The sequence below is a fragment of the Dactylosporangium sp. CS-047395 genome, assembly GCF_050942185.1.
Taxonomy (GTDB): domain Bacteria; phylum Actinomycetota; class Actinomycetes; order Mycobacteriales; family Micromonosporaceae; genus Dactylosporangium.
The window spans coordinates 7,622,824-7,733,484 of sequence record NZ_CP192015.1 but is presented as its reverse complement, the minus strand read 5'-3'; the positions used below and the strand labels follow the sequence as shown (position 1 = coordinate 7,733,484).

At 72.0% G+C, this 110,661-nt stretch carries 111 protein-coding genes, 3 pseudogenes and 1 riboswitch (2 of these 115 cut by a window edge); of the genes and pseudogenes, 58 read left to right on the top strand and 56 right to left on the bottom strand.

Annotation, left to right across the window (positions count from 1 at the left end; genetic code table 11):
• The 10 genes from ACQP00_RS36475 to ACQP00_RS36430 form a co-directional block, all read right to left on the bottom strand.
• Positions 1-694, bottom strand: the 5' portion of a protein-coding gene (locus ACQP00_RS36475) for a DJ-1/PfpI family protein (protein WP_433204724.1). The gene continues 527 nt to the left of window position 1, outside the view; the window shows 694 of its 1,221 coding nt (coding positions 1-694); it begins with the start codon at positions 692-694; the stop codon falls past the left edge of the window.
• 139 nt (positions 695-833) lie between these two features.
• Entirely contained in the window at positions 834-1,454 is a 621-nt protein-coding gene (locus tag ACQP00_RS36470; RefSeq protein WP_433204721.1) for a MerR family transcriptional regulator, read from the bottom strand.
• 425 nt (positions 1,455-1,879) lie between these two features.
• The gene (locus ACQP00_RS36465; RefSeq protein ID WP_223093836.1) at positions 1,880-2,344 is read right to left on the bottom strand and encodes a bifunctional nuclease family protein; all 465 of its coding nucleotides are present in this window, start codon (positions 2,342-2,344) and stop codon (positions 1,880-1,882) included.
• Positions 2,345-2,504: 160 nt separating this feature from the next.
• Positions 2,505-3,152 carry a transcriptional regulator FtsR gene (ftsR, locus tag ACQP00_RS36460; RefSeq protein ID WP_433224116.1) on the bottom strand — a complete coding sequence of 216 codons (648 nt, stop codon included), beginning with the start codon at positions 3,150-3,152 and terminating at the stop codon, positions 2,505-2,507.
• 76 nt (positions 3,153-3,228) lie between these two features.
• A complete protein-coding gene (odhI, locus tag ACQP00_RS36455; RefSeq protein WP_350613525.1) occupies positions 3,229-3,669 on the bottom strand; it encodes an oxoglutarate dehydrogenase inhibitor Odhl in 441 nt (146 codons plus the stop codon).
• Positions 3,670-3,813: 144 nt separating this feature from the next.
• Positions 3,814-4,194, bottom strand: coding sequence for a glycine cleavage system protein GcvH (gene gcvH, locus ACQP00_RS36450; RefSeq protein WP_433204718.1), 381 nt, complete (start codon positions 4,192-4,194; stop codon positions 3,814-3,816).
• A 34-nt stretch (positions 4,195-4,228) separates the two neighbouring features.
• Entirely contained in the window at positions 4,229-4,921 is a 693-nt protein-coding gene (locus ACQP00_RS36445) for a DUF881 domain-containing protein (RefSeq protein ID WP_433204716.1), read from the bottom strand.
• A 3-nt stretch (positions 4,922-4,924) separates the two neighbouring features.
• Positions 4,925-5,257 carry a small basic family protein gene (locus ACQP00_RS36440; protein ID WP_433204713.1) on the bottom strand — a complete coding sequence of 111 codons (333 nt, stop codon included), beginning with the start codon at positions 5,255-5,257 and terminating at the stop codon, positions 4,925-4,927.
• Positions 5,254-6,099, bottom strand: a complete 846-nt coding sequence (locus tag ACQP00_RS36435; RefSeq protein ID WP_433204710.1) for a DUF881 domain-containing protein — start codon at positions 6,097-6,099, stop codon at positions 5,254-5,256. The genes ACQP00_RS36440 and ACQP00_RS36435 overlap by 4 nt, the downstream gene beginning before the upstream one ends.
• Positions 6,096-6,635, bottom strand: coding sequence for a CDP-alcohol phosphatidyltransferase family protein (locus ACQP00_RS36430; protein ID WP_433224114.1), 540 nt, complete (start codon positions 6,633-6,635; stop codon positions 6,096-6,098). The genes ACQP00_RS36435 and ACQP00_RS36430 overlap by 4 nt, the downstream gene beginning before the upstream one ends.
• Positions 6,636-6,765: 130 nt before the next feature.
• Here ACQP00_RS36430 and ACQP00_RS36425 point away from each other — a divergent pair, with 130 nt between their 5' ends.
• Both ACQP00_RS36425 and ACQP00_RS36420 read left to right on the top strand, forming a co-directional pair.
• A complete protein-coding gene (locus ACQP00_RS36425; protein ID WP_433204707.1) occupies positions 6,766-7,773 on the top strand; it encodes a hypothetical protein in 1,008 nt (335 codons plus the stop codon).
• A 17-nt stretch (positions 7,774-7,790) separates the two neighbouring features.
• Positions 7,791-8,411 (top strand): annotated as a pseudogene (locus tag ACQP00_RS36420) (hypothetical protein); the annotation flags it as partial.
• A gap of 3,084 nt (positions 8,412-11,495) precedes the next feature.
• On the opposite strand, the gene ACQP00_RS36415 reads toward ACQP00_RS36420, so the two are convergent.
• Both ACQP00_RS36415 and ACQP00_RS36410 read right to left on the bottom strand, forming a co-directional pair.
• A complete protein-coding gene (locus ACQP00_RS36415; protein ID WP_433204704.1) occupies positions 11,496-12,158 on the bottom strand; it encodes a class I SAM-dependent methyltransferase in 663 nt (220 codons plus the stop codon).
• Complete coding sequence (locus tag ACQP00_RS36410; protein WP_433204701.1) at positions 12,151-12,456, bottom strand: hypothetical protein; 306 nt, start codon at positions 12,454-12,456, stop codon at positions 12,151-12,153. Before ACQP00_RS36410 ends, ACQP00_RS36415 begins: the two co-directional genes overlap by 8 nt.
• 24 nt (positions 12,457-12,480) lie before the next feature.
• A riboswitch (glycine riboswitch) is annotated at positions 12,481-12,579 on the top strand.
• A gap of 77 nt (positions 12,580-12,656) precedes the next feature.
• Between ACQP00_RS36410 and gcvP the strand changes: the two genes are divergently transcribed.
• Complete coding sequence (gene gcvP, locus ACQP00_RS36405; protein WP_433204698.1) at positions 12,657-15,482, top strand: aminomethyl-transferring glycine dehydrogenase; 2,826 nt, start codon at positions 12,657-12,659, stop codon at positions 15,480-15,482.
• Positions 15,483-15,503: 21 nt separating this feature from the next.
• On the opposite strand, the gene ACQP00_RS36400 is transcribed toward gcvP, so the two are convergent.
• Entirely contained in the window at positions 15,504-15,719 is a 216-nt protein-coding gene (locus tag ACQP00_RS36400) for a DUF5999 family protein (protein WP_433204695.1), read from the bottom strand.
• A gap of 133 nt (positions 15,720-15,852) precedes the next feature.
• Here ACQP00_RS36400 and ACQP00_RS36395 point away from each other — a divergent pair, with 133 nt between their 5' ends.
• Together ACQP00_RS36395 and ACQP00_RS36390 are read left to right on the top strand one after the other, a co-directional pair.
• A complete protein-coding gene (locus ACQP00_RS36395) occupies positions 15,853-17,139 on the top strand; it encodes a chorismate-binding protein (RefSeq protein ID WP_433204692.1) in 1,287 nt (428 codons plus the stop codon).
• Positions 17,140-17,159: 20 nt separating this feature from the next.
• Positions 17,160-17,519 carry a hypothetical protein gene (locus tag ACQP00_RS36390; RefSeq protein ID WP_433204689.1) on the top strand — a complete coding sequence of 120 codons (360 nt, stop codon included), beginning with the start codon at positions 17,160-17,162 and terminating at the stop codon, positions 17,517-17,519.
• Between the two features lie 9 nt (positions 17,520-17,528).
• Here the strand turns inward: ACQP00_RS36390 and ACQP00_RS36385 are convergent, their stop codons facing one another.
• On the bottom strand, positions 17,529-18,194 hold the full coding sequence (locus ACQP00_RS36385; RefSeq protein ID WP_433204686.1) for a hypothetical protein: 666 nt from the start codon (positions 18,192-18,194) through the stop codon (positions 17,529-17,531).
• Between the two features lie 142 nt (positions 18,195-18,336).
• Here ACQP00_RS36385 and ACQP00_RS36380 point away from each other — a divergent pair, with 142 nt between their 5' ends.
• Positions 18,337-19,587, top strand: a complete 1,251-nt coding sequence (locus tag ACQP00_RS36380; RefSeq protein ID WP_433204683.1) for an MFS transporter — start codon at positions 18,337-18,339, stop codon at positions 19,585-19,587.
• Between the two features lie 28 nt (positions 19,588-19,615).
• Here ACQP00_RS36380 and ACQP00_RS36375 read toward each other — a convergent pair whose 3' ends face one another.
• From ACQP00_RS36375 to ACQP00_RS36365, 3 genes are all read right to left on the bottom strand, one after another.
• The gene (locus ACQP00_RS36375; RefSeq protein ID WP_433204680.1) at positions 19,616-20,455 is read right to left on the bottom strand and encodes a hypothetical protein; all 840 of its coding nucleotides are present in this window, start codon (positions 20,453-20,455) and stop codon (positions 19,616-19,618) included.
• Positions 20,456-20,685: 230 nt separating this feature from the next.
• On the bottom strand, positions 20,686-22,710 hold the full coding sequence (locus ACQP00_RS36370) for a prolyl oligopeptidase family serine peptidase (RefSeq protein WP_433204677.1): 2,025 nt from the start codon (positions 22,708-22,710) through the stop codon (positions 20,686-20,688).
• 4 nt (positions 22,711-22,714) lie between these two features.
• Positions 22,715-24,985 (bottom strand): putative bifunctional diguanylate cyclase/phosphodiesterase, encoded by a 2,271-nt coding sequence (locus ACQP00_RS36365; protein WP_433204674.1) that lies wholly within the window; start codon positions 24,983-24,985, stop codon positions 22,715-22,717.
• A 95-nt stretch (positions 24,986-25,080) separates the two neighbouring features.
• Here ACQP00_RS36365 and ACQP00_RS36360 point away from each other — a divergent pair, with 95 nt between their 5' ends.
• Both ACQP00_RS36360 and ACQP00_RS36355 read left to right on the top strand, forming a co-directional pair.
• Positions 25,081-25,671 (top strand): TetR family transcriptional regulator, encoded by a 591-nt coding sequence (locus ACQP00_RS36360; protein ID WP_433204671.1) that lies wholly within the window; start codon positions 25,081-25,083, stop codon positions 25,669-25,671.
• 215 nt (positions 25,672-25,886) lie between these two features.
• On the top strand, positions 25,887-26,630 hold the full coding sequence (locus ACQP00_RS36355) for an alpha/beta fold hydrolase (protein WP_433204668.1): 744 nt from the start codon (positions 25,887-25,889) through the stop codon (positions 26,628-26,630).
• Positions 26,631-26,826: 196 nt separating this feature from the next.
• Here ACQP00_RS36355 and ACQP00_RS36350 read toward each other — a convergent pair whose 3' ends face one another.
• A complete protein-coding gene (locus ACQP00_RS36350; RefSeq protein ID WP_433204665.1) occupies positions 26,827-27,768 on the bottom strand; it encodes a helix-turn-helix domain-containing protein in 942 nt (313 codons plus the stop codon).
• 65 nt (positions 27,769-27,833) lie between these two features.
• Between ACQP00_RS36350 and ACQP00_RS36345 the strand changes: the two genes are divergently transcribed.
• The 3 genes from ACQP00_RS36345 to ACQP00_RS36335 all read left to right on the top strand — a co-directional run bounded on the left by ACQP00_RS36345 (position 27,834) and on the right by ACQP00_RS36335 (position 32,381).
• Entirely contained in the window at positions 27,834-28,814 is a 981-nt protein-coding gene (locus tag ACQP00_RS36345; RefSeq protein ID WP_433204662.1) for an aldo/keto reductase, read from the top strand.
• Positions 28,815-28,978: 164 nt separating this feature from the next.
• Positions 28,979-30,883, top strand: a complete 1,905-nt coding sequence (locus ACQP00_RS36340; RefSeq protein ID WP_433204659.1) for a S8 family serine peptidase — start codon at positions 28,979-28,981, stop codon at positions 30,881-30,883.
• Between the two features lie 154 nt (positions 30,884-31,037).
• Positions 31,038-32,381, top strand: coding sequence for a DUF1800 domain-containing protein (locus tag ACQP00_RS36335; protein ID WP_433204657.1), 1,344 nt, complete (start codon positions 31,038-31,040; stop codon positions 32,379-32,381).
• Here ACQP00_RS36335 and ACQP00_RS36330 read toward each other — a convergent pair.
• The gene (locus ACQP00_RS36330; RefSeq protein ID WP_433204654.1) at positions 32,378-33,280 is read right to left on the bottom strand and encodes a phosphotransferase; all 903 of its coding nucleotides are present in this window, start codon (positions 33,278-33,280) and stop codon (positions 32,378-32,380) included. The genes ACQP00_RS36335 and ACQP00_RS36330 overlap by 4 nt on opposite strands.
• A 107-nt stretch (positions 33,281-33,387) precedes the next feature.
• Between ACQP00_RS36330 and ACQP00_RS36325 the strand changes: the two genes are divergently transcribed.
• From ACQP00_RS36325 to ACQP00_RS36315, 3 genes are all read left to right on the top strand, one after another.
• Entirely contained in the window at positions 33,388-33,531 is a 144-nt protein-coding gene (locus ACQP00_RS36325) for a hypothetical protein (RefSeq protein WP_433204651.1), read from the top strand.
• A 127-nt stretch (positions 33,532-33,658) separates the two neighbouring features.
• On the top strand, positions 33,659-34,087 hold the full coding sequence (locus ACQP00_RS36320) for a hypothetical protein (protein ID WP_433204648.1): 429 nt from the start codon (positions 33,659-33,661) through the stop codon (positions 34,085-34,087).
• A gap of 107 nt (positions 34,088-34,194) precedes the next feature.
• Entirely contained in the window at positions 34,195-35,019 is an 825-nt protein-coding gene (locus ACQP00_RS36315; protein WP_433204646.1) for a PhzF family phenazine biosynthesis protein, read from the top strand.
• Positions 35,020-35,663: 644 nt separating this feature from the next.
• Here the strand turns inward: ACQP00_RS36315 and ACQP00_RS36310 are convergent.
• Together ACQP00_RS36310 and ACQP00_RS36305 are read right to left on the bottom strand one after the other, a co-directional pair.
• Positions 35,664-36,227: a chaplin family protein gene (locus tag ACQP00_RS36310; RefSeq protein WP_433204643.1), complete on the bottom strand. Its 564-nt coding sequence runs from the start codon at positions 36,225-36,227 to the stop codon at positions 35,664-35,666.
• 164 nt (positions 36,228-36,391) lie between these two features.
• Complete coding sequence (locus ACQP00_RS36305) at positions 36,392-36,967, bottom strand: DedA family protein (RefSeq protein ID WP_433204640.1); 576 nt, start codon at positions 36,965-36,967, stop codon at positions 36,392-36,394.
• A gap of 35 nt (positions 36,968-37,002) precedes the next feature.
• Here ACQP00_RS36305 and ACQP00_RS36300 point away from each other — a divergent pair, with 35 nt between their 5' ends.
• The 3 genes from ACQP00_RS36300 to ACQP00_RS36290 all read left to right on the top strand — a co-directional run bounded on the left by ACQP00_RS36300 (position 37,003) and on the right by ACQP00_RS36290 (position 39,667).
• Complete coding sequence (locus tag ACQP00_RS36300; protein ID WP_433204637.1) at positions 37,003-37,383, top strand: DUF1992 domain-containing protein; 381 nt, start codon at positions 37,003-37,005, stop codon at positions 37,381-37,383.
• Positions 37,384-37,445: 62 nt separating this feature from the next.
• Positions 37,446-38,690 carry a 6-phospho-beta-glucosidase gene (locus ACQP00_RS36295; protein ID WP_433204634.1) on the top strand — a complete coding sequence of 415 codons (1,245 nt, stop codon included), beginning with the start codon at positions 37,446-37,448 and terminating at the stop codon, positions 38,688-38,690.
• Entirely contained in the window at positions 38,687-39,667 is a 981-nt protein-coding gene (locus ACQP00_RS36290) for an N-acetylglucosamine kinase (protein ID WP_433204631.1), read from the top strand. Before ACQP00_RS36295 ends, ACQP00_RS36290 begins: the two co-directional genes overlap by 4 nt.
• A gap of 6 nt (positions 39,668-39,673) precedes the next feature.
• On the opposite strand, the gene ACQP00_RS36285 is transcribed toward ACQP00_RS36290, so the two are convergent.
• Positions 39,674-40,414, bottom strand: a complete 741-nt coding sequence (locus tag ACQP00_RS36285) for a metallophosphoesterase family protein (protein ID WP_433204628.1) — start codon at positions 40,412-40,414, stop codon at positions 39,674-39,676.
• A 35-nt stretch (positions 40,415-40,449) separates the two neighbouring features.
• On the bottom strand, positions 40,450-41,313 hold the full coding sequence (locus ACQP00_RS36280) for an oxidoreductase (RefSeq protein ID WP_433204625.1): 864 nt from the start codon (positions 41,311-41,313) through the stop codon (positions 40,450-40,452).
• 114 nt (positions 41,314-41,427) lie between these two features.
• On the opposite strand from ACQP00_RS36280, the gene ACQP00_RS36275 reads away from it, so the two are divergent.
• The 3 genes from ACQP00_RS36275 to ACQP00_RS36265 are packed head-to-tail and all read left to right on the top strand — an operon-like array spanning position 41,428 to position 44,466.
• Positions 41,428-41,961 carry a TetR family transcriptional regulator gene (locus ACQP00_RS36275; protein WP_433204623.1) on the top strand — a complete coding sequence of 178 codons (534 nt, stop codon included), beginning with the start codon at positions 41,428-41,430 and terminating at the stop codon, positions 41,959-41,961.
• A 41-nt stretch (positions 41,962-42,002) separates the two neighbouring features.
• Complete coding sequence (locus ACQP00_RS36270; protein WP_433204620.1) at positions 42,003-43,649, top strand: chitinase; 1,647 nt, start codon at positions 42,003-42,005, stop codon at positions 43,647-43,649.
• Positions 43,650-43,659: 10 nt separating this feature from the next.
• The gene (locus tag ACQP00_RS36265) at positions 43,660-44,466 is read left to right on the top strand and encodes a serine hydrolase domain-containing protein (RefSeq protein ID WP_433204617.1); all 807 of its coding nucleotides are present in this window, start codon (positions 43,660-43,662) and stop codon (positions 44,464-44,466) included.
• On the opposite strand, the gene ACQP00_RS36260 is transcribed toward ACQP00_RS36265, so the two are convergent.
• On the bottom strand, positions 44,463-45,338 hold the full coding sequence (locus tag ACQP00_RS36260) for a LysR family transcriptional regulator (RefSeq protein ID WP_433204615.1): 876 nt from the start codon (positions 45,336-45,338) through the stop codon (positions 44,463-44,465). The genes ACQP00_RS36265 and ACQP00_RS36260 overlap by 4 nt on opposite strands.
• 71 nt (positions 45,339-45,409) lie before the next feature.
• Between ACQP00_RS36260 and ACQP00_RS36255 the strand changes: the two genes are divergently transcribed.
• Positions 45,410-46,294 carry a dihydrodipicolinate synthase family protein gene (locus ACQP00_RS36255; RefSeq protein WP_433204612.1) on the top strand — a complete coding sequence of 295 codons (885 nt, stop codon included), beginning with the start codon at positions 45,410-45,412 and terminating at the stop codon, positions 46,292-46,294.
• On the opposite strand, the gene ACQP00_RS36250 is transcribed toward ACQP00_RS36255, so the two are convergent.
• Positions 46,182-47,462, bottom strand: coding sequence for an FUSC family protein (locus tag ACQP00_RS36250; RefSeq protein ID WP_433204609.1), 1,281 nt, complete (start codon positions 47,460-47,462; stop codon positions 46,182-46,184). The two genes, ACQP00_RS36255 and ACQP00_RS36250, sit on opposite strands and share 113 nt — an antisense overlap.
• 38 nt (positions 47,463-47,500) lie before the next feature.
• Here ACQP00_RS36250 and ACQP00_RS36245 point away from each other — a divergent pair, with 38 nt between their 5' ends.
• Positions 47,501-47,926, top strand: a complete 426-nt coding sequence (locus ACQP00_RS36245; RefSeq protein WP_433204606.1) for a MarR family winged helix-turn-helix transcriptional regulator — start codon at positions 47,501-47,503, stop codon at positions 47,924-47,926.
• Between the two features lie 3 nt (positions 47,927-47,929).
• Here the strand turns inward: ACQP00_RS36245 and ACQP00_RS36240 are convergent, their stop codons facing one another.
• Positions 47,930-48,535 carry an MBL fold metallo-hydrolase gene (locus ACQP00_RS36240; RefSeq protein WP_433204603.1) on the bottom strand — a complete coding sequence of 202 codons (606 nt, stop codon included), beginning with the start codon at positions 48,533-48,535 and terminating at the stop codon, positions 47,930-47,932.
• 75 nt (positions 48,536-48,610) lie between these two features.
• Here ACQP00_RS36240 and ACQP00_RS36235 point away from each other — a divergent pair, with 75 nt between their 5' ends.
• Both ACQP00_RS36235 and ACQP00_RS36230 read left to right on the top strand, forming a co-directional pair.
• Positions 48,611-48,970, top strand: coding sequence for a hypothetical protein (locus tag ACQP00_RS36235; RefSeq protein WP_433204600.1), 360 nt, complete (start codon positions 48,611-48,613; stop codon positions 48,968-48,970).
• An 87-nt stretch (positions 48,971-49,057) separates the two neighbouring features.
• Positions 49,058-49,423, top strand: a complete 366-nt coding sequence (locus ACQP00_RS36230) for a PLD nuclease N-terminal domain-containing protein (RefSeq protein ID WP_433224112.1) — start codon at positions 49,058-49,060, stop codon at positions 49,421-49,423.
• A gap of 119 nt (positions 49,424-49,542) precedes the next feature.
• Here the strand turns inward: ACQP00_RS36230 and ACQP00_RS36225 are convergent, their stop codons facing one another.
• From ACQP00_RS36225 to ACQP00_RS36210, 4 genes and pseudogenes are all read right to left on the bottom strand, one after another.
• Entirely contained in the window at positions 49,543-50,754 is a 1,212-nt protein-coding gene (locus ACQP00_RS36225) for an RNA polymerase sigma factor (protein WP_433224110.1), read from the bottom strand.
• A gap of 8 nt (positions 50,755-50,762) precedes the next feature.
• Entirely contained in the window at positions 50,763-51,098 is a 336-nt protein-coding gene (locus tag ACQP00_RS36220) for a YciI family protein (RefSeq protein WP_433204597.1), read from the bottom strand.
• Positions 51,099-51,162: 64 nt separating this feature from the next.
• Positions 51,163-52,193: pseudogene (locus tag ACQP00_RS36215) on the bottom strand (DUF2252 family protein).
• 18 nt (positions 52,194-52,211) lie between these two features.
• Entirely contained in the window at positions 52,212-52,760 is a 549-nt protein-coding gene (locus tag ACQP00_RS36210) for a TetR/AcrR family transcriptional regulator (RefSeq protein WP_433204594.1), read from the bottom strand.
• Positions 52,761-52,850: 90 nt separating this feature from the next.
• Between ACQP00_RS36210 and ACQP00_RS36205 the strand changes: the two genes are divergently transcribed.
• Together ACQP00_RS36205 and ACQP00_RS36200 are read left to right on the top strand one after the other, a co-directional pair.
• Positions 52,851-53,687: an NAD(P)H-binding protein gene (locus ACQP00_RS36205; RefSeq protein ID WP_433204591.1), complete on the top strand. Its 837-nt coding sequence runs from the start codon at positions 52,851-52,853 to the stop codon at positions 53,685-53,687.
• A 182-nt stretch (positions 53,688-53,869) separates the two neighbouring features.
• On the top strand, positions 53,870-54,697 hold the full coding sequence (locus ACQP00_RS36200; protein ID WP_433204588.1) for a hypothetical protein: 828 nt from the start codon (positions 53,870-53,872) through the stop codon (positions 54,695-54,697).
• 6 nt (positions 54,698-54,703) lie between these two features.
• Here the strand turns inward: ACQP00_RS36200 and ACQP00_RS36195 are convergent, their stop codons facing one another.
• Complete coding sequence (locus ACQP00_RS36195) at positions 54,704-55,063, bottom strand: nuclear transport factor 2 family protein (protein WP_433204585.1); 360 nt, start codon at positions 55,061-55,063, stop codon at positions 54,704-54,706.
• A 28-nt stretch (positions 55,064-55,091) separates the two neighbouring features.
• Here ACQP00_RS36195 and ACQP00_RS36190 point away from each other — a divergent pair, with 28 nt between their 5' ends.
• Positions 55,092-55,709, top strand: coding sequence for an L-threonylcarbamoyladenylate synthase (locus ACQP00_RS36190; RefSeq protein WP_433204582.1), 618 nt, complete (start codon positions 55,092-55,094; stop codon positions 55,707-55,709).
• A 286-nt stretch (positions 55,710-55,995) separates the two neighbouring features.
• Entirely contained in the window at positions 55,996-56,250 is a 255-nt protein-coding gene (locus ACQP00_RS36185) for a hypothetical protein (protein ID WP_433204579.1), read from the top strand.
• 746 nt (positions 56,251-56,996) lie between these two features.
• Here ACQP00_RS36185 and ACQP00_RS36180 read toward each other — a convergent pair.
• Entirely contained in the window at positions 56,997-57,791 is a 795-nt protein-coding gene (locus tag ACQP00_RS36180; protein WP_433204576.1) for a hypothetical protein, read from the bottom strand.
• A gap of 351 nt (positions 57,792-58,142) precedes the next feature.
• Here ACQP00_RS36180 and ACQP00_RS36175 point away from each other — a divergent pair, with 351 nt between their 5' ends.
• The 6 genes from ACQP00_RS36175 to ACQP00_RS36150 are packed head-to-tail and all read left to right on the top strand — an operon-like array spanning position 58,143 to position 66,546.
• Positions 58,143-60,059, top strand: coding sequence for a cellulase family glycosylhydrolase (locus ACQP00_RS36175; RefSeq protein ID WP_433204573.1), 1,917 nt, complete (start codon positions 58,143-58,145; stop codon positions 60,057-60,059).
• A gap of 7 nt (positions 60,060-60,066) precedes the next feature.
• The gene (locus ACQP00_RS36170; RefSeq protein WP_433204571.1) at positions 60,067-61,347 is read left to right on the top strand and encodes an ABC transporter substrate-binding protein; all 1,281 of its coding nucleotides are present in this window, start codon (positions 60,067-60,069) and stop codon (positions 61,345-61,347) included.
• Positions 61,344-62,204, top strand: a complete 861-nt coding sequence (locus tag ACQP00_RS36165) for a carbohydrate ABC transporter permease (RefSeq protein WP_433204568.1) — start codon at positions 61,344-61,346, stop codon at positions 62,202-62,204. Before ACQP00_RS36170 ends, ACQP00_RS36165 begins: the two co-directional genes overlap by 4 nt.
• Complete coding sequence (locus ACQP00_RS36160) at positions 62,201-63,010, top strand: carbohydrate ABC transporter permease (RefSeq protein ID WP_433204565.1); 810 nt, start codon at positions 62,201-62,203, stop codon at positions 63,008-63,010. The genes ACQP00_RS36165 and ACQP00_RS36160 overlap by 4 nt, the downstream gene beginning before the upstream one ends.
• Positions 63,011-63,030: 20 nt before the next feature.
• Positions 63,031-64,089, top strand: a complete 1,059-nt coding sequence (locus tag ACQP00_RS36155) for a LacI family DNA-binding transcriptional regulator (protein WP_433204562.1) — start codon at positions 63,031-63,033, stop codon at positions 64,087-64,089.
• A 57-nt stretch (positions 64,090-64,146) separates the two neighbouring features.
• Entirely contained in the window at positions 64,147-66,546 is a 2,400-nt protein-coding gene (locus ACQP00_RS36150; RefSeq protein WP_433204559.1) for a glycoside hydrolase family 2 protein, read from the top strand.
• On the opposite strand, the gene ACQP00_RS36145 is transcribed toward ACQP00_RS36150, so the two are convergent.
• Entirely contained in the window at positions 66,532-67,344 is an 813-nt protein-coding gene (locus ACQP00_RS36145; protein ID WP_433204556.1) for a heavy metal-binding domain-containing protein, read from the bottom strand. The genes ACQP00_RS36150 and ACQP00_RS36145 overlap by 15 nt on opposite strands.
• Positions 67,341-68,201, bottom strand: a complete 861-nt coding sequence (locus ACQP00_RS36140; protein WP_433204553.1) for a heavy metal-binding domain-containing protein — start codon at positions 68,199-68,201, stop codon at positions 67,341-67,343. The genes ACQP00_RS36145 and ACQP00_RS36140 overlap by 4 nt, the downstream gene beginning before the upstream one ends.
• A gap of 51 nt (positions 68,202-68,252) precedes the next feature.
• Here ACQP00_RS36140 and ACQP00_RS36135 point away from each other — a divergent pair, with 51 nt between their 5' ends.
• Positions 68,253-68,606: a hypothetical protein gene (locus ACQP00_RS36135; protein WP_433204551.1), complete on the top strand. Its 354-nt coding sequence runs from the start codon at positions 68,253-68,255 to the stop codon at positions 68,604-68,606.
• 68 nt (positions 68,607-68,674) lie between these two features.
• Here ACQP00_RS36135 and ACQP00_RS36130 read toward each other — a convergent pair whose 3' ends face one another.
• The 3 genes from ACQP00_RS36130 to ACQP00_RS36120 form a co-directional block, all read right to left on the bottom strand.
• On the bottom strand, positions 68,675-69,112 hold the full coding sequence (locus ACQP00_RS36130; protein WP_433204549.1) for a hypothetical protein: 438 nt from the start codon (positions 69,110-69,112) through the stop codon (positions 68,675-68,677).
• Positions 69,113-69,208: 96 nt separating this feature from the next.
• Positions 69,209-70,387: a hypothetical protein gene (locus ACQP00_RS36125; protein WP_433204546.1), complete on the bottom strand. Its 1,179-nt coding sequence runs from the start codon at positions 70,385-70,387 to the stop codon at positions 69,209-69,211.
• A 128-nt stretch (positions 70,388-70,515) separates the two neighbouring features.
• Entirely contained in the window at positions 70,516-70,626 is a 111-nt protein-coding gene (locus ACQP00_RS36120) for a DUF2695 domain-containing protein (RefSeq protein ID WP_433204543.1), read from the bottom strand.
• A gap of 218 nt (positions 70,627-70,844) precedes the next feature.
• On the opposite strand from ACQP00_RS36120, the gene ACQP00_RS36115 reads away from it, so the two are divergent.
• Entirely contained in the window at positions 70,845-71,867 is a 1,023-nt protein-coding gene (locus ACQP00_RS36115; RefSeq protein WP_433204540.1) for a hypothetical protein, read from the top strand.
• Here the strand turns inward: ACQP00_RS36115 and ACQP00_RS36110 are convergent.
• Together ACQP00_RS36110 and ACQP00_RS36105 are read right to left on the bottom strand one after the other, a co-directional pair.
• On the bottom strand, positions 71,864-72,403 hold the full coding sequence (locus tag ACQP00_RS36110; RefSeq protein WP_433204537.1) for a phosphoribosyltransferase family protein: 540 nt from the start codon (positions 72,401-72,403) through the stop codon (positions 71,864-71,866). The genes ACQP00_RS36115 and ACQP00_RS36110 overlap by 4 nt on opposite strands.
• A 5-nt stretch (positions 72,404-72,408) precedes the next feature.
• Entirely contained in the window at positions 72,409-73,236 is an 828-nt protein-coding gene (locus ACQP00_RS36105) for an ATP-grasp domain-containing protein (protein WP_433044995.1), read from the bottom strand.
• A gap of 161 nt (positions 73,237-73,397) precedes the next feature.
• Between ACQP00_RS36105 and ACQP00_RS36100 the strand changes: the two genes are divergently transcribed.
• On the top strand, positions 73,398-75,095 hold the full coding sequence (locus tag ACQP00_RS36100; RefSeq protein WP_433204534.1) for a VanW family protein: 1,698 nt from the start codon (positions 73,398-73,400) through the stop codon (positions 75,093-75,095).
• Positions 75,096-75,132: 37 nt separating this feature from the next.
• On the opposite strand, the gene ACQP00_RS36095 is transcribed toward ACQP00_RS36100, so the two are convergent.
• The 3 genes from ACQP00_RS36095 to ACQP00_RS36085 form a co-directional block, all read right to left on the bottom strand.
• Positions 75,133-75,984: an FG-GAP repeat domain-containing protein gene (locus ACQP00_RS36095; RefSeq protein ID WP_433204531.1), complete on the bottom strand. Its 852-nt coding sequence runs from the start codon at positions 75,982-75,984 to the stop codon at positions 75,133-75,135.
• Positions 75,985-76,115: 131 nt separating this feature from the next.
• Positions 76,116-76,994 carry an FG-GAP repeat domain-containing protein gene (locus ACQP00_RS36090; RefSeq protein ID WP_433204528.1) on the bottom strand — a complete coding sequence of 293 codons (879 nt, stop codon included), beginning with the start codon at positions 76,992-76,994 and terminating at the stop codon, positions 76,116-76,118.
• A gap of 106 nt (positions 76,995-77,100) precedes the next feature.
• Positions 77,101-79,524, bottom strand: a complete 2,424-nt coding sequence (locus ACQP00_RS36085) for a GcvT family protein (RefSeq protein ID WP_433204525.1) — start codon at positions 79,522-79,524, stop codon at positions 77,101-77,103.
• A 316-nt stretch (positions 79,525-79,840) separates the two neighbouring features.
• On the opposite strand from ACQP00_RS36085, the gene ACQP00_RS36080 reads away from it, so the two are divergent.
• Positions 79,841-80,134, top strand: a complete 294-nt coding sequence (locus ACQP00_RS36080) for a DUF4193 domain-containing protein (protein WP_433066767.1) — start codon at positions 79,841-79,843, stop codon at positions 80,132-80,134.
• A 3-nt stretch (positions 80,135-80,137) separates the two neighbouring features.
• Here ACQP00_RS36080 and ACQP00_RS36075 read toward each other — a convergent pair whose 3' ends face one another.
• From ACQP00_RS36075 to ACQP00_RS36055, 5 genes are all read right to left on the bottom strand, one after another.
• The gene (locus ACQP00_RS36075) at positions 80,138-81,034 is read right to left on the bottom strand and encodes a ribonuclease Z (RefSeq protein ID WP_433204522.1); all 897 of its coding nucleotides are present in this window, start codon (positions 81,032-81,034) and stop codon (positions 80,138-80,140) included.
• 140 nt (positions 81,035-81,174) lie between these two features.
• A complete protein-coding gene (locus ACQP00_RS36070) occupies positions 81,175-81,726 on the bottom strand; it encodes an aminoglycoside phosphotransferase family protein (RefSeq protein WP_433204520.1) in 552 nt (183 codons plus the stop codon).
• A gap of 8 nt (positions 81,727-81,734) precedes the next feature.
• Complete coding sequence (locus ACQP00_RS36065; RefSeq protein ID WP_433204517.1) at positions 81,735-82,367, bottom strand: HNH endonuclease family protein; 633 nt, start codon at positions 82,365-82,367, stop codon at positions 81,735-81,737.
• A gap of 58 nt (positions 82,368-82,425) precedes the next feature.
• Positions 82,426-83,652, bottom strand: a complete 1,227-nt coding sequence (serA, locus tag ACQP00_RS36060) for a phosphoglycerate dehydrogenase (RefSeq protein ID WP_433204514.1) — start codon at positions 83,650-83,652, stop codon at positions 82,426-82,428.
• A gap of 20 nt (positions 83,653-83,672) precedes the next feature.
• On the bottom strand, positions 83,673-83,864 hold the full coding sequence (locus tag ACQP00_RS36055) for a hypothetical protein (RefSeq protein WP_433204511.1): 192 nt from the start codon (positions 83,862-83,864) through the stop codon (positions 83,673-83,675).
• A 23-nt stretch (positions 83,865-83,887) separates the two neighbouring features.
• Between ACQP00_RS36055 and ACQP00_RS36050 the strand changes: the two genes are divergently transcribed.
• From ACQP00_RS36050 to ACQP00_RS36030, 5 genes are all read left to right on the top strand, one after another.
• A complete protein-coding gene (locus tag ACQP00_RS36050; RefSeq protein WP_433224108.1) occupies positions 83,888-84,526 on the top strand; it encodes a hypothetical protein in 639 nt (212 codons plus the stop codon).
• Between the two features lie 59 nt (positions 84,527-84,585).
• Positions 84,586-85,164, top strand: coding sequence for a hypothetical protein (locus tag ACQP00_RS36045; RefSeq protein ID WP_433204508.1), 579 nt, complete (start codon positions 84,586-84,588; stop codon positions 85,162-85,164).
• A 9-nt stretch (positions 85,165-85,173) separates the two neighbouring features.
• The gene (locus ACQP00_RS36040) at positions 85,174-85,881 is read left to right on the top strand and encodes a GNAT family N-acetyltransferase (RefSeq protein ID WP_433204505.1); all 708 of its coding nucleotides are present in this window, start codon (positions 85,174-85,176) and stop codon (positions 85,879-85,881) included.
• An 80-nt stretch (positions 85,882-85,961) separates the two neighbouring features.
• Entirely contained in the window at positions 85,962-87,188 is a 1,227-nt protein-coding gene (locus tag ACQP00_RS36035) for an EAL and HDOD domain-containing protein (RefSeq protein WP_433204502.1), read from the top strand.
• A 50-nt stretch (positions 87,189-87,238) separates the two neighbouring features.
• Complete coding sequence (locus ACQP00_RS36030) at positions 87,239-88,411, top strand: EAL and HDOD domain-containing protein (protein ID WP_433204499.1); 1,173 nt, start codon at positions 87,239-87,241, stop codon at positions 88,409-88,411.
• Here the strand turns inward: ACQP00_RS36030 and ACQP00_RS36025 are convergent.
• Positions 88,385-89,569, bottom strand: coding sequence for an MFS transporter (locus tag ACQP00_RS36025; RefSeq protein WP_433204496.1), 1,185 nt, complete (start codon positions 89,567-89,569; stop codon positions 88,385-88,387). The genes ACQP00_RS36030 and ACQP00_RS36025 overlap by 27 nt on opposite strands.
• Before the next feature lie 88 nt (positions 89,570-89,657).
• Here ACQP00_RS36025 and ACQP00_RS36020 point away from each other — a divergent pair.
• Positions 89,658-90,524: pseudogene (locus tag ACQP00_RS36020) on the top strand (phosphatase PAP2 family protein); the annotation flags it as partial.
• Positions 90,525-90,810: 286 nt separating this feature from the next.
• On the opposite strand, the gene ACQP00_RS36015 reads toward ACQP00_RS36020, so the two are convergent.
• Entirely contained in the window at positions 90,811-91,659 is an 849-nt protein-coding gene (locus tag ACQP00_RS36015; protein ID WP_433204493.1) for a Vgb family protein, read from the bottom strand.
• Positions 91,660-91,973: 314 nt separating this feature from the next.
• Between ACQP00_RS36015 and ACQP00_RS36010 the strand changes: the two genes are divergently transcribed.
• From ACQP00_RS36010 to ACQP00_RS36000, 3 genes are all read left to right on the top strand, one after another.
• Positions 91,974-92,483, top strand: a complete 510-nt coding sequence (locus ACQP00_RS36010) for a TetR/AcrR family transcriptional regulator (RefSeq protein ID WP_433204490.1) — start codon at positions 91,974-91,976, stop codon at positions 92,481-92,483.
• A gap of 260 nt (positions 92,484-92,743) precedes the next feature.
• Entirely contained in the window at positions 92,744-94,435 is a 1,692-nt protein-coding gene (locus tag ACQP00_RS36005) for an ABC transporter substrate-binding protein (protein WP_433204487.1), read from the top strand.
• Between the two features lie 50 nt (positions 94,436-94,485).
• Entirely contained in the window at positions 94,486-94,689 is a 204-nt protein-coding gene (locus ACQP00_RS36000) for a hypothetical protein (protein ID WP_433204484.1), read from the top strand.
• A gap of 4 nt (positions 94,690-94,693) precedes the next feature.
• Here ACQP00_RS36000 and ACQP00_RS35995 read toward each other — a convergent pair whose 3' ends face one another.
• Positions 94,694-95,551: an aminoglycoside phosphotransferase family protein gene (locus ACQP00_RS35995; RefSeq protein ID WP_433204481.1), complete on the bottom strand. Its 858-nt coding sequence runs from the start codon at positions 95,549-95,551 to the stop codon at positions 94,694-94,696.
• A 24-nt stretch (positions 95,552-95,575) separates the two neighbouring features.
• Between ACQP00_RS35995 and ACQP00_RS35990 the strand changes: the two genes are divergently transcribed.
• A complete protein-coding gene (locus ACQP00_RS35990; protein ID WP_433204478.1) occupies positions 95,576-95,926 on the top strand; it encodes a DUF1304 domain-containing protein in 351 nt (116 codons plus the stop codon).
• Here the strand turns inward: ACQP00_RS35990 and ACQP00_RS35985 are convergent.
• Positions 95,923-96,957, bottom strand: coding sequence for a hypothetical protein (locus ACQP00_RS35985; RefSeq protein ID WP_433204475.1), 1,035 nt, complete (start codon positions 96,955-96,957; stop codon positions 95,923-95,925). The two genes, ACQP00_RS35990 and ACQP00_RS35985, sit on opposite strands and share 4 nt — an antisense overlap.
• A 109-nt stretch (positions 96,958-97,066) precedes the next feature.
• Between ACQP00_RS35985 and ACQP00_RS35980 the strand changes: the two genes are divergently transcribed.
• The 4 genes from ACQP00_RS35980 to ACQP00_RS35965 all read left to right on the top strand — a co-directional run bounded on the left by ACQP00_RS35980 (position 97,067) and on the right by ACQP00_RS35965 (position 101,943).
• On the top strand, positions 97,067-99,835 hold the full coding sequence (locus tag ACQP00_RS35980) for a cellulose binding domain-containing protein (protein WP_433204472.1): 2,769 nt from the start codon (positions 97,067-97,069) through the stop codon (positions 99,833-99,835).
• A gap of 63 nt (positions 99,836-99,898) precedes the next feature.
• Positions 99,899-100,597: a peptidylprolyl isomerase gene (locus ACQP00_RS35975; RefSeq protein WP_433204470.1), complete on the top strand. Its 699-nt coding sequence runs from the start codon at positions 99,899-99,901 to the stop codon at positions 100,595-100,597.
• A gap of 18 nt (positions 100,598-100,615) precedes the next feature.
• Positions 100,616-101,248 carry a tyrosine-protein phosphatase gene (locus tag ACQP00_RS35970; RefSeq protein WP_433204467.1) on the top strand — a complete coding sequence of 211 codons (633 nt, stop codon included), beginning with the start codon at positions 100,616-100,618 and terminating at the stop codon, positions 101,246-101,248.
• Positions 101,248-101,943 (top strand): HAD family hydrolase, encoded by a 696-nt coding sequence (locus tag ACQP00_RS35965; RefSeq protein WP_433204464.1) that lies wholly within the window; start codon positions 101,248-101,250, stop codon positions 101,941-101,943. Before ACQP00_RS35970 ends, ACQP00_RS35965 begins: the two co-directional genes overlap by 1 nt.
• Positions 101,944-102,006: 63 nt before the next feature.
• Here the strand turns inward: ACQP00_RS35965 and ACQP00_RS35960 are convergent, their stop codons facing one another.
• Complete coding sequence (locus ACQP00_RS35960; protein WP_433204461.1) at positions 102,007-102,906, bottom strand: hypothetical protein; 900 nt, start codon at positions 102,904-102,906, stop codon at positions 102,007-102,009.
• 18 nt (positions 102,907-102,924) lie between these two features.
• Here ACQP00_RS35960 and ACQP00_RS35955 point away from each other — a divergent pair, with 18 nt between their 5' ends.
• Positions 102,925-103,506 (top strand): DUF402 domain-containing protein, encoded by a 582-nt coding sequence (locus tag ACQP00_RS35955; protein ID WP_433204458.1) that lies wholly within the window; start codon positions 102,925-102,927, stop codon positions 103,504-103,506.
• 58 nt (positions 103,507-103,564) lie between these two features.
• Positions 103,565-103,726 (top strand): hypothetical protein, encoded by a 162-nt coding sequence (locus ACQP00_RS35950; RefSeq protein WP_433204455.1) that lies wholly within the window; start codon positions 103,565-103,567, stop codon positions 103,724-103,726.
• Between the two features lie 403 nt (positions 103,727-104,129).
• Here ACQP00_RS35950 and ACQP00_RS35945 read toward each other — a convergent pair whose 3' ends face one another.
• Entirely contained in the window at positions 104,130-104,765 is a 636-nt protein-coding gene (locus tag ACQP00_RS35945) for a winged helix-turn-helix transcriptional regulator (RefSeq protein WP_433204452.1), read from the bottom strand.
• A 62-nt stretch (positions 104,766-104,827) separates the two neighbouring features.
• Here ACQP00_RS35945 and ACQP00_RS35940 point away from each other — a divergent pair, with 62 nt between their 5' ends.
• From ACQP00_RS35940 to ACQP00_RS35930, 3 genes are all read left to right on the top strand, one after another.
• Positions 104,828-105,616, top strand: a complete 789-nt coding sequence (locus tag ACQP00_RS35940; protein ID WP_433204449.1) for an SDR family NAD(P)-dependent oxidoreductase — start codon at positions 104,828-104,830, stop codon at positions 105,614-105,616.
• 171 nt (positions 105,617-105,787) lie between these two features.
• On the top strand, positions 105,788-106,378 hold the full coding sequence (locus tag ACQP00_RS35935; protein ID WP_433204445.1) for a hypothetical protein: 591 nt from the start codon (positions 105,788-105,790) through the stop codon (positions 106,376-106,378).
• Positions 106,379-106,579: 201 nt separating this feature from the next.
• Positions 106,580-106,810 (top strand): hypothetical protein, encoded by a 231-nt coding sequence (locus tag ACQP00_RS35930; protein WP_433204442.1) that lies wholly within the window; start codon positions 106,580-106,582, stop codon positions 106,808-106,810.
• A gap of 12 nt (positions 106,811-106,822) precedes the next feature.
• Here the strand turns inward: ACQP00_RS35930 and ACQP00_RS35925 are convergent, their stop codons facing one another.
• The 3 genes from ACQP00_RS35925 to ACQP00_RS35915 are packed head-to-tail and all read right to left on the bottom strand — an operon-like array spanning position 106,823 to position 110,381.
• Positions 106,823-109,165 (bottom strand): FtsX-like permease family protein, encoded by a 2,343-nt coding sequence (locus ACQP00_RS35925; protein ID WP_433204439.1) that lies wholly within the window; start codon positions 109,163-109,165, stop codon positions 106,823-106,825.
• 17 nt (positions 109,166-109,182) lie between these two features.
• Positions 109,183-109,860 carry an ABC transporter ATP-binding protein gene (locus ACQP00_RS35920; protein WP_433204436.1) on the bottom strand — a complete coding sequence of 226 codons (678 nt, stop codon included), beginning with the start codon at positions 109,858-109,860 and terminating at the stop codon, positions 109,183-109,185.
• Entirely contained in the window at positions 109,857-110,381 is a 525-nt protein-coding gene (locus ACQP00_RS35915; protein ID WP_433204433.1) for a PadR family transcriptional regulator, read from the bottom strand. Before ACQP00_RS35915 ends, ACQP00_RS35920 begins: the two co-directional genes overlap by 4 nt.
• A 229-nt stretch (positions 110,382-110,610) precedes the next feature.
• Here ACQP00_RS35915 and ACQP00_RS35910 point away from each other — a divergent pair, with 229 nt between their 5' ends.
• Positions 110,611-110,661: the beginning of a glycoside hydrolase family 9 protein gene (locus ACQP00_RS35910; protein WP_433204430.1), read on the top strand. 1,797 nt of this gene lie beyond the right edge of the window; the window shows 51 of its 1,848 coding nt (coding positions 1-51); its start codon is at positions 110,611-110,613; the stop codon falls past the right edge of the window.

Below are 110,661 nucleotides of genomic sequence, written 5' to 3'. Positions count from 1 at the left end.
GACCGGAACCGACAAAGGTGATCGACACGCCCGGCAGGCGGGACAGCACCTCGTAGGGTCCGATGATGTCCAGGGCGGTCATCCGGGGGTACAGGACGAGGCGCTGCCCGCCCGGGCGGCGCAGGAACATCACGAGGTGCCGGGCGATGCCGAGCGCGACGTCGCGCCCGTGGTCCTCTTCGACCAGGGCGAGCGCGAGGTCGATGCCGGCGGTGACCCCGGCGGACGTCCAGATGTTGCCGTCCCGTACGAAGATCGGCTCCGCGTCGACGCAGACGCTCGGGAACCGGCGTGCGAGGGTGGCGCACTTGTCCCAGTGCGTGGTGACCTGACGGCCGTCGAGGAGACCGGCCTCGGCCAGCAGGAACGCGCCGGTGCAGACGGCGGCGAGGCGCTTCGCTTCGGGTCCGTGCTCGCGCAGCCATGCGACGAGCCTCGGATCGGTCGTGCGGGTGCCGTCGCCGCCGGGCACGATGAGCAGGTCGGCGGGCCCGGCCGCAGCCAGCTCGCCGTCGGGGAGGATCTGCAGGCCGCTGGACGTGCGCACGGGTCGCCCGTCGATGCTGGCGATCCAGACTCGGTACTGCTCGCTGCCGGCCGCCGCGTTGGCGCCGGCCAGCACCTCGAGCGGGCCGGTGACGTCGAGGCTCTGCACGCCCTCGAAGATCGCGATCACCACGCGTTGTGCTGCCACGCCGTCGATCCTGGTCGCGTTCTCCGGCGGCAGCAACGACGTCCTCCCCACCTTTCGTGCCACAGCCGGTCCGCGGAAAGAGCGCGACCCGCCGGCCTGGGGCCGGCGGGTCGCGGTCGGAGCTGTGCGGTGGTGGTGGTCAGCCTGCGCGGCGCCGGGCGCGGCGCATGGCGAGCTCGTCGCCGGCCGGGAACGGTTCGCCGGCGTTGCCGGTCGCCGGTGGGGCGGGGAGTTCCTCGCCGGTCGTGGCGGCCTCGGCGGGGAGGTGGGACAGGGTGCCCTCGATCTCCTTGAAGGCGCCGGAGATGGCGATGCCGAAGACGCCCTGGCCGCCCTGGAGGAGGTCGACGACCTCTTCGGGGGAGCGGCACTCGTAGACGGTGGTGCCGTCGGAGATGAGGGTGATGCCGGCCAGGTCGGCGACGCCGCGGGAGCGCAGGGTGTCGATGGCCTTGCGGATGTTCTGCAGGGAGACGCCGGCGTCGAGGAGGCGCTTGACGACCTTGAGCACGACGATGTCGCGGAAGGAGTACAGGCGCTGGCTGCCCGAGCCGCTCGCGTCGCGCACGGAGGGGACGACGAGGCCGGTGCGGGCCCAGTAGTCGAGCTGGCGGTAGCTGATGCCGGCGGCGTGGCAGGCGGTGGGACCGCGGTAGCCGACGTCCTCGGCGTCCGCGACGCTGCGGTGATCCATGGGCGGGGTCACCTGGGCGTGCTCAGTGGCATGACCGGGTATCCCGGGATCGGGCGGCTGTTGCATTGCGACCCACCTCCAGCGTCAACACCCGCAACCCTATAGCGCACCTTGAGGGTCTGCGGGGAGGTAACGCCGCGACACGCCGCGTGTCAGTGTGCGAAACCTTGCGCGCGTCCATCCGCCGCGTCGCGTTCACCGTCGGCGACGGTCGGCCGGCGCTGCGGTGACCCGTCCACGACGCTACCTGCCGGATCCCGGAAGGCAAGCGTCTTCACCGAACTGCGCAGGCGTTTCGGGGGGTGTCACACGGGCGTGTGCCCGATTTGTTACCTCCCGGCGGGCCCGTCGCTCATCCGCGCTCACCCGTCGCCCACCGGAAGCGAGGCCAGGCACCCGCCTGGGGGCCTGGCCTCGATCGAAGTGGAGCTGCACGAACCGCAGGGGACCTGCGAACCGCAGGGACTGCGGCAAGGGCCGTACGAGCGCGGTCAGCCCGCGAAGTCCTCCGGGCGGACCTGCTCCAGGAACTCGCGGAACTTCTCGACCTCGTCCTCCTGCTCGTCGGGAATGACGATGGCGGCCTCGGTCAGCACCTGGTCGGCGCAGCGAATCGGGGCTCCCACCCGCAGGGCCAGGGCGATCGAGTCGCTCGGCCGGGCGGAGACCCGCACGTTGTCGCCGATGACGAGTTCGGCGTAGAAGATGTTGTCGCGCATCTCGACGATCTCGACGGCGTGCAGGGGCGCCTTCAAGGCCGCGAGCATGTCGCGCATCAGGTCGTGGGTCAGGGGTCGGGCCGGCTTGACGCCCTGCTGCTCGTAGGCGATCGCGGTGGCCTCTACCGCACCGATCCAGATCGGCAGGTAGCGGTCGCCGTCGACCTCCTTGAGCAACACGATGGGCTGATTGGTTGGCAGCTCCACGCGAACTCCGACCACATTCAGCTCTCGCACTGCCGCCTCCGTGTCGACTTGCCTCTCCCTGCACGTTACACGGACTCCACCGCAGTCGTGCCACTCGCGATGCCGCTGTGATGTGCCGAGTGGTGAAGATCGCCCGGGATCCGTGGTGCCGGAAACGTCCCGTTCACCCAATTTTTGCCCCGATGGGGGGCTACTTGCCGAGGATTTCGCGCAGGCCGGCCCGTACCAGCGCGGCATGCACCCGCTGCGTCAGCGCCGCGAGCTCGTGCACCGTGTCGGCCGCCCGGGCCCGTCCCGCCGGGCCGTTCTGGCGGGTCAGCGGGGTGACGAGCTGGCTGAACAGGCCGATCTCGCGGTCGGCGGCGGCGCGGTAGGCGCGCAGGTGGCGGGGCTCCACGCCGTATTCGGCGAGGCGCGCGGCGGCGCTGGCCACTTCGAGGGCGTCGGCGTCGAACCCGGCGCCGGGCCGGGACTTGAGCAGGCCGTGGTCCTCGAGGGCCCGCAGGAGCGCCTCGTCCACCCCGGACTTGTTGAGCAGCTCGTCGCGGGTCAGGCGGAGCTCGGTCGGGGCTTCGGACGGTACCGACGAGGAAACCTCGGTGAGCGGCTCACGCATCGTGGCCAGGTGCTCGCGGATCACCCGCAGCGGCAGGTACTGGTCGCGCTGGGCGGTGAGCACGTAGCGGAGCCGGGCCACGTCGGTCCACGTGTACTTGCGGTAGCCGGCCGGCGTGCGGCGCGGCTCGACCAGGCCCTCGGTCTCCAGGAACCGCAGCTTGGAGATGGTGACGTCGGGGAAGTCGCCGCGCAGGTGCGCGAGGACCTCGCCGATGCTCATGAGACGCTCACCCCGGGTGAGGTCGTCACCCGGGGTGGGGTTGTTGTTCCAGGCGGCCGCCGACGCCGTCATCGCCTCAGCTCTCGTCGGGGCGCGGTCCTGCGACGAACACGAGGCGGAACTTGCCGATCTGGACCTCGTCGCCGTTGCTCAGCGTGGCCGCCTCGACCCGTTCGCGGTTGACGTAGGTGCCGTTGAGGCTGCCGACGTCGCGGACGGTGAAGGTGCCGCCCTCGCGGTGGAACTCGGCGTGGCGGCGCGAGACCGTCACGTCGTCGAGGAAGATGTCGCTGTCCGGGTGCCGCCCGCTCGTGGTCACGTCGTGATCGAGCAGGAAGCGCGCGCCCGCGTTCGGGCCGCGGCGCACCGCGAGCAGGGCCGTGCCCGGTGGCAGGGAACCCGACATGCGGGTGGGCACCATGTCGTTGTCCGGCCCCTCGATGGCATCCTCAATGGCGCCAAGGTTGAGCGTGGACGTGACGTCGAGCGGGGGAAACTCGTCGTCTGGGCGCGTCATCGAACCACCTCACGGTCGTATGTCGGGGTCAGCCGGATGCATCGGAAGCCGGTACGCGCATACGGTTGACTGAGCGAGCCTAGTCACGCGCGAAATCGCCGGTCAACCGGACGCGCGGTACGGGCGTACTACAAAAACGAGCAATCAGGCGGCGGTGAGCGCCTCGTAGGCCTTGGCGTCCAGCAGCCCGTCGACGGCGGCCGGGTCGGTGGCCTCGATCTCCACCAGCCAGCCCTCGCCGTACGGATCGGTGTTGATGAGTTCGGGTGAGCCCTCCAGCGCCGGGTTCACGGCCGTGACCCGACCGGCGACGGGGGCGTAGATCTCCGAGACGCTCTTGGTCGACTCGACCTCGCCGAGCGAGCCGCCGCTGTCGAACGCGGCGCCGGCCTCGGGCAGCTGGACGAAGACGATGTCGCCCAGCGAGTCCTGCGCGTAGTGGGTGATGCCGACCCGGAAGGTGCCCTCGCCGGCGGGCGCGAGCCATTCGTGTTCGGCGGTGTACCGCAGATCCTCGGGAATCACGTCAAGTCCTTCGTCGGTCGGTCGGTGGCACTGTTCAGGCGGGCTTGGCGTACTTGAGCGCACCGGCATTGTGCAACGCGCTCACGCGCACAGGATCCATTTCGCGCACAGAGACCGTACCGCCGTGCTGGCGGACGCTGTCCACGACCCCTCCCGGGATGTTCAGCGCCGTCCGCATGGTGTCCGGGCCCCCGATGACGGTGATCGTATACGGCGCGGCGATCGTCGTCCCGTCGACCACGAGCCGGCCCCCCGCCGGGGCGTCCACGAAGTACGTCGACGCGACGATGCGCACCGCGGGTCCGCCGGCCCCGCCGATCTGCATCGCCTCGGCCCCGGCCCCGCGCAGCTCCTCGATCGCGTCGAGCACGGTTTCGGATTTTATTGCCTCGGACCCCGCCGTGAGGTCGATCTGCAGACCGGGACCCTCGGCGGCGATCGTCCCGGCGAGAATGCCCAGCTCGTCGGCGCGTTTGCGGGCCTCGGCCAGGGCCGCGTCGCGCCCCTGCGCGCCCGAGTCGAGCTGCCGCTGGGTGTCCTCGAGGTCGCCGATCTCGCCGCGCAGCCGGTCCTGCTGGGCGTCGAGGTCGGAGAGGATGCGCACCAGGTCCTCGGGCCGCGCCGAGGACAGCTCGCCGTCGGTACCGTTGGCCTTGAACTGCACCGCGACGGCGAACCCGAGCAGGGCCAGCAGCACGGCGATGACGAGGTTCGCGGACCTGCCCACGGCTCAGGCCCGGAACAGGTGCCGGCGGATGGCCGCCACGTTGCCGAAGATCCGCACGCCGAGCACGACCACCACCCCGGTGGAGAGCTGCCCGCCGACCCCGAGCTTGTCGCCGAGGTACACGATCAGCGCCGCGACCAGCACGTTCGACACGAACGAGACGACGAACTGCTTGTCGTCGAAGATCCCGTCGAGCCGGGCCCGGACCCCGCCGAACACGGCGTCGAGCGCGGCCACGACGGCGATCGGCAGGTACGGCTGCAGCCCGAGCGGCACGGAGGGCTCGAGGAAGACACCGGCCGCAACCCCGATGGCCAGGGCGATCACGGCGATCATCGGGTGGGACCTCCAGAGGGGCTCGACGACGGGACAGGTACTGGACTGGCGTACTTCAACGGCGGCTCGGCGGCCCCGGCCAGGGTCAGGTTCGCGCGCTTCTTGACGCTGAACTGCATGCGATATTCCTCGACGTAGCGCTTGAACCGCTTCGCCGTCGCCGAGTCCCCGAACGTGCCGGCGAGGTCCGGCGGCCCGATCGCGGTCACCTCATAGGGGCTGGTGACCGGCCGGAAGTCGACGAGGATCACCCCGCCCGCGGCCCGGATCGTGCCGGTGGCGGTGAGCCGCTGCCCGTTGACCGCGACGGCCTCGGCGCCCGCCTCCCACAGCCCGTTGGCGATGTCCTGCAGGTCCCGGTCGAGAACCAGACCCAGATTCTCCGCCTGGGTACGCCCGGTGACCGGGTCCACCTGCGCCGGCGCGTCGACGATGCGGACCGCGACCCCGTCCCCGGTCACCTTCCCGGTGCCCGTGCCGGCGGCGAGGTCGCGCAGCCGGGCCGCGCTGTCACTGTCGGCGAGCGCGTCGTCGCGGGCCTGATCCACCTGGGCCCGCAGCTCGGCGGCGCGCCGCTGCAGGTCGTCGGCGGCCTGCTGGCGGGCCCGCACGTCGGCGACGAGGTCGTCGCGGGCCTTCGTTGTGCCGGGCGCGGCCTGCACCACCTGGTGGTACGCGACGGCCAGGAGGAATCCGATGGCGAGCATCGCGGCGGCCGTGAGCCACCGGCCCGACCTCGGCGGGGGAGCGTCACCGCGGCGGGCGGCGGCGGCCGCGTAGCCGGGGTCGAGCGGGTTGCGGAACAGCTCGCCGAGCAGGTCGTCGCGGCGCGGCGAGGTCACGACGGGCGGACGGCCGCCGCCCGCCCCGCGCGGACGTGCACCGTGGCCTGGATGACGTAGAACACCGCGGCGACCCAGTACAGCACGATGCCCCACCACAGCAGCGCCCAGCCGCTCGGCGCCGACCAGGAGCGGGTCGACTCGGCGAAGTGCGCCAGCAGCATCATCGGGAAGCCCATGAGCAGCACGGCGGTCGCGGTCTTGCCGACGTAGTGCACCGGCGGCGGCCCGTGCCCGAGCACCCGCAGCACGACCAGGACCAGCACCATCACGGCCTCGCGGGCGATCAGCGCGATGGTGAACCACCAGGGCACGACGTCCTTGAAGGTCAGCGCGAACAGGGTGGCCAGGATGTACAGCCGGTCGGCGAGCGGGTCCAGCAGCTCACCGAGCCGGCTGACCTGCTTGAGCCGCCGCGCCGCGAACCCGTCGACCCAGTCGCTGAGCCCGCCGATGACGAGCACGGCGACCGCCCAGCCGGTGGCGTCGGTGGCCAGAAAGAGGTACAGGAACAACGGCACGCCGAGCAGGCGCATGAAGCTGATGAGGTTCGGGACGGTGAGCACCGGCCCGAGACCGGCCCGGTCTGCCACGCCGGGAATGCTAACAGCCCTCCCGGGTGACCTGGTGGAGGCGCTCAGCCCGGGCCGGGTAGCGTCCCGCGGCATGAGGCGGACGATTGCCGTGTTTCTGGCATTGGTACTGGCGGGTTGCTCGCATTCGGCCGCTCCTCCCACCGCCACTGTTCCTTCGGCTCTACCCGTCGCGGAGGGTGGGTTGGGCGCGGCCCCGCAGTCGCCCTCGCCCTCTTCGTCGAAGGCCGCTCCGTGCACGATCTTCCCCGCCGACAACGTGTGGCACGCCGATGTCTCCAAGCTGCCGGTCAGCCGCGACTCCGCCGCCTGGGTCGCCAGCATCGGCGCGACGACGAAGACGCACCCGGACTTCGGCAACGGCTACGGCATCCCGGTGACGACGATCCCGGCCGGCCAGGCCAAGGTGAAGGTCACGTTCACCTACGCCGACGAGAGCGACCCCGGCCCCTACCCGGTCCCGAAGAACGCCAAGGTCGAGGGCGGCGCGAACGCGGACGGCGACCGGCACGTGATCCTGCACGACCCGGCCGGCTGCAAGGCGTACGAGCTCTACGACGCCCACCCGAACGCCGACGGCACCTGGAAGGCGGGCTCCGGCGCCGTGTACGACCTGCGCGGCAACGCCCTGCGCAAGGCCGGCTGGACCTCGGCCGACGCGGCCGGCCTGCCGATCCTGCCGGGCCTGCCCCGCGCGGAGGAGGCCGCGGCCGGGAAGGTCGACCACGCGATCCGCTTCACCGCCCCGAAGACCCGCAAGTCCTACATCTGGCCCGCCCGCCACGCCGCCAGCGACTCGGCGGACGCGGCCCTGCCGCCGATGGGCGCCCGCTTCCGGCTCAAGGCCTCGGTCGACATCGCGAAGTTCCCGCCGCAGGCCCGGGCGGTCGCGCAGGCCCTGAAGACCTACGGCGCGATCCTGGCCGACAACGGCTCGCCCTGGTACTTCTCCGGCACCGACGACCCGAAGTGGAGCAACACCCAGCTCGACGCCCTCAAGACGTTGAAGGGCAGCGACTTCGAGGCGGTGGACTCCTCGCTGCTCATGGTCGAACCGAACTCGGCCCGCTGCCGCCCCTGACCCGATAGGTTCGGCGGATGCCTCCCAGATCGAAGTCGGTCACCGCGATCACGTACGCGGACGTCCGCCGGATGGTCGCCGACGAGCCCCCGGCGCTGCTGGCCGCGGCGGACGGACTGATCACCGCGAGCCTCGCGCTGTCGCCGGTGGTGCTGGGGCAGCTGGCGGTACCACTGCTGAGCCTGTTCGATCTGAAGAGCGACGTGGTGCGGCTGGCCGGCGACCTGGCCCGGCGTTTCGCGCGGCGCGGCGAGGGCTTCCTCGACCGGTCCGAGTCGCTCGCGGCCGCGCACCTGCTCATCACCCACACGGCGTTCTGGGCGGCGGCCGACGAGGAGCTCGGCGAGCTGCTGCGCGCGGCCGAGGTCGGCGACGCGCTCGTCACCCGGGGCGCGGGCGGCCGGCCCCTGACCGGCGAGGAGACGTACGCCGGGCTGCCCCCGGTCTCGCTGCCACACCCGGCCGCGCGGTTCGCCGACGAGGACGAGCAGCGGCGGGCGATGTACACCGGGATGCGTTCCCGCCTCGCCGCCCGGGTGCGGGAGAGCGCCGCCTGGCCGGCGTGGACCGAGTGGCAGCGCGAGCAGTTCCTGGCCGGCTGCGGCGCACTGCCCGACCTGGCGATGCGGCACTACTACGCGCAGTACCTCGACCTCATGCTCGCCAGCCACGACTTCTTCACCTGGGCCGCCGCGTACGAGCACGCCAAGACCCAGGCGCTCGTGGTCGAGGAGACCGCCGCCATCGACTCGCGGCTCGGCCGGGTCCTCGCCGCCGTCGAGGGCGTCGACGTCGGCCTGCACCGCCTGGCCGCCGCGCTCGCACCCGCCGGGGCGGTCCCGGAGGCCGTCGCCGACGTCGTCGCCGCGCTCGCCCTCGCCCACGAGCGGCAGGCGGCCGAACCGGTCATCGTCGACGCGTTCGTGCCCCGGCCCGGCGAGGCGGCCCTGCGCTACCCGGCCCGCATCGACGCGTTCGTCCCGCAGGCCTACCGCGAGCTGTGCTACCCCGCCGGGCGGATCAGCCTGGAGGACGAGCGGCTGTGGGCGGCCCTCCCGCACCGCGACGACGTGGCCGCGGCGGTGGTGCGGGCGCTCGACTCGCCCTTCAGCATCACCGCCCCGCTGCTCGTGCTCGGCCACCCCGGCTCCGGCAAGTCGCTGCTCACCGAGGTGCTCGCGGCCCGGCTCCCGGCCGGCGGGTACCACGTCGTGCGGCTCAAGCTGCGCGACGTCACCCCCGGCACGCCCGTGCAGACGCAGATCGAGGAGCAGATCCGGCTCGACTCCGGCCGGGCCGTCAACTGGGCCGAACTGGGCCGGGCCCTCGCCGGGCAGCCGATGCTCGTCATCCTCGACGGCTACGACGAGCTGCTGCAGTCCAACGGCCAGGTCTTCGCCGACTACCTGCAGCAGGTGCACGCCTTCCAGCGCCGCGAGCTGGCCCTCGACCGCCCGGTGCGGGTCCTCGTCACCAGCCGCGTCACGCTCATCGACAAGGCCGCCGTCCCGGCCGGCACCACCGTGCTGCAGCTGGCCGAGTTCGACCCCGACCGGCAGCGCACCTGGGCCCGGGACTGGAACGCCCTCAACGCCGGCTACTACGAGCGCACCGGCGTGCGCCCGTTCACCCCGCCGGCCGACCCGGGCGTGCGCGACCTGGCCGGGCAGCCGCTGCTCCTGCTGCTGCTGGCCATCTACGACTCGCAGGCCAACCAGCTCGGCGATGCGGCGCTCGATCGCACGTCGCTGTACCACAGCCTGCTGTCCCGGTTCATCGAACGCGAACTGACGAAGGGCGACGCGGCCGCCGCGGCCTGGTCCGCCGCCGCCGCCGCCGAGCGCCGGGCCGCGCTCGACCGGGAGCTGGACCGCCTCGGCCTGGCCGCGCTGGGCATGTTCAACCGCCGCGCCGTGCACATCAGCCGGGCCGACCTGGGCGCCGACCTCGCGTACCACGGCTCCCTGCACCGGGCCGAGGGCGCCACGCTGAGCCCGGCCGACACGCTGCTGGGCAGCTTCTTCTTCATCCACGAGTCCCGCAGCCGCTCCGGCGACCCCGACGACTCCTCGCGCGGCGCGGCGGCCTCGTTCGAGTTCCTGCACAACACCTTCGGCGAGTTCCTCACCGCCGACCTGATCCTGCGCCGGATCGTCCTGCTCGCCTCCCAGATCCACGTGTACGGCACGAGCCCGCTGCTGGCCGCCGACCTCTCCGCCAAGCTCGCCGACCCGGGCGACGCCTGCTACGCCGCGCTCGCCTTCGAGGCGCTGCACCACCGCCCGCTGGTCGCCCAGATGCTGCACGAGTGGCTGCCGCACCGCCTCGCGGCCGCGGACCTGTCCCCGGCGGACTTCACGGCGGCGCTGCACGCCGTGGTGGAGCGGCAGCTGTTCCTTGCCCTGCACGCCGCCCCGCCGCGCTGGTTCACCGAGGGGGCCGCACGGGCGCCCTATCCGGCCCTGCCGCTGCTGGGTTCCCTTTCGGTGTACAGCCTGAATCTCGTCGTGCTCAGCGCGGTCCTCGGCGGGATCGCCGTGGCGGACACCCCTTCCGACGACGCGACCTCGGACTGGGCGCGGCTCACCTCGCTGTGGCGCTCCTGGTTCCCGTCGAAGTCCCTGCTCGGCCTGGCCGGCGTCATTCACGGCACCCGGAACGGAACGACCGTCGAATTCCACCGCGCGACCGGCGTCGAGTACGGCGGGCCGGAGGTGGCGCGGGACGCGGTGTACGAGGCCGCCGTGGTCGCGGTCGGGCTGGCCGACGACCTGACCGCGGGGCTGGCCACGTATCTGGTCGGCCGCTCCGAGCCGGGCGGCCACGTGATGATGCGGCGGGCCCTGGACTTCCTGGACGCTGCGGGCTTCGACACGCACTGGGAGCGGCTGGCGCTGGACGTGCGCGAGGGTGGGGTGCTGCCGCCGAACCTGGACATCGTGCCGAACTCGGCGTTCGCCGATGCCGTCCTGCTGGCCGGCTCCCAGGCGTTGCCGGAGGTCTGGGAGGCTCCGGGCACGCTCGCCGAGCTCGAGCGCCTGCCGCCGGTCGACGCCGGCACGCTGATCGGCGTGACGGCGGCTACGAACCAGCTCTGGCTGATGAACCAGCTCAGGCTGGTCTCCCGGCGGGACGAGCCGCTGCGCTCGCCGGTCGCGGGGCCCTCCTGCGCGCCGCGCGGTACGGCAACGCCTGGCCGGACCCGCCAGAGCTGGCCCTCGGCGGGGCCACCCTCGAGGCCGCAGTCCAGTACGCGCTCATCCTCGCGCAGGCGGGCCGGGACCTCGACGCCGTCGATCGGACGATCGCCGGGCTCATCGGTGTGCCCGAGCGTGTCGCCGCGCTGCCCGAGGAGACCTGGCTGGAGCTGCTGCGCCTCCTCGACCGCCTCCCACACTCGGCGGCCGCGCTGCTCGACGCCGTGGCCGGGTCCGCGGATGAGCGTCACGTCCTGGCCCGGCTCGTCGTGGACCCGCGGGCCTGGACCGACGACAACTGGGCCGCGTACGACGTCGTCGGCCAGGCCGGGGCCGCGGTGCTCGCCGTGCTGCTCCGGGCGGCCCGTCGGCACGGCACCGCGCAGGCATTCGTCGAGTTCCTGGAGCACCCGGCCGACGACCTCCGGCCCGGCATCCGGCGCCGGCTCGGTCTCGCGGCGGAGCCGTCCGGGCACGACCCCGATCTGCCCGGTGACCTGGAGTGGTTGTTGCGGGAGCTCGGCGCTAGCGGAACAGCGCGATCGTGAAGTCGCCGCCGTCCGGGTGGTAGCTGTGGTCGATCCGCCAGCGGGTGGTGAGGGCGGCGGCGAAGCGGGCCAGGACGGCCGGGTCGGCGTACAGCTCGTCGGCCGCTCGCGCCTCCGGGGGGCGCTGGGCGCTGAGGAAGGTGACGGCCGCGGCTCGGCGGGAAATGTCGTACGCGTGTTCTAAAATGCTGAGGTAGTAGAGGGGATCGGCCGGATCGGCGAACTGGAAGATCCCGCTGGCGAACACGAAGTCGTAGCGGCCGCCGGGGGCCTGGCCCGGTGGGAGCAGCGACACCTCGGGGACGCCGCGGGACTCGGCCAGGGCGACCATCCGCGGGTCCAGGTCGACGCCGGTGTAGTCCAGCGGGAGGTGCATGGCGCGGAGGTGGAAGAACAGGTCGCCGGGGCCGCAGCCCCAGTCGAGGACGGTGCCGCCGGCGTAGTCCGCGGTGCGGGTGAGGGCGTCGAAGCGGGCGCGCTGCAGTTCGGCGCTGCCCCAGCCGGCGACGCGCCACGACGGGCCGTCGAGGCCGGCGTGGAAGGCGGCGATCGTCTCGGCCCGCCCGGTCCGGGCTCGATCCGGCCCGTCGTGGTCGGCGCCGTCGTGGTCGGGGCCGTCGTGGTCGGGGGAGTCAGGCATCGAGGGGCTCCGCGCGGTTCAGGATCTCGTCGACGGTTTCGGACGGGTGAGGCCGGTCGGCGCGCCTTCGGTCGCTTGGGTTGCCTCGCCGGTCGGGCTGCCGGGCGGCGAGCTGCCATGCGGACCGCTCGGGACGCGGGGCCGGCGCAGGTGTGCGAGGCTGGTTCTCGGACCAGGACGCGGCCACCGGAACCTGAAGCACATCCCGCCGGTCGGAGTTCGAACCCGGGCCGGGTGCGCGGGAGCCGGCGATCGCCGAGGAGATCGTGTGCTTCGCCACGATGGTCAAGTCCTGCACAGTTGGTAGGGTAGGACTGCCGGCAATACCCGTGCGGGAGAGATCGCTGGGCAGGAACACAGCGACGCCGAAGGGGCAAATCCTCCCCGGAACCTCTCAGGCACAAAGGACCGCATCGGGTTGGCACCTCTGGAGTAAGCGACAGAGGGGGAGGACGCGCATCCGTCCGCCCCTGTCCGCGACCCAGAGAGTGTGGCTATATGTCCAATTTTGCCGCGCGGCACATCGGCCCCAGCGCCGACGAGCAGGCCCGCATGCTCAAGACCGTCGGGTACGAGACGGTCGAAGAGCTCATGAGCGCCGCCATCCCCGGCTCGATCCGGTGGCACCAGCCGCTCGAGCTTCCGCCGGCCGCGTCCGAGGCTGAGGTGCTCGCCGAGCTGCGGGCGCTCGCGGCGGCGAACCGGCCGCTCGTGTCGATGATCGGCGTCGGGTACTACGGGACGCACACCCCGCCCGTGATCGTGCGCAACGTGCTCGAGGACCCGGCGTGGTACACGGCCTACACACCGTACCAACCGGAAATCTCTCAGGGGCGGCTCGAAGCGCTGCTGAACTTCCAGACCGTCGTGGCCGACCTGACCGGGCTGCCCGTCGCCGGTGCGTCGCTGCTGGACGAGGCGACCGCGGCCGCGGAGGCGATGACGCTCGCGCGGCGCTCCTCCAAGGTCAAGGCCGACGTGTACGTCGTGGACGCCGACGTCCTGCCGCAGACGCTCGCCGTCATCCGGACCCGGGCCGAGCCGCTCGGCATCGAGGTGCGGGTGCTCGAGCTGGGCGCCGAGGAGCTGCCGGAGGCGTTCTTCGGGCTGCACCTGCAGTACCCGGGCGCGTCCGGGGCGGTCCGCGACCACGAGGCGCTCGTCGCGCTGGCCCACGAGCGGGGCGCGATCGTCACCGTCGCCGCCGACCTGCTGGCCCTGTGCGTGCTGCGCGAGCCGGGCGCGATCGGCGCGGACGTCGCCGTCGGCAGCGCCCAGCGCCTCGGCGTGCCGATGGGCTTCGGCGGCCCGCACGCCGGGTACATCTCGGTCCGCCAGGGCCTCGAGCGCACCCTGCCCGGCCGGCTCGTCGGCGTGTCGAAGGACGCGGGCGGCGCCCCGGCCTACCGCCTCGCGCTGCAGACCCGCGAGCAGCACATCCGCCGCGAGAAGGCGACCAGCAACATCTGCACCGCGCAGGTGCTGCTCGCCGTCACCTCCAGCATGTACGCGGTCTACCACGGCCCCGACGGGCTGCGGGAGATCGCGGCGCGCACCCACGACATGGCCGTCCGGCTGGCCGCGGGGCTGCGCGCGGGCGGGATCACCGTCGAGCACGGTGCCTTCTTCGACACGATTTCCGCGGTTGTACCGTCCGGTGCCGACGCCGTCGTCGCCGCAGCCGCGGAGCGCGGGATCAACCTGCGGCGCGTCGACGCCGACCGGATCGGGATCGCCTGCGACGAGACGACCACCTTCGGCCACCTGCGCGACGTGCTCGCCGCGTTCGGTCTCGGGCACGCCGACGTCACCGGGCTCGACACCACCGACGCGGTCCCGGCCGAGCTGCGCCGCGCGTCGTCCTACCTGACGCACCCGGTGTTCTCCAGCCACCGCTCGGAGACGGCGATGCTGCGGTACCTGCGCAAGCTCTCGGACAAGGACTACGCGCTCGACCGCGGCATGATCCCGCTGGGCTCCTGCACCATGAAGCTCAACGCGACGGCCGAGATGGAGCCGATCACCTGGCCCGAGTTCGCCGACGTGCACCCGTTCGCGCCGGTCGAGCAGACCCAGGGGTACCGCCGGCTGATCGCGGACCTCGAGCGCTGGCTGGCCGAGGTCACCGGGTACGACGCCGTGAGCCTGCAGCCCAACGCCGGGTCGCAGGGGGAGCTGGCGGGGTTGCTGGCGATCAGGGGGTACCACCTGGATCGCGGTGACACCGAACGGGACATGTGCCTGATCCCGTCGAGCGCCCACGGCACCAACGCGGCGAGCGCGGTCATGGCCGGCATGCGGGTCGCGGTGGTGGCCTGCGACGAGCTCGGCAACGTCGACCTCGCCGACCTGGACCGGAAGATCGAGCAGCACCGCGACCGGCTCGCCGCGATCATGGTGACGTACCCGTCGACGCACGGCGTGTACGAGACCGCGATCGCGGAGCTGTGCGGCAAGGTCCACGCGGCCGGCGGGCAGGTCTACGTCGACGGCGCGAACCTCAACGCGCTGCTCGGCTTCGCCAAGCCCGGCAAGTTCGGCGCGGACGTGTCGCACCTGAACCTGCACAAGACGTTCTGCATCCCGCACGGCGGCGGCGGCCCGGGCGTCGGGCCGGTGGCGGTCCGCGCGCACCTGGCGAAGTACCTGCCCTCGCACCCGTTCCTGGCCGATTCAGCGCCGGTCGGACCGGTGTCGGCGGCACCGTTCGGCTCGGCCGGCATCCTGCCGATCCCGTGGGCGTACCTGCGGCTGATGGGCCCCGACGGGCTGACCCGCGCGACGGCGACGGCGGTCCTGGCGGCGAACTACGTGGCGGCCCGGCTGCGTGAGCACTACCCGGTGCTCTACAGCGGCGCGGAGCACCTCGTGGCCCACGAGTGCATCCTGGACCTGCGGGGGATCACCCGGGTCAGCGGCGTGACGGTGGCCGACGTGGCCAAGCGGCTCATCGACTACGGCTTCCACGCCCCGACGATGTCGTTCCCGGTCGCCGGCACCCTCATGGTCGAGCCGACCGAGAGCGAGGACCTGGGGGAGCTGGACCGCTTCTGCGACGCGATGATCGCGATCAAGGAGGAGATCGACCGGGTCGCGGCGGGCGAGTGGCCGGCCGGCGACAACCCGCTCGTCAACGCGCCGCACACGGCGGCGGTGGTCACGGCCGATGCCTGGGAGCACGCCTATCCGCGCACGGTGGCGGCGTACCCGAGCGCTTCGGCGCGGGAGGCGAAGTACTGGCCGCCGGTCCGCCGGATCGACGACAGCTACGGGGACCGCAACCTGGTGTGTGCGTGTCCCCCCACCTCCGCTTACGAAGAGTGACCTCTTCGTAGCTACGGAGCGTTACCGGGGTCCGGCGCCGACAAGCGTGTGCGGTGCCGGGCCGCGGTGCGGCTCGATCACGGAGCAATCGGGCAGAAGCTCACCGGTGTCCTCGAAGACGATCACGCCGTTGCAGAGCAGGCTCCAGCCTTGCTCGGGGTGGCTGGCCGCGGTCCGGGCGGCTTCGCGATCGCTGTCTTCGGCGGTCGGACAGGCTGGCTGGTGCTGGCAGAGCATCGGGGGTCTCCGATTTGAGAGGTTCAGTTGAGGCCTGTGTGGTTGTTCACATGACCAGTGATGCACGCTACTACGGCCAACGACACTATTCCGAACATGTGACGGCACAACTTGGGGATAATCCACCCTTTGTATGAGCACACTAGGACCGGTCGTCGGGTACGGGCCCGGGTCTGTGGATCTTCACCCGCCCGGGCTACGCACGGCGTGTCGCGGACGTATCTGGGAGCGCTCCCGGCTTGAATGGTACGCCCGTGACGGCGGAGACCCACTTCAATTACTTTCCGAGTTCGCGGCATCGCACGGCGTACAAATTGCCGACATCTCGGCGTCACCCACGGTCACCAATTCGTTCATCTGTGGGATTTCGGTCCTGTTGTCGCCACCCTGGGTAACACCCTCGCCGGCACCCTCCGTACCCGATCTGGTCGCCGTGGCGTACTCCCACGACTCACCCCCACCCTCCCGCGGCCCCTCCGGGTGGCCCCGGACAGCGGGTGCGACGCGTGAAAGCCTCACGTTCGCTTCGCCATTTGCTGGAAGCGACATATCCCTCTTTGGCGACAAATCGGGCGTTATGCATCTCGGCCCGTGGACGCCGAGTTGGACGGAGGCCGAGCACGCGGCCGCGGTCGACGAGGTACGCGCGGCGATCGCGCGCGGCGACGTGTACGTGGTGAACCTGGTCGGCCACGCCAGCGCTCCGCTGTACGGCGACCCTTCGTCGGCGCTCGCCCGCGTCGCGGCGCTGCCGGGCGCGCGCTACGGCGGCGTGCTGCGCGGCGAACGCTGGTGGGTCGCGACCGCCTCGCCGGAGACCCTGGTCGCGGTGGCCGGCGGCCGGGCCGTGACCCGCCCGATCAAGGGCACCCGCCCCGCCACGCCCGCCGGCCGCGCCGAACTCCTGGCCTCGGCCAAGGAGCGCGCCGAGCACATCATGATCGTCGACCTCGAGCGCAACGACCTGGGCCGCGTCGCCGAGGTCGGCTCGGTCCGCGTCGACGAGCTGTTCGCGCTGCGCCGCTGGTCCGGCCTGTGGCAGGCCGAGTCGACGGTGAGCGCCCGGCTCGCCCCGGGCGTCGGCCTGCCCGACCTGCTCGCCGCGGTCTGGCCCGGCGGCTCGGTGACCGGCGCGCCCAAGCTGGCCGCGATCGACGTCGCCACCCGCCTCGAACCGGCCGGCCGCGGCCCGAGCATGGGCGCCTGCGGCTGGATCGGCCACGGCCCACCGGCTTCCGGCGCGCCGCACGGCGCCTTGGAGATCGACCTCGGCCTCACCATCCGCACGGTCGCGGTCGCCGACGGTCGCGCGCACCTGTGGGCCGGCGGCGGCATCGTCTGGGACAGCGACCCGGCCGCCGAGGTCGCGGAGGCGGCCGCGAAGACCGCCCCGATCAAGCGGGCACTGCGCGGCCGATGACCGCACCTATGCTCGGGTCCATGCCGCCGCTCAACAGCCGGATGCTCGGCCTGCTCGACGAGGTCCTGCACGACGAGCGAGCCACGATCCGCATGATCGAGGCGGCGGGCCGCGCCATCGCGGCCGAGGCGCGGTGTCACCTCGCCATTCCCGTCGACGACAAGCGGCCCAACCACGAACCTGCCGAGGTGGTGACCGCGCGGGCGATCGCGTTCGCCCGCCGGATCGGCGACCTGGTCGTGCTCGAGGACGAGCTCGCCGCAGCATGGGACGAGCGGCGCGACGGGCGGCTCGGCGACGAGTCCTTCGAAGCCGTGCTCGACCGCGTCGCGGCGGGCCTCGACGCCTGGCGGCCCGACCTGTCCACGGGCGACCGCTAGCGGCGACCGCTAGTGGTGGTCTCGGCGTAGCAGGATCTCGAACGCCGGCTCCGCCGGACCCGGGTCCTGGTGGAACGACGCGAACACCGTGCACGTCAGCGGCGCGTCCGGCGTGGTGATCCGGTGCGCGGTGAGATACGGCGAGTCCCAGTGCACCCGCGGCAGGTTCTCACTCGGCCCGAAGCACGCGTCCAGCTCGCCCCGGGTCAGCCCGGCCGCGGCGAAGCGCACCGCGACCGACCCGAGCCCGGCCCTTTCGTTCATGTGCAGCTGCAGCCACGCCGTCCCCGGCGGTGACGGGTGCACGAAGAGCCTTCCCAGGTCGTCCTGGGTCGGCGCCGGCAGGCCGAGCAGCGCCGCCACCTCCGCCGCATGCTCCGTCGTCACCCCGCAGATCCGCCGGGCCCACGTCCACAGCAGATCCGTCGTCACGGGACGAGCCACCAGATCAAGCAGATGATTCGGTACCGGCGGTCGCCGCCACACCCGCGGCCAGTCGTCGAGGTCCGCGTGCTCCGCCCCGTCCACGATGAGCGTGTACAGCGGTTCCGCCGGGAAGTCGTTCACCCGCACGGTGAGGGTTCGCCCGTCGACCTCGGCGTGGTACGGGAACTCGCCGTCGCCCGAGTGCTCCCACGCGATCGGGCGCTCGGTCAGGGCGGTCGGTTCGGTCATGACGGTCCTCTGAAGGGCAAAGCAGACCCCGATGAACGGCAAAGCAGACCCCGACAGCGTAGGCGGTGAGTGCAAACGCACAGTTGAGGGCCGTCACAGTCGCCCCGAAACCCGCTCCCCGGCCGATAGCGTGAAGGTCGTTATGCGCCGCTACCTCATGTGGAGCGTCGGGCTCCTCGCGTACATCGTCGCCGTCTTCCACCGTTCCAGCCTCGGCGTGGCCGGGGTCGAGGCCGCCGATCGTCTCGGCGTCGGCACCGCGCTGCTGTCGATGCTCTCGGTGGCCCAGCTCGCCGTGTACGCGGGCATGCAGATACCGGTCGGCGTGCTGCTGGACCGGTTCGGCTCCCGCCGCCTGCTCATCGCCGGCGGCGCCCTGATGCTGGCCGGCCAGCTGGTCTTCGCCTTCGCCGGCGACATCGGCACGGCCATCGCCGCCCGAGTCCTGATCGGCATCGGCGACGCGATGACGTTCATCAGCGTGCTGCGCATCGTCGCGCTGTGGTTCCCGCCCCGCAAGAACCCACTCATGGTCCAGCTGACGGGCATGGTCGGGCAGCTCGGCGCCCTTTCCTCCGCGGTACCACTGGTGCTCCTGCTCCGCCACGCCGGCTGGACGGCGACCTTCCTGGCCGCGGCCGCCCTCGGCGCCGTGGCGGTCCTGCTGGTCGTGCTGACGCTGCGGGACCGCCCCGACCCGGCGGACGAACCGGCCCCGGCCGCGAAGCGCGAGCTCGGCCTACGCCACTCCTGGTCGCACCCCGGCACCCGGCTCGGCCTGTGGACCCATTTCGTCACCGGCTTCCCGGGCGGCGTGTTCGCGCTGCTGTGGGGCTACCCGTTCCTGACCCAGGGCGAGGGTCTGGCCCCGGACACCGCCGCGCTGCTGCTGTCCCTGCTCACCATCGGCGGCATCGTGCTCGGCCCGCTGGTCGGCCACTTCTGCGGGCGGCTGCCGTACCACCGCTCGACCTTGGTCCTGGCCATCGTCGGCGCCTCCGCTGCGGCCTGGACCGTGGTCCTGCTCTGGCCCGGCCGCGCCCCGCTGTGGGTCCTGACCGCCCTGATCGTCGTCCTGACCACGAGCGGCCCGGGTTCGATGATCGGCTTCGACTACGCCCGCTCCTTCAACCCGTCCACCCGCATCGGCGGCGCCACCGGCATCGTCAACGTGGGCAGCTTCGTCGCCTCAATCGTCCTGATCGTCGCCATCGGCGTCCTGCTGGACCTGCAGACCCCGGCCGGCGCCGCGCATCCTTCGCTGGGCGCGTTCCGGTGGGCGTTCGCCGTGCAGTACCTGCTGTGGGCCCTCGGCGCGGTGCAGGTGTACCGCTACCGCCGCACCACCCGCCGCCGCCTCGTCGCCGAGGACCTCGCCCTGGCCACCGCCTAGCCGGTGCCCACCCCGTCTCGCCGCACGTCTACGTACGCGCCCATTCGCCGCACTTCTCGGAATGGAACGCGTAGTCGGACGACCTGATCGAGACCTGGACGCGCCGCGCGGAGCGGATGAATCCGTTCTCGATGATCGACCCTGCTTTGTCCTGGCGTTCCCAGTAGCATCCACTGATCTCGCCTTCGACAAAGTACGTCCCGGGCGCGATCTCCTTGCCGACGAGGAAGGTGCCCGCACCGAAACGCTTACCCGCCGCCCGCTGGTCGGCCTTCACCTTGCCTCGCTGGACGGCTTGGCGCCATGCGTTCGCGTAAGGGTGACCAGGGCAGAGGACCAGGGCGGCATTGATCTCCGAGATCTGTGACTCACTGGCCGCGTAGCCCGCGCTGGCGTAGACATCATCGGGACTCACCGCCCCGCAGATCGCGTACAACGTCTTGATGTCATGTTCGGTGTATCCGGATGTCTTGTAGGCCGTTTCTTCCAGCTGGCTGAATGGAGCCGTATTGCGCACAGCCTCGCAGGAGTATGGCTTGGCCACCCACAGGTGGCCGAAGTCCGGGGCGGAGTCCACGCTCGACTTCACGACAAATATGGATCTGGTGCGGAAATCCTTGTCCATTGCGCACGTGATCGTCGCCTCTGGCGGTGGTGTGTTCGTGGGGTCATCCGGGTAGACGTCGATGGAGTCGCTTAAGCCATCGCCATCGCGGTCCGATGCCGGCGACGCCGAAATCGGCGCCTGAACGAACGTCGGCGTACGCTCGGGTCCGGCACTTGCAGCCGGGTGTTGTGAACAGGCGGAGGCGCCAATCAAGAGGACGACCACTGCCATCAGCGCGGCACGCACTTGCTTGGTCGTCATGCCGGCCCCAATCGTTCCGGAATGCATCCAAGGAAAGCCAGACACCCATCATCGACCAAGGTGAGGCCCGTGCGGCATCGGCTGTGCGGCCGCGCCACCACAGCCCGACTGGCGCTCTCAGTCCACCGTTATCTTGGAAATTCCGGCTCGACTGCTCGTGGCGGTTTCTGCGCGCTGAATGTCTCCGCAGGCCGAGCGCCATGGGGCTCGGCCTGTAAGCGCGTGCGGGACTAGGGCGACGGGGCCAGGGTCCGCCAGAGGAACTCGAAGGCGAGGGCCCACTTGAAGGCCATCTGCGTGTTGTCCGCCGCGCCGCCGTGGCCGCCCTCGATGTTTTCGTAGTAGGTGACGTTCTTGCCGTGGGAGCGCAGCAGGGCGACCATCTTGCGCGCGTGGCCGGGGTGGACCCGGTCGTCGCGTGTTGAGGTGGTGATCAGCGTCGGCGGGTACGGGATGTCCGCGCTGACGTTCTGGTAGGGGGAGAACAGGGACAGGTAGGCCCAGTCGTCGGGGTTGTCGGGGTCGCCGTACTCGGCGATCCAGGAGGCGCCGGCCAGCAGCAGGTGGTAGCGGCGCATGTCGAGCAGGGGGACGGCGCAGACCAGGGCGCCGAACAGTTCGGGGTAGCGGGTCAGCATGACGCCCATGAGCAGGCCGCCGTTCGAGCCGCCCTCGGCGCCCAGCTGGGGTCGGGTGGTGATGCTGCGGTCGACCAGGTCGGCGGCTACCGCGGCGAAGTCCTCGTAGGCGCGGGGGCGCTTGTCGCGCAGGGCGGCGCGGTGCCAGGCCGGGCCGTACTCGCCGCCGCCGCGGATGTTGGCCACGACGTAGGTGCCGCCGCGGGCCAGCCAGCCGCGGCCTACGATCGAGTTGTACGAGGGGACGCGGGAGACCTCGAAGCCGCCGTAGCCGGACAGCAGGGTGGGGGCGGGGCCGGTGTCGGGGCGGCCGACGACGAAGTACGGGATCTGCGTGCCGTCGGCGGAGGTGGCGAAGAACTGGCGGGTCTCGATGCCGTCGGCCGGGAAGTACGACGGGCCCTGTTTCAGGATCGACGGGCCGGCCGGGTCGCCCAGCACGCCGTGGCGCAGGGTCGGGGGCAGGGTGAAGCCGGAGGACAGCAGCAGGTACTGCTCGTCGGTGTCCTTGTTCGTGTGCCACACGTCGGTCTGGCCGAGCTCGCTGCCCAGGACGCTGCGCTGCCACGAACCGTCCACATAGGACAGGAGCTCCAGGCGGCTCCGGACGTCGGCCAGCAGGACCAGGATCAGGCCCTCGCGGGTCCATTCGGCGTAGCTCAGCGACGTGTGCGGGTCCGGCGTGAACAGCACCGTCAGGTCACGGTCGCCGGCCAGGTACGCGTCCAGCGGCGTGATCAGCAGGGTGCCCGCGGGGTGGGTGGCGCCGCCGGCCTGCCAGTCGGTGCGGACCCGGATCAGCAGCCACTCGCGGTGGATGTCGACGCCGGCGTCCTCGGGGACGTCCAGCTCGGTGAGATCGTCGCCGATCAGGAGGTACCGGCGCGCGTTGAAAAAATCGGTCGCCTGGCGCACGATCGCGCGGCGGAACGGCACGCTCGGGTCCGCCGTCGCGCGCACCGACACGTCGTCGGGGGAGCCCGCGAACACCACGGGTGCGTCGGCGACCTGGGTGCCGCGGCGCCACGCCCGGACCTGCCGCGGGTAGCCGGAGGAGGTCATCGAGTCGGGCCCGGTGTCCGTACCGACGAAAACCGAGTCGGCGTCGATCCAGGAGACGCTGCTCTTGGCCTCCGGCAGGGTGAAGCCGTCCTTGACGAACTCCAGGGTGTCGAGGTCGAACTCGCGCACCACGGACGCGTCGGCGCCGCCCCGGGAGAGCGCGACGAGGCAGCGGTGCTCGCCGGCGAGCGGGCCGCTGCGCAGATAGGTGGCGCCCTGCCAGACCCAGTTCTCACCCTCGGCTTCGGCCAGGGCGTCGAGGTCCAGGACGGTCTCCCAGGCCGGGGTTTCGCGTTTGTACGACTCGAGCGTCGTACGCCGCCACAGCCCGCGCTTGTGCGTGCCGTCCTTCCACAGGTTGTACACGCGCTCGCCGTGCCAGGCGATCATCGGGATGCGGTCGTCGGCGTCGAGGACGGCGCGGATGCCGTCGTACAGCTCGGTGAACCGCTCCCCGCCCGTCAGTTCCGCGGTCGTCGCGGCGTTGCGCTCGCGCACCCAGTCCAGCGCCCGGTCGCCGAGCACGTCCTCGAGCCACAGAAAATCGTCAGGCATCGGATCAGTCTGACCGACCGCCGACCGGTTCGCCCACCCGTTCGCGGGAGCGGAGCCGGCCGGCGAAGGTGCTCGCCGGCACCGCCTTGCCCCACAGCCACCCCTGCGCCAGCGGTACCTTCAGCGCCACCAGCACGTCCCGCTGCGCCGTCGTCTCCACGCCCTCGGCGACCACCGCGAGGCTCAGGGCGCTGCTCATGGCGACCACGGCCCGCACGATCTCCTCGTCCTCGGTGCTGGCGCCGAGGCCGCCGACGAACGAGCGGTCGATCTTCACCCCGGTGACGGGATGGCGGCGCAGGTACCCGAGCGCGGAGAAGCCGGTGCCGAAGTCGTCGACGGAGATGCGCACCCCGAGCTCGCGCAGCCGCAGCAGGAGCCGCTCGGTGAGCTCGCCGCCCTCGACCATGACCGACTCGGTGATCTCCAGCACCAGGTTGCGCGCCGGTACCCGGGCCTGCGCCAGGATCGCCGCCACCCGGTCGGGGAAGGTGGCGTCGCCGAGCTGGCGCGGGGAGACGTTCACCGACATCCAGAAGTCCTCGTCGACGACGCCCTTGTCGCGCCAGCGGGACAGCTGCAGCACGGACTCGCGCAGGACCCAGGCGCCGAGCGCGGAGATCAGGTTGGCGTCCTCGGCCACGGCGATGAACATGTTCGGGCCGATCCAGCCGCGCACCGGGTGCTCCCAGCGCACCAGGGCCTCGGCGCCGACCGTGCTGGTGCCGAGCCCGTCGGTGAGGTCGACGATCGGCTGGTACGCGATGGCCAGCTGCTCCTGCGCCACGGCCGCCCGCAGCGCCACCTCGATCTCGACCCGCTCGCGCACGGCGTCGCGCATCGAGGCGTCGAACACCGTCCAGCGGTTGCGGCCCTGCTCCTTCGCCTGGTACATCGCGGTGTCGGCGTCGCGCATGAGCGCCTCGGCGGTGTCGTGCCGGTCGGCGCGCACGATCCCCATCGACGCCCCGACGACGACCTCGGCCGTGGGTCCCTCGCCACCGCCGACGACCAGCAGCGGCCGCTCGACGCACTCCATGATCCGCCGGGCGCCGGCCATCGCCTCGGGTTCGGTGCAGCGCTGCACGACCACGAACTCGTCGCCGCCGACGCGGGCCACGGTCGCCTCGGCGGGCAGCGCGTGCCGCAGCCGCGCGCCGACCTCGACGATGAGCCGGTCCCCGGCCGGATGCCCCCACGAGTCGTTGACCAGCTTGAACCCGTCGAGGTCGAGGTAGAACATCCAGACGTCGCCGGTACCGCGCTCGGTGAGGCGCCGCTCGACCATGAGCTGCAGCAGGCGCCGGTTCGGCAGGCCGGTGAGCGGGTCGTGGGTCGCCTGGTGCTCGAAGCGGCGCTGGGCGGCGGCGTGGCTCTGCACCGCGTCCGAGGCGCGCACGAGCAGCAGGGCCACGATCGCGGCACCTCCGGCCCCGAGGATCCAGCGGGAGAGGGGGGTTTCGTGCGGCAGCAGTACCGTCAGCAGGAACGGAGCCGCCACCGCCGGTCCGATGATGAGCATCCGCGCCGGCGACCAGGCCTGGATCGGCAGCGGCGTGGCCTGGGCGAGCGCCTTGGCCGTGGGGTGCAGCGCGGCCGCCCCGCCGATCGTGAACGCGACCAGGAACGGCAGGTCGAGCAGGCGCGATCCGGTGAGCTCGCCGTGCCGGCCGATGATCGCGTACCCGAGGTCCCCGGCGAAGATCAGCAGGATCATGGCGCCGAGGAACTGGAACGAGCGCTGCCGCACGGCGGTGGTGAACGCCATGTTCACCCCGAGCAGCAGCAGGACGATGTCGAGGGTCGGGTACCCGCCGGCCAGCACGCTGACCAGGGCCGGGCGGCCGGAGATGGCGATGGCGGGGAGTACGAACAGCAGCGCCGAGGTGATCGCCGCGCCGATGCACACGATCAGCCCGTCGAGCAGCGCGTGCCGGTTGATCCCCCACCGGTTGAGGAACACGGCCATCCCGGCGATGAACAGCCCGAACCCGCAGATGGAGAACGCGTCGCCGAGCTGCCCCAGCGGATACGGGTGGGCGATCACGAGCGCCCGCACGACGATCCCGGCGAGGAAGAACAGCGCGGCGGCGGTGAGCAGCCGCCAGGGCCGGCGGGGCCGCACGTCGTGCAGCCGCGGCCCGGCCGCCCAGGCGAGCGCCGACAGGCCGCCGACAAGCGGAAACGCCAGCCCGGGGAACACGTCGAACGCCCACAGCGCGGAGGCCGCGAGCCCGATCCCGAGCAGGCCCATCCACAGCCGGTCCCGCACCATGAGACCTTGATCGGCGCGGAAGTGCGCAAGCTTAACGTTTCTTTTTGCGTACCGCGCAATCTTGCGTGTCGCGCAGGTGTTGCTACGCTAGTCGTATGGAACCGGGTCTCCGCGAGCGCAAGAAGCAGGCGACGCGCCGGGCCCTGGCCCTGGCCGCGCTGCGCCTGACCGTCGAGCGCGGCTTCGACGGGGTGCTGGTCGAGGACATCGCGGCCGAGGTCGGCGTCTCGCCGCGGACGTTCAACAACTACTTCTCCTCCAAGGCCGAGGCGATCTGCGCCCTGGCCGTGGACCGCGCCCACCGCGCCGGCGAGGCGTTGCGGGCCCGGCCCCCGGACGAGCCGCTGCGCGCCGCGATCGAGGCCACGATGCTGGAGGAGTTCGCGGGCGGCGCGGTCCCGGACCACGTGCCGGACCGGGTCTGGTTCGCCGGCCTGCGGATGGTGCTGGCGAACCCGGCGATGCACGGGGAGTACCTGCGGGTGCGGGCGGCCATGCAGGACTCGCTGTCGGCGGCGATCGCGGAGCGGCTGGGTCTGCCGGTGTCGTCGCTGCTGCCGGACGTGGTGGGCGGGGCGGTGGCGGCGGCCTGCGACGCGGCCACGCATCGGTGGTTGCACGCCGATCCGCCGGTGCCGTTGCAGCCGCTGGTGCTGGAGGCGCTCCGGCACCTGGCTGAGTACTAGCGCTCCTTGGGTTACACGCTCCTTGGTTTACACGCTCCTTGGGTTACACGGCGCTTGGGTTGCACGCGACTTGGGGCACTTGGGTTGCGCGCGACTTGGGTTACATATGTCGGGCGCTGGCGCGCCGCGACATATACGCATTTATCACCGGTCAGGCGAAAAATACGATAAGTCCGATCACGGAGTGTCGGACTTATCGTGTTAAGGAGGGGCAAATGCATGTAGAAGTCACCGGCTCGGGTCCGGCCCTGCTGCTCATCCCCGGCGGCGCGGGCGACGCGGCCACCTTCTTCCGGCTGGACCTGCCGGAGCGGACCGTCATCACGTACGACCGGCGGGGGTTCAGCCGCAGCGCCGGCGACGGGGGCGGCGGCGACTACGACCAGGACGTCGAGGACGCGGCGGCGCTCATCGAGGGGCAGGCCGACGTGTTCGGCTCCAGCTCCGGGGCGATCGTCGGGCTGGGCCTGGCCGCCCGGTACCCGGAGAAGGTGCGGCGGTTGATCGCCCACGAGCCGCCGCTCACCGCGATGGTCGAGGACGGTGCCGTGGTCCGGGCCGGGTTCGAGGAGGTCGTCGAGCTGTACCGGGCGCACGGCCCCGACGCGGCGATGCGGCGGTTCGGCGAGGTGACCGGTCTCGGGTTCCAGCCGCCGCCGCCCCGCGAGGCGTTGCCGGCTCCGGTCGCCGAGATGCTCACCCGGATGGCCGGGAACGTGGGATTTTGGGTGGAGGGGGAGCTTCGGCGGTACACCGCGATCGTGCCAAACCTCGACGCGCTGGCCGGGCGCGTGGTGGTGGCGGTGGGGGACGCCTCGGGCGAGCAGTTCCCGGCGCGCGCGGCCCGCGGTCTGGCGGCGCGGCTGGGCATCGCCGTGGAGCAGTTCCCGGGCGGCCACACCGGCTACATCGAGGAGCCCGCGACCTTCACGCAGCGGCTCCGGGAGGTCCTGGCCTAGTTTCCTAGGACGCGATACACGGCGTGAGCCGTGTGGCCAGCGTCAGCGAATGCAATGGCGGCGACGGCGTGAGCGCGCGGAAGAAGACGGCTTGAGCCGCGCGGAAAAGGCGATGGCTTGAGCCGCGCGGCAAAGGAGACGGCGTGAGGCGCGCGGAAAAGGCGACGGCTTGAGCCCCGCGGAAAAGGCGACGGCGTCAGCCCATGGAATGGAGGCGCTCGCCGAGGTCGGTGTGCCGGTAGTGCAGCCGCCGCCCTGAGCGGGCCGCCACGATCAGCCCCGCGTCGCGCAAGGCGGTCAGGTGATGCGAAGCCGTCGCCGGGGCCAGGCCCAGCCGCTCCGCCACGTCCCCGGTGCTCGACGGCGTGGTCAGCAGGGTCAGCACCGCGGCCCGGGTCGCGCCCAGCAGGGCGGCCAGGGGCGCGGGTGGCGGGGGAGCGGCGGCGAAGACCGTAGCGGCGGCGCGCGGCGGGTACCACAGGGCCCGGCCCGCGGCCGAGTCCATGATCCAGGCCTTGGTCGTGAAGGCGGTCGGCAGCAGGAAGAGCGGCTGGCCGTCCAGCGACCAGGGCGGGGACTCGCCGTCCTTGAGGTAGTCCAGTTGCAGGGCGTCGGGGTTCCAGCGCATCCGGGGGTGCAGGCCGTCGAGGAGGCGTTCCGGGCCCGGGAAGGCGGCGGTGTTCAGGCGGTGGGCGATCTCGTTGTCGGCCGCCGCGCGCAGGCGGGGCCAGAGGTCGGCCAGGGCGAGGGTGAAGTACCGGCGGATCTGCGTGACCAGCGGCGGCAGGAGGGCGGCGGGGTCGTCGTAGGGGATGCCGCACGCGTCCAGTTCGGCGGCCACGCGGTCCGGGTCGGTGGCGGCGATGTCGGCGAGTTCGGTTTCGAGGGTGGGGCGGGCGGTGCGCGGCACCGGGGTCAGGAAGTCCGCGACGCCGCCGCGCGGGGCCGACACGATCCGCCAGAAGAGCTCCAGCTCGTCGGTGCGCCGGTCGAGGCGGGTGCGCCAGCGGGCGTAGGGCCAGGCTTCCGGGCGGGCGTCGGCGCGGGCGATCAGCGCGCTCGTCACGACCTCGGCCATCGGGGAGTGGGCGAAGCGCAGCCGGAGGAGGTCGGCGGGGACGAGTTCCAGTCGCTTCACGGGTTCCATTCGAGCACGGTCGAACGGCTTCGGCGAAGGGTAATCGCGGTCATAGCGTGGCCGGCATGCAGTACACGAATCTGGGGCGCTCGGGATTGAAGGTGTCGCGGCTCTGTCTGGGCACGATGAACTTCGGCTGGCAGCTCGGCGAGGCGGACAGTCACGCGATCCTCGATGCGGGGCTGGCGGCGGGGATCAACTTCGTCGACACGGCCGACATGTACGGGGCGCGGGACTACGAGGGGACGGCGGAGACGTACATCGGGTCGTGGTTCGCCAAGTCGGGGCGGCGCGACGAGGTGGTGCTCGCGACGAAGGTCTATCAGCCGATGGGGGACGGGCCGAACGACCGGGGGTTGTCGGCGCGGCACATCGTCGCCGCGTGTGAGGCGTCGCTCACCCGGCTGGGCACGGATCGCATCGACCTCTATCAGATGCACCACATCGACCGCGGCACCCCGTGGGAGGAGATCTGGCAGGCGATGGACCGTCTGGTCGCGCAGGGCAAGGTGTTGTACGTCGGCAGCTCCAACTTCGCCGGCTGGCACCTCGCGGGCGCGCAGGCGGCGGCGATGAAACGGCACTCGCTGGGGCTGGTGTCGGAGCAGCTCAAGTACAGCCTGCTGACGCGGGCGGTGGAGCTGGAGGTGGTGCCGGCCGCGCAGGCCCTCGGGATCGGGCTGCTGCCCTGGTCGCCGCTCGCGCAGGGGCTGCTGTCGGGGGCGCTGCGCAAGCATCGCGAGGGCGCGGCGGGGCGGACGACGACGCACGCGGCGGCGCGGGTCGCCGAGCATTTCGAGCAGCTGCAACGGTACGAGACGTTCTGCGACGAGCTCGGCCTGCACCCCGCCGCCGTGGCGCTGGCGTGGTTGCTGGGGCGGCCGGGGGTGACGGCGCCGATCGTCGGGCCTCGAAGTGCCGAGCAATTGACGGTACCGACGCAGGCTCTTGAAACGACGCTCGACGATGACGCTGTGGCGCGGCTGAACGAGCTGTTCCCGCCCGTGGGCAACGGGGGACCGGGGCCGGAGGCCTGGGCCTGGTAGCTGTCGGGTGTTCGGCGGCGCGGGTCGCCGGGGGTCTGACAGGGCTGAGGAAATCCTGTCGGGTGAACGGTGCGAAGTCGTCGCGGGCTAGTGACTTTGCGTAGCGCACAACCCATCGTGATCTCTCGGATGCGTTCCGTGCTCCACGGATGGGGAGATGGTTGATGGAGAAACCGAATGCGGGCCGGCGCTGGGGCGCGGCGGCTGTGGCGGCGACGATCGGGGCCTTCGGGCTCACCGGTCCGGCCGCGGCGGCGCTGCCCGGCGACGGGTCCGCCACGAGGCACGCCGGCGGGGGTTTCCTGGCCGACGAGTGGCCGGCGACGGCCGGTACCACGCTGAAGAGCGTCCGGTCGATCGTGCGGGCCGACACCGGCTCGGCGGCGTCGCTGACCGGGCAGGGCGTCGGGATCGCGCTCATCGACACCGGCATCGCGCCCGTCACGGGGCTGCCGGCCGGGCAGGTCGTCAACGGCCCGGACCTGTCGTTCGAGTCGCAGTCGGCGCAGCTGCGTTACCTGGACACCTTCGGCCACGGCACGCACATGGCGGGCATCATGGTCGGCAACGACAGCGCCGGCGGTACCGTCGGGCTGGCCCCCAAGGCCAAGGTGACCTCGGTCAAGGTCGGCACGGCGACCGGCGCGGCCGACGTGACGCAGATGATCGCGGCGATCGACTGGGTGGTGCAGAACCGCAACTACGATCCGGCCAACCCGATCCGGGTCATCAACCTCTCGTACGGCACCGCGGGCATGTCCGCGCAGAGCGTCGACCCGCTGATGTACGCCGTCGAGCAGGCCTGGCAGACCGGGATCGTGGTCGTCATCGCGGCCGGCAACGACGGCAGCACCACGTCGGTGCTGACCAACCCGGCCATGGACCCGTTCGTCGTCGCGGTCGGCGCGTCGACGACCAAGCAGACCACGACGACCGGCGACGACGAGCTGGCCACGTTCACCAACGGCTCGACCGCGTCGCGCAAGGTCGACGTCCTCGCCCCCGGCGAGTCGATCGTGTCGCTGCGGGACGTCGGCTCGTACGTCGACCAGACCTACCCCAACGCCCGCGTCGGCGACACCGGCTTCAAGGGCTCCGGCACCTCCCAGGCGGCCGCGGTCGTCTCCTCGGCGGCGGCCCTGCTCCTGCAGCAGCGCCCGACCCTGACCGCGGACCAGGTGAAGGCCCTGCTGGTGAACGGCGCCACGGCCCTGACCACGGGCGCCGGCAAGGGCTACAAGGAGCTCAACGTGGCCGCCTCGGCCGCGCTGGGCACGCCGAACACGACGCAGACCTTCTCGAAGGGCACCGGCACCGGCTCGGTGGAAACGGCGCGGGGCGGCAACCACCTGACCGTCGACGGCGTGGCCCTGACCGGCGAGCGGACCATCTTCGGCCCGTTCAACAACGCCGCCTGGGCGTCCCTGGCGGCCCAGAAGCAGTCGTGGAACGGCGGCGTCTGGATGGGCTACCGGATGGCCGGCGACACGTGGACCGGCGACGGCGGCTCGGGCGGCACCGGCCAGATCGCGGGCCTGGCCGGCAAGTGCATCGACGTGCAGAACCGGATGAACACCAACGGCACGCCGATCCAGCTGTACGACTGCAACAACACCCCGGCCCAGTACTGGCAGCTGCAGTCGGACGGCACGGTCCGCGCCCTGGGCAAGTGCATGGACGTGACCGGGGCGGCGAACCAGAACGGCACGAAGATCCAGCTGTACGACTGCAACGGCACCGCGGCGCAGCAGTGGAAGGTCACCTCCTCCCGCCAGCTCATCAACGTCGGCGCCAACCGCTGCCTCGACGTGACCGACTGGAGCCCGGCGAACGGGGTGCAGCTGCAGCTGTGGGACTGCCTGGACCAGGACAACCAGCGCTGGGTCCCGCCGTACACCTCCCGCACCTGGTCGGCGGCCACCTGGTCCGGCACCCCGTGGACGGGCACCGGCTCGTGGAGCGACCCGGAGTGGTCGGAGCAGTACTGGACGGGCCACTACTGGTCGGGGCACTACTGGAGCGGCCACTACTGGTCGGCCGACGACTGGTCGACGGCGGGCTGGTACTAGGCCTCACCCGGGCAACACCCGCACACCCGGCACCGGTCGTTCCACGGGGGACGGCCGGTGCCGCGTCGTGAAACTGATTGCCGAACGGGTGCGGCGGTGGAGTGGGACGGGGCCATGCGTCAAGTGGCCGGGTCAGGCGCCGAAGCACAAGGACGTGACCGTCTTCACCCCCGCTGATCCGGTGTTGCATCTGCTCCGGCGCGCCACCTTCGGGCCCACCGTCGAGGCCGAGGCCGAGCTGCGCAAGCTCGGTGCCTCCGCGTGGCTGGAGCGCCAGCTCAACCCGGGCGGCATCGACGACGCGGCGTGCAATGCGGTGCTCGCGAAGTACACCCTCATCGGCAAGGACATCGCGGGCGTGCGGGCCATGGTGAAGGCCGGCACGCTCAAGTCCGGGGCGTGGGACGTCATGCAGCAGCTCGGGACCGCCGCCGTGGCGCGGGCGGTCTGGAGCAAGCGGCAGCTGTTCGAGCTCATGGTGGACTTCTGGTCGAACCATCTCAACGTCACCTGCCCGTCCAGCGACGTGTGGGACAGCCGGGCCGCCTACGACGCGCTGATCCGCAAGCATGCGCTGGGCCGGTTCGCGGACCTGCTCAAGGCGAGCATGACGGCGCCCGCGATGTTGTCCTATTTGGACAATCGGTTCTCGACGAAGGCGAAGCCGAACGAGAACTACGCGCGGGAGCTGCTCGAGCTGCACACGGTGGGGCTCGTGTACTCCGAGGCCGACGTCAAGGACGCCGCTCGCCTGTTGACCGGGTTGAGCGTGGACAACGCGAGCGGGCTGTACAAGTTCGACGCCAACCAGCATGCCACCGGGGCCGTGACGATTCTCGGATGGCGGCACGAGAACGCGACCGCCGGCGGTGGGGAGGCGGCGGCGCTCGCGTACGCGGACATGCTCGCGATGCACCCCGCCACCGCGGAACGTCTTGCCCGCAAGCTCTGTGTGCGGTTCGTGGCCGACGAGCCGCCGGCGGCCCTCGTCGCCAAGCTGGCCAAGGTGTACCTCGACAACAGGTCGGCGATCGTGCCGGTGCTGCGGGCGCTGTTCACCAGTGCCGAGTTCGCGGCGGCGACCGGGGCGAAGGTGCGCACGCCGCTCGAGGACGTGGCGGCGACGGTGCGGGTGCTGGGGATCGGGCCCACGGCCGATCTGGAGAGCGTCCGCGGGTTGTACTACTACCTGTACGACATGGGGCATGCGCCGCTGCGGTGGGCGCCGCCGAACGGGTATCCGGACGTCGCCGCCGCCTGGGCCGCTCCCTCGGGGCTGCTGATCCGGTGGAACGCGCACCTGAACGTCGCGGCCGGCTGGTACCCGAAGCAGCTGGCCCGGCCCGCGTCGATGCTCGCCCATCTGGTGCCGAAGCTGCCCGCCACGCACGGGGTCATCGCCGAGATCCTGCAGCGCCGCTGCGGCCTGGCCAACCTCGCCGACGTCTTCCCGAACGCCGCCACGAAGGCCCCGCTGAACGTGGTCGCCGCGCGCTAGAGACCCAGGCGCTCCCGCAGCCACACCAGCATCACGTCGGCCTGGTCCTGCTGGAACTTGCGCAACGTCGGCAGGCCGGGCGGGTCGGGCCGGCGGGCCCGGTCGGCGAACATCCCGGCCAGCCCGGCGACGCACCCGGTGAGGTCCGCGTCGGGGGCGTGGATGACGGAGTCGGGGACGTGCCCGCCGTAGAGGCGGACGTTGAGCACCAGGCTCATCGCGTCGAACCACGCCGGCCCCGCGCACCCGAACGGCCAGTCGACGATCAGCACCGACCCGTCCGGGCGCACGAGGAGGTTGTCGGCCCGGATGTCGCCGTGCACGAGCGCGTCACCGGCCATCGCCGCGTGCCCGTGCGCCGACAGCTCCACCAGCAGGTCGAGGTGCCCGGCCACCCACGGGTCCAACGCCGGCGGCGGGTCGGCGGCGAGGTTGCGCCACCCGCTGAAGTCCTCGGCGGTCTCGTCATACAACCGAGGAAGACCCTGCACTTGTACGTCCAGTGCCGCCAACGCCGCCAGCACCGCCTCGATCTCGGGGTGCCGCCACGGGGTGTGCGGATGGCGGCCCTCGACGTCCTCGAAGGCCAGCGCGATCCAGTCCCCGTCGTCGTACACGCCGAGCAGCGCCGGCGTCGGCAGCCCGGCCGGCAGCTTCGCCACCACCGCCGCCTCGGTCCGGTGCAGGCCGGGGCTCTGCGGATTGAGTGACGTCCCGACCGCCTTCACGAACGCCCGCCGCCCGCCCGCGGTGACGACCCGGTCCGCGGTCCCGGGCGAGAACCCGCCCGGCTGCGACCGCGCGGCCACGACCGGCCCGCCGAGCAGGTCCTCCACCGCCGCCCGGACCTTGTCCGGCAGGTCGGCCCAGCCGATGCGTACCCCCGATGCCAGCACCATGCCCCGATCGTCGCAGAGCCCCCGGCCGCACAGCACTGGGTTTTCAGCCCGGCCGAACCGGCGCCGGGACCCTCGCGTTCTCGACGCTGGGCACGACCATCGCGGTGGTGCGGGTCGAGCCGCCGGCCGAGGTCGACCTGGGCCGTGCGGGCCGTCACTTCGTGCACACCGTGCGCTTCTACGCCGACGACCCCGGCGGGCTCACCCGGACCCTCACCCAGACACAGCCGGACTTGAATACGAGCACGTGAGGCCGGATGTCCCCCGCCGGGCGGCTGACAGGATGTGACCTGTGGCACGTTCGGGGGATTCCGGAACGCCGCACAGTCCGTAACGTCGGCCCTATCGCACTCTGACAGTAATGAGGGGGAACGCTCCATGAGCGACATCGACAGCTACGACGGTGGCGACACCGGCCACGACGTGGACTACGGGCAGTACTCGGCCGGCCAGGAGCACGACGCCCTCGACCAGCTGCACCAGGCCCAGGGCTCCGAGCACGACGCGCAGTCGCAGTTCGGCGTGTTCGAGAACGACCACCACGCGCAGGAGTCCACGGACTACTCGACCGGCCAGCACGTCGAGTACGACCAGCCGGCGGCCGTGCACTACTCGTCGGACAACTTCACCAACTACAGCCACGACGCGTCCGAGGACGACCACGTCTTCGCCGCCGAGGGCAGCGAGTCCTCGCACTCCGCCGAGTTCTCCGAGCTCGACGCCCTGCAGCAGCGCTTCGACGCGAGCTTCGCCGAGGGCACCGAGCTGCACGCCGGCGAAGGCCACCTCGGCGTCGCCGACAAGTAGACCCGTTCGCACCTTCCCTGCGAAATCCGATCGGCCGGCGCCGGCGACATGCCAGCGCCGGCCGATTGGCATTCCCGGCCCGCCCGCGCGCGACCTACGGTCGGGGCATGGAGATTCTGCGGTACGCCGCGTTCACCGACGATCCCGCCGGCGGCAACCCCGCCGGCGTGGTGCTCGACGCGACCGGCCTGCCCGACGCCGACCTGCAGCGCATCGCGGCCGAGGTCGGCTACTCCGAGACCGCGTTCCTGACGCCGTCCGGACACCGCGCCGCAGCCGTGCGCTACTTCAGCCCCCGCGCCGAGGTCCCGTTCTGCGGCCACGCGACGATCGCCACCGCCGTCGCCTACGCCGAACGCTACGGCCCCGGCCCCATCCGCTTACAGGCGCCAGTCGGCGAGATCCGCGTCGACACCGCCGCCGGCACCGCGACCCTGACGACCGTCGCACCCGCCACCCGCACCATCCCGCCGGACACAGCGGCGCTTTTGCTGAGCACATTGCGGTACAACACGGAGGATCTGGATCCTGCCCTCCCGCTGCGAGCCGCCTTCGCCGGCGCGTGGCACCCCATCGTCGCCCTGCGCAACCGCGCGCGGCTATCCGCCCTGGACTACGACGAGCCCGCCCTCGCCGCCCTGATGGCCGACCAGCACTGGACCACCGTCGCCGTCATCTGGCGCGAGTCGCCAACGGTCCTGCACGCCCGCAACCCGTTCCCACCCGGCGGCATCTACGAGGACCCAGCCACCGGCGCCGCCGCCGCAGCCCTCGGCGGCTACCTACGCGAACTCGGCCTAGTAACGGTGCCGGTCGACCTGACCATCCACCAGGGCGCCGACCTGGGCCGCCCCAGCCTGCTCCACGTGGGCCTCGACGAGGACCACACCGCAGGCGTGCGCGTAACCGGCCGCGCCGTCGCACTGGACTAACCGCCAGAACCAACCGCCAGGACCGTCCGCCGCCAGTAGACCCCGATGCAGCGTTCGAGGGAGTGTGTGGAGCTCGCTCTTCGCTGTTAGCAGACCCCGGTGCGGTGTTGAGGGGGTGTGGGTGGAGCTTGCTCCCCCACCGCTTTTCAGGACATCGAACGGTCAAACCCCGCTGCCAAGGCGCCCATACAGTGGGCGACCTCGCGCTGCTCATAGACCAGAGCGCTCAACTTCGCGCTGCTCATAGACCAGAGCGCTCAACTTCGCGCTGCTCATAGACCAGAGCGCTCAACTTCGCGCTGCTCATAGAACCAGAGCGCTCAACTTCGCGGTGCTCATAGAACCAGAGCGCTCAACTTCGCGCTGCTCATAGCACCACAGCGCCCTACCTTGCGCTGCTCATAGCACCACAGCGCCCAACTCCGCGCTGCTCAAAGCACCCCAGCGCCCAACTCCGCGCTGCTCAAAGCACCCCAGCGCCCAACTCCGCGCTGCTCACAACCCAAAGCACCAACCCCGCGCTGCTCCCAGAACAAAAGCGAGCGTTGACCGACACCCTCCAGGAAGGGGCTGCCTCCCGTACGGGCATCGGTCAACGCTCAACGTGGCCACAGGGCAGGCGGTGCCCCGTCACGCCGGGTGGTTCAGCAGCTCGACGCGAAGCCGATCAGGGCGGTCGAGTTGCAGGAGACGTTGATCGGGGCCTGGAACGTGAACGACGACTGGTTGCCGTTGCCGATGCCGATGTTCCAGCCGGTGTTGTGGTCACCGTCGTTGTTGTAGGCGTACGCGCCGCCGCCACCGTTGCCGCGGCCGTAGTCGTCGCGGTCGTCGTAGGACGCCGCGTTCGCGCCGCCGTTGCGGTGGTGGTGATGGTGGCGGCGGTTGTTGTTGTTCGCGCCGAGCGCGTTCGCGCCGCCGCCGCCGTTGCGGCGGTTGTTGTAGCCGGCGCCGCTGTAGGAGCCGCCGCCGCCGTTGACGGCGTACGCGCCGCCGTTGCAGTTGGCGCTCGCGAAGCCGATGATCGCCAGCGAGTTGCCGCAGATGTTGACGGGCGTCTGGATGGTGGTGGAGCTCTGGTTCCCGTTGAAGAAACCAACGTTGGGCCCGCTGTTCCAGCTGTCGGCGTGGGCGGCGGTCCCGGTGAGCGCGAGGCCACCCATTGCCAGCGCGGCGACCTGCACCGACCGGATGAGCCAGCGTTTCATGATGACGACCTTTCGACGAGTGATCGACGGGGAACGTCCGTCGCGATTCCCACCTAACCCGAAATGCGAGCTGCGGACGGATATTTCGGAAAATTCCGTCACGCAATGCACCCGAGCGGTGACATAACGTAGTCTTCTTCGGCGCGCCTGCTTGGCCCGATCGGCTACTTGTGGCCGCGGTGACGTTTGAACAGGTGGCGCGCGGCCAACGCGAGCGCGATGAGAGCGGCGGCGGCCAGAATCCACAGCTGGTACCGACGAAGCTGTTCGATGTTGTTTCCGGCCACGGCGCCGACGGTCACCCACAGTGCCGTCCACAGCACGCCGCCGGCCGCGTCCCGGGGCGCGTACTGCCGCCAGGGCAGCGCCGTCGCCCCCGCGATGAGCCCGTTGGTCTGGCGCAGCCCGTCGACGAACCGGGCCAGCACGATGATGTTCTTCCCGCGGGTGGCGATGAACCGCTCGGCCCGCGCCAGGCGCTCCTCGGTCAGGCGCACCCGGCGGCCGAAGCGCAGCAGCGCCGGGCGGCCCGCGCGCCGGCCCAGCAGGTAGCCGAGGTTGTCCCCGGCGGTCGCGGCGAGCAGGGTGACCACGGCGACGGCGGGCAGCGACAGGTGCCCGTGCGCGGCGAGGGCCGAGGCGGCGACCACCGCCGTGACCGCCGGAGTCGGGATGCCGATGCCTTCCAGGAGCACGAGGAGGGCCAGCGCCGGATACCCGTACCGCTCGAACTGCTCCATCGGTCAAGATCCTGCCACGGGTACACTGAAGGGCAATGACCAGCTGGTATGAATCGCACATCGACCGGCAGATCCGCGAGGCGCAGGAGCGCGGCGAGTTCGACGACCTGCCCCTGGCGGGCAAGCCGCTGCCCGATCACGGCGAGCTGTACGACGAGGACTGGTGGATTCGCGACCTGGCCCGCCGCGAGGGCCTGCCCGGGGGCGTCCCGCCCACGCTGCGCCTACGCCGCGAGGTCGAGGATCTCCCGGCCGCCCTGCCCGGGTTCCGCTCCGAGGAGCAGCTGCGCCGCGCGGTGGAGGATCTCAACGTGCGCATCGAGCGGGCCAAGCGGGGCCTGATCGAGGGTCCGGCGACCATCCTGCGGCCCCTGGACGCCGACGCGATCGTGGCGCAGTGGCGTTCGACGCGTTGACGTCGGCGGACTTTTACTGTTAGTTAGTCTTCCTATTAGTAGGACCACGGGAGGCTAGAGGCATGAAGATCGCGGTCGTCGGGGGCGGGTCCACCTACACCCCGGAGCTGGTGGACGGCTTCGCCCGCCTCGCGCCCTTCGCCTCCGAGATCGTGCTGCTCGACCCGGCCGCCGATCGCCTCGCCGTCGTCGGCGCCTTCGCCCAGCGCATCCTGCGCACCCACGGCTCGGCCGCCACGCTGCGCTGGACGTCCGATGTGGACGACGCCCTGGCCGGAGCGTCCACTGTGGTCATCCAGCTGCGCGTCGGCGGCCAGCAGGCCCGCATCAGCGACGAGACCTTCCCGCTCGCCTGCGACTGCGTCGGGCAGGAGACCACCGGCGCCGGCGGGTTCGCCAAGGCGCTGCGCTCCGTGCCGGTCGTGCTCGACATCGCCCGCCGGGCCGACCCCGGCGCCTGGATCGTCAACTTCACCAACCCCGTCGGCATCGTCACCCGCGCCCTGCTCGACGACGGCCACCGCGCCGCCGGGCTGTGCAACGTGGCCATCGGCTTCCAGCGCCGCTGGGCCGCCGCGCTCGGCGTCGACCCGGCCGCCGTCGTCCTCGACCACGTCGGGCTCAACCACCTCACCTGGGAGCGGGCCGCCTACGTCGACGGCGTCGACCGGCTGCCCGGCCTGCTCGAGACCGGCCTGGACGACATCGCCGCCGGCGTGCAGATCCCGCCCGCGATCGTGCGCAGCCTCGGCGTCGTGCCGTCGTACTACCTGCGGTACTTCTACTGCCACGACGAGGTCGTCGCCGAGGAGCGCGACCAGCCGACCCGGGGCCAGAAGGTCGCCGAGATCGAGCGGGAACTGCTGCGGATGTACGCCGACCCGGCCCTCGACAGGAAGCCCGACCTGCTCGGCCAGCGCGGCGGCGCGTTCTACTCCGAGGCCGCCGTCGGCCTGATCGCGTCGCTGCAGCACGACGACGGCGGCATCCACGCCGTCAACGTGCGCAACCGCGGCTTCCTGCCGTTCCTGTCCGACGACGCCGTCATCGAGGCCACCTGCCGGGTCGGCGCCGCCGGTGCCGAGCCGGTCCCGGCCCCGCCGCTGCGCCCCGAGCTCGCCGGGCTCGTCGCCGGCGTCTCCGCCTACGAGGAGCTGGCCGTCGAGGCGGCGATCAAGGGCGGCCGCGACCGGGTGTACCGGGCCCTGCTCGCCCACCCGCTCGTGCGCCAGCACGACAAGGCCGAGCGGCTCACCGACGACCTGCTCGCCGCCAACCGCGCGCACCTGCCGTGGCTGTCCGCATGACCGCCCGCCTCTACGCCGCGGCCGACGGCGGCAACTCCAAGACCGACGTCGTCCTCGGCGACTCCGACGGGCGCGTCCTGGCCCGGGTCACGGGCGGGACGATCTCGCCGCACGCCGTACCGTTCGACGAGGCCCTGTCCCGCATCGCCGCCCTCGTCGCCCGGGCCCGCACGGAGGCGTCGCTGCCGGCCGGGATCGAGCTGTCGCAGCTGTCCGTGTACACCGCCGGCGCCGACCTGCCGGTCGAGGTCTCGCGGCTGACGACCGAGGTGTCGGCGCTGTCCCTGGCCGCGGCCACGACCGTCGACAACGACCTGTTCGCGCTGCTGCGGGCGGGCGCGGCCACCCCCGACACGGTGGGCGTGGTGTGCGGGGCGGGGATCAACGCGGCCGGGCGGCGCGCCGACGGGGTCACGGCGCGGTTCCCGGCGCTGGGGCAGCTCTCCGGGGACTGGGGCGGCGGGCATCACCTGGCGGCCCTGGCGCTGTACCACGCGGTGCGGTCCGAGGACGGGCGCGGGCCGGCCACCGCCCTGGAGGCCGGGGTCCGGTCGCACTTCGGGCTGCCGAGCGTGGAGGCGGCCGCGGTCGCGCTGCATCTCGGGGAGGTGGACCGGGCCCGGATGGACGAGCTGTGCGAGCTGGTGTTCACCGTGGCGGCGGCCGGGGACGACCTGGCCGGTCGGCTCATCCGGCGGCAGGCCGACGAGATCGAGGCACTGGTACGGGTGTGCGCCGCGCGACTGGCGCTGCTCGGGTCGGCGTACACCATCGTCCTGGGCGGTTCAGTGCTGACGGCGCGGCATCCGCAGCTGCACGAGGACCTCCTCGCCCGGCTGGCCGTGCTGTCGCCGCGGGCCACGGTGACCGTGCTGTCCTCGCCGCCGGTCACCGGCGCCGCGCTGCTCGCGCTGGACGCCCTGCACGGCGGGCAGTGCCCCGCGGACGTGGAGGACGCGGTCCGCGCCGCCCTGTAGGACCGGTCAGTCCCGGGTGAACCCGGCGAACGCCTCGAGCGCCTCGGCGTCGCCGTACGGGCTCGTCACGTACTCCCCGGCCCAGGCGGCGGCCCGCGGGTGGGCGCTCGCGGCGATGCGGGCCGCGGCCGCCGTCGCGTCATAGGCGGTGCGCCGCAACTGCACGGTGCCGTCGCCGAGCAGCGCCCAATACGCCCCGGCCGGCCCGTACGCCATCCCGACGCTGCCCGGGTTCACCACCCGCCGCCCGCCCGCGAGCCGGTCGAACGGCATGTGCGTGTGCCCGCACACCACGAGCCGCTCGCCGACCCCGCCGAGCACCGCCCGCCACCGCGCGACCGGCGAGTCGACGAGCACGAACTCGTCGTCGCGGCGCGGGGTCGCGTGGCAGAACAGCACCGGCCCGAGCCCGTCGACGTCCAGGGTGACGGTCATTGGCAGGCCGGCCATCAGGTCGCGGTGGCGCTGGTCGATCAGCCCGGCGCACTCGGCCGCGTCCGCCGCGCCGGGCCCCTCGCCGGGCCGGCCGTCGAACGCGTCGACGAGCTCGCGTTCCCCGTTGCCGTGCACCCAGACGGCCCGGTCCCCGAGCCCGGCCAGCCGGTCCAGCGTCTCGGCCGGCAGCGGCCCGCCGGCGATGTCGCCGAGCAGCACGATCCGGTCCGCGCCGCGCGCGTCGACGTCGGCCAGGACCGCCTCCAGGGCGGGCAGGTTGGCGTGAATGTCGGCGAGCACCGCGACCCTCATCGATCGACCCTACCGCCGGCCGTAAGCGGCGGCCGTCAGCGGGAGACCGGGGCGGGCAGCGGGTAGGTGACCCCGGTGAGCCGCTCGGACTCCGCCCACAGCCGGTCCTGCAGGGCGATGTCGGCGACGGCCGGGGCGGTGCCGACGAGGACCGGGCGGCCGGTGAACTCGCCCCACCCGTCCGGGCCGTAGTAGGCGCCACCCGCGGCCGCCGGGTCGGTGGCGGCCCGCAGGATCGGCAGCGCGGCCGGGAGCGGGTCCTGGATCAGCCACGAGAACAGCCACCTCGTCCGGCGGCTGGTGACGATGCGGAAGTGCAGCGGGCTGTACCGCATGAGCGCCGTCCGCGCCGCACCGGGATGGGCGGCCAGCGAGCGTGCCGGCGCGTCCACGGCGGCCAGGCGTCGCTGCAGGCCGCGGGCGAAGAGCAGGTTGGCGAGCTTCGACTGGGCGTACCCGGTCATCGGCTGGTAGCGGCGGCGGGCGAAGTGCAGGTCGGCGAGGTCGACGGCGCCGCGCTTGTGGGCGTTGCTGCTGACCGTGACGACCCGGGCGGCGGGTGCGGCCAGCAGGCGGCCGAGCAGCAGGCCGGTGAGCGCGAAGTGCCCGAGGTGGTTGACCCCGATCTGGGTCTCGAACCCGTCGGTGGTCAGGCCGAACGGCGGGATCATCAGCCCGGCGTTGTTGACCAGCAGGTCGAGCCGGTCGTGCGGGAACCCGCCGGCGTAGGCCCGCACCGACGCGAGATCGCCCAGGTCGAGCTCGTGCCGCCCGGGGGCCGCCACGATGGCGCCGCGCTGCTCCAAGGCCCGCGCCACCTCCCGGCCGATGCCCCCGCTCGCGCCGGTCACCAGGGCGACCCGGCCCGACTGGTCGCCGATGTCGTCGATGGACCACATACTGACCCCCTAGAATCGGGACGCACGTCCCGGTTGCCGCAACGATACGGGACGGGCGTCCCGTTTATCAACGGCATCCGGAATGGGTGTCCCGTGCACGGCAGGAGGTGGCGGATGCGGGCCGACGGGGTGCGCAACCGGGAGCGGGTGCTGGAGGCGGCCAAGCTGGCCTTCGCGGTCGACGGGCTGTCGGTGCCGGTCGCCGAGGTCGCCCGGCGGGCCGGGGTCGGGACCGGGACCGTGAGCCGGCACTTCCCGACCAAGGACGCGCTGTACGAGGCGATCGTCCTCGAGCAGGTCGAAGCGCTGGCGCGTGCGGCCGGGCGGCTCGGGTTCTTCGCCTACCTGGAGCACCTGGTGACCGTGGCGGCCGAGCACCGCGGCCTGGCCGAGGCGCTCGCCGGGGCCGGATTCGACGTGGCCGCCGCCGCCCGGCGCAGCGGGATCGACCTCGACGGCATCGAGGCCGGCCTGCTGCACGAGGCCCAGCGCGCCGGGCAGGTGCGGCCCGACGTGACCTTCGCCGACGTCAAGGCGCTCGTCGTCGGCTGCGTGGCCCGGGAGGCGGGCGGCGTTGACCTCGCCGCTCGGGCCCGGATGGTCGCGATGATGAAGACCGGGTTAAGAAGTCTGGACATGAACAGTTAACAAACCTAATAATGGCGACCACCGTCGATGGAGGTCCGCCCATGAAGCCTGCCAAGCGCGCAGCGCTCATCCTCGGCGCCGCAACGCTCCTGGTCACCGGCCTGTTCGTGGCCACCAACGCGTACGCGGCCAACCTGCTGTCCAATCCCGGCTTCGAGAGCGGCAACCTGTCGGGCTGGTCCTGCACCGGCTCCGGCTCCGGCGCCGTGAGCTCGCCCGTGCACTCCGGCTCGTACGCGCTCAACGGCAATGCCACCACGTCCGACACCGCGCAGTGCACCCAGACCGTCACCGTGCAGCCGAACACCGCGTACACGCTGTCCGGGTGGGTCCGCGGCAGCTACGTCTACATCGGGGTGACCGGCGGCGCGTCCACGTGGACCCCCGGCGCGTCGGCCTACACCAAGCTCACCGTCCCGTTCACCACCGCCGCCGGGCAGACCTCCATCCAGGTGTACCTGCACGGCTGGTACGGCACCGGCGCGTACCAGGCGGACGACATCGCCCTGGACGGCCCCGGCACCCCGCCGACCACGCCACCCGTGTCGCCGTCCCAGTCGAAGAGCCCGTCGGCCTCCGCTTCGCCGTCGCGCAGCGCCTCAGCGAGCGCATCCCCGTCGAAGAGCCCGAGCACCAGTCCGACCAGCAGTCCCACGACGCCGGTGACGGGCATTCCGAAGCATGCGCTCATCGGGTACAACCACGCCTCCTTCGCGAATGGCTCCGGTTACATCCGGATGGCCGACATCCCTGCCGCCTGGGACGTGATCGACCTGGCCTTCGGCGAACCGACCAGCGTCACCTCGGGCGACATCCGCTTCAACCGCTGCTCGGCCGCGGAGTGCCCGAACGTCGAGTCCGCCGCCGAGTTCCTCGCCGCCATCAAGGCCAAGCAGGCCCAGGGCAAGAAGGTCCTGATCTCCATCGGAGGCCAGAACGGCCAGGTCCAGCTGACCACGACCGCCGCCCGCGACGCGTTCGTGAGCTCGGTCAGCGCCATCATCGACCGCTGGGGCCTCGACGGGCTGGACATCGACTTCGAGGGCCACTCGCTGTACCTCAACGCCGGCGACAGCGACTTCCGCAACCCCACGACGCCGGTGGTGGTGAACCTGATCAGCGCCCTGAAGTCCCTCAAGGCCAAGTACGGCACCAGGTTCGTGCTCACCATGGCCCCGGAGACGTTCTTCGTCCAGCTCGGCTACCAGTTCTACGGCGGCACCACCCAGGGCGACAACCGGGCCGGCTCGTACCTGCCGGTCATCCACGCCGTCCGCGACTTCCTGACGATCCTGCACGTCCAGGACTACAACTCGGGCCCGATCTGGGGGCTGGACAACCAGTACCACACGATGGGCGGCGCCGACTTCCACATCGCGATGACCGACATGATGAAGGCCGGCTTCCCGGTCGCCAACACCGGCCAGACCTTCCCCGGCCTGCGCCCCGACCAGATCGCCTTCGGCGTCCCGGCCGCGGTCAGCGCCGGCAACGGCTACGTCGCCAACGCGGTCGTCCAGTCCGCCGTCACCTGCCTCGTCACCGGCTCCGGCTGCGGCGGCTACACCCTGCGCGGCGGCGCCTCCCCGTCCTTCCGCGGCCTGATGACCTGGTCGATCAACTGGGACAAGTACTACAACTGGGAGTTCCAGAACGCCCAGCGCCCGTACCTGAACACCTTGCCGTAGTTTGCAACGGGTGAGCGCACTCGAACAGTTGACCAGCTGGCCCGTGCCGACCGCCGCCGTGGCGGTCGTGGACCCCAAGGGAGTCCGCGACCGCCACGGCCCGGACACCACCCTCCCGTGGGCGTCGGTGACGAAGCTGCTCACCGCCCTGACGGTCCTGGTGGCCGTCGACCGCGGCGACGTCCTGCTGGACGAACCGGCCGGCCCCGAGGGCGCCACGGTCCGCCACCTGCTCGCCCACACCTCGGGCGTGGCGTTCGACAACGACCAGATCCTGGCCCAGCCGGGCCGCAAACGCATCTACTCCAACCGCGGCTTCGAACTCCTCGCCGACTTCGTCCTGACCCGCACCGGCGGCACCTTCCCCGAACTGATGACGGAATCCGTGCTGCGCCCCCTGGGGATGGGCGGCACGACGCTCACCGGCTCACCCGCCGCCGGCGCCCGCGGGCCGGTGTCGGACCTCGCGCTGCTGGGGCAGGAGCTGCTGGATCCGTCGCTCGTGCCCGATTTGATGGCGGAGGCGGTTGCGGTGCAGTACCCGGGGGTGACCGGCGTGCTGCCGGGGTTCGGGCGGCAGGAACCGAACGACTGGGGGCTGGGGTTCGAGCTGCGGGACCACAAGTCGCCGCATTGGACGGGTTCGCGGAACTCGCCCCGGACGTTCGGGCACTTCGGCAAGTCGGGCACCTTCCTGTGGGTCGACCCCGAGGCCGGCCTGGCGCTCGCCTGCCTGACCGACCGCGACTTCGACACGTGGGCGGCCGAGGTGTGGCCGGTGCTGTCCGACGCGGTTCTGGAGGAACACCGCGGCTAGTGGCGCTGCCGACCGCGGGTGATACCCAGGGCGTCGGCGAAGGCGGTCACGGCCGGGTGTTCAGCCGCGCCCGCGCGGAAGGCCAGTCGGGTGCGGCGGCGGGTGTCCAGGGGCGTCAGGACGACGCCCGCCGGGACGTCGGTGGCGGCCAGCTCAGGAATCAGCGCCACGCCCTGGCCGGCGGCGACGAAGGTGAGCACGGTGACGAAGTCGTCGGCGTGGTGGCGGACCCGCGGCGAGAAGCCCGCCGCCTCGCACGCGCGGACCGTCATGGTGTGGCACAGGGTTCCCGGGCTGGCCAGGATCCAGGGCTGGTCGCGGCATTCGGTCAGCCTTCGCGGGCCGAGTGCCGCCACGGAGATGGTTTCGTCCAGCAGGGGCAGGGTGCGCAGGGCCGGGTCCGGCTCGATGGGCACGAGGTCGTAGTCGTGGACCAGCGCCACGTCCAAGGCGTCGTCGCGCAGCAGTTGCGGGACCACGGCCGGGTCCAGCTCGTGGACGGACAGTTCGAGGCGTGGGTGGGCCTCGGACAGGGCTACCAGAGCCGGCGGTAGCAGTGTTCGCATCGCCGTTGGGAAGGCGCCGATGCGCAGTGGGCCGGACAGGCCGTCGCGGCCGGCGGCCAGGGCGGCGGCGGCGCGTTCCAGGGCGGCCAGGACCTCCTCGGCGTGGGTGACCAGGGTGCGGCCCGCCGGAGTCAGGGTTACCCGGCGGCCGGTGCGTTCCAGCAGGGCGATGCCGGCCTCGCGTTCCAGGGCGGCGAGTTGCTGTGAGACGGCGGACGGGGTGTAGGTGTGGGCGGCGGCCACGGCGGCGATCGTTCCGTGCTGGGCAAGGTCACGGAGCAAACGCAGCCGCCGTACGTCGAGCATCACATCAGCTTACGCTCGACCGTGGAAACGTGAACTGGTTCTGACGCTTCGCAACCCGCAGGCTGGAAGTCATGGAGCTCGCTGGTGTCTTCGTCCCCCTCGTCACCCCATTCTCCCCCGACCAAGGTGTCAACCCGGTGTCACTCCGCGCCCTCGCCGAGCACGTTCTCGCCGAGGGCGCGGCCGGCGTCGTGGCGCTCGGGACCACGGGGGAGCCGGCCACGCTGACGCCGCCGGAGCGGGCCGAGGTCATTGCCGCGCTGCGGGAGTATCCGCTCATCGTCGGGGTCGGGTCGAGCTCGACGGCGGCGACCGAGGCCGAGGTGGCCGCGCTGCCGCCCGGCGTCGTGGCGATGGTCGTCGTGCCGCCCTACACGCGGCCGGGGCAGGCCGGGGTGCTTGCGCACTTCCGGGCGGTCGCCAAGGCGGCGAACGGGCCGGTGATCGCGTACCACGTGCCGTACCGGACGGGGCAGGCACTTTCGACGGAAGCCCTGCTGGAGCTGGCGGCGATCCCGGGTGTCGACGGCCTGAAGCTGTCCGACGGGGCGGTCACGGCCGGCACGGTCGCGCTGCTCGCCGCCGCGCCGAAGGACTTCGCGGTGCTCGGGGGCGACGACGCGGTCATCTCGCCGCTGCTGGCGATCGGGGCGCGCGGCGGGATCCTCGCGTCCGCGCACATCTGCACGCGGGCGTTCGTGGCGCTGTGCGACGCCTGGCGGGACGGGGACGCCGCGACCGCGCGGGCGCTCGGGCCGGGGCTGGCCGAGCTGTCCGCGGCGCTGTTCGCGGAGCCGAATCCGGCCGTGGTCAAGGCCGTCCTGCACGCGCAGGGGCGGATCCCTACGCCGGCGGTGCGCCTGCCGCTGCTGCCGGCGAGCCCTGCGGCCCGGGACCGCGCACTGCTGCTCGCAGATCGTCCGCGATGGGACCGAGCGCCTTCCGCACACGTTTGAGCGCCGCCGGGTCGTCAGGCGAAGCCGACAAAGTGCGCAAATCGGGCGCAAGAGCCAACAACCCGTCCACCCACAGCAGCTCGCGGCGGGGGATGAAGCGGCGCACCGCATACAGGGGAGCGGCGGAAGTGCGCAGAACATCCAGCTGTCGTACGGCCAGTGCGTAATCCCCGTCGCGGATGGTGCGCAGGCACTCGGCTGTGCGTTTGCGCAGCACCGCGCCGGTGCGGACGGGCGCGATGAGGGTCGCCGGCAGGATCGCGCACAACGCGCCGGCCACCACGGCCACCAGCCGCGTGCCGAGCAGCGCGACCGTGTCGCCCACGCCGACCAGGGCGTACAGCAACGCGAGCGAGGCCGTCACGCTCGCGGCCCACCAGGCGTAGCCGAACTGGCGCAGGTAGAAGCCACCGGCGAGTACCGACAACAGCAGCACGACGGCAATCGGCCGGTGCGGCCCGACGGCCACGGCCAGGCCGGTCGCGACCAGGGTGCCGCCGAGTGCTCCGAGGGTCCGGTGCACCCCCTTGAGCAGGGCGTCCCCGCGCGATCGGGCCGCCGCGCCGACGGTGTAGGCGCTGATCACCGTCCACGCCCAGTGCTCGCCGAAGACGGTCTGGCCGAGCGTGAACGCCAGGGTCAGGGCGAGCGCGGACTGCACGCCCCGCCACACGTGCACCTTCGCCGCGGCGGTGCTCGGCAGCTCCGATTCCTCGTGTGTACCCCACAGTCTCCGCGCCACCAGCACGTACACCTCGGCCGTGAACACCGCGAGCGTGGCCCACGCCAGCGTGCGCAACGGGTCGCCGCCCGGGTTGACCGGGGCGATCAGCATGCCGATGAGCGGGAGCACCAGCGCGCGGCCGAGGCGTCCCGCGGCGGGGCCGAGCGCGCGCGCGGCGGTCGCGGCGGCCACGGTGACGACGAAGAACGCGTCGCCGTACGCGTGGGCGGCGTGGAAGAGCACCGCGAACGTGGCGATGACGAGGGCTCCCACCGGTACCAGCAGCAGGCGCATCGGCCCGTGCTGCCCTTGCGATCGTCCGGCCATCATGGCGACCGCGGCCCCGAGGACGACGATCCCGGTCTGGTGGGTGAGCGGGATGAGCGTGACGACCGTCGCCAGCAGCGGGGCGAAACCGGCGAGCGCGGCCCGGATATTACGCACCTGCTGAATATTGCAGGCGCGGTACCGTAAGCGCAACCATGGACGCGGATCCCGATCTCAGCCTCGCCCGGGCGGTCCGGCGGGCGACTCAGCGGCTGGGGCGCCGCCTGCAGCTCGAACGCGCCGCCGACGGGCTCAGCCTGACGAAGATCAGCATGCTGGGGCACCTGGCGCGCAAGGGGCCGATGGCGGCGGGCGCGCTCGCGGCGGCGGACCGGTTGCAGCCGCAGTCGGTGACGCGGGTGCTCGCCGAGCTCGAGGGCGACGGGCACATCGAGCGCCTCGAGCACGTGGCCGACCGGCGGCAGCGGGTCTTCGCCATCACCGACGCGGGCCGGGCGGTGCTGCGCGAGGACATGCGGCAGCGCGACGAGTGGCTGGCCGCCGAGATGGCGTCGCTCGACCCGGGGGAGCGCGCCGCGCTGCTGCGAGCCGCCGCGATCATCGAACGGCTCGCCGAATAGCCGCTACCTGATGTTGTCCCGCTCGGCGCCGATGGTCGTGTCCGGGCCGTGGCCGGTGTGCACGACGGTGTCCGGCGGCAGCGTCAGCAGCCGGTCGGTGATCGAGCGCAGGATCGTCGGCTTGTCCGAGAACGAGCGGCCGGTCGCGCCCGGGCCGCCCTCGAACAGCGTGTCGCCGGAGAAGACCACGTGCTCCGCCGGCAGGTGCAGGCAGACCGCCCCCGGGCTGTGGCCGGGGGTGTGCAGCACCGTCAGCGTGGCACCGGCTACCCCGATCCGCTGGCCGTCGGTAAGGTGCGTTGTCGGTTCGAGAGCGGGGTGCTTCATGTGCCACAGCGGCAGATCGTCCGGGTGCAGCAGGATCGGCGCGCCGGTGCGCAGCGCGACCTCGGGTGCGGCATCGATGTGGTCGTCATGACCATGGGTGCACACGATCGCGACGGCGCGGCGACCGCCCAGCGCGTCCACGATCGCGGCGGCGTCGTGGGCGGCGTCGATGACGATCGCCTCCTCGTCGTCGCCGACGATCCAGACGTTGTTGTCGACGTCAAAGGTCTCACCGTCGAGCGAGAACGTGCCCGACGTGACCAGCCGTTCGATGCGCACCATGGGTCCCAAGCCTATGCGCTGCGGCGCCGGGCCACGCGGCGGGATGACGTCCAGGTCGGCCGGTACGCCTATCGGGTGCTCCGCCCGGTCCGGCCCCTGCGCGACACGGCCGTCACCCGCACCGGCGAGCTGCGCACCACGCGCCGCGACGCGCTGCGGATGCACGCCCTCGCCCCGCTGGCCACCGGGCGCACCCTCGTGGCGTTCCCGCTGCGCGACGAGCGCGGCATCCCCTTCGACCTCGTGCTGGCCGACGAGGCGCTGAAGTTCCCGGTCGAGCGCTGGTCGGACGTGCGGGCCCGGCTCGGTCCCGGCCGCGTCGAGCTGCACGCCGCGCACGGCGTCCCGGCCACCCCGGCCAAGCCGCGCCTGGAGGCCGGTCGGCACGCGCTGTTGGTGACCGACCCCGGATTGATAACCGTGCATTACAAGTAGGTCACGGGGCGGACAGCGGGGGCCGGTTCCGGCACGATGTCCGGCGTGGTTCGCCTCTATGGACTCCTGTTCCTCATCGACCTCGTCATGCTCGTGTGGGCCGTGATCGACTGCCTGTCGACGGACGAGTACCTGGTGCGCAACCTGCCCAAGGTCGCGTGGGTCTTCATCATCCTGCTGTTCTCGCCGATCGGGTGGATCGCCTGGTTCGTCGCCGGCCGCCCGCAGCAGCCCGCACGGGCCGGCGCCGGCGCGCAGTGGCGCCCGGGCAGCGGTTTCCCGGAGGACCAGCGGCCGGTCGCGCGGCGGGACCTGGCTCCCGACGACGATCCGGCGTTCCTGCGCGAGCTGGCGAAGAACCGCCGCGCCGACGAGGAAATGTTCTCCAAGTGGGAGGCGGACCTGCGCCGCCGCGAAGAGGAACTCCGCAAGCGAGACGACGGCAAGGCTTAGTGGCGGACGGTCTTTCGGGCACCGTTGTATACCGTGCGATGTCCTGAAAAGCAGTGGGGGAGCAAGCTCCACCCACACCCCCTCAAAAAAACCGCAGCGGGTCCTATCCGCGGCGGGGTCTAGCGTTCTTCGCCGTCGGCGCGTTCCAGGAGGGCGGCGCGCTCGGCCGGGCTGTGGGCGAGCGCGGCGGCGTCTCGGAACAGGGCCGCCGCTCGCGCGTGGTCGCCGGCGCGGGCGGTGAACTCGGCCTCGGCCGCGATCGCGTGCGGGTAGCCGTCCAGGGCGCCGCCGGCCCGGGCCGCGGCCAGCAGTTCGAGGCCGGCCGCGGGGCCGTGGGCGTAGCCGTGGGCGACCGCGCGGTTCAGCGCGATCACCGCCGTCGGCTGGCGCTTCCACAGCAGGTCGTAGCAGGCGGCGATGCCGGACCAGTCGGTGCCGCCGTCGGTGGCGTGGAAGGCGGCGATGCGGGCCTGCAGCGCGTACGGGCCGTCGCCCAGCCCGTCCAGCAGGGCCCGGCCCTCGGCGATCGCGTCGCGGTCCCACAGCGCCCGGTCCTGCTGCTCCAGGGTGAGCAGCCGGCCGTCGGGGGAGCGGCGGGCGGCCCGGCGCGAGTGCTGGAACAGGAACAGCGCCAGCAGCCCGGAGACCTCCGAGAGGTCCTCCGGGGCGGGGGACACCGCCGGCAGCAGCGTGCGCAGGAGCCGGGCCAGCCGGATCGCCTCGTCGGCGAACGCCGGTTCGCCGTCGGGGTTGTAGCCGTTGGTGAACAGCACGTAGAGCACGCCGAGCACCCCCGGCAGCCGCTCGGCCAGCGCGGGGCCCTGCGGGACGCGGTACGGGATGCCGGCCTGCGCGATCTTCGTCTTGGCGCGGGTCAGCCGGCGGGTCATCGCCGCCTCGGTGGTCAGGAACGCGCGGGCGATGTCGGCGGTGCGCACCCCGCAGATCGTGCGCAGCGTGAGCGCCACCCGGGCCTCCAGGGGCAGCGCCGGATGGCAGCAGGTGAAGATCAGCCGCAGCCGGTCGTCCGGGAACCCGTCGGGTGTCTCGCCCGGTTCCGGGTCGGCGAGGATCGCGAGCTGCTGCAGCTTGGTGCGCTCCACGGCGGCGCGGCGCAGCACGTCGATGGCCCGGTTGCGGGCCGTGGTCATCAGCCAGGCACCCGGGTTGTCGGGCACGCCGGAGGACGGCCACCGCTGCAGCGCGCCGGCCAGGGCCTCCTGCGCACAGTCCTCGGCCAAGTCCCAGTCTCCCGTCATGCGGATGAGCGCGCCGACGATCCGCGGGTACGCCTCGGCCGCCCCCGTCGTGACGGCCGAGGCGATGTCCATTGCGACGATCACCGCTCCAGCGCGACGAGCGGCCGGATCTCGATGCGCCCGCCGCGGGCCATCGGGTGCGTGCGGGCCACCTCGATGGCCTCGTCCAGGTCGGCGCACTCCAGCAGGTCGAAGCCGAAGATGACCTCCTTGGTCTCGGCGAACGGCCCGTCGGTCACGAGCAGCTCGCCGTTGCGCACCCGCACGGTCGTCGCCGCGGTCGGCGGGGCCAGGACCGAGCCCTGCAGCCGGCGGCCGGACTTGTCGTTCGTGTCGACCCAGACGTCGATGTCGGGCTCGGGGGCGGTGTCCGTGTCGGGCTCGCTGTCGCTGCAGACGAACATCATGTACTGCATCAGGTGGGTTCCTCTCTGATCGTGCGTCGTGCAGGTGACGAACGGGCAGCGGCGATCCGGACACTCAGCCGAGCGGAAATTTTCCGTTCCGGAACAGGTCGACGAAGATCTGGTGGTCGCGGCGGGCGACCGCACCGTACCGATGGGCGAATCCGACCAGGTCGTCGGTGAATCCGGCCCCGTCGCGCCCGATCGCCGCCACGATGGCGTCCTCGGTGGAGAAGTCGACGAGGTCGTGCGCGGACTCGTCGTCGGCGACCGAGTGCATCCGGGCGGTCGCGCGGCCGAGGTACGCCATCACGCTGCGCAGCTCGTCCGGCTCGTTCACGTCGCTCCAGTCGAGGTCGGTCGCGTACGGCGACACCTCCGCGACCAGCTGCCCGACCCCGCGCAGCTGCGTGTGCCCGGCCCAGGCGTCCGCGTGCGCCTGCAGGGCCCGCTGCGACTCGCTGGTGCGGTGCCCCTGGTGGCGGAAGTACGACCGGACCCGCTCGTCGGTGATCCAGCGCGACACGGCCGGCGCCGGTCGTACTCCTCGATGGCCGTCTGCGCCTCCAGCAGCGCGACCCGGGTGCGCAGGCGGGCGCGCTGGAGCACGTCGTGCAGCACCCCGGCGGTCGTGTCGAGCGTCAGCGACCCGATCGCCCCGCCGCCGGCGATCCCGCGCAGCTCCGCCACGTACGCCGCCGCATAGCCCGCCACGAGCTCGCCGATGACGGTGTCGGAGAGCGCCTTCTCGTACCCGATGAGGGCCACGCTCGCCGCGAACCGTTTCAGGTCCCAGGTGAACGGCCCGACGTAGGCCTCGTCGAAGTCGTTGACGTTGAACACCAGCACCCCGGCCGAGTTCATGTAGGTCCCGAAGTTCTCCGCGTGCAGGTCCCCGTGGATCCACACCCGCGCGGTGCGCTCGTCGAGGAAATCGTCGGGCGTCCCTTGTACGTCGGCGTAGAACACGCACGCGCTGCCCCGGTAGAACGCGAACGGCGACGCCGCCATCTTGCGGAACTTCCGCCGGAACGCGGCCGGGTCGACGGCCATCAGCTCCCCGAACTCCGCCACGAGCACGTCGGTCAGGGCATCGGCGCGATCCATCGCCCGACGATAGCGTTCCTACGCCCGCTTTCCGGCCAACCCGTCGACGACCAGCTGGAGTCCCCGCCCCTTGGACGGTCCGGGCAGCCGCTGCTCCATGACGACGGCCCCCGCGATCACCGCATGCAACTCGGCCGTCGTCAGATCCTCTCGTACCGCACGAGCCTCCTGCGCCCTCGCCAGCAACACGGCGATCGCGCCCTCCAGCTCGCGCCCCGCCTCGCGGATCGCCTCCCCGGTCGCGGCCGGATCGGTCAGCGCCGCCGACAGCGCCAGGTTCTGCGCCGCCTCGGCGGCGAGCCGCCGGAAGAACCCGAAGAACGCCGGCCCCGGCTCGTCGGCGCCGGCGAGTTCCGCACCGGCCGCGGCCAGCTCCTCCAGCCGATCCGCGATGACGGCCGCGAACAGCGCATCCTTGGTCGGGAAGTGCCGGTGCACGGTCCCGGGCCCGACCCCGGCCCGCCGCGCCACATCGTCCAGGCTGACCCCCGGCCCGAGCTCGGCGAAGGCGTCCCGGGCCGCGGACAGGACCCGCTGGCGGTTCCGCACGGCATCGGCACGAGGCATCGGCACCCCTTGAAGCGGGGCGTGCGCCCCGCTATCGTCGCGGTCATAACCGGGGCGGCTGCCCCGCTTGCCCTGGGGAGGGTTGTTCCGATGATTATCCTGACCGGCGCGAACGGCACGTTCGGCCGCCTCGTCACCACGCACCTGCTCGCGCTGACCCCCGCCGTGGCGGTCAGCGTCCGCGACCCCGCGCGGGCCGCCGACCTGGGCGTTCCAGTGCGCCACGGCGACTTTGCCGTCGCTGAGACCCTGCCATCGGCGTTCGCGGGCGCCTCGACGGTACTGATCAACGGCACGTACCTCGGCGCGGCCCCAGAGGTGCGCGGCCCGCAGCTGCGTGGCGCGATCACGGCCGCGGTGGAGGCGGGCGCCGATCGCGTGGTCGTGACGAGCTGGCCGGATCTCGCCCACAACACCCTGCCGTCGACCGCCGACTACGCCGAGACCGAGTCCTTCGTGCGCGGGCTGGCGGTGCGGTGGACGCTGGTGCGGGTCGGCTTCGGCCTGGCGGCGGCGCTGGCCCGGGACGTTGTGGCGGGCCGCCGCGACGGGGTGCTGACCGCGCCGGCGGGCGACGCCCGGCTGGCGGTGGCGTCGACGGCGGACCTGGCCGAGGCGACGGCGCGGGTGCTGGCGGGCGGGTCCGGGCACGACGGGCGGACGTACGAGCTGACCGGCCCGGACACCGTCGGCTGGTCCGACCTGGCCGCGTTGGCCGGGGTGGCGTACGAGCCGGAGCCGGAGCCGGACTTCCGGGAGCGCTGGGCGGCTCGGGGCTGGCCCGCACCGGTGGTTGAGCAATTGCTGGCGCTGTATGCGTGCATTCGTTCCGGGTGGGCGGGCACGCCGACCGGGGAATTGGCGGCGCTGCTGGGAAGGCGGCCGGTTGCCGCGCTTGCGGCGGTTCGCGAGGCGGCGGGGGAGTGAAAGGGCCGGTGGAAAGGGAGTGAGCGCAGGGTGACCGCCGGACCGCGAAGGGTGGAGTGGGAGGTGAAACGCAGAGGTCAACGCGGTGAATCCGAGCCGAACAGCCGGGTGGTTCGGCCGTTCCGGGGCACGCGGGGGTCATGTTCGCCGACTACGCTGCTGGCCTTGTGTCGATGGTTTGCGTGAAGTGCGGTGCCCCCGGGCACGACACCAACGGTCGATGCCTCTGTCTGCGCCACGGCGGCGTCCCATCGGCGGAGTTCGTCGCGGCGCTCGTGGGCGGGGGTGACGGCGCGGTTCGCTGGCCCGACCGGTTGCCGGAGCTCGAACCCGTGGCCGGGGACGGGGAGGTGCCCGACTGGCTGCCCGACGGGGTGCGAATTCCGGAGCAGGCCCGGGACGAGCCCGACCTTCCCGACCTGCCGGAGCTCGACGCGTTCGACGACGACGTCATCGAGGACCGGCCGCCGGTCGCGCTGCGGGCGTTCACCTGGGTCATGCTCACGGTCACCGTGCTGCACCTGGTGCTGCTGGTGGTCGACGTGCTCGTGCTGCGGCGCGAGGACGCGGTGCTGGGGGAGTACGCGGCCGAGGCGGGTTCGATCCAGGAGCCGGCCGCCCAGGCGGTGTTCGCGCTGGTGGACCGGGTCGGGTCGGCCGTCGGGATCGCGCTGTGGGTGACGCTGCTGATGTTCGCGGTCTGGTTCGGGGTCGTCGGGCGGGTCGCCGACCGGCTGGGGCGGGACCGGCGGAGCATTCTGCGGCACTGGACGTACCTCGGCTGGCGGTTGGCACTGATCCCGCTCGTCGTCTATCTCTTCGCCGAGGCGGCGCGGGACGAGGTGCGGCCGACCGAGCGCCTGGCGTTCGTCGCCGACGCCATCGCCGCCAACCACACGGCGATCGTCTTCGTGTCGCTGCGGATGCTCATGCTGGGGCTGCTCGCGTGGTTCGTCGTCGTGGTGTGGCGGCGGCTCAACCCGCCCCGGGACGACGCGCTGCCGTTCTGAAGCGCGCTAAGCGGCGGCGTGCTCCATCCACCACTCGGTGAACTCGCGGCACTGCCCGACGGTGTCGAGCCGGATGAGCCACAGGTTGCTGTACGTGGCGTGCGGGTAGGTCGTGACGCCCTGCACGACGCTCAGGTCGGGGCTCACCGTCACCGGGAACCAGGTGAACGTCGTCTCGCCGCGCTGGTCGCGGTGCAGCAGCCACTGGGCCACGATCGCGTCGCGGCCGCGCCACGGGTCGGCGTAGGGGGCGCCGTAGTAGGCCGCGTCCTCGGCGAAGAGCTCCGCGATGCCGGCCGGGTCGTTGCTGTTCCACGCCCGCACGTAACCCTCGACCCAGCCGGTCACGGCCTCCAGATCCGTCATGCGCTATTCCTACACGTAGGCTGGGGCTGTGGCGAGGTACTTCGACGTGCACCCGGACAACCCGCAGCCGCGGCTGCTGCAGCAGATCGTGACCCTGCTGCGCGCGGACGGCCTGATCGCGTACCCGACGGACTCCTGCTACGCGCTGGGCTGCCAGCTCGGCAGCCACCCCGGCCTGGCCAAGATCCGGGAGATCCGCCGCCTCGACGACCGGCACCACTTCACCCTCATGTGCCGCGACTTCGCCCAGCTGGGCCAGTTCGTGCAGATCTCCAACTCGGTGTTCCGGCTGGTCAAGGCGGTCACCCCGGGCAGCTACACGTTCATCCTGCCGGCCAGCCCCGAGGTGCCCCGCCGGCTGCTGCACCCCAAGAAGCGCACCGTCGGCGTGCGCATCCCGGCTCACACGGTCACCCAGGCCCTGCTGGCCGAGCTCGGCGAGCCCCTGCTCTCCAGCACGCTGCTGCTCCCGGGCCAGGACGAGCCGATGACCCAGGGCTGGGAGATCAAGGAGTCCCTCGACCACCAGCTCGACGCGGTCGTCGACGGGGAGTGCGGCACCGAGCCGACCACGGTCGTCGACCTCTCCGAGGACGAGCCGGAAATCCTCCGCGTGGGCGCCGGCGACCCGACCCGATTCGAATAGCCGCACCGGGGGGTGCGAAAAGCAGCAAACCGCCTCGCTGGTACCGCACGCCGCTTCGGCGTTTGCCGCCCGTTCCGGATGGGCTGCTCCGGCGATATTTGACCGTTCCCGGCCGGCCTTTCTCGAAGGCCTTCGTCGATGACTCCAGCCCGATAACGGATTTTCGGCTGGCAATGGCCGCGCTGGAATCCGGTATCCGCGCTCAATCGGACGGATCGGGCCGGGGTCCAGCACCGCTGGGCCGGTCGCAGCCGGCGGTCGACCGGGACGTCGAGGTCGGAGGCTGATGGTGGTCGCCGTCATCGCAGCACCGCGCGCCGCGAAGCAGCAGCCGGCCGAGGCCGGGCGGCTGGTCGATCCGGCCCTGCGCGCCGCCCTCGACTCGCTGCCGTCCTCGACGCGGCACATCGCGGGGTACCACTTCGGCTGGTGGGACCCCGGTGGCGGGACGGCCCGCGCCGACGCCGGCCAGGCGTTGCGCGCCCGGCCCTGGTCTTCGGCGGGGCGCTCGCGGTCGGCGGCACCGACCTCGACGCCGTGACGGGGGGCGGTCGCCGTCGAGCTCGTGCACAACTTCGCGCTGCCGCACGGTGACGCGATGGACGGCGACGCGGCCGCCGGCACCGGGTTACCGCCTGGAGCGTCTTCGGCACCGGCGTCGCCATCCTCGCCGCCGCCGCGCTGCTGGCCTTCGCGATGGACGTGCTCGCGGCCGGCGACAGCCCCGCCTTGACCCGGGCCGTCGCCGTGCAGCGCCTCCTCGACGGCAGAGCGCCGCCCTTGACTTCGAGCGGCGCGATGATGCCGGCGTCGACTCCGGACGGCGCGTCGGCGTCGGCGTCGGCCAGGGCTTGCGGATGGCCTCGGCCAGGACCGGCGCCCTGCTCGGTTGTGCGTGCGCGGTCGGGGCGCTGTTCGACGGCGGCCGGTCGGCCGAGGTGCTGCGGCTGGCCTAGTTCGGCGAGGACCTGGGACTCACGCTCCAGTTCGCCGACGACCTGCTCGGCATCTGGGGCGATCCCGCGGTCACTGGCAAGCCCGTCCACTCCGGCCCGCGCGGCCGCAAGTAGTCGCTGCCGGTGGTGGCCGCACTGACCAGCGGTACCACGGCGGGCCTGGACCTGGCGGCCACGTATCACGGCCCGGCGCCGGAGGACCTCGCGGGCGCGGCGGCCCTCGTCGAGGCGGCCGGTGCGCGGTTGTGGGCCCAAGCTCACGCCGACGTGCTGCTGGGGCGGGCCGTGGAGGCGCTCGCCGCCGCTGAACCCTGGTCCCGCCGGGGCCGCTTCAGGCGACGGGGCAGGTGGCCGCGTCCGATGAGGTCAGTGCGCCCAGGTCGGCGAGGTGTTCGGCCTTGCCGTCGGTGATGCGGAACAGGGCGCTCGTCATCGGTTCGCGTCCGGTGCCCGGGCCGGCGCCGGGGCCCGTGTCGCGGTTGAAGATCGCCGCGATGGAGCCGTCCGGCAGGACCGCGACGCCGCCGTATGCGGGGCTGGGTGGCAGGTCCGGTATCGGCTCCAGGTCGACGGCGGAGACTCCGGTCCCGGCGTCCCAGCGCAGCCGGACGACCTGGGCCATGTTGTGCATGGCGGTGACGGAGACCAGTTCGCCGGTGTGGGGGTCGGTGGCCCAGTCGCCGGTGTACGGGAGCTTCGGCAGGGCGTAGGTGGCCGGCCCGTCGAGGTCGATCAGCTTGTCGCCGGCGCTCACCAGCAGGTGCGAGCCGACGGCCGCGGCGCCGAACCCCCTGGTTAGGGCGGCGTGGTCCGGGGCGGGGCCGAGGTCCTCGACGGCGCCAGCGGTGGTGATCCGGACGAGGTGCGGGGCCCGGGGCAGGCGCTTGCCGTCCAGGTCCGTGGCCAGACCGGTCAGGGTGCCGCCGGGGGTGCAGGCGATCGCGTTCAGGGCGTACCGAATCCGGATCTTCTGCTCGTGTCCTTGCCCGTCGACCGTGTGCAGTGTCGAGCCGGTCGCGCCCGGCGCCCGGTCGACCCAGACCAGCCCCGGCGGCAGCGTCGGCCCGCCCGGAGCCGGCGTCGGAGACGGCACGAGCAGCAGCGCGGCGGCGATGGGGCGCAGCATGGAATCCCCTATGGTCGATTTGCGGCTTTTGTGAGTTGCCACCATACCTTGACGGCGTCGGGTTCCGTGGGCCGCGGATCGAGGACCGCGCGGCGCCGTGGTTGGACGCTCGAAAGCTGAAGCGGGTAATCGCCGTGGGCCGGGAACGGATCGGAGTTCTTGACTGCCTCCTGTGGGGCTCGTATCGTCGGGCTGGTTAAGCGGTTAATGGCGCGGGCGGTTGGTGGAAGTTTCGGGGGCATCCCGGGGCTGATCTGCGGGGCGGCCGCGGGCTCGTTGACGCATGCGCGGTGCTGACTACGTTGCAACGGCGTGGGCGCCTGCCCTCCCAGTCGGAAAGGTTGGCCACCGATGTACCGAAGACTGCTCGCGCTCGCCGTTGCCGTGGTCGCCGTCGCGGCCTCCGGCGGGACCGCTGCCGCGCATGACGGTGGTGCCGGGTTCGTGACGCGGCAAGGGGACGATCTGCGGCTCGACGGGAAGACGTTCCGGTTCGCCGGGACCAACAACTACTACCTGCATTATCAGTCCCGCGCGATGGCCGACGACGTGCTCGGGGACGCGGCCGCGGCCGGGTTCGACGTGGTGCGGACGTGGGGCTTCATGGAGGCCGGGCAGAACGGGGTGTCGTTCCTGACCTTCGACGGCACGAAGCCCGTGGCCAACGACGGACCCGACGGGCTGCAGCGGCTCGACTACGTCCTGAAAGCCGCCCGCGACAAGGGGATCCGGCTCGTCATCCCGCTCACGAACAACTGGAGCGACTTCGGCGGGATGGACCAGTACGTCAAGTGGCGGGGCGGGCAGTACCACGACGACTTCTACACCGATCCCGTGGTGCGGGCGTGGTACCAGGACTGGGTCGCGCACGTGCTGAACCGGACCAACTCGCTGACCGGCGTGCAGTACAAGAACGATCCGACGGTTCTGGCGTGGGAGCTGGCGAACGAGCCGCGCTGTGGTGGGTCGGGGCAGCTGCCGCGGTCGGCGGGCTGCACCGATCGGACGCTCGTGTCGTGGGCCGACGACATGACCCGCTTCATCCACGGCGTCGACCGGCATCACCTGGTCGGGGTCGGCGACGAGGGCTTCCTGTGCACCGACCGCGCGGGCTCCGACTGGACGACCAACTGTGCCGACGGGGTCGACTCGGCCGCGCTGGCCGCGTTGCCGGGCGTCGATCTGGCCTCGTTCCACCTGTACCCGGACGGCTGGGGCAAGGACGCCGCCTGGGGCACGCAGTGGATTCGCACGCACGCCCAGCTTGCCGCGCGGGTGCACAAGCCGGTGATGCTCGGCGAGTTCGGGATCAAGGACAAGGCCACCCGCAACGTCGTCTACAAGGCCTGGCTCGACGAGGCCGTCCGGTCCAACCTCGACGGGTTCCTCTACTGGATCCTGTCTGGCGTGCAGGACGACGGCACGAACTACCCGGACTACGACGGATTCACCGTGTACTGTCCGAGCCCCGTCTGCACGACGATCTCGAACGCCGGCGACGAGTTGCGGCGGGGTCAGAAGTCGCGCCCGCCCGTGGCCGACGACGACACGGCGCAGACCCTGCGGGACGAGGCGGTCACGCTGCAGCCGGCGGCGAACGACATCGCCTACCGGACGCGGGTCAGGCCCTCCAGCATCCGGCTCGAGGCGACCACCACCCCGGGCGGGACGTTCGCGCTGAACGCGGGCACCGGCGCGGTCACGTTCACGCCGGCGGCGGGCTTCCAAGGGCGCGCTTCCACGACGTACACCATCAAGGACGAGGCCGGCCGCACGTCCAACGCGGCGCGGATCGAGGTCACCGTCCGGCCCCGGCCCGGAGATCCGCTGCTGATCGCCGGCTTCGAGGACGGTACCGACGGCTTCGCTCCTGGTTCTTGGCAGGTCGGCGCGGGGACCGTGGCGCAGACCGGCGACTTCCACCCGCAGGGGGCAGCCGGCCTCCACGTGACGTCCGACGGCGGCGGCTGGTTCGGGATCGCGCCGCTGCCGGCCAAGCTCGACCTGTCGGGTAAATCCAGCCTGCGGTACGAGCTGCGCACCTCGGCCGCCGGCACCTCGACGAGCATCGCGGTGCAGACCGGCGACGCGTGGACCTGGTGCCAGTCCACGTTCGGCTGGGTGAACCCGGACACGACCACCACCGTCTCCATCGACCTCACGACCGCCATGTCCTGCGACGGCACCGCCCTGGCCGACGTGCGGGTGGTCTACCTCTGGTTCTCCGGCGGCGGCACCTTCGACATCGACAACCTTCGAGCGGAGTAGTGGAGCCATGAGGAAGGCAATCGGCCTGCTCGTGCTGGGCCTCGCGCTGACCGGGACGACCGGCTGTGGCAGCGACAAGGGGGCCGGCGACGGCAAGATCGGCGGCGAGATCACCGTGCTGACCCAGCGCACCGACATCGTCAACACCGTGTTCCAGGACTACAAGAAGAAGTTCGAGGCGAAGTACCCCGGCACGACCGTCAAGTTCGAGGCGATCACGGACTACGAGGGCGAGGTCCGGGTCCGGATGAACACCAAGAACTACGGCGACGTGCTGCTCATCCCGAACTCGGTCAACGCCGACCAGCTCAAGTCGTTCTTCGAGCCGCTGGGCAGCGTCGAGGAGCTGCAGGACAAGTACCGCTTCGTGCGCACCGAGCAGACGTTCGACGGCAAGGTCTACGGGCTGTCGATCACCGGCAACGCGCAGGGGTACGTGCTGAACAAGAAGGTGTGGGCGCAGGCCGGCGTCACCGAGCCGCCGAAGACGCCCGAGGAGTTCCTGGCCGCGCTCAAGGCGATCAAGGACAAGACGGGCGCGATCCCGTTGTACACCAACTACAAGGACGGCTGGCCGCTCGGGCAGTGGGAGGGCGCCCGCGGCGCGATCAGCGGCGACCCGGACGCGGCCACGAAGCTCGCCGACGACGACGCGCCGTGGGCGGCCGGCAAGGAGCACTACGTCCTCGACTCGCTGCTCTACGACGCGGTCAAGGGCGGCCTCACCGAGCCGGACCCGGCCACCACGAACTGGGAGCAGTCCAAGGGCCTGCTCGGCACCGGCAAGATCGCCACGATGGTGCTCGGGTCGTGGTCGATCGTGCAGATGCAGCAGGCGGCGACGAGCAAGGACGACATCGGGTACTGGCCGTTCCCGCACCAGACGAACGGCAAGTTCTACTCGGTCATCGGCGGCGACTACAAGAACGCCATCAACATCAACTCGAAGAACAAGGCGACCGCCCGGGCCTGGATCGACTGGTTCACCGACGAGTCGAACTACGCCACCGACCAGGGCGGCGTCTCGACGCTCAAGAGCGCGGCGATGCCGGCGACCCTGGCCGACCTGACCGCGGCCAAGACCGAACTGCTGGAGCTGAACCCGGCGCCGAAGGGCAAGGAGGGCCGGGCCGACAAGATCGGCAACGCGGCCGAGATCGCGCTCTACGACGGCAAGTACCGCCAGGGCATCGTCGACGCCGCCCGCGGGGCCAAGAACCAGACCAAGGACCAGATCTTCGCCGACCTCAACAAGAAGTGGTCGGCGGCCCGGGCCAAGCTCGGATGAGGAGGCTCACCCCGTACGCGTTCCTGTCGGTGCCGCTGCTCTTCCTGATCGTGTTCACCTACATCCCGGTGGCGAACATGTTCTGGTACAGCGTCACCGACTGGGACGGGCTCAGCCCCACCAAGGAGTTCGTGGGGCCGGCCAACTACGTGGAGATCTTCACCCGCCCGGAGCTGTTCGGGGTGCTGAAGGTGAGCCTGTACTACGTCGCCGGGTCCGTCGTGCAGATCCTGCTGGCGCTGTACTTCGCGGCCGTGCTCAGCTTCAGCACCTGGTTCCGCAACGTGTACAAGGGCTTCATCTTCTTCCCGTACCTCATCAACGGCGTCGCGATCGGTATGATCTTCCTGTTCTTCTTCCAGCCGGGCGGCACGCTCGACTCGGCACTGGGCGCGGTCGGCCTCGGCGGCGCGTCGCAGCAGTGGCTCGGCGACCCCGCGGTGGTGAACTATTCGCTCGCCGGCACCTCGGTCTGGCGCTATCTCGGGCTGAACTTCGTGCTGTTCCTGGGCGCGATCCAGTCGATACCGCCGCACTTGTACGAAGCAGCCGAGCTGGACGGCGCCGGCCGGTGGGCCCAGTTCCGCTGGATCATCCTGCCCGGTATCCGGCCCGTCGTCGGGCTCTCGTTCATCCTGGCCATCTCGGGCTCGCTGTCGGTGTTCGAGATTCCGTTCATCATGACCGGCGGCGCCAACGAGAGCGAGACGTTCGTCATTCAGACCGTGAACATGGCGTTCAAGTACTACAAGTTCGGACTCGCCTCCGCGATGGCCGTCGTGCTGCTCGTCATCATCCTCATCGTGACCTGGCTGCAGCGCCGGATCGCGCCGGAGGAGAAGGTGACGCTGTCGTGAGAGCGCTCAAGCACCTCTCGCTGATCGGGGCGGCACTGGTGGTACTGCTGCCGCCTCTGGTCCTTGTCTTTGCATCGCTGAAGACGCATCAGGAGTTCGCCACGTCCGGCCCGTTCGACCCGCCGCACGACTGGTTCAATCTGCACAACTACGCGGTCGCGTTCAACGACGGACACATGCTGCGCGGGTTCGTGAACACCTCGATCATCCTGGTCGTGTCGCTGGCCGGCACGGTGCTGATCGGGTCGATGGCCGCCTATGCCATCGACCGGTTCCGGTTCCGGCTGCGCGGCCTCGTCATCGCGCTGTTCATGCTGGCGACGCTGGTGCCGGGCGTGACGACGCAGGTGGCGACGTTCAAGGTGGTCGACACGCTGCAGTTGTACGACACGCGCTGGTCGGCGATCGCGCTGTTCCTGGGCACCGACATCATCTCGATCTACATCTTCCGGCAGTTCCTGCGCTCCATTCCGACCGAGCTCGACGAGGCGGCGGCGCTGGAGGGCGCGGGCGCGTTCACCATCTACCGGCGGATCATCCTGCCGCTGCTCAAGCCGGCGATCGCCACCGTCGTCATCATCAAGGGCATCGCCATCTACAACGAGTTCTACATCCCGTTCCTGTACATGCCGTCGCAGGACCTCGGCGTCATCTCCACGTCGCTGTTCCGGTTCAAAGGCCCGTTCGGCGCGCAGTGGGAGGTCATCTCGGCCGGCGTCATCCTCGTCATCATCCCGACCCTCGTCGTGTTCCTGGCGCTGCAGCGGTTCATCTACAACGGCTTCACCGCCGGGGCGACGAAGTAACTGTTGTAGGGTGCCGATCAATGACAGCTTCGGGTGAGCAGCAGGGCGGGCGGGTGACGATCCGGCAGGTCGCCGTGCACGCCGGCGTGTCCGAGGCCGCCGTCTCCTACGCCCTCAACGGCCGCCCCGGCGTCTCCGAGCAGACCCGGGCCCGGGTGCTCGCGGCCGCCCAGGAGCTGGGCTGGGCGCCGAACATCGCGGCCCGCTCGCTCGGCACGGCCCGGGCCAACGCGGTCGGCCTGGTGCTGGTCCGCCCGCCGCGGGTGATGGTCGTCGACTCCTTCTTCACCCAGATGCTCAGCGGCGTCGAGGCCGAGCTCAACCGCAACGACGTGGCCCTCGTGCTGCACCTGGTCGACGATTTCGCGGAGACGCTCGACGTGTACCGCCGGTGGTACCGCGGCCGGCACGTCGACGGCGTGATCCTGACCGACCTGCGGCACGGCGACCCGCGCCCGGCCGCCCTGCGCGAGATCGGGCTCCCGGCCGCGGTGATCGGCGGCGGCGACTCCGGCCTCGACGGCTTCGACCTGGCCGGGCTCAGCTCGGTCGACGCCGACACGGCCGGGACCGCGCACGCGATCGTGAGCTACCTGCGGGCGCTGCGGCACCGCACGGTCTTCCGCGTCGCCGGCCCGCGCGAGCTGCTGCACACCGTCCAGCGCGACGCCGCCTACACCGCCGCGGCCGCGTCGGTCGGCGGCGTGGAATACCGGGCCGTCTACACCAACTACGGCGCCGCCGACGGCATGCGCGCCACCCGCGAGCTGCTCAGCCTGGCCGCGCCGCCGACCGCGCTGGTCTTCGACAACGACGTCATGGCCGCCGCCTCGCTCAAGGTCGCGCACGAGATGGGACTCGCGGTCCCGGACGACTTCTCGGTCGTCGCCTGGGACGACTCCGACCTGTGCCAGATCACGGTGCCGGAGATCACGGCGGTCGTGCAGGTGCCGGCGCTGCAGGCCGAGCTGACCGCCCGGGCCCTGCTCACGGCCATCGGCGGGGGCGGCGAGACGCGGCTCGTGCTGCCGCCGGGGACGCTGACCACCCGGCAGTCGACCCGGCCCCCGAAGCGATGAGCTAGGGTGCAGTCGCAGGAACTTATCCGGTTCAGTAGCCTGTCGGGGAGCACCACGATGTCCGAACTGCGTCCGCTCCACTCCGGCTGGACCGTCCGCTCGTCCGAGCTGGGCCCGTTCCCGGCCGAGGTGCCGGGGTGCGTGCACACCGACCTCCTCGCCGCGGGGGCGATCCCCGACCCGTTCCTCGACGCGAACGAGGAGGAGCTGCACTGGATCGGAAAGACCCCTTGGGTGTACTCCACGAGCTTCGACGCCGTCGCCGGCGACCGCGTGGACCTCGTGGCGGACGGGCTGGACACGGTCGCGACAGTGACGCTGAACGGGGTCGAGGTCGGGCGGACGGCGAACCAGCACCGCGGGTACCGATGGGACGTCACCTCGCTCCTGCGACCCGCCGGCAACGAGCTGACGGTGCGGTTCGACTCCGCCTACGACTACGCGGAGCGGGTGCGCGACGCGCTCGGGGTGCGGCCGAACGCCTATCCTGAACCGTTTCAGTACATCCGGAAGATGGCGTGCAACTTCGGGTGGGACTGGGGCCCGACCGTGGTGACGGCCGGCATCTGGCAGCCGATCGGCCTGCACTCCTGGTCGGTTGCCCGCCTGGCCTCGGTGCGGCCGCTGGTCTCGGTCGACGGCACCACCGGCCGGGTCGAGGTGCTGGTCTCGCTGGAGCGCACGTCCGATGCTCCCGTTGTCGTTCGCGCCTCCGTGTCCGGTTTCGAGGCTTCCGTCGAGGTGCCGGCCGGCGAGGTCTCGGCGTCGGTCGTCGTCGAGGTGCCGGACGTCGAGCTGTGGTGGCCGCGCGGGTACGGCGCCGCCCGCCTGTACGACCTGCGCGTCTGCGTCGCCGACGACGTGTGGGAGCGGCGGATCGGGTTCCGCACCGTCGAGCTCGACACGGCCGCCGACGCCGACGGGTCGCGGTTCGTGCTGCGGGTCAACGGGGAGCCGGTGTTCGTGCGCGGCGTGAACTGGATCCCCGACGACGCGTTCGTGACGCGGGTCGGCCGGGCGCGCTACCGCGAACGGATCACCCAGGGCGTCGAGGCCGGCGTGAACTACCTGCGGGTGTGGGGCGGCGGGCGGTACGAGAGCGACGACTTCTACGACATCGCCGACGAGCTCGGCGTGCTCGTCGGGCAGGACTTCCCCTTCGCGTGCGCGGCCTATCCGGAGGAGGACCCGCTCGGCGCCGAGGTCGAGGCCGAGGCGCGGCAGCAGGTGGTGCGCCTGATGCCGCACCCGAGCCTGGTCATGTGGGTGGGCAACAACGAGAACATCTGGGGGTACCACGACTGGGGCTGGCCCGCCCTGCTGGAGGGCCGGACCTGGGGCGAGGGCTACTACCTGCGCGTGCTGCCGGCCGTCGTGCACGAGCTGGACCCGACGCGGCCGTACTGGCCGGGCAGCCCGTACTCCGGCGACCCCGCGCTGCACCCGAACGACCCCGCGCACGGCACGACCCACATCTGGGACGTGTGGAACACGCACGACTACCGGCACTACGGGACGTACCGGCCGCGGTTCGTGGCCGAGTTCGGCTTCCAGGCCCCGCCCGCCTTCGCGACGCTGCGCCGGTCGGTCTCGGACGACCCGCTGACCCCGCAGTCCCCGGGCGTGGCCCACCACCAGAAGGCGCTGGGCGGCAACGACAAGCTGGCCCGCGGGCTGGAGGGGCACTTCCCGGCGCCGGTGGGCTTCGATGACTGGCTCTGGGCCACGCAGCTCAACCAGGCGCGCGCGATCACCTTCGGCATCGAGCACTTCCGGTCGCTCAAGCCGCTGTGCATGGGCACGATCGTGTGGCAGCTCAACGACAACTGGCCCGTGACGTCGTGGTCGGCGATCGACGGCGACGGCCGGCGCAAGCCCTTGTGGTTCGCCCTTCGCCGGGTGTACGCCGAGCGCCTCCTCACCTTCCAGCCGCGCGACGGTGGCCTTGCTCTGGTCGCGGTGAACGACACGCCATCGCGCTGGAGCACCACGGTTTCCGTGCGTCGCGTCACCTTCGACGGCACTGTGGTGGCGGACGTGACGCTTTCGGTGGACGTGCCTGCGGGTGGGGCTTCGACGGCTGTTTTGGCGCCTTCGCTGGGTTCTTTTGCGTCGTCTTCCTCGGAGCTGTTGGTCGCGGACGGCGACGGGGCCGATCGCGCGTTCTGGTTCTCCGGCGAGGACGCGGAATTGTCGTACCCCGCCGCTAAGGTTTCGGTGAGGACGACGGCGGTGCCCGGCGGCGTCGACCTCCACCTGACGGCGGAGACGCTGGTCCGGGACCTGGCGGTGTTCCCGGACCGGGTGGACCCGGCGGCCACGGTCGATCGCCAGCTGGTGACCCTGCTCCCGGGCGAGTCGGTGACGCTGCACGTCCTCGGCACGACCAACACCGACGCGGCGGTGTGGTCCTCTGCTCCGGTCCTGCGCAGCGCCAACGACCTAGTCCAGGGGTAGCACCAGCTGCGGGGCCGGAATCGTGTGGTCGGCGCGCAGCGGGCGCACCGCCGTGCCGATCGCGAAGAACTCGGTGGTGTGCGAGCCCCACGAGTGGTTGCGCTGCGTCAGGTCGACGCCGACGATGCCCTCGGCGCCGAGCTGCTCGGCCTCGTGCTGCATGCGGGCCATCGCGAGCTCGCGGGCCTCGTAGAGCGCCTGCGTGAACTGCGGCAGCTCGACGTTGCGGCCCATGCTGGCCAGCACGTTGCCGAACGTGCGGTGCGCGACGTGGTACACGCACACGCCCATGACCATGCCGAGCGGGGCGTAGCCGGCCTGGAGCAGCGTCCAGAAGTCCTGCCCCGACAGGTCGGAGGTGAAGGGGCGCTTCGACTTGGGCTTCCAGTGCGTGTCCGGGTCGGCCTTGACGGCGGTACCGACGGCGAGGAACTCCGCGGTGTCGTTGCCCCATTCCTTGAAGTCGACCTCGAGGCGCACCGCGACGATCCCGTCCGCGCCGAGCAGCGCCGCCTCCGACTGCATGCGGGCCATGGCCAGTTCGCGGGCGTGGTACATGGCCTGGGAGAGCACGTCGAGCTCGGCGTTGCGGGACCAGCCGCGGAACTGGAAGCCGCAGTGGTACACCGACGTGCCGAGCACCAGCCCGAGCGGCGTGAACCCGGCCTGCTTCACGAGCAGGAACTCGTTCACGGTCAGATCCGACGTGAAGATCTTCCCGGCCCGGTCCGGCTTCAGCTCGGCCAGCCGATCGATCGCGTCCTGCGGCACCCCGAGTTCAGCCGGGTCGAGCGTCATGGCGCCTGCCTCCAGTTCACAGCGGAACGACGATCCCGATCCAGCCGCATCATCGACAGCGGCCGCGCACTGCCGGCCCCGACCGGCTTGCGCAGCCGCACGAGCGCGGTCCCGGTCATGGTCGCCACGGCGATCCGATCCACCGGCTCGATCTCGACCCCGCGGGCGGTCGCGACGAAGCTGTCCTGCGGGCGGGGGACTTCGCAGGCTTCCTCGTACACCTTCAGGCTCGCCCCATGCTCGATCACCGTGTGCGCCCCGGCCAGCCCCGCATCCCGCACCAGGCCATCGCGCGCCGCGGCCCGGGTCGCCCGCACCAGCTTGGTAGCCGTGCTGAGCTCGACGTTGTCGACGGACGACTGCTCCACCTCGGTGGCCCGGTCGTGCACAACCTTGACGCCGACCCCGAGCACCACGGCCACGGGCATCCAGGCGGCCTGGAGCAGCTTGGCGAGCTCGGCCGCACTGACCCCGGCCGTGAACGGCTTCTCCTTGAGCCGCCGCCGCGTCACTCCCGCCAGGCGCACCGCCGTCCCGGTGGCCACGAACTCAAGGGTCTCGTCGCCCTCCGCCCCGACCCCGCCGAGAAACGGCCGGACCGCGAGCTCGACGCCGATGACCCCGTCCCCACCGGCCTCAACGCAGTGCCGCCGCATCCGGTCGAGCGCGACCCGCCGAATGTGCCGCTCGAACTGCACGGAGATGTCATCGGTCTCGGGCACCTTCAGCGTCCGGCTCCGGCAGGTGGCAAACCCGGGCCCGACCAGGAACACCGCGGTGCCGCTGACCGGCCGGACGGGCTCGAACCCCACGGCCCGCAGCGCGGCAAACCCGCCCACGTCCCGACTCCCCGTCACGGCATCTATTGGACTCGATCACGCCCGAGCCGGGCAACCATCCATCACGACGTGCCGCCTGACCCGCCGGCCGACCCCGTGATCGCGCGCCCACCGCCCGGCGTGCCGGGTGGTGCGGTCACAACCGCCCGCCGCGATCCGCTCATCGTTGAACTCGACGAGGCTCTCCAGCTGCGCCGCGTCCAGCGGCATGAGCGCCGCACCGGACGCACGCTCCGCGTTCTTGTACGCATCGCTGGGACGCTGGAAACGGGAGTCTCCGCCGTCGACCTGGAGCCGATCCCGGACCTGCCACCCAGCCCCGGGTACGGCGGGGTCGCGGTCCTCGACGACGGCTCCATCGCGGCAATCTTCGACCGCGACGCAGGCTCCGGCGCGGCCCAGGCACAGGACGCGAACCGATGACGAGCGCCCTGTTCCGCATCGCCGACGGCAAGGCCGAACAACTCGCCGACCTGGGACCCCTGACCTCATCAGACGCGGCGACCTGCGCCCTCGGACAGCCGACCACCCGGGCGCCGGAGCGCTACTCCTCGTCGCAGCGCCGAGGCGTCCTCGATCAGCAACGCCGCGGTGCCCAGGCGGCGGGCCAGCTCGGCCAGGCGCTGCGGTTCGACGGGTGCGGCGCCGCGGCGTGCACCTTGGTCACGAGCGGGCAGGTGGCGGCGGTCGGCCTCGGCGAGCTCCTCCACGAACACCGCTGCGGGCTTGAGGGCGGCGACCGCGTGGGCGTTGTGCACGATCCGCCTGCGCACGTTCAGCATCGACGCGGTCGGCGACGTGGACGTGGACCGCGTGCGGCGCGCTGGCAGTGGCGGCGTGGACGGTGCGCGGAGCAGGCGACCGCCGGCGACCTGTGCGAGCGGGCGCGGCATCCGCGCATCGTCATCGGGGCTGCGCCGAGCGAGCATGGCTGAACGGTTCATGGGCCTACTGGCGGTGGCACTGGCGGGCGGTGTGGCTTCCGCGGCGGGGAGCGCTCGGGCGAGCGTCCCGCCGCGGGCCGGCTACTCCTCGGTCTGCGGCTGGACGTGGCCGGCGGCGTGGCGGCCCGGCTTGCGGGACTTGAACAGGGAAGCGGCCGCGCCGCCGACGCCCTTGATGGCGGTCAGGGCCTGCGGCTCGTCGGGGATGCCGTCGCCGTCCAGGTCGACCCGGCGGAACGGGCGGGACACCGCTCCCGCCGCGGCGGCCACCGCGCCGCCCGCCGTCTTCGCGGCGTCTTCTAGGGCGGCGAGGGCGCGGTTTGATTCTGCCCCGTCGTCTGTCACGGGCACGGCGAGATGCGCCGGGAACACATCCGGGGCGTCGGCGAACGCGAGCCGGGCCGCCTCGACCACCTCGCGGCCGAACAGGAACCGCGTGACGCCGCCGGCCAGGGCGCCGACGCCGTACTCGACCGCCGCCTGCTGTTTGCCGCTCAGGTTCTGGCGCACGGTGTCCAGGCGCCCGGTCTGGATGGTGCCGACGAGACTCTGCGCCGCGCTCCCGGGCAGCAGGTCGGCGAGGGTGTTCGCCCAGTGTCCCCAGTCGCCGCGCCCGGCCGCGATCGCCTGTCCGACGCCGACGGCCCCGCCCGCGGCTGCCCCGGCGACCGCGAGGTCGGTGCCCGGCCGCGCGATGTCGGCCGCCATCAGCGCGATCTGCTGCTGGCTGACCCGTCCGTTCGACAGCCCGTACACGAGCGCATGGGCCTGGTCCTTGTCAAGCTCCTTGCCGTGGATGTCGGCCAGGGCCAGCCCGAAGATCGCCGTGATCTCGAACTGCAACTGCTCGTCACCGGCCGGGAGCAGCGCGGCGACGCGCCGGGCTCCCGTCACCGCCGCCCCGCGCGCGACCTGCTTGGCCACCGCCTTCGCGGCCTGCTTCCCGGCATGCTTGGCCGCCTGCCGGGAAGCGCTTTTGGCCCCGGCCGCAGCGGCCCCGACCCCGGGGATGAGCGCGATGCCGACGTCGGCCACGATCGCCGCCGCGGTGACGACCCCGCCCGCGGTGGTGATGGCCGCCACGTACTGCCGTTCCAGCACCCGGATCACCTCGGCCGGCGACGCGTCGGGATTGCGCCGCCGGGCTCGCAGCACGAACTTGCGGGCAATCGCATGCCGGACGCTGACCGCCCGGGCGATCTCCCGGCTGGCGTCCACATCGGCCAGCTCAACCTCGAACGTGCTGTCGTCGTCCGTCACGTGACGCCCAATCGTCGCTGGAATCCCGCCGTCGATTGGAGCGGAACCGGACCTGGAACGACAGGCCCGACCGGCCGGATCCGCATCCGCCGCGACGCCCTTCGACCGCTCGCATCGGACTCGGCGCGCTACCCGAAGACGTCTTCCGGGCCGCAGTTCAGCACGACCTCGCAGTCGCAGCAGCCGCCGAACTCCGCCAGGCCGGCCCGCAAGCGCCTCCCACCCGGCCCCGTGGTCACGCGCCCACCGAACGGGCCGCGCGCTGCGTGTTCTTGTTACGCGTCACGAAGCTGCTTGCGCCGCGCTTTCCCGGGCGAGCTGTCCACGACCCCGATCGTCGCACCACATCGCCGGCACCGACGAGCGATCTGGCGGCCTGACGGTGGGCTGCGCCGGCGTGGCTGCTTCGGGGCAGCGGGGTGGGGCTGGTGGTGCGGGAGGGACTATTCTCCGCGCCATGATCACGGACGATGTCGACGAGGAACTGCGGCGGCTGGCCAAGGATCGGAAGTTTCCGCATCGCGAGGCGGCGAGGCGGGGGCTGCGGTTCCGCAGCAGCGGCGATGTCGCCGATCTCGTGGCCATCGTCGACGATCCGCATCCGTGCGGGATGACCGAGGTGGTGTTCGCGCTGGCCGGGTCGACGCGGCCCTGGCTCAACTGGGTGCCGATGCCGGGAGAGTCGATCTGCCTCGCGGCCAACCAGATCGCGGCCCAGCGTGCGCAAGGCGAGACCGTCGACGTCCGGCGGATCGTGCAGTCCGCGGCCGAGCCGCCGTCCGCCCTGATCGCCGCGCGCAAGGTGGTCGGCGACGTCGCCGTCGAGACCCGCGCGTTCCCTGAGCCGGACATCCGCATCCCGTTGCGGCGGCCCGGGAAGTATGCGATCTGGCGGTACGACGGGGTCAGGCCCGTTCCCGCCGTCGGCACGCCGTCCGCGGCCGCGGTAGCCGCGCTCCACGCCGTCGGGGAAGAGACCTGGCCGTCGATGTTGTCCGGGTACCTCCAGGCGGCGCCGCTCGGGGAGTTGGGGCTCGACGATCTGCTCGGGCTGCTGGCGCATCTGCCCAGCCCGCCCGATACGGCGCGGTGGAAGAACCTGGCGCGGACGACGCCGACGTACTGGTACCGGCTGCTGGGGCCCTGGGTCTGTCTTGGGATTCTGCACCATGCCGCACGCCGCGAGGTGCTGCTCGACCTGGCGTTCGGGGTCGAGGACTGGGTCTGCGACGCGGCGTTGTTCGCGCTGGTGACGCTCGCCTATCGGGAGCCGCAGCATCGGCGGGAGGTGCGGGATCTGGTGCGGGCGCGGCTCGATGCGGCCGTCTCCGCCGGGCGGGTCGTGACGATCGAGGAGTCGCTCGCCCACCTGATGCTCGTCACCCCCGGATGTACCGCGTCCGATCACGCCAAGGCGCGTGGAGTGCTTGCGCGGCACGGGATCCGGGCGCCCCGGCGGCGGCGGTGGATGATCATCTAGTACAGGTCGGTGGCCGTCATCAGCGCGCGCAGGCTCAGCTGCGAGCGGATGTCCGCGCGGTCGCCCAGGTCGTCGACCACGCACGCCAGGCCCAGCCAGGTGGCGCCGATCTCCGTGACCATGTCGTGTATGGCCAGGGCCTGGGCGCCGCTCTCGATCCAGTCGTCGACGCACAGGACGCGGTCGTCCGGGCGGACCAGGGCGCGGCGGAAGGACAGGACCGCGCCGCCCTCGTGGTAGATCTCGGGCAGGGTCCGGTGCGTGTAGAAGCTCCAGTGCAGGGCCACGCGGTCGTTCTTGCGGACCTCGACCAACCCTACGCCCAGATGCGCGGCCACCAGGGCGCCCAGCAGGGTGCCGCGGGAGGCCGGGCCCAGGACCACGGTGGGCTCGCCGGGAACGAGCGCGGCCACGGCCGGGGGGAGTTCGCGCAGTACCGCCGGATCGCGCCACCACTCGGTGATGTCCGCGAACGCCACGTCGGGGCCGCCGCGCCAATGGAAGCCGACGCGCAGGCGGGCGGTGAGGTCAGGCACTGGGGTCAGGCACCGAGCGCCGGAGCCGGCTGCCAGCGCCAGCGCGGGTCGCAGTCGGGGTCGTTCGCGGCCAGGACGGCGCGCAGGACGCCGTCGGGGTCGCAGCTGTACAGGCCGGAGCTCCACACGTTGTTGACCTCGAGGACGGCGAACTCGCCGGTCTCGGTGCGGCCCACGTCGATGACGGCGGTCGGGGGGACGTCCTGCTCCGGCAGGTCGGCCAGCATCAGCGCGACGAACGCGGCGGCCTCGTCGTGCCAGGAGGCGCGGTGCATGCGCAGGGACGGGCTCCACTCCTCGCCCTCGACGAGGTACGGGGACCAGGCGACGGGCTGGCGGCCGATGGTGAAGACCCGGTACTCCGAGGCCAGGTCCAGCCAGTGGTCCATGATGATGAGCGTCGAGTCGGCCGGCAGGCGGGCCGTGCGCAGGCGGTTGCGCAGGTCGTCGGCGTTGCGGACCCAGGCCGCGGAGAACGCCGGGTGCTTCTCGTCGGCGAGCTTGGCCACGGCCGGGCGGGGGCCGACGAAGTCCGGGGCCTCGCCGACGCTCACGAGCCGGATGTCGCGGCCCGTCACGTCCTTGGGCAATGCGGCGAACCAGGTCGGGGACGCCCCCGACAGGCACACGTCGGCGCCGCCGGCGATCAGGGTCGTGAGGTAGCCGCCGGCCGCGCGCCAGGCCACCCCGTCGGCCGAGTGCAGGCCGTCGACCTCGGCCGGGTCGCCCGGGAGCTGGGCCACCGGCAGGCCCATGCGCTCGGCGGCATGCGTCAGCGCCGCGCTCGCCTCGGGCGAGCGCACCCGCATTGCCAGGGTCCGGAACTGACGCACCCATACATCCTGCCAGCGAGCGTCGTCAGTGTCGTTGCCGGAGCCCGCAGACGGCACAACGCCCTGCGGCGGGATCACGGACGGGCACTCAGGGTGACTCTTTCGGGGACATCAAGGCCGACCTTTAGCACGTTAGGTTACAAATCGGGCACGGTATCACCATGGCTACCGAGCTTCGGGCGCGACCCGTGGTCCCGCCGCTGGTGCGCCGCCGTCGCGCCGTCCGCCGCCGCCGGCTGGTGATCGCCGTCACCCTGCTCGTCGTGCTGCCGGGGTTCGCGGCGGTGCGGGCGTACGCGCACGCCGTCAACCGCGGCGTCCACGTGCTCGGCGTCGACATCGGCGGGCGGTCCCGCGAGGACGCCGCGGCGGCCCTCCAGGCGGCGGTCGCGGGCCGGCTGCACCAGCCGGTCGCGGTCAAGGTCGGCACCGAGGCGGCCGTGCTGGACCCGGCGGCCGTGGGGCTGACCCTCGACGTCGCCGCGACCGTCGAGCGCGCCGGTGAGGTCAGGCCGGTCCCGTTCGGCCACGCCGATGTCCAGCCGGTCGTGCACGTCGACGCGGACCGCCTCTTCGCCGCGCTCATGGACCACCTCGGCGCGCAGGGCGACGCCCCGGTGCTGCCGGCCGTGCGGTTCGACGGGCTGCGGCCGCTTCCGGTGTACCCCGAGCGGGGCCGCGGTCTCGATCGGGCCCAGGCCGCGCGGCTGACCGAGGCGGGCTGGCTGCGCCGGCCGGTGCTCGAGTTCCCGGTCGTGGACCTGGTGCCGCACGACACCCGGGCTGACGTGGACCGGCTCGTCGCCGGGCTCGCGACGCCCGCGGTGGCCGCGCCGCTCGTGCTGGCCACGCCCAGAGGCGATGTGACGGTACCGTCGTCCGGCATCGCGGCCGCGCTGCGCCTGGAGTCCGGCCCGGACGGGCGGATCGTGCCCGCGCTCGACGCGCTCGCGCTGCGCAAGTCGGCCGCGGCCGCCTTCGCCCGCGTCGAGATCCCGGCGGCCGACGCCCGCTTCGAGATCGTCGACGGCCGCCCGGTGGTGCGGGCCGAGGCCGAGGGCAGCCAGGTCGACCTGGCCGCGCCGCGCCTGCTGGAGGCGTTGCGCTCGACGGCGACCCCGCGCCGGGTGCAGGTGCCGATGGTGCCCGCTGCCGCCGGTACCACCGCGGCGTCCTTGGCGAAACTGGGCGTGAGCACCCCGATCGGCACGTTCACCACGCACTTCGAGCCGGGGCAGCCGCGGGTGGTGAACATCCGCACCATGGCCGAGGCGCTGCGGGGCATGCTCATCAAGCCCGGCGAGACGTTCTCGCTCAACCAGCGGGTCGGGGAGCGTTCGCATGCGAAGGGCTACGTCGATGCCCCGGGCATCGAGGACGGGAAGATCAAGAACAGCTCCGGCGGCGGCGTGTCGCAGGTCGCGACGACGCTGTTCAACGCCGCCTACCTGGCCGGGCTGGAGGACGTCGAGCACCACCCGCACAGCTACTACTTCGACCGGTACCCGGCCGTGATCGAGGCGACCGTCGTGTTCCCCTCGCTGGACCTGCGGGTGCGCAACGACGGGCCGAGCGGCGTGCTGATCGACACCGCGACGGGCGACGACTCGGTCACGGTCACGCTCTACGGGACGAAGCGCTACGACATCAGTACCGTCTACGCGCCCAAGACCAAGCTGGTGCAGCCGAAGACCGTGTACCTGCAGGAGTCCGACTGCAACCCGACGTCGGGCGCGGAGGGGTTCACGCAGGAGGCGTACCGGGTGTTCAGCCGGGACGGGCAGGAGGTGCGGCGCGAGCGCTTCACCTGGCGCTACGACGCCGAGCCGCGCTTCGTGTGCGGCCCGGCGCCGGCCTGATCTTTTGAGAGCAAGCGCTGCCCGATTCTGGGAAGCGCTACCAGCCGCTGCCGATCTGGACCGGGTCCTGGCCGCTCACCCCGCGGGTCGAGTCGCCCGGGAACACCCACAGGTCGTTGTTGGTCTTGCGGGCCACGAGGTCGGCGTTGCCGTCCTTGTCCCAGTCGGTGGCGCCGGCGAAGTCGTAGCCGTTCCAGCCGGTGCCGATGAGCGCGGGCGGCTCGGTGGAGACCCCGCGGGTGGACTGGCCCGGGAACAGGCTCAGGTCACCGGTCGTACCGCGGACGAGGATGTCCTGGTTGCCGTCCTTGTCCCAGTCGGTGATCCCGGCGAAGTCGTAGCCGAACCAGCCGGTGCCGATCTTCACCGGGGCGGCGGTGCTGTAGGTGCGCTTCGCCTCGCCCGGGAAGAGCCACATGTCGCCGTTGAGGGCGCGGGCGAGGATGTCGGCGTTGCCGTCCTTGTCCCAGTCGGCGATACCCGCGAAGGTGTACCCGTTCCAGCCCAGCCCGATCTGCGCCGGCTGCTGGGTCGACACGCCCCGCCTGGCCTCGCCCGGGAACAGCAGCAGGTCGCCGGCGACGTTGCGGGCGACCAGGTCCTGGTTGCCGTCGTTGTCCCAGTCGGCCAGGCCGGTGAACGTGTACCCGTTCCACCCGCTGCCGATCTGCACCGGCGCCACGTCGGCGACGGCGCGCACCGACTGGCCCGGGAAGAGCCAGAGGTCGCCGGCCGGGTCGCGGGCCACGATGTCCTGGTTGCCGTCGTTGTCCCAGTCCGCGACGCCCGCGAACGAGTAGGTGCCCGACGCCGACGCGGGTGCGCCGCCGGCCATCGCCGCCGTCAGTCCGAGTGCGACCGCCGCAACGGCGAGTCTCCTGATCCGCATGTCGTTTCCTGCTCCCCCGTGAGGTGCGGGCCACCCCGTTGCGACCCGCGGCGGGCGGCCCGTCGTGGCACCGCCCACCCAACAGGATGTGTGCATTTCGCGACGCTGGGTAACATTTTCGCGAATTGCGGCTACCAGCCGTTGCCGACCTTCACCGGGTCGATGGTCGAGTAGCCGCGCTTGGACTGGCCGGGGTACAGCCACAGGTCCCGCGTGCTGTCGTTGCGGGTCAGGATGTCCTGGTGGCCGTCCTTGTCCCAGTCGGCCAGCCCGGCGAACGTGTAGCCGGTCCACCCGTTGCCGATCTGCACGCGCCCGGCCGTCGAGTAGCCGCGCTTCGACTGGCCCGGGTAGAGCCACAGGACGCCGGTCGCGTCCTCGCGGGTCACCAGGTCGGCGTGGCCGTCCTTGTCCCAGTCCGCGATCCCGGCCACGGTGTGCCCCATCCAGCCGTTGCCGATCTGGACCCGGTCGATCGAGGAGTAGGCGCGCTTGGACTGGCCGGGGTAGAGGTACAGGTCGCCGGTGGACTCGCTGCGCGCGACGATGTCCTGGTGGCCGTCCTTGTCCCAGTCGCCGAGGCCGACGATCGTGAAGCCGTGCCAGCCGTTGCCGATCTTCACGCGCGGGATCGACGAGTAGCCGCGCCGGGACTGGCCGGGATAGAGGTACAGGTCGCCGGTGCCGTTCTCGACCGCGAGGATGTCCTGGTGGCCGTCGTTGTCCCAGTCGGTCACGCCGCCGAAGGTGAACCCGTTCCAGCCGTTGCCGATCTTCACGCGTGGGATCGAGCTGTACCCGCGGACCGAGCGGCCCGGGTACAGGTACAGGTCGCCGGTGCCGTTCTCGCGCACCACGATGTCCTGGTGCCCGTCGCGGTCCCAGTCCTTGACGCCGGCGACGCTGAACGCGCCGTCGGAGGCGGCCGCGGCCGGTGCCGCGAGGCCGAACGATGTGGCCAGCCCGATGCCCGCGGTGGCGGCGGCGATGCCCAGCTGTCGGATCTTCATGTCCCTGCTCCCCGTGTCGATGGATCGTCGGTCACGACCTCACATCACCGAGAGTAGGCGCGCAATAACTTAAAGCAACGGAACGGTCGCCTTCCTGTCTCGCGTGTCAAACCCGCACGCGCGCGCTCGCCGGGTCGTACAAGGGGCGCAGCGAGGCCCGGGCCGGGTAGCCGGCCCCGGCCACCTCGACGGTCAGCGGGGCCGCGTCGAGCCAGGCCTGGTCGAGCGGCTCGGCCCCGGCGTCGAGCATGGCCAGCCCGACCGCGCCGCCGAGGGTGTGCCCGTAGGAGGCGGCCCGCACGTACCCGATGTCGCGCCCGTCGCGCCGGACCACCTCGGCGTGGTGCAGCAGCGCCTTGGGGTCGGTGACGAGCACCTGCACGAGCCGCCGGGTCAGCGGGCCGCGGGCCTTGAGCGCCACGACGGCGTCGCGGCCGATGAAGTCGCCCTTGTCCAAATCCACGGCGAACCCGAGGCCGGCCGCGAGGACGTCGTCAGTGTTGTCGATGTCGTGGCCGTAGTCGCGGTACCCCTTCTCGATCCGCAGGCTGGCCAGGGCCTTGAGCCCGGCGTGGCGCAGTCCGTGCCCGGCCCCGGCGGCGACCAGGCGGTCGTGGACGTGCACCGCCTGCTCCGCAGGCACGTAGAGCTCGTAGCCCAGCTCCCCGACGTAGGTGATGCGCAGGCACAGCACCCGGGCGAACCCGATCTCCAGCTCGGCCGCCCCGCGGAACGGCAGCGTGACCTCGGCGCCGGCCGCCGCCTGCAGGATCTCCCGGGAGCGCGGGCCCTGGACGTTGAGCTGGGCCCAGCCGGAGGTGACGTCGGTGGCGAAGGCGAGCCGGCCGTCGAGGTGGCGGCGCAGCCGGGCGAACGCGTGGCGGTGCGCGGTGTCCGAGGCGACCACCCAGAACCGTTCGTCGTCGAGCTGGGTGACGGTCAGGTCGGCCTCGATGGTGCCGCCCTCGTTGAGCCACTGGGTGTAGGTGACGGTGCCCGGGTTGGCGACCCGGTTGGCCGAGAGCTCCTCCAGGGCGGCGGCCGCGTCGCGCCCCTGGACCAGGAACTTGGCCATGAAGGACATGTCCATGAGGATCGCGTCCTCGCGGGCCGCGCGGTGCTCGGCGGCCCACTGCGGGAACCACGCCGGGCGGTCCCACGAGGGCTCGAACGGGCCCTCGAAGCCGTAGACGTCCGGCATCTCCCAGCCGGAGACGTCCCGGCGGAACGGCTTGTGCACGGCCACCGCGTCGTGCAGGGGCGAGCGGCGGGCGTCACGCCCCGTCGTCAGCGCCTTGTTGGGGAAATGGCAGGCATAGACCTGACCCAGGGCTTCGACGGTACGGACGGCGCGGTATTCCCGGTTGCGCTGGTAGGGCTGGAGGCGGTCGATGTGCATGCCGGTCACGTCGATGTCCGGGCGGCCGTCGGCGATCCAGGTCGCCATGGCCCGCCCGATGCCGCCGCCGGTGAGGATGCCGATCGAGTTGAGCCCGGCCGCGACGAAGTAGTTGCGCAGCTCCGGGGACTCGCCGAAGACCGGCGCGAGGTCGGGCGTGAAGCTCTCCGGGCCGCAGAAGAACGTCCGCACGCCGGCGGTCGCGGTGACCGGGATCCGGGCCATCGCCCGCTCCAGGTAGGGCGCCATCCGGTCCCAGTCGGGCGGGAGCGTGCCGAACGAGAAGCCGTCGGGCACCCGGTCGACGCTCCAGGGTGCGGCCGCGCCCTCGAACAGCCCGACCATGAGGCCGCCGGTCTCCTCCCGGAAGTACCCGAAGGATCCCGGGTCCTCCAGGACGGGCAGGTCGGCGCGGACGCCGTCGATGGGCTCGGTGATGAGGTAGTAGTGCTCGGCCGCCTGCAGCGGCACGCTCACCCCGGCCTCCTGCGCGACCTGGCGGGCCCACATGCCGGCGCAGTTGACGACGACCTCCGCCTCGATGTCGCCGAACGGGGTCCGCACCCCGGTGACCGTGTCCCGGCGGCGCAGGGTGCCGGTGACCGGGACCCCCTCGAGGATCCTCACCCCGCGCTGGCGGGCGCCCTTGGCGAGGGACATGGTGACGTCGACCGGGTTGGCCCGGCCGTCTTCGGCGACGTAGAACCCCGCGAGGACGTCGTCGGTGCGCGCGAGCGGGAACAGGTCCTTGACCTCGGCCGGGGAGATCTCGTGCACGTCGACGCCCAGGTGCCGGTTGAAGGCGGCGACGCGACGGTACTCCTCCAGCCGCCCCGCGTCCGCCGCCAGTTCGATGAACCCGCACTGCCGCAGGCCCGTCGACAGGCCGGTCTCGTCCTCCAAGCTCGCGTACAGGTCGCGGGTGTACTGTCGCATCCGGGTCGAGGTCTCCGACAGCGAGCCGAACGTCACGATCAGGCCGGCCGCGTGCCAGGTGGTGCCGGCGGTGAGCCGGTCGCGCTCCAGCAGCAGGACGTCGGTGATACCGGCCTTCGCCAGGTGGTACGCCACCGATGTCCCGATGACCCCACCACCCACGACCACCACACGAGCGCGCTCCGGAACGTTCATGCGAGCACTCTAGTGGCCCCCACCGCCGCGTTCCTCCATTCGGCCAGCCCACCGTCCTGACCTGGGGCTTTTCGAACGGCCCGACGACATGTGGGCCGAGAATGCCAAAAGTCCCCGCACGGGCGACCCGGCGAGGTAGCCTCGTTGGCGCTGCCGCTGTTGATATGTCCACAGTGGACCAAATCGGGACCGGATCCGCGTGAACCGGCGTGAGCTGGGCCACTTCTGGATTCATTCATGTCGGTCGGGAACACATCCGAGGCCGGCGGCGTTCGTTACACAACCAAGTCACCATGAGAGGGTGAACGCCATGGCCATCAGCACCGACTACGACGCCCCACGCAACCCGGTCGGAGCGGACCTCGCCGAGGACAGCCTGGAGGAGCTCACCGCCCGCCGGAGCAACGGCCAGTCGGCCGTCGTCGACGTGGACGAGAACGAGGCCGGTTTCGAGCTGCCCGGCGCGGAACTGACCGACGAGGAGCTGACCGTTCCCGTCGTACCGATGCGGGGCGACGAGTTCCGCTGCTCCAGTTGTTTCCTGGTCCACCACCGCAGTCAGCTGTCGCGGGAGAAGAACGGCGCGCCGATCTGCACCGAATGTGACTGAGTCTCAGCCGCGGATCTTGACCCTGGTCAGATCCTCGGCGACGACAACCTCGCCGTCGAAGACCGCTTCCGCCTCCCGCCGGAAGCGTGACGGGTCGTCGTAGCGCTGCGAGAAGTGGGTGAGCACGAGCGTGTGCACCCCGCCCTCCGCGGCCACCCGCGCCGCCTGCCCGGCGGTCAGGTGCCCGTGCGCGACGGCCAGGTCTTCGTCCTCGGCGAGGTACGTCGACTCGATCACGAGCACGTCGGCGCCCTCGGCGAGCGTCCGCACGCCCGCACACAGCCGCGTGTCCATCACGAACGCGAAGCGCTGCCCCCGCCTGGGCTCGCTCACGTCCTCCAGCCGCACCCCTCGAAGCTCCCCGGCCCGCTGCAGCGCGGCGATGTCCGGTCCGGCGATGCCGTGCTCCCGCAGCCGCTCCGGGAGCATCCGCCGCCCGTCGGGTTCGATGATCCGGTAGCCGTACGCCTCGATCCCGTGATCCAGCCGGTAAGCCTCGAGGCGCACCTTCCCGGTGTCCGCGAGCAGCCCCTCGCTCGCGACCGGGCACTTGGTGATCGTCGCGGTGTCGTAGTACGGGGCGGCGTATCGGAGGCGGTCGAAGTACACCTCGCCGGACGCCGGGAAGTAGGCCTGCACGTCGTGGGGTGAGCCGTCCAGCGAGATGTGCTGGATGACCCCGGGCAGGCCGAGGCAGTGGTCGCCGTGGAAGTGCGTGAGGCAGATCCGGGTGATGTCACTGGCCGCGACGCCGGCGTGGGCCATCTGGCGCTGGGTGCCGTCGCCCGGGTCGAACAGGATGCCCTCGCCGTCCCAGCTCAGGAAGTACCCGTTGTGGTTGCGCAGCCGCGTGGGAACCTGACTGGCGGTACCGAGCACGACGAGCTCACGGTGCGACATCCCGCCGACTGTACCGGCGGCGGCAGCGGACGGTCTTTCGGGCACCGTTGCCTACCGTGCGATGTCCTGAAGAGCGGTGGGGGAGCAAGCTCCACCCACACCCCCTCAACACCAGCGCGCGACCGACGGGCGGCGGCACGTCATACGAAACGGGCCTTGGCCACGGCTGGGGCGAGGCGGGATGTCATCGCCTCCTCGTCGGAGCGGAACGGCGCCACGTATTCCAGGGCGTAGGCGACGTCGTGCACGGGCGGCTGCGGCCAGGCGTAGTCCCAGTCGAGGATGCCGACGGGCCGGCCGCCGCGCCAGACCAGGTTCCACGGGCCGAAGTCGCCGTGGCAGACGATCTCGCCGGCCCGGACCGTCCCGTCGTGGGCCGCCCAGGGCCACTCGCCGGCGAACCCGGCCACGGCCTCGTGGTAGTCGCGCAGCAGGCGGGCCATCGCGGCGAGGCCGTCGTCGGTGGCCGCGTGCCGCCAGCCGGCGCCGCCGGACTCGCCCGGCAGGTAGTCGAGGATCTCCCGGCCGAGCTCGTCGACGCCGAGGAACCGCGGCGCGGCGGTGAACCCGGCCGCCTCCAGGTGGGCCAGCAGCGCGTGGACGGAGGGGCTCCAGGGGTGCACCGGCCGCCGGACCGTGGCGCCGATGCGCACCACGGTCCGGTGGGGGTCGTGCTGGAGGATCTCGTCCATCGGCTCCGTCAGCAGGCGTTGAGCATGGACTGCAGGGCGGTCTTCTCGGCCGACTGCAGCTTGAGCTTGTACGTCGACTTCACCGAGATCCACATCCGCGCGTAGGTGCAGCGGTAGGAGGAGAGCGGCGGCTGCCAGGTGGAGGGGTCCTGGTCGCCCTTGGACTGGTTGACGTTGTCGGTGACCGCGATGAGCTGGGGGTGGCTCAGGTCGTTGGCGAAGGACTGGCGCTGGGCCGTCGTCCACGAGGAAGCGCCGGAGCGCCAGGCCTCGGCCAGGGGGACGACGTGGTCGATGTCGACGTCGCCGGCGGCGGTCCAGGTGGCGCCGTCGTAGGGGCTGTACCAGCGGCCCGAGGTGGCGGCGCAGGCGCTGCTCGTGACGACCGAGGTGCCGTCGCGCTTGAGGACGGTCTCGCGGGTGTCGCAGGAGCCGGAGATGGTGATCCAGTGCGGGAACTTGTCGCGGCTGTAGCCGCTCATCGAGCCCTCGGTGGCCACGGTCAGGCCGTTGAGCTGGGACTGGGCGGTGGCCTTGGACGGGATGCCGGGAGGGGTGGCCCCGGCCGGGCCGGCGAGCGCCACGACGGACCCCGCAGTGACGGCGGCGACCACGGCGGCCGCGCGAACAACCCTGAGCATGCGTGCTCCCTTCGGTGTCAGGGAGCACGCTGCCCGCGATATTGATTTAAGTCAATTGCTAGCTGAGGACGCGGAGCTGAACAGTCGTGGCCATGTTCGCGAGCTGGGTCAGGATCTCCTGGGGGTACTGCGCCGCGATGTCGGTGAGCAGGTAGCCGTACTCGCCGCGGGTGGCCAGGATCTGGCCCTCCACGTTCACCTTGTGGCCGGCGAAGATGCTGTTCACGTCGGCCAGCACGCCCGGGACGTTGTGGTGCAGCAGGGCGATGCGGTGCGTCTCCGGGGCCTGCTGCAGGTTCAGCGACGGCAGGTTGACGCTCAGCGTGGTGGAGCCCTCGGCCACGTACTTGTGCAGCTTCTCGGCCACGAAGGAGCCGATGTCGGACTGCGCCTCCTCGGTCGAGCCGCCGATGTGCGGGGTGAGGATCACGTTGGGCAGCCCGCGCAGGGCGGAGACGAACTCGTCGCCCTTGGCCTTGGGCTCCTTCGGGAACACGTCGACGGCGGCGCCCGCGAGGTGGCCGTTGTCGAGGTGCCGGCGCAGGGCGTCGTGGTCGATGACGAAGCCGCGGCTGAGGTTCAGGAAGATGCTGCGGGGCCGCATCTTGGCGAACTGCTCCTCGCCGAAGAAGCCGCTGTTGCCCGGGCGGCCGTCGACGTGCAGGGTGACGATGTCGGACACCTCCAGCAGCTCGTCGAGGGAGTTGCAGCGCACCGCGTTGCCGAGGGCGAGCCGTTCCGAGGTGTCGTAGAAGTACACCCGGAGACCGAGGTTCTCGCAGAGCACCGACAGCTGCGTGCCGATGTTGCCGTAGCCGACGATGCCGATGGAGCGGCCGCGGACCTCGTGGGAGCCCGCCGCCTCCTTGTTCCACACGCCGTTGTGCATGTCGGCGTTCTTCTCGGTGAGCCGGCGGGTCAGCGCGATGATCTCGGCGATGGCCAGCTCCACCACGCTGCGGGTGTTGGAGAAGGGCGCGTTGAACACGGCGATGCCGGTCTCGGCGGCGGTGCGCAGGTCGATCTGGTCGGTGCCGATGCAGAAGGCGCCGATCGCCCGCAGGCTCGGGGCGGAGGCCAGGACGTTGGCGGTGACCTGGGTCTTGGAGCGGATGCCCAGCAGGTGGACACCGTCGAGCCGGGCGATCAGCTCGTCCTCGTCGAGCGCGTGCCCGGCGGTGTCGACCTCGTAACCCTCGGCGCGCATCCGCTCGACCGCGACCGGGTGGATGTTTTCGAGGAACAGGACCCGCACCGGGTCGGCCTGGGATGTCAGTGGCAGCACACTCCCTACCCTAGGTGACCTCAGGTGCCACTGGTACGTGAGCCGGGACTCGTCCCGTCCTGTGCGACGGCGTGCCGGGTGCGCAGCTTGTCCCGGATCTCCTCCGGGGTGTACGCCCGGCGCTGCCGCTCGGCCCGCGCGACCAGCACTCCCGTCGCCGCCACGCCGACCACACCGGCGAGCCCGACGACCTTCCACCACTTCATTCGCATGAGGCCCTAGGGTAGTCCGGGTGATGGTGGATCTCGATGAGGCCGTGCGGATGACCCGGACGGGTGACCTGTGGGTGTTCCGCGGCCGCAGCACCGCCGATCGCGCCATCCAGACGCTCACCAACAGCCCGGTCAACCACGTCGGCATGGCGATCGTGCTCGACGACATGCCGCCGCTCATGTGGCACGCCGAGCTCGGGCGCTCGCTGCCCGACATGTGGACCGGCACCAGGCAGCGCGGGGTCCAGCTGCACGACCTGCGCGACGCGGTCCTCGTCTGGGGCCGCCGGTACGGCCAGCGCGCCTGGCTCCGGCAACTGTTCCCCGAGGCCGGGGCGGCGATGGAGGACGCCGCGCTGCGGACCGTCGCCCGCCTGGACGGCACCCCGTTCCCGTCCACCGCCCGGCTCGCCGGGCGCTGGTTCAAGGGCCGCCTGCCGAACCTGCGCCGGCCGGCCGGCGGCAGCCTGGAGACCGCGTACTGCGCCGAGGTCGTCGCGGTCACCTACGAGGACATGGGGCTGCTGGCCCGCCGACGCCGCGCGAACTGGTACGACCCGGGCAAGTTCTGGAGCGGCGACGACCTGGAGCTGCTGCACGGGGCCCGGCTGGGCGAGGAGATCGCGGTGCGCCTGCCCGACGTGTCGCCCTTACGACGCTGAGTCAGATCTGACCGTTCGGTCGGGCGCAGTCCGCGAACGGGCCGGGGTAATTTGCACGCGTGACCGAGCAGTCCCTCGACCACGACACCCAGCCCCTGCCGACGCCGGAACGCATCGCGGCGGCCCTGGCAGTGCGGCAGGTCGGAGCCGACACACCCAGCGACGCCACCCTGCCGCTGCCGCCGCCCCCGCCCAAGCAGCACCCGATCCACCGGATCCCGACCGCCTGGGTCGCCGTCCTGGCCGCCGGCGTCCTCGTCGCCGGCGTGGTCCTCGCCGTGCTCGTCACCCGCATCGGCCACGAGCCGGCCCAGGCCGCCGACGCGCCGCAGACGTTCAGCTCGCCGCACGCGCTCGTGGACTACCTGGAGCGGCGCGGCCTGCCCTGCTCCGGCTACGAGGCCGTGTCGGCCCCGGGCAAGGCCACCGAGCGGGGCCGCTGCACGGCCGGCGGGCAGGTCGTCGGGGTCGGTGTCTACCCGGCGCACAGCGACGTCGAAGCGCAGTGGTCCGCCGAGGCCGGCAACCCCGGCCCGCTGTTCATGGCCCTCGGCGAGAACTGGACCGTCGACGGCCCGGCCGACTGGACCAAGCGGGTGGCCGATGCGCTGAGCGCGCAGTACCGCGCGCAACCGTAGGATTCCCGAGTGCTTGATCGATTCCTGCGGGCCTGGCTGGGCAGCTGGCCTTCGACCGCCCCGACCGCCCCGACCGCCCCGACCGCCCCGACCGGCCTGACCGTCGTCGGCAGCCCGCGGCGGGAGCAGCCCCGCTGGGACGGCGGCGAGCAGCGCGCCCTCGGCGTGACCGACGCGGCCGGCAACGGCGTGCTGTCCGTGCCGCCCGGCAGCGTCGACGCGGTCGCCGGGCTCGTGGCGGCCACCGCGCCGGGCGAGCTGGACACGGTGCTCGGCGCGCGGCTGCCGGCCCTGGTCGGGCGGCCCGAGCAGGTCTTCTTCACCGGCGTGTTCCGGTGGAGCGAGGCGCCGCTGGCGATGGCCGACGCGGGGGAGTGGGAGCCGTCCGACGGGCCCGGCATCCCCGAGTGGCTGCGGCCGTTCCCGGGCGAGGTGCTCATCGCGCGGGAGCCGGGCACCGGGGCGTACCTGGCCGGCGTCGGGCTGAAGCCGCACGATCCGACCGGCGTGGAGATCTCGGTCGGCACCGAGGAGCGCGCCCGCGGCCGGGGACTCGCGCGGCGCCTCGTGACGAAGGCGGCGCGGCGGATCGTGGCGGCTCAGGCGGTACCGATATATCTGCACGACCCGGCGAACACCGCGAGCGCCCATGTGGCGGTCGCGTCGGGCTTCCCGGACCTCGGCTGGAAGATCCACGCGCTGGCCGGGAACGCATAACGGGGCGGCGCGAAAATCCGCAGATCGGCGCCGGACGGGTCGATGAGTGCGGTATGTTCCCCCGTTCCGGTGCCGTGCACGTGGGCCGACAGCCGATCTTCTCCCGGCACGGCGACGTGCACGGGTACGAGCTGCTCTTCCGCGGCGACGCGGGGGCGATCGAGGCCGACGAGCGCGGCGCCTACGCCACGAGCCGGGTCCTCATCACCGCGTTCACCGAGATCGGCATCGAGCCGCTGTGCGGGCGCGGGCTGTGCTTCGTGAACCTGACCCGGGAGTTCCTCGTCGGCGACCTGCCGCTGCCGTTCGACGCCGAGCAGGTGGTCCTGGAGATCCTGGAGACCGTCGAGATCGACGACGAGGTGGTGGACGCGGTCGCGAACCTGGTCCGGCTCGGGTACCGCATCGCGCTGGACGACTACGTCTTCGGCCTCGGCCACGAGCCGCTGCTGGAGCTCGCCGCGTACGTGAAGATCGACGTGCTGGAGACGCCGGCCGAGGACCTCGCGGCGACCGTGGAGCGCTGCCGCAAGTACGCCGGCGTGAAGCTCGTCGCCGAACGGCTGGAGACCCCGGAGCAGCTCGACCTGGCCCGGGCGCTCGGGTTCGACTACTTCCAGGGCTACGTCCTGGGCCGCCCGCAGGTCGTCAGCGCCGCTGCCCTCTCGCCGTCCCGGCTGGCCCGGGTCGAGCTGTTGAGCCTGCTCGTCGGCCCGAGCATCCCGCTCGCCCGGGTCGTCGGCCTGGTGACCAGCGACCCGGCCCTGTCCCTGCGGCTCATGGCGGCCGCGAACGCCGACGCGCTCGGTCTGCCGGTCAAGGTGTCCTCGGTGCACGAGGCGGTGCTGCTGCTCGGCGTCGACCGGCTGCGCGACTGGGCCACCCTCATGCTCGTCAGCGACTTCGACGGCGCTGACGGCACTGACGGCACCGACGACCCCGGCACGCACCAGCTGTCGGCCGCGGTGACCCGGGCCCGGATGTGCCAGAACATCGCCGGGCGGATGGACCTGCCGCCCGAGGCCGCGTTCACCGTCGGGCTGATCTCCGCCGTCGCCGAGCTGCTCGGCCAGCCCGCCGCCGACCTGGCCGTGCGCCTGTCGCTCAGCCACGACGTGACCGAGGCGCTGATCGCGGGCACTGGGCCGCTGGGCGAGCTGCTGTCGCTGGTCGCCGCGTACGAGGCGTCCGACCTGCCGATGCTGCTGGCGGCGCCGCTGCCGGTGGAGGACACGGCGCGGGCCTATCTGGACGCGGTGGCGTACACCGGGCAGATCATCGCCCCCCGCGCCCGTCCCACCGCTTGAATCCCGGTCGCACCGGCCGATAGAGGGATGTGGACAGCACCCTACGCCCAGTGCACATCGGCCGGCAGGCGCTGTACGACGCCCAGGGCCACGTCGCCGCCTACGAGCTGCTGTTCCGCGACAGCCCGCACGCGATGGAGGCCGCGGCCCGCGACAGCGCCGCGACCAGCCAGGTGATCGTCGAGGCGTTCACCGCCTTCGGCATCGAGGAGCTCGTCGGCGACAAGCGCTGCTTCATCAACCTGACCCGCGAGTTCCTGGTCGGCGAGCTGCCGCTGCCGTTCGAGCCGGGCGCCGTCGGCCTGGAGATCCTGCCCGAGGTCGACATCGACGACGAGCTGGTCGCCGCCGCGGCCGCCCTCACCGAGTCCGGCCACCGGCTCGCGATCGACGGGTACACCGGCGACCCGGCCGGCGCCCGCCTGCTGCCGCACGTGCACTACGTGAAGATCGACATGCTGGCCGGGGACCGGCAGCGGATCCGCGGCCTGATCGACCAGTGCCGGCGCATCCCGCGCATCCGCCTGATCGCCCAGCGCATCGAGACCCCGGAGCTGCTCGACCTGGCCGTCCGGCACGACTTCCAGCTGTTCCAGGGCCACGCGCTGAGCCGCCCGCACCTGGTCACCACCCAGGCCCTCAACCCGACCCGGCTGGCCCGGGTGCGGCTGCTGACCGAGCTGGCCGCCGAGGACGTCGACCTGGACCGCGCGGTGGCGACCATCGAGCGCGACCCGGCCCTGGCGGTGCGCATCCTGCGCGGGGTGAACGCCGCCTCGCACGGCCTCAAGCAGCCCGTCTCGTCGATTTTCCAGGCGGTCGTACTGCTGGGAGTCCCCCAGGTCCGCCAGTGGGCCACGCTCATGATGGTCGCCGACCTCGCCGACGGCGACGAGTCGGTGCTGACCGACGCGGTCGTGCGGGCGCGGATGTGCCAGACGGTGGCCGAGCGCCGGGGCGCCGGGGCGGGCCCGACGGCCTTCACGGTCGGCCTGCTCTCGGCCATCGGCGACCTGCTGGGCGGCCCGGTCGGCACCCTGACCGACCAGCTGCCGCTCACCCCCGAGGTCGCGGAGGCGGTCGTGCACGGCACCGGCGACCTCGGCGACGTGCTGCGCGACGTGCGCACCTACCAGCGCGGCGGCCCGGCCGACCTGCACGGCGACCTCCTGGCCGCGCTCAGCTGGACCAACGGCTCACTGTCGGAGCCGTCGCTGCAGTAGCCCGGCCGCCGCCACGAGCCCGAGCGTGACCATGGCGATCGCGCTGAGCAGCAGCGTGTGCTCGGCGCCGAGGGCGGTGACCAGGGGACCTCCGGCGGCGGTGCCCAGCGGCACCGCGATGACCGTGATCGACCCGAACGTCGCCAGGACCTGCGGCAGCCGATCGGCCGGGGTCGTCCGCTGAAACAGTGCCATCGCCATCGGTACGTACGGTGCCCAGCACAGCCCGGCCAGCCCGAACATCGGCAGCGACACCGCCGCAGGCGCCCCGAGGCCGAGCGGCAGGACGGCCAGCCCGAACGCCAGGATGATCCCGATCGTCGCCGGCCACTGCGGCAGGCGGCGCAGGTACGCGGTGGCCAGCCCGCCGACGACCGCGCCGATGCCGAACGCGGTGTAGTACAGGCCGAGCAGGGTCGCCGAGGCGCGCAGGTCGTCGGCGACGTGCAGCGGCAGGGCGACGTAGAACGGCCCGAACACCAGGAAGAACACGAACGAGACGAGCAGCAGGCCGTTGAGGGTCTTCGCCTTCGGCGCGGTCGTGGGCTCCGGTCGCTGCGCGTCCTTGTCGATCGCCCAGCGGTAGGTCAGCGCGAGCACGGCGAAGCTGGCCGCGTCGATCGCGAGCACGACGGTGGGGCCGCTCCAGCCGATGAGCAGCCCGGCCAGGGGCGGCCCGGCGATCGTGGCCGCCTCGCCGAGGACGCCGAGCAGGCCGTTGGCGGCCAGATGGTGCTCGGGCGGGAGGGTCTCGGCGATCAGCGTGTACCGCCCGGCCGAGCCCCAGGCCGCGAGGAGCGAGGAGAGGGCGAGCAACAGGACGTACACCATGGGGGTCAGGCTGTTGAGCGAGTGCACCAGGACGATCGCGGCCAGACCGCTCGCGCGCAGGATCGCGTTCCACCCGGCCAGCTGCGCGCCGGGCCGGTGGCGCAGGAACCGCCCGAACAGCGCCCCACCGAGCGCGGCGGGCAGCGAGTAGGCCACCACCGCCGCCGCCACCCAGCTGCCGCGGCTGCCGTCCGGCGCCAGCTCCAGGGCCAGCCAGCTGATCGCCACCAGCGACATGCCGTCCCCGAGCGCGGAGATCGCGATGCCCGGCAGGACCCGGCGCAGCACGGGATGGCTCAGGACGGGCCAGTACGGGGTGGAACGCATGCCGTGGAGCTGATCGCATCCTGTGCCGCCGGGGCAAGAAATATCGCCAGAGGCGCAAAACTGGCGGGATTGGACTATCTTGCTGGCCATGCGTCGGTGGCCTGTCGGACTCGCCGCGTGGCTCCTGCTCGCGGGCGCCGCGCAGGCGGCCGGTTTCGTGGCGGTCTGGCGGTTCTTCGTGCACAGCGAGCACGGCCAGCGCCTGGACTACGTGGCGCTGACCGGCAACAGCATCGGCCAGACCCACGTCTGGGGCCTCGTGCACGACACGCTCAGCACCATTTCGGTACTGTCCGTGGCCGTCGCCACCGTCGCGATCGGCTTCATCGCCCTGGCCCGCCGCAAGCTGGCCCTCGCGATCGGCGCGGTGCTGCTCATCGGCGGCGCGAACGCGACCACCCAGGTCTTCAAGGCCCTCATCTACCGCCCCCACCTCGGCGTCGACGTGGACCGCGTGGCCGCCGGCAACAGCCTCCCGAGCGGACACACGACCGTCGCCGCCTCGGTCGTGGTGGCGCTGATTCTCGTGGTACCGCCGAAAACCCGCGGCCCGGTCGCGCTGGCCGGCGCCGTGATCGCCTCCCTGGTCGGCGTGGCCACCCTCTCGGCGGGCTGGCACCGCCCGAGCGACGCGGTGGCGGCCCTGCTGGTGGTGGGCGCCTGGGCCGCGGCGGCGAGCCTGTTCATCGTCATCTTCCAACGCCGCCACGGTGGCGTGACCTACGGCACGGCGAACGTGTACACGACGGTGTTTCTCGCCCTGATCGGGATCGGCCTGCTGGTCGGCGCCCTGATCGCGCTGCGCCTGACGGACGACGTGATCGCCCGCGCGGTGGACGACCTCAGCCGGCGGCGCCTGTTCGTCGCGTACGCGGGGGGCGCGCTCGGCATCGCCGGCACCGCGGGTCTGGTGATCGCCGGGGTGCTGGCTACGGCGCACCGGGTGGTGCCGCAGTGGGTGCCGGACCTCCCTGACGGCGACGGGCCTGATCTGGCTGTTGCCGAGGCTCCGGTTCGTTGGCCGGATGCTCGACCGGCTTCGGCCTCGGCCATGACCCGGCAGCCTTGGTCCGACGCCGAGGCGGACACGGTGCCGCAGCGTCTCACTCCGGGTGGTGGGCTTGCTGCTGATGACGAGGTGACTGAGCCGTTGCCGGGTCACGCGGAGGACGTCACGGTGCGGTTGCCGGGATCGTCGTCGTCGCCGGTGTCTTCGCCGGGGGATCAGCCCACGCAGCGCCTCACCTGAGCCGCACGACCTGCCCGATCTCGAGCGCGACCCAGACGTTCCCATCGGCGGTGACGGCCAGCCCATGCGGCTCGGACCGGGGCGTCGGCAGCTCGTACGTCTCGATCGTCCCGCCGTCCCCACTGATGTGCCCGACCCGGTTCCCGGCCCACTCGGTGAACCAGCACCCCCCGGCGGGATCGGCCACGATGGCATGCGGCCGGGCCTGCCGATCGGGGAGCGGAAACTCCTCGATCTTCCCGTCGGCGCCGATCCGCCCGATCTGCCCCGCCCCGATCTCGACGAACCAGGCCGCTCCGTCGTCGCCGGCACAGATCCCGACAGGCGCCCCTCCCGTCGTAGGCAGGGGGTAAACGACGCCGGTATCGACCCGGGCGATGGCGTTGCCCTGGTTGAGCGTGCACCAGAGCGCCCCACCCTCCCCGGCGGCCAGCATGGAGGGCATCCCACCGGCCACGGGGATCTCGTACGCGGTGGCGGTCCCGTCGAGCGCGACCCGCCAGACCCGGTCGGCGTTGAGCTCGGTGGTCCAGAGGTACCCGCCCTGCACCGCAAGCCCGTAGGGCGAAGCGATCGGGAAGGCGGAGATCTCCCCGTCGACGGTGATCCGCCCGATATGCCCGTCCTGGAACCGGCTGAACCAGAGCGCCCCGTCCGGCCCGGCCACGATCACGGACGGCCCGGCTCCGGGATTGTCGAGGTCGAACAGCGTCACGTCTCCGTCCGGGGTGAGCCGCGCGATCTGCCCGGAGTGGACGAGCGCGCACCAGAGGTTCCCGTCCGGCCCCACCACGATCCCGTACGGCCCGCTCTTGTCCCCACCGACCGCAAACGCCTGCATGTCGCCTCCCTGCCCGATCGTTAACGCGACAACCGTCGCGATATGATCCTGGCATGGACGCCCCGACCCCCGCAACCGACGCCACCCCGCCACACGACCATGCCCAAGCGGGAACGCGCGGTGCCAACGCGCCCACGACGGACGCACCCACGACGGACACGGCGGCGGCGGCGGACACGGCCACGGCGGCGGACACGGCCACGGCGGCGGACACGGCCACGGCGGCGGACACAGCGGCGGACACAGCGGCGGACACGGCGGCGGGCACAGCGAGGCGGCGACCGGGTGGGCGCAGTGCCGAGGTGCGCCGCCGGGTGCTGGCCGCTGTCGCCGACCTGCTCGTCGAGTCCGGCTACGACGCGGTCACCGTGGACGCGGTCGCGGAGCGGTCGGGGGTGCACCGCGCGACCGTGTACAGGCGATGGGCCGACGTCGGGGGCCTCCTTGCCGACGTGCTCGCCGCGGCCGCCACCGACGACTGGCAGCCGCCCGACACCGGGACGTTGCGTGGTGACCTGCGGGCCGTCAACCGCGAGGTGCATGCCGCGCTCACCGGTGGGTCGCCGATCACGACCGCGCTCATCGCCGCGTCGTTCCGCTCGCCGGCGGCCGCCGATGCGCTGCGGGTCTTCTGGCTCGACCGCTTCGAGCGCTGCGCGCCGATCGTCACGCGCGCGCTCGACCGGGGTGACCTGGCCGCACCCGTCGATCACCGTGAGCTGCTCGTTGCCGCCACCGCGCCCGTCTACTTCGAAGAGCTTCTCCTCCGGCATCCCTCCGATCCCGATCGTTGGGCCGACCTCGCCGCCGACCACGTTCGCTGAAACGCCATACCCCGAATTGAAACCTGGCGCCGCGTGAGTTCCGCGTTCCGAGCCGGCACTCTGGACCACTGAACGGTGGCGACTTCCCTGACTCGCCTCTGAGTTTGGCAAAGCGGCGGTGTCATCCAGGTGTCAACGAACCCGGCAAACCCGCCAAACGCCGCAAGCAACCCGAACAACAACGAGACCCGCGGACCGGCCCACATCAGGGAGCAGCGAAAACTACCCTAAGTAACATGCGGCGTACATTGCGTGTCGGAATGGTGGCTCTCGTCCTCGTGCTCGGTGCCTGCGCCGGCAAGAACGACGACACGGGGGAGGGCACCGCAGCGTCGGGGTTCAACGCCGGCCTCACCGCCGTCGTCAACCCCTCCGACACGCCCGGCGGCACGCTCGAGCTCGCGTCCGCCAACGATGTCGACTCGTGGGACCCCACCAGGTCGTACATCAACGCGGTGTACAACCTGCAGCGCCTCTACGTGCGCACCCTGCTCACGCCGAAAGCCGAGCCCGGCACCACCGCGCTGGTCCCTGACCTCGCCGAGGACCAGCCGACCATCTCCAGCGACGGGCTGACGTACACCTTCAAGCTCCGCGACGGGATCAAGTTCGAGGGCGGCGCGGCGATCAGGGCGCAGGACGTGAAGTACGGCATCGAACGGCTCTTCGCCCAGGACGTGCTCTCCGGCGGCCCCACCTACCTGATCGACCAGCTCGATCAGGGGCAGCACTACGCCGGGCCGTACCAGAAAGGCGAGGATCTGCGGTCGATCACCACGCCGGACGACAGGACGATCGTGTTCAAGCTGGCCGAGCCGTTCGCCGACTTCCCGTATCTGCTGGCGATGGGGGTCGCCGCGCCGGTGCCGCAGGACCGGGACACGGGGGAGCGGTACGGCGACAGGCCCGTCGCGTCGGGGCCGTACAAGTTCGAGACCATCGACGCCGGCAAGAAGGTCGTCTGGGTGCGCAACGACGCCTGGGACGCGTCGACTGACCCGGTGCGCAAGGCGCTGCCGGACCGGATCGAGATGACCATCGGCACCGAGCCGACCGAGATCGACCAGCAGCTGTTCGACGGCACGCTCGACGCCGACGCGGGGCAGGGCGGTGTGCAGTCCGCCAGCCAGGCCAAGGTGCTGCTCGACCCCACGCTCAAGGCGCACTCCGACCAGCCGACGACCGGGTTCGTGCAGTACGCCGCGATGAGCACCAAGGTCGCGCCGTTCGACGACGTGCACTGCCGGCGCGCGGTGCAGTACGCCGTGGACAAGGGCGCGGTGCAGACCGCGCGCGGCGGCGGGCAGATCGCCGGGGGCATGCTGCCGCCCGGGATCGCGGGGTACGACGAGGGCCTGGACCCGTACCAGACGAAATCCGGCAAGCCGCAGGTCGACAAGGCCAAGAACGAGCTCGCGCAGTGCGGCAGGCCGGACGGCTTCTCGACCGTCATCGCCACCACCAACAGCCCCCGGTCGCTGAAGACCGCGGAGGCCGTGCAGGCCGCGCTCGGCCAGGTCGGCATCACCGCGCGGATCGAGTCGTCGGACCCCTCGCTGTACGCCCGATCCGTCGTCGGCAGCCCGGACAACGTCCACAGCAAGGGGTACGGCATCATGCTCTCGGCCTGGTCCGCGGACTTCCCGACCGGCTACGGCTTCTATCCCACGCTGATCGACGGCCGCCAGATCCTGCCGAGCGGCAACAACAACTACGCCGAGCTCGACGACCCGCTGATCAACCAGCAGCTCGACAGCGCCCGCGAGGTGACCGACCCGGTCCGCGCGGCCGGGATCTGGCAGCAGGTCAACGCCGAGGTGATGGACAACGCCTCGATGCTTCCGCTCGTGTACGACCAGGTGCTCAACTACCGCAACCCGCGCCTGACGAACGTGTTCGTGAACCAGTTCTACGGCGCCTGGGACGCGACGGCCCTCGGCGTTTCCTCCTGACGGCCCGCTTGACAGGTTTGACCGGCACCGCACGCGGAAAAGCGACTGGTATGCCAGCAACCGGACGCAACGGGGTCCCGCGGGTCGACGACGCCGTGGACATCGACACCATCCGCGACGAGGCCGAGGAGATCGCCGTCCCGGCGTTCGACTACATCGGCCAGCCCGTGGACGCGATCGTCGACGGTCTCACCGGCCACTCCCACGACCACGACGAGGACACCGAGAACACGCAGGTCGACGAGGAGCGGTGAGCGATCACGGACAGACCCACGGTGCGTCTGACGACAACTGCCGCAGGTGTACCGCCGGTCCGTCCCCGATCGCCGTTCCCCGCCCGTAACCGGGGTCGGGCGCGAGCGCCCGGTGCCACGTCAACGCCCGGATCAGGTTGCCCGCGATCCGGGCGTGCCGCAGGTCGGTCAGCAGCTCGGCCCGCGGGGCGAGGTCGGTGAAGACCTCCAGGTACGCGTCGCGGGCCCGGTCGTCCACGTCATCGCGCAGGGCGACCAGCATGGAGCCGAACGGGTGCCCCAGCACGCTGTCGCCCCAGTCGTAGCAGCGGTACCCGTCCGCGAACACGTTGCCCGGGTGCAGGTCGGCGTGGTCGATGCTGGCTGGCACCTTCGACTCGGCCAGCGCGGCGGCGATCTCGGCGAACCAGGCCCGGCGCACCGGCGGTACCAGAGCGATCGTCTGTTCCTCGAGAAGCCGGGGCAGCCGCGCCGGCCGCATGTCGGTCACCCCGGCGGCCGCCAGCTCGTCCGCCGCCGGGGCCAGGGCGCGCTGCAGCTCGGCATAGCGGGGCAGGGCCCGCGCGAACTCCCCGGGCCGGTCGCGCAGGGTCGGGCCGCCGTCGGGCAGCAGCAGCCGGCCGAGCGCGGGGTCGGCCGCGATCGGGGCGAGCACGTGCTGCGGTGCGAGGTGGTGCAGCAGCGGGTACAACGAAATCTCGAAGGCCGTCGTGGGCCCCGGCAGCTTGAGCCAGACCGTGCCCGCATCGGTCTCGGCGCGCATCACGGTGCCCCACGGGCGGACCCGCGGCACGGTCAGCTCGCCCGTGCGGCGCCGGCCGGCCGCGGCGAGGCGCTCGTCGAGCCAGGCAACGAGCGTCACCTGTGCGAGGGTACGCTCACCGCCGTGGAGATCGTCGCTGATGTGCTCGTCGGGATCGTGGCGCTGCTGCACCTGTACTTCCTGGTGCTGGAGATGTTCCTGTGGACCGCGCCGCGCACGCGGGCGGCGTTCGGCACCACCGAGGAGTTCGCCGTGGCCAGCAAGGCGCTCGCGGCGAATCAGGGGCTGTACAACGGCTTCCTGGTCGCCGGGCTGGTCTACGGGCTGGTCGCGGACAGCCTCGCGTTCAAGGTGTTCTTCCTGATCTGCGTGATCGTGGCCGGCATCTACGGCGCCGCCACCGCGAGCCGGCGCATCCTGCTCGTGCAGGCGCTGCCGGGCGCGCTCGCGCTCGCCGCCGTCCTGCTCGCCTAGCGCAGGTCGACCGACTTCCACGTGGTGCCGTCCTGCCACCAGACGACGCCGGCGCGGGTGGCTGAGACGCCGGTGGTCGCGGTCAGCGTGAGCAGCTGCGCGGTCTGCAGGTCGTAGGCGACGAGGGCGGTCCGGTCGTCGCGGTACGTCGTGAAGATCTCGTAGCGGCCCGCGATCGCCGTGTCGACCGTGATCGCGACCAGGTCCCCCGGGATGCGGCGGCGGTCGGTGCCGTCGGGGTGGCGGGCGTCGAACAGGAAGCGGTCGCCGGCCGCCGTCACCATCGAGCGGCACCAGACCGGCGTGCACACCACCGACTCGGCGGCGGCCTTGGTGACCACGCGCCGCTCGCCGGTCAGCGGATCGGCCAGGGTCAGCGGCGCGGCGTCGTCCACCGAGACCAGCCACGGCCAGGTGGTGTGCCGGAACCGGCCGGTGAACGGCACGTTCGTCACCGGGCCGCCGGTCACGGCCACGCTGCGCAGCTCGGTGCGGTTGTCGTCGTCGGGCGCGGCAGCCACCCAGTGGACCCTGCCGTCGGCGATGACGAGGTCGTACTCCGAGTCGAAGAACACCGCCGCGCCAGTGTCCGCGGTCAGCGAGGTGGGCGCGGCCGAGCCGTCCAGCGGGGCGCGCCACAGCCGCGTCTCGTAGGCGCCGTCGGCGAGCGCCGAGGACTCCGCCCAGTACAGGATGCCGTCGGCGGCGGTGAAGCCGAGGAACTGCGCGTAGCGGCCCTTGTCCAGCCTGCGCAGCTCGACGTCGCCTGCCGGGGAGCGCAGCATGAGGCGGTCGGCGGTGTTGTCGGGCGTGGGGGCGGTACCGGCGGAAACCTGGGCGGTGGCGAAGAACAGGGGCGTGTAGTCGGCCCCGTCGGGGAGCTTCGCGCTGATCGAGGACGGGTTCTTCGCCATCGACGCGGCGGCCGGAGCGGGGGCCGGGGCCGGTGGCCTGTGCTCGACCGAGACGAGCAGGACGCCGCCCGCGGCCAGGGCCACGGCGAGCGCGATCAGCGGGCGGGCCTTCTTCATCCCGGCCAACCTAGCAACCGCGTGAGAGTTTCATGCTGTCGAAGCGCTTGACCAGCCGCTGACCAGGGCGGCGTTGACCCGGAAAGGTGACTGCCAACACGATCCGCGCATGCCAATCAGTAGGCCCAACAGATCGAGACGCCTCGGCGCCGCGGCCGTGGCGGCCGTGGCGGTCGCGGCCATCGGCGTCGCCGTCCAGACCGCCGTGCGGCCCGCCGACGCCGCTGCCGCCGACCCGTACGCGTTCAAGAACGTGCAGATCGAGGGTGGCGGCTTCGTGCCGGGCATCATCTTCAACCAGTCGCAGCAGGGGCTGGTCTACGCGCGCACCGACATCGGCGGCGCGTACCGCCTCGACACCGCCACCAACCGCTGGGTGCCGCTGCTCGACTGGGTCGGGCAGGACAACTGGGGCTACAACGGCGTCGTCAGCCTGGCCACCGACTCGGTCGACCCGAACAAGGTGTACGTGGCCGCCGGCATGTACACCAACTCGTGGGACCCGAACAACGGCGCGGTCCTGCGCAGCTCCGACAAGGGCGCCACCTGGTCCGTCAGCCAGTTGCCGTTCAAGCTCGGCGGGAACATGCCCGGCCGCGGCATGGGCGAGCGCCTGGCCATCGACCCGAACAAGAACTCGATTTTGTACCTCGGTGCGCCGAGCGGCAACGGCCTGTGGCGCAGCACCGACTCGGGTGCCACGTGGTCCAAGGTCACCGCGTTCCCGAACCCCGGCAACTACGTGCAGGACCCCAATGACGCCAACGGGTACCTGACGGACAACCAGGGCATCGTCTGGGTCACGTTCGACAAGCGCACCGGCACCGCGGGCAGCACCACGCAGACCATCTACGTCGGCGTCGCGGACAAGCAGAACACGGTGTACCGCAGCACCGACGGCGGCACCACCTGGTCCCGCCTCGCCGGGCAGCCGACGGGCTACATCGCGCACAAGGGCGTCCTGGACACGTCCGGCGGCTTCCTGTACCTCGCGACGAGCGACACCGGCGGCCCGTACGACGGCGGCAAGGGCGACGTGTGGAAGTACAACACCGCGACCGGCGCCTGGACGCAGATCAGCCCGATCCCGTCCTCCAGCTCCGACGACTACTTCGGCTACAGCGGCCTGACCATCGACCGCCAGCACCCGAACACGCTCATGGTGGCGACCCAGGTGTCGTGGTGGCCGGACGCCATCTTCTTCCGCAGCACCGACGGCGGCGCGACCTGGACCCGGATCTGGGACTGGACGAGCTATCCGAATCGCAGCTTCCGGTACAAGATGGACATCAGTCGCTCCCCGTGGCTCGACTTCGGCACGAACCCGCAGCCGCCGGAGGTGACCCCGAAGCTCGGCTGGATGAACGAGGCGGTCGAGATCGACCCGTTCAACTCCAGCCGCTTCATGTACGGCACCGGCGCCACCATCTACGGCAGCACCGACCTGAACCTGTGGGACAGCGGCGGCCAGATGACCATCAAGCCGATGGCCCCGGGCCTGGAGGAGACCGCGGTCCTGGACCTGATCAGCCCGCCGACCGGCGCCCCGCTGATCTCGGCCCTGGGCGACATCGGCGGCTTCCGGCACACCAGCCTCGACGCGGTGCCGGCCACGATGTTCAAGCAGCCGATCTTCGCCTCGACCACCAGCCTCGACTACGCCGAGCTGAACCCGAGCGTCATGGTGCGCGCGGGCAACTTCACCGACTCCGACCGCCCCAACGACAGCCACGCCGCGTTCTCCACCGACGGCGGCGCGAACTGGTTCCAGGGCAGCGAGCCGGGCGGCATCAACGAGGGCGGCACGATCGCGGCCGGCGCCGACGGCTCCCGGTTCCTGTGGGCGCCCAAGAACAGCGCCGTGGTCTACTCCGTCGGCTACGGCAACAGCTGGACGCAGGCGAGCGGCATCCCGCAGAACGCGATCGTCGAGTCGGACCGCGTCAACCCGAACACCTTCTACGGGTACAGCGGCGGCTCCTTCTATGTCAGCACGAACGGCGGGGCCAGCTTCACCACCGCGGCCACCGGCCTGCCGACGACCGCGAAGTTCAAGGCGGTGCCCGGGGCGGCCGGCGAGGTCTGGCTGGCCGGCGACACCGGCGTCTACCGCTCCACCAACGCCGGCACCACGTTCACCAAGCTGTCCAGCGCGACGGCGGGGCTCAACGTCGGGTTCGGCAAGGCGGCGCCGGGCCGGACCAATCCGGCGGTCTTCCTCGTGGGTACCGTCGACGCCAAGAAGGGCGTGTTCCGCTCCGACGACGCCGGGGCGAGCTGGCTGCGGGTGAACGACGACGCGCACCAGTACGGCAACATCGGCGAGGCGATCACCGGCGACCCGCGGATCTTCGGCCGGGTCTACATCGGCACCAACGGCCGCGGCATCATCTACGGCGACCGCACCGGCCCGCAGCCGTCGTACTCGGTGTCGCCCTCGTCGTCCCAGTCGCGCTCGGCATCGCCGTCGGTCTCGGCGTCGGTGTCCCGTTCGCCGTCCACGTCCACCTCGCCGTCGCGGTCGACGTCGCCGTCCGCATCCGTGCCGGCGGGTGCGTGCAACGTGGCGTACAGCGTGACCGGCCAGTGGGGCGGCGGCTTCCAGGGCGCGGTGAAGATCACGAACGGCTCGTCCGCCGCCGTCAACGGCTGGACCCTGAAGTGGACCTACGCCAACGGCCAGGTCGTCAGCCAGATCTGGGGCGGGGTCAACGCCCAGTCCGGGGCGAACGTGACCGTCACCAACGTGGACTACACGAAGACCATCGCCGCGAACGGCGGCAGCGTGGAGTTCGGGTTCCTGGCGAGCTGGAACAACGCGACGAATGCCAAGCCCACGGCGTTCACGCTCAACGGCACGAGCTGCTCGGTGAGTTGAGGGTTTGCTGACGCGCCGGTCCCTGCGGGGACCGGCGCGTTTCCCTTGTCATAGGGTGGCCTGGTGACGCTCCGCCTCCGCGCCGTAACCTTTGCCGCCGCCGTTGCCGTGCTGCTGGCCGGCTGCTCCTCGAAGTCGATCAGCTTCAGCCAAGGCGCCGGTCGCCCGCTGGCCGAGGCCGGATCGGCGGCGCCCGGCAACTGCGTCTACACCCCGACGACCGGCGACCCGTCGGCCAAGGACGTCGGCGTCCCGCCGGCCACCCCGAAGGCCGCGAAGGCGACCATGCGCATCACGACCAACCTGGGCGACATCGAGATCGCCCTGGACGGGGTGAAGGCGCCGTGCGCGACGGGGAGCTTCGCGTACCTGGCCGGCAAACACTTCTTCGACAACACGAAGTGCCACCGGCTCACCACCGAAGGCATCTGGGTGCTGCAGTGCGGCGACCCGGCCGGCGACGGCACCGGCGGCCCCGCGTACCACTACGCGAACGAGAACACCGGCGCGCCCTACACCCGCGGCACGGTCGCGATGGCGAACGCGGGTCCGGGTACCAACGGCAGCCAGTTCTTCTTCAACTACAAGGACAACCCGCAGATCGGCCCCGACTACTCGATGCTCGGCACGGTGAGCAAGGGCCTGGACATCGTCGACAAGGTCGCCGTGGGCGGCCTGACCGCCGAGGACCCCAACGGCGCCGGGGGCGGCCCGCCGAAGATCGAGATCGTCCTGCGGACGGTGACGGTCACCTACCAGTAGGGCGCTAGGGTGGCGGCCATGCGCCTGCCCTGGCCCGACTGTCGCAACGCCCGCGACCTCGGCGGACTGCCGATCGCCGGCGGCCGCGTGCTGCGCGACCGCGCGCTGGTGCGCTCCGACTCGCTGCACCGGCTCACCGCCGACGGGGTCGCCGCCCTGCACGCGCACGGGGTCAGCCGGATCGTCGACCTGCGCGGGACCGACGAGGCCGCGCAGTATCCCAGCCCGCTCGCCGGCCACGACCTGGTCCGGCTGCTGCCGCTCGTCGACCCCGACGACGACCCGGCCCGCGACCTGGCGGACCTGGCGCCGCTTGCCGACGTGTACCGGGCCAGTGTTATCGGTAACGGCAGGCGCGTCGCCGCCGTGGTCGCCGCCGTGGTCGCCGCCCCGCCCGGGGCCGTGCTCGTGCACTGCGCGGCCGGCAAGGACCGAACCGGCATCGTCGTCGCGGTGCTGCTGCGGCTCGCGGGCGTGCCCGACGACCGGATCGCCGCGGACTACGCGTGTTCCGGCGACTGCGAGGAGGCCACGATCCTCGCCGCCCTCGCGCGGGTCGACGAGCTGTTCGGCGGCGTCGAGGCCTACCTGGCCGCGAACGGCGTCACCGGCGAGCAGCTCGGGGCCGTCCGGGACCGGTTCGTCGCCTGATGCGCGCGGTCGTCTTCGATTTCTTCGGTACCCTCACCGACCCCGGCGTGGAGTCGGGCCGGCGCGACGCCGCCTTCGCGACCGCGGCCGCGCTCGGCGTGCCGCCCGAGGCGTTCTGGACGGCGATGGCGTCCTCGTTCACCGAGCGCATCACCGGCCGGCACGGCGACACCCGGACCATGCTGGCCGAGATGGCCCGCCGGTGCGGGGTGGAGGCGACCGGGGCCCGCCTCGACGCCGCGGTCGCCGCACACCACCGCGGCGCGGTCCCGCTCTGGCGCCCCCGCCCCGGCGTGCTCGACGTGCTCGCCGCGCTGCGCGGGCGGGGCCTGCGCCTCGGCGTGCTCAGCGACTGCGGGGCCGAGCTGTGCCAGGGCTGGGCCGGCACCGCCTACGCGCCGCTCATCGACGCCACCGTCTTCTCGTGGCAGGAGCGCGCCCGCAAACCGGCGCCGCAGTTGTACGCCACGATCGCCGCGCGCCTCGCCGTCGCTCCATCCGAGTGCTGGTACGTCGGGGATGGCGGGAGCCGCGAGCATCAGGGCGCCCGGGACGCGGGGATGCGGCCGGTGCTCGTCACGAACGCGGGCTACCCGGGCGCGGCCGTGCACCGCGACGACCCGGACCCGTTCACGCCGCCGGACGCCGTGGACGATCTGACCGACCTGCCGGCGCTCCTGGAGACCGGCCGCTAGCTCCATTTCTGCGGGTCTGCGCGAGTTGCTTCCGGGCGCGCTCTGGCGTCGAGGCTGCCGGCGCTACTTCGGCCCGGCTTGGAGACCGGCCGCTAGCTCCGCGTTGCGCTGCGCGAACGGGCGCCATGCCTCCGGGGTTTCCGCGAGGTACCTCCGGGCGCGCTCCGGCGTCGAGGCGCGCTGGGTCCACTCGTCGAGCCGGCCCGCGCGGACTCGGAACAGCACCAGCACGCCGTCGGCGAAGCCGGCCGCGCGGAGCTCGGCGGGTTCGAGCGTTGCGGTGCGCTGCGGGCTGGCGATCCAGTCGAGCGCGGCCAGCTCCTCGTGGATCTCGGCGGCCAGCTCGAACGACAGGTTCTCCGCGGCCCGCTCGCGCAGCGCGATCAGGTCGGTCCGCGCCCGGTCGAGCTCCACCGGGTCGCGGGCGAGGATCGCGGTGATCGAGGCGACCAGCCGCTCGCGATCGCCGGGGGTCACGCCGCGGGCCTGCGCCATGTCCCGCTCGGCGCCGGTCAGCCCCGCCCCGGTGTACGCCAGGGGCCGGATCCGGTGCAGCGCGGAGACGGCGTTGCGGGCGCGCAGGCCACCGAGGTACGGGCCGAAGCAGCCGGGCTTCGGGGCGTACAAAATCCGGAGTCCCGGTGCGCGCGGGCTCAGGTCGAGTCCGATGTGGACGGTCGACTCCTGGCCGTCGCGCGCCCGGTTCCAGCGCGGCTTGCGCCGGCCCAGGAGGTTGCGCTCCAGCCAGGCCGCCTCGTGCACCGAGTCGCAGGCCACCGCCTCGACGGCCGCGACGAGCGGCATCATCCGCCGCAGCCGGGGCCGGTCGCGCAGGTCCGACCAGTACGACGCCACCCGGGAACGCAGCGAGGTCGCCCGCCCGATGTAGAGCACCCGCCCGTCGCCGTCGCGGAACCGGTACACCCCGGGCGTCGACGGCAGACGACGGACGGCGGCGAGCATCTCCGTAGTATGGTCCAGATGCTGCGCCGCTACTTCCGGGGCCCGCACGTGAGCTGGGCCCAGGCCGTGCACCCGGTCGCCGACGACGAGCACGGCCTGCGGGTGTGGCTGCCGGCCGGAGCGGGCTTCGCCTGCCGCGTCGGCCCGCTCGTCTCCGGCGCGCCGTCCATTGAGGACTACGGTGCCGCCCCGCTGGAGCGCCGCACCTGGACCGACCGCGACGTGCTGATCCTGCACCCGCCGGGCGCGTCGCACTCGGTCTGGTGGTTCTTCCGCGAGCAGCGTTTCCTCGGCTGGTACGTCAACCTCGAGGCCGTCATCGCCCGCCACCCCGGCGGCATCGACGTCGTCGACCACCACCTGGACGTCGTGGTCGACCCGGACCGCAGCTGGCGATGGAAGGACGAGGACACCTTCGCCGCCTCGACCGACCGCCCCGGCTTCTGGAACACGGCGGAGGCGTCCGCGATCCGCGCCGAGGGCCAACGGGTCGCCGCCGCGGCCGAGGCGGGCCGGTTCCCGTTCGACGGCACCTGGTGCGACTTCCGCCCCGACCCGGCCTGGCCCCTGCCGCAGTTACCGCATTCGACCACCATCTAGCCCCGATCGGGTTACTTTGGTGGTCTCTGCACCATTGATATGCACGGGGCAAAGGTCAATGACGCTCAAAAAGACTCTGCAGTACGCGGTGGTCATCTTCATCATCTGGTTCATCGCCTTCCGCCCGGACGCCGCGGCTCGCGTGGCCCGCGGCATCGGCGCGCTCATCGCCCAGCTGGGCACCGGCTTCGGCGACTTCTTCACGCGCGTGGTCGGCTGACCCTTTTCCGTTTCTCCCCTCCCGTCGCACAACCCCGCCCCGCGGCGGCCTCCCGGCACTGCTCCGGGGCGGCCGCCGCGTTCTGCTGTCCTCCTCAGGCCGCTTGTTCAGCCCGCTTGTTCAGCCCGCTTGTTCAGCCCGCTTGTTCGGGCCGCTTGTTCGGGCCGCTTGTTCGGGCCGCTTGTTCGGGCCGCTTGTTCGGGCCGCTTGTTCGGGCCGCTTGTTCGGGCCGCTTGTTCGGGCCGCTTGTTCGGGCCGCTTGTTCAGGCCGCTCTTTCGGCTCGTGACTCGGCCCGGATTTCGCTCGCGGCGACGCTGCTGCACCGGGGGTTGAGGATCGCGCCGGCGGCGATGGCCGTCCGGTCGCTCACAATGGCGGCGGTGCCGTCGGCTGTTCGCTCGATCAGGCCGGCGTGGGTTCGGAGACGGCGCGCAGGAGGCGGTCGATGGCCGTACGGTCGCCGACGATGGCGGCGGTGCCGTCGGTGCACGCGGCGGCGAGGGTCGACGGGTCCTGGAGCAGGGCGCTGAGGGTGGCGGGGTCGGTGCGCAGGGCGGCGTCGGCCGTCGGGGGTTCGCCGGGGTCGATCTCGAGGCGGCCGGCGGTCAGGCGGACGGTCCAGGCGCGGCCGTCGAGGTCGAGGCGGCAGGTGGTCGGCGGGGCCTGCGGGTCCGGGCGGGCGTGGCCGCGCAGGAAGATCAGGACCGAGGTGGCGCTGAGGGCGGCCGGCCCCGCGGGGTGGGGTGCGTCGATGCCCCAGTCGCCGAGGGCCAGCACGACGGGTTCGAGCCGGCGGCCCCAGTCGGTCAGGTCGTAGCGCCCGCCGTCGGGGCGGTGGACGACGCCGTGCTGCTCGAGCTCGCGGAGGCGGTCGGCGAGCAGGTTGGAGCTTACGCCGGGCAGGGCGTGGCGCAGCTCCGAGAAGCGCTGCGGGGTGAGGAGCAGCTCGCGTACGACGAGGAGCGCCCAGCGCTCGCCGACCACGTCCAGCGCCCGCGCCACCCCGCACGAGTCACGGTAGCTGCGGCTGGTTGGCATGATCAGAAAGTACCACAGCGGGCAGTTGTTTTTAACAACCAACCATGGTTAGCATTCGCTGCATGATGCTGGAGCGGAAGAGCGCAGTGATCTATGGGGGCGGCGGGGCGATCGGGGGCGCCGTCGCGCGGGTCTTCGCCCGGGAGGGGGCCCGGGTCTTCCTCGCCGGACGCACGCCGGCCAGGCTCGACGCGGTGGCCCGGGACATCGCCGCCGCCGGTGGGACGGTCGAGACGGCGCAGGTGGACGTGTTCGACCAGGCGGCAGTCGAACGGCACGCCGAGACGGTCGCGACCACGGCCGGCGGCATCGACATCGCGCTGAACGCCGTGAGCATCATGCACGACCAGGGCACGCCGCTGGCCGGCCTGGCGCTGGAGGAGTTCATGCGCCCGATCGACGGCTTCCTGCGGACGCTGTTCATCACCAGCAAGGCGGTCGCCCGGCACATGGGCGGCACCGGCGTGATCCTGACCCTGTCCGAGCCGGGCGCGAAGCTGGCCATCGGCGGCATCCTGGGCCACGGGGTGAGCGCGGCGGGCAAGGAGGCGTTCGCCCGGCTGCTGGCCGTCGAACTGGCCCCGGCCGGCATCCGGGTGGTGAACATCCGCCCGCACGCGGTCATCGACGCCCCGGCCGCGGGCTCGTACACCAACGACCTGTTCAAACCGGCCGCCGGCGGCGGTGCGGTCCAGGACTTCCTGGAGTCCGGCCTGGCCCCGACCACGCTGCTCAAGCGCCTGCCCACCCTGGCGGAAATCGCGGAGACGGCGGCGTTCCTGGCCTCGGACCACGCCGCCGCCATGACGGGCGCGGTCGTCAACCTCTCGGCCGGCGCGCTGGTGGACTGAGGTCCCACGGGCGTTCCGGTCAGCTGCGGGCGATGCCCACCAGAATCGTGAGGCCGAGCGAGACGAAACCGAGCACCAGCCCCGCCACCGCCAGGCCCCGGCCCATGAAGCCGTGCCGGCGGGGGATTGCCGCCGGACCGGTGGACAGGAGCCGGGCGATAGGGTTTGGGCGTGCACTACTGCCAGCGCTGCGACGACCCCATCGTCATGGCGCCCGAGGGGGACAACGCCGTCTGTCCCGACTGTGGCAACACCGAGCCGGCCAGACGCCTGCCGCTCTTCGTCGTCACCGGGGCCTCCGGCTCGGGCAAGACCACGGTGTTCCCGCACCTGGTGCGAGAGCTGCCCGACTGCCTGGTGTTCGACGCCGACTGGCTCATCGGGCCGTTCGAGCGGGCCTGCGAGTTCGGCGAGGTCGACTGGCCCGCCTTCCGCGACGCCTGGCTCAGCGTCGCCCACGGTGCGGCCCAGAGCCAACGCCATACCGTACTGCTGGCCCCCTTCACCCCCGATCAGCTCGACGAGCTCGCGGGGCGGCGATGGATCACCGACATCCATTTTGCCGTGCTCGACTGTGCCGACGAGGAGCGCCGGAAGCGGCTCGAGGCCAGGCCGCCGTGGCGGGAGCGGAACGTCGAGCGGCATCTCGCGTTCGCGAAGTACCTGCGAGAGACGATCGACACCGTGGTGCGGACCGATGACGCGCCGCCGGAGGAATCCGCGCGGCGCGTCGTTGCGTGGGTCAGGCGCCGGATCGGCTGAGGGCGGCTCGGCGGCGTAGCCACAGGCCGGCCAGCAGGGTAAGGGCGGACACGACGGCGAGGGCCGGGGCGAACAGCCAGACGTCGCTGTGTCCCAGTACGTCGAGGCCGAGCGGGCCGTCGACCTGTCCAGGAGCAGCCGTCCGGCCTCGGGTACCTGCTCAAGGACCGGGTCATCGAGATCGACGACTTCCTCGCGGCGGTGCGCCGGGGCGCCGCCGGTGGCAGCGCGATCGACCCGGCCGTCGTGGCCCGGCTGCTGGGCCGGCCGTCGAAGGTGTCGCCGCTGGACCGGGCTCACCGACCGGGAGCGGGAGGTCCTGGCGCTGTCGAAACGCACGTCAACGGCGTGTTCACCAAGCTCGGCCTGTTCCCGGCGGCCGAGGAGCACCGCCGGGTCAAGGCCGTCCTGGCGTACCTGTCGGCGCGCTGAACGGAGGGGCGGTCACTCGAAGCGCAGCCCCTCCGGCCGCATGAGGCGGAACAGCGGCGGCAGGCTGGCCAGGGTGACCAGCAGGACCACGCCGCCCGCGATGCCGCTCACCACGCCCACGCCGGCCCAGTCCAGCCGGACGTCGACGGCCACGATCTGCAGCAGTACGGCGCCCAGGGCCATCCCCAGGATCGAGGCGGCGACCAGGCCCAGGGCCACCGGCAGCGCGGTCTGCCACAGGATCGACCACGCCACCGTGTCGCGTTTCGTGCCGAACGCGGCCAGCGCGGCCAGCGTCCGGCGCCGCTCGCGCAGCTGCTCCAGGGTGCTCACGAGCAGGCTCAGCCCGACCAGCACGAGCACGACCGTGGCCCCGGCGAACAGGCCGCGGCGGATGCTCGCGAAGGTCTGGTCGACGTTCGTGGCGTTGAGGATGCTCACGTCGACGGTGAGGCCGAGCCGCATGGCCGCGTTGCGCACGTACTCGTTCGCGTCCTGACCGGCCGGGTCGAAGCGGACGAACGAGGTGAAGCGCGCGCCGGCCGGGACCGGTGGGGCCGCACCGGGTGTGAGCAGGATGCCGTCGTGCTGCGAGCCGTACGGGTCGCGCTTCTCCCGGGCCGGCTTGAGCTGCGCCGGCACCGTGAGCGCGGCGGCACCCGTCTCGCCGAGCAGGATCTCCTTGCCGGCCAGGGTGGTCGGGTCGATGCCGCCGGTCATGCCGGGCTGGGCCAGCGAGGCCGGGTCGACCGCGAACGCGTCCCCGTCGGCGCACGAGGGCACGTCGGCCAGCAGGCGCAGGGTCGCGCAGTCGGCCACGACCACCTCGAGGTACTGGTCGTCGGTCCCGCCGGCGGGCTTGCCGTAGTCGTTGCGGTACGACTGCACGCTCGTCACCCCGTGCGCGCCGCGCAGCACCGTCTCGATGTCGGCCTGCGAGTGCGCCGCGGTGAAGCGGCTCAGCGTGGTCTGCACGACGGCGCTGGCCTGGGCGAGGTCGGCCGGGCTGCGCACGGTGTTCTCGGCCTGGGCGGCGGCGAACAGCATCTGCAGCGCGATCGTCCCGGCCGCGGCGACCGCGACGGCGTTCACGGCGCGCAGCGCGCTGTCGTGGGAGAGCTGCAGCCGGCGGATCGCGATCTGCCACGAGACCGGGCCGGCCGTGCCGAGCCGGGCCACGAGCCGGTCGAACAGCCACGGCAGCAGGGTGGCCAGGCCGAGCAGCAGCAGGATGATCCCGAACGCCGCCTGCCAGACGTTGAACCGCGCCGTCTTGTCCGTGTTGAACAGCGGCACGAGCAGCGCCGCCCCGCCGGCCAGGGGCAGCAGCCGCCACCAGATCCGCCGCTTGGCCCGCGCCGTCGCCTTGCGCACGACCCCGAGAGGTTCGACGACCACCCGCCGAAGGGCGAAGAGCGTCATGAGCAGAGCCGCCGCCGGTACTGCGAGGGCGATCGCCACCGCCAGGAGCGGGGCGGGCCGGATGTCAGTGGCGTACACACTCAGGCCGTGCAGTTCGAAGCGCTCGGCGAACGGCCTGCCGCCGAAGTAGAGCCCGAAGCCGATCAGCACCCCGAGCGCGGCGCTGAGCACCGCCTCGCCGGCCGCGACCCGGCGGGTCATCCACGTGTCGGCGCCGACCAGGCGGACCGCGGCCAGGCGCCGGTCGCGCTGCTCGCCGCCGAAGCGGGTGGCGGCGGCGACGAACATGGCCACCGGCATGAGCAGCACCACGAACATGACCACGACGAGCAGCAGCAGGATCGGCGACAGCGGGTCGGTGTTGGCCCGCGAGCCGTAGTAGGTGAGCCGCACGATCGCGGGGTCGTCCTCGGTCAGGTCGCCGCGGGTGCCGTAGAAGTACAGCTCGTTCGGGCCCGAGAGACCCTGCTTGCCGATGGTGCCGGCGATCGGCTGCGGGAACCGCTCGCGCAGCAGCGCGCCCTCGGGCGAGGCGAGCAGGTCGCGCAGGGCCGGGGAGACGACGATGGAGCCGTCCGGCGGCAGCGCCGGCACGCCCGGGGGCACGATCGGGTGCGCTCCCTCGGGGCGCAGGAAGCGGCCGTTGACGGCGCGGTCGTGGTACGAGCTGAACACCGTCAGCATCAGCACCGAGGAGTCGCTCGCCGGCTGTTCGGCGGCGCCGATGTGCTGGTCGTCGCGGCCGTCGACGCGCTGGTGGCGCCCGTCGAGGATGCCGGGGATGGAGACGGACAGGAGCAGTACGGCCACCCCCAGCCCGACCCCGAGGGCGGTCAGCGCGGTGCGGACCAGGCCCTCCCGGCCGCCGCTCAGGGCCAGGCGGGCACCGAGGCCGACCTCGGACGACCAGCGGCGCAGGCGCCCGGCGCGCACGTGGGGACGGGGCGAGGTCACCGGGCCCGCTCCAGGTCCAGGGCGTGGCCGTCGCGCACGACGATCTCGCGGTCGGAGTAGGCGGCCACCCGCGGCTCGTGGGTGACGAGCACGACGGCGGCGCCGCTGTCGCGGGCGGCCGCGGTGAACAGCTTCATCACGCGCTCGCCGTTGAGCGAGTCCAGGGCGCCGGTCGGCTCGTCGGCGAAGACCACGCGGGCCCCGGTGACCAGGGCGCGGGCCACGGCGACCCGCTGGCCCTGGCCGCCGGAGACCTCACCCGGGCGCTTGCCGGCCACGTCGTCGATCTCCAGCCGGTCGAGCCACTCCTGGGCGCGCTGCTCGGCGTCGCGGCGCCGCACGCCGTCGAGCCGCAGCGGCAGGGCGACGTTCTCCAGGCAGGTCAGCTCCGGCACGAGCTGGCCGAACTGGAACACGAAGCCGAACTCGCTGCGGCGCAGGGCGCTGCGGCGGCTGTCGGACATCGCGGAGAGTTCCTGGTCGCGGTACATGACCCGGCCGGCGTCGGGCTGGATGATCGCGGCCAGGCAGTGCAGCAGCGTCGACTTGCCCGAGCCCGAGGGGCCCATGACGGCCACGATCTCGCCGGCCGCGACGGACATCGAGGCGCCGTCCAGGGCCTTGGTGGACCCGAACGCCTTGTGCAGGTCCTCGGCCGCCAGCAGTGCGGTCATCGCTGGATCTCCTTCGCCAGGTCGTCGAGGCGCGCGGTGGTGAGCTCCAGCCAGCGCAGGTCGGCCTCGAGGTGGAACAGCGCGTGGTCGCAGATGAGCTGCTCGGCCAGGTCGCCGGCGGCCTTGCGGCGGGTCAGCTCGCGCATCAGCCGCAGGTGCTCGGCGCGCTGGGTGTCCAGCACCTCGGCCGCGGGGCGGCCGCTGATCAGGGCGAGCACGACCTTCATGTAGAGGGTGCTCTGCAGGTACGGCTCGGGCTTCTCGGCCTGCGCCAGCCAGCGCTCGACGTCGGCGACCCCGGCGTCGGTGATCGCGTAGCGCTTGCGCTCCGGGCCCTCGCCCGACTCGACGCCCTCGACGCTGACCAGGCCGTGCTTGAGCAGCCGGGACAGGGTCGCGTAGACCTGCCCGTAGGCGAGCGGGCGGTCGGCGCCGAAGCGCTCGTCGTAGGCCCGCTTCAGGTCGTACCCGTGGCGCGGGCGGGCCTCGAGGAGCCCTAAGAACGCTTGACCGATGGACATGCGGGCGACTCTACACGACACGTATACATGCTGTGTATACCTACCGCGTAGAGCGAACTGAGCAGGGAGGACGCGCAAACGTACGAGTCCATCGGGACCACCGTTTGTGCCATCGAGGGGCCCTGGCTGTGACCGGGGCCACACGGGCGCCTTTTGTCCGATTCGGGCGGCTTGTCGGTAGCTAGGTTCGCCGCACCACCCGCCGAATCACCCGACCGGAAGGAGCCCTGTGCGCCTGCCCGCCTTCATGCAGTCCCGCCGCGCCCGCCTGGCCGCCGTG

What these genes read in the sequence shown, in the direction of transcription:
- ACQP00_RS36330 (WP_433204654.1), bottom strand. Translation starts at nt 33,280, where the DNA reads ATGGTGCTGGCATCGGGGGTACGCATCGGCTGGGCCGACCTGCCGGAC.
- ACQP00_RS36225 (WP_433224110.1), bottom strand. Translation starts at nt 50,754, where the DNA reads ATGGACATCGCCTCGGCCGTCACGACGGGGGCGGCCGAGGCGTACCCG.
- ACQP00_RS36050 (WP_433224108.1), top strand. Translation starts at nt 83,888, where the DNA reads ATGGTGGATCTCGATGAGGCCGTGCGGATGACCCGGACGGGTGACCTG.
- ACQP00_RS36280 (WP_433204625.1), bottom strand. Translation starts at nt 41,313, where the DNA reads ATGTGGTCCATCGACGACATCGGCGACCAGTCGGGCCGGGTCGCCCTG.
- ACQP00_RS36385 (WP_433204686.1), bottom strand. Translation starts at nt 18,194, where the DNA reads ATGACCGAACCGACCGCCCTGACCGAGCGCCCGATCGCGTGGGAGCAC.
- ACQP00_RS35985 (WP_433204475.1), bottom strand. Translation starts at nt 96,957, where the DNA reads ATGAAGAAGGCCCGCCCGCTGATCGCGCTCGCCGTGGCCCTGGCCGCG.
- ACQP00_RS36285 (WP_433204628.1), bottom strand. Translation starts at nt 40,414, where the DNA reads ATGAGGGTCGCGGTGCTCGCCGACATTCACGCCAACCTGCCCGCCCTG.
- ACQP00_RS36240 (WP_433204603.1), bottom strand. Translation starts at nt 48,535, where the DNA reads ATGGTGCGCATCGAACGGCTGGTCACGTCGGGCACGTTCTCGCTCGAC.
- ACQP00_RS36400 (WP_433204695.1), bottom strand. Translation starts at nt 15,719, where the DNA reads ATGCTCTGCCAGCACCAGCCAGCCTGTCCGACCGCCGAAGACAGCGAT.
- ACQP00_RS36390 (WP_433204689.1), top strand. Translation starts at nt 17,160, where the DNA reads ATGCCGCCGCTCAACAGCCGGATGCTCGGCCTGCTCGACGAGGTCCTG.
- ACQP00_RS36365 (WP_433204674.1), bottom strand. Translation starts at nt 24,985, where the DNA reads ATGGTGCGGGACCGGCTGTGGATGGGCCTGCTCGGGATCGGGCTCGCG.
- ACQP00_RS36220 (WP_433204597.1), bottom strand. Translation starts at nt 51,098, where the DNA reads ATGCAGTACATGATGTTCGTCTGCAGCGACAGCGAGCCCGACACGGAC.
- ACQP00_RS36095 (WP_433204531.1), bottom strand. Translation starts at nt 75,984, where the DNA reads ATGCGGATCAGGAGACTCGCCGTTGCGGCGGTCGCACTCGGACTGACG.
- ACQP00_RS36000 (WP_433204484.1), top strand. Translation starts at nt 94,486, where the DNA reads ATGCCAGCAACCGGACGCAACGGGGTCCCGCGGGTCGACGACGCCGTG.
- ACQP00_RS35940 (WP_433204449.1), top strand. Translation starts at nt 104,828, where the DNA reads ATGATGCTGGAGCGGAAGAGCGCAGTGATCTATGGGGGCGGCGGGGCG.
- ACQP00_RS35950 (WP_433204455.1), top strand. Translation starts at nt 103,565, where the DNA reads ATGACGCTCAAAAAGACTCTGCAGTACGCGGTGGTCATCTTCATCATC.
- ACQP00_RS36430 (WP_433224114.1), bottom strand. Translation starts at nt 6,635, where the DNA reads ATGCGCCTGCTCGGCGTGCCGTTGTTCCTGTACCTCTTTCTGGCCACC.
- ACQP00_RS36100 (WP_433204534.1), top strand. Translation starts at nt 73,398, where the DNA reads ATGGCTACCGAGCTTCGGGCGCGACCCGTGGTCCCGCCGCTGGTGCGC.
- ACQP00_RS36340 (WP_433204659.1), top strand. Translation starts at nt 28,979, where the DNA reads ATGGAGAAACCGAATGCGGGCCGGCGCTGGGGCGCGGCGGCTGTGGCG.
- ACQP00_RS36075 (WP_433204522.1), bottom strand. Translation starts at nt 81,034, where the DNA reads ATGTCGCACCGTGAGCTCGTCGTGCTCGGTACCGCCAGTCAGGTTCCC.
- ACQP00_RS36290 (WP_433204631.1), top strand. Translation starts at nt 38,687, where the DNA reads ATGACCGCCCGCCTCTACGCCGCGGCCGACGGCGGCAACTCCAAGACC.
- ACQP00_RS36415 (WP_433204704.1), bottom strand. Translation starts at nt 12,158, where the DNA reads ATGCCTGACTCCCCCGACCACGACGGCCCCGACCACGACGGCGCCGAC.
- ACQP00_RS36210 (WP_433204594.1), bottom strand. Translation starts at nt 52,760, where the DNA reads ATGCCTCGTGCCGATGCCGTGCGGAACCGCCAGCGGGTCCTGTCCGCG.
- ACQP00_RS36070 (WP_433204520.1), bottom strand. Translation starts at nt 81,726, where the DNA reads ATGGACGAGATCCTCCAGCACGACCCCCACCGGACCGTGGTGCGCATC.
- ACQP00_RS36115 (WP_433204540.1), top strand. Translation starts at nt 70,845, where the DNA reads ATGATCACGGACGATGTCGACGAGGAACTGCGGCGGCTGGCCAAGGAT.
- ACQP00_RS35965 (WP_433204464.1), top strand. Translation starts at nt 101,248, where the DNA reads ATGCGCGCGGTCGTCTTCGATTTCTTCGGTACCCTCACCGACCCCGGC.
- ACQP00_RS36195 (WP_433204585.1), bottom strand. Translation starts at nt 55,063, where the DNA reads ATGACGGATCTGGAGGCCGTGACCGGCTGGGTCGAGGGTTACGTGCGG.
- ACQP00_RS36175 (WP_433204573.1), top strand. Translation starts at nt 58,143, where the DNA reads ATGTACCGAAGACTGCTCGCGCTCGCCGTTGCCGTGGTCGCCGTCGCG.
- ACQP00_RS36205 (WP_433204591.1), top strand. Translation starts at nt 52,851, where the DNA reads ATGATTATCCTGACCGGCGCGAACGGCACGTTCGGCCGCCTCGTCACC.
- ACQP00_RS36315 (WP_433204646.1), top strand. Translation starts at nt 34,195, where the DNA reads ATGGAGATTCTGCGGTACGCCGCGTTCACCGACGATCCCGCCGGCGGC.
- ACQP00_RS36355 (WP_433204668.1), top strand. Translation starts at nt 25,887, where the DNA reads ATGCATGTAGAAGTCACCGGCTCGGGTCCGGCCCTGCTGCTCATCCCC.
- ACQP00_RS36065 (WP_433204517.1), bottom strand. Translation starts at nt 82,367, where the DNA reads ATGCTCAGGGTTGTTCGCGCGGCCGCCGTGGTCGCCGCCGTCACTGCG.
- ACQP00_RS35980 (WP_433204472.1), top strand. Translation starts at nt 97,067, where the DNA reads ATGCCAATCAGTAGGCCCAACAGATCGAGACGCCTCGGCGCCGCGGCC.
- ACQP00_RS36270 (WP_433204620.1), top strand. Translation starts at nt 42,003, where the DNA reads ATGAAGCCTGCCAAGCGCGCAGCGCTCATCCTCGGCGCCGCAACGCTC.
- ACQP00_RS36440 (WP_433204713.1), bottom strand. Translation starts at nt 5,257, where the DNA reads ATGATCGCCGTGATCGCCCTGGCCATCGGGGTTGCGGCCGGTGTCTTC.
- ACQP00_RS36380 (WP_433204683.1), top strand. Translation starts at nt 18,337, where the DNA reads ATGCGCCGCTACCTCATGTGGAGCGTCGGGCTCCTCGCGTACATCGTC.
- ACQP00_RS36320 (WP_433204648.1), top strand. Translation starts at nt 33,659, where the DNA reads ATGAGCGACATCGACAGCTACGACGGTGGCGACACCGGCCACGACGTG.
- ACQP00_RS36395 (WP_433204692.1), top strand. Translation starts at nt 15,853, where the DNA reads ATGAGCACACTAGGACCGGTCGTCGGGTACGGGCCCGGGTCTGTGGAT.
- ACQP00_RS36025 (WP_433204496.1), bottom strand. Translation starts at nt 89,569, where the DNA reads ATGCGTTCCACCCCGTACTGGCCCGTCCTGAGCCATCCCGTGCTGCGC.
- ACQP00_RS36180 (WP_433204576.1), bottom strand. Translation starts at nt 57,791, where the DNA reads ATGCTGCGCCCCATCGCCGCCGCGCTGCTGCTCGTGCCGTCTCCGACG.
- ACQP00_RS36245 (WP_433204606.1), top strand. Translation starts at nt 47,501, where the DNA reads ATGGACGCGGATCCCGATCTCAGCCTCGCCCGGGCGGTCCGGCGGGCG.
- ACQP00_RS35955 (WP_433204458.1), top strand. Translation starts at nt 102,925, where the DNA reads ATGCTGCGCCGCTACTTCCGGGGCCCGCACGTGAGCTGGGCCCAGGCC.
- ACQP00_RS36085 (WP_433204525.1), bottom strand. Translation starts at nt 79,524, where the DNA reads ATGAACGTTCCGGAGCGCGCTCGTGTGGTGGTCGTGGGTGGTGGGGTC.
- ACQP00_RS36130 (WP_433204549.1), bottom strand. Translation starts at nt 69,112, where the DNA reads ATGCTCGCTCGGCGCAGCCCCGATGACGATGCGCGGATGCCGCGCCCG.
- ACQP00_RS36255 (WP_433204612.1), top strand. Translation starts at nt 45,410, where the DNA reads ATGGAGCTCGCTGGTGTCTTCGTCCCCCTCGTCACCCCATTCTCCCCC.
- ACQP00_RS36370 (WP_433204677.1), bottom strand. Translation starts at nt 22,710, where the DNA reads ATGCCTGACGATTTTCTGTGGCTCGAGGACGTGCTCGGCGACCGGGCG.
- ACQP00_RS36145 (WP_433204556.1), bottom strand. Translation starts at nt 67,344, where the DNA reads ATGACGCTCGACCCGGCTGAACTCGGGGTGCCGCAGGACGCGATCGAT.
- ACQP00_RS36155 (WP_433204562.1), top strand. Translation starts at nt 63,031, where the DNA reads ATGACAGCTTCGGGTGAGCAGCAGGGCGGGCGGGTGACGATCCGGCAG.
- ACQP00_RS36470 (WP_433204721.1), bottom strand. Translation starts at nt 1,454, where the DNA reads ATGCAACAGCCGCCCGATCCCGGGATACCCGGTCATGCCACTGAGCAC.
- ACQP00_RS36375 (WP_433204680.1), bottom strand. Translation starts at nt 20,455, where the DNA reads ATGACGACCAAGCAAGTGCGTGCCGCGCTGATGGCAGTGGTCGTCCTC.
- ACQP00_RS36185 (WP_433204579.1), top strand. Translation starts at nt 55,996, where the DNA reads ATGGTGGTCGCCGTCATCGCAGCACCGCGCGCCGCGAAGCAGCAGCCG.
- ACQP00_RS35960 (WP_433204461.1), bottom strand. Translation starts at nt 102,906, where the DNA reads ATGCTCGCCGCCGTCCGTCGTCTGCCGTCGACGCCCGGGGTGTACCGG.
- ACQP00_RS36260 (WP_433204615.1), bottom strand. Translation starts at nt 45,338, where the DNA reads ATGCTCGACGTACGGCGGCTGCGTTTGCTCCGTGACCTTGCCCAGCAC.
- ACQP00_RS35915 (WP_433204433.1), bottom strand. Translation starts at nt 110,381, where the DNA reads ATGTCCATCGGTCAAGCGTTCTTAGGGCTCCTCGAGGCCCGCCCGCGC.
- ACQP00_RS36305 (WP_433204640.1), bottom strand. Translation starts at nt 36,967, where the DNA reads ATGGAGCAGTTCGAGCGGTACGGGTATCCGGCGCTGGCCCTCCTCGTG.
- ACQP00_RS36015 (WP_433204493.1), bottom strand. Translation starts at nt 91,659, where the DNA reads ATGCAGGCGTTTGCGGTCGGTGGGGACAAGAGCGGGCCGTACGGGATC.
- gcvP (WP_433204698.1), top strand. Translation starts at nt 12,657, where the DNA reads ATGTCCAATTTTGCCGCGCGGCACATCGGCCCCAGCGCCGACGAGCAG.
- ACQP00_RS36055 (WP_433204511.1), bottom strand. Translation starts at nt 83,864, where the DNA reads ATGCGAATGAAGTGGTGGAAGGTCGTCGGGCTCGCCGGTGTGGTCGGC.
- ACQP00_RS36345 (WP_433204662.1), top strand. Translation starts at nt 27,834, where the DNA reads ATGCAGTACACGAATCTGGGGCGCTCGGGATTGAAGGTGTCGCGGCTC.
- ACQP00_RS35970 (WP_433204467.1), top strand. Translation starts at nt 100,616, where the DNA reads ATGCGCCTGCCCTGGCCCGACTGTCGCAACGCCCGCGACCTCGGCGGA.
- ACQP00_RS36425 (WP_433204707.1), top strand. Translation starts at nt 6,766, where the DNA reads ATGAGGCGGACGATTGCCGTGTTTCTGGCATTGGTACTGGCGGGTTGC.
- ACQP00_RS36275 (WP_433204623.1), top strand. Translation starts at nt 41,428, where the DNA reads ATGCGGGCCGACGGGGTGCGCAACCGGGAGCGGGTGCTGGAGGCGGCC.
- ACQP00_RS35920 (WP_433204436.1), bottom strand. Translation starts at nt 109,860, where the DNA reads ATGACCGCACTGCTGGCGGCCGAGGACCTGCACAAGGCGTTCGGGTCC.
- ACQP00_RS36150 (WP_433204559.1), top strand. Translation starts at nt 64,147, where the DNA reads ATGTCCGAACTGCGTCCGCTCCACTCCGGCTGGACCGTCCGCTCGTCC.
- ACQP00_RS36300 (WP_433204637.1), top strand. Translation starts at nt 37,003, where the DNA reads ATGACCAGCTGGTATGAATCGCACATCGACCGGCAGATCCGCGAGGCG.
- odhI (WP_350613525.1), bottom strand. Translation starts at nt 3,669, where the DNA reads ATGACGCGCCCAGACGACGAGTTTCCCCCGCTCGACGTCACGTCCACG.
- ACQP00_RS36165 (WP_433204568.1), top strand. Translation starts at nt 61,344, where the DNA reads ATGAGGAGGCTCACCCCGTACGCGTTCCTGTCGGTGCCGCTGCTCTTC.
- ACQP00_RS36005 (WP_433204487.1), top strand. Translation starts at nt 92,744, where the DNA reads ATGGTGGCTCTCGTCCTCGTGCTCGGTGCCTGCGCCGGCAAGAACGAC.
- ftsR (WP_433224116.1), bottom strand. Translation starts at nt 3,152, where the DNA reads ATGAGCATCGGCGAGGTCCTCGCGCACCTGCGCGGCGACTTCCCCGAC.
- ACQP00_RS35945 (WP_433204452.1), bottom strand. Translation starts at nt 104,765, where the DNA reads ATGCCAACCAGCCGCAGCTACCGTGACTCGTGCGGGGTGGCGCGGGCG.
- ACQP00_RS36090 (WP_433204528.1), bottom strand. Translation starts at nt 76,994, where the DNA reads ATGAAGATCCGACAGCTGGGCATCGCCGCCGCCACCGCGGGCATCGGG.
- ACQP00_RS36230 (WP_433224112.1), top strand. Translation starts at nt 49,058, where the DNA reads ATGCTCGTGTGGGCCGTGATCGACTGCCTGTCGACGGACGAGTACCTG.
- ACQP00_RS36360 (WP_433204671.1), top strand. Translation starts at nt 25,081, where the DNA reads ATGGAACCGGGTCTCCGCGAGCGCAAGAAGCAGGCGACGCGCCGGGCC.
- ACQP00_RS36310 (WP_433204643.1), bottom strand. Translation starts at nt 36,227, where the DNA reads ATGAAACGCTGGCTCATCCGGTCGGTGCAGGTCGCCGCGCTGGCAATG.
- ACQP00_RS36170 (WP_433204571.1), top strand. Translation starts at nt 60,067, where the DNA reads ATGAGGAAGGCAATCGGCCTGCTCGTGCTGGGCCTCGCGCTGACCGGG.
- ACQP00_RS36295 (WP_433204634.1), top strand. Translation starts at nt 37,446, where the DNA reads ATGAAGATCGCGGTCGTCGGGGGCGGGTCCACCTACACCCCGGAGCTG.